General features: G+C 63.5%; 109 protein-coding genes (2 of these 109 only partly in view). 47 read left to right on the top strand and 62 right to left on the bottom strand.

Annotated features, from left to right (window positions below; translation table 11 throughout):
• Window positions 1-303: the end of a carbon-nitrogen hydrolase family protein gene (locus tag ACP153_RS17015; protein WP_424972214.1), read on the top strand. It extends 528 nt beyond the left edge of the window; 303 of the gene's 831 nt are visible here — the last part of the coding sequence; the start codon falls outside the window, past its left edge; the stop codon is at window positions 301-303.
• Complete coding sequence (locus ACP153_RS17010; RefSeq protein ID WP_424972213.1) at window positions 303-743, top strand: MarR family winged helix-turn-helix transcriptional regulator; 441 nt, start codon at window positions 303-305, stop codon at window positions 741-743. Before ACP153_RS17015 ends, ACP153_RS17010 begins: the two co-directional genes overlap by 1 nt.
• A gap of 3 nt (window positions 744-746) precedes the next feature.
• Here the strand turns inward: ACP153_RS17010 and bchO are convergent, their stop codons facing one another.
• Genes bchO through ACP153_RS16985 form a run of 5 tightly spaced genes read right to left on the bottom strand, consistent with a single transcriptional unit; the run spans window position 747 to window position 5,913 of the window.
• A complete protein-coding gene (gene bchO, locus ACP153_RS17005) occupies window positions 747-1,628 on the bottom strand; it encodes an alpha/beta fold hydrolase BchO (protein ID WP_424972212.1) in 882 nt (293 codons plus the stop codon).
• Window positions 1,625-3,346 carry a magnesium chelatase subunit D gene (locus ACP153_RS17000; RefSeq protein ID WP_424972267.1) on the bottom strand — a complete coding sequence of 574 codons (1,722 nt, stop codon included), beginning with the start codon at window positions 3,344-3,346 and terminating at the stop codon, window positions 1,625-1,627. The genes bchO and ACP153_RS17000 overlap by 4 nt, the downstream gene beginning before the upstream one ends.
• On the bottom strand, window positions 3,346-4,350 hold the full coding sequence (gene bchI / locus ACP153_RS16995; RefSeq protein WP_424972211.1) for a magnesium chelatase ATPase subunit I: 1,005 nt from the start codon (window positions 4,348-4,350) through the stop codon (window positions 3,346-3,348). The genes ACP153_RS17000 and bchI overlap by 1 nt, the downstream gene beginning before the upstream one ends.
• On the bottom strand, window positions 4,347-5,084 hold the full coding sequence (gene crtA / locus ACP153_RS16990; protein WP_424972210.1) for a spheroidene monooxygenase: 738 nt from the start codon (window positions 5,082-5,084) through the stop codon (window positions 4,347-4,349). Before crtA ends, bchI begins: the two co-directional genes overlap by 4 nt.
• Window positions 5,085-5,136: 52 nt before the next feature.
• Entirely contained in the window at window positions 5,137-5,913 is a 777-nt protein-coding gene (locus ACP153_RS16985; protein WP_424972209.1) for a double zinc ribbon domain-containing protein, read from the bottom strand.
• A 30-nt stretch (window positions 5,914-5,943) separates the two neighbouring features.
• Here ACP153_RS16985 and ACP153_RS16980 point away from each other — a divergent pair, with 30 nt between their 5' ends.
• Window positions 5,944-6,813 carry a methyltransferase domain-containing protein gene (locus tag ACP153_RS16980; protein WP_424972208.1) on the top strand — a complete coding sequence of 290 codons (870 nt, stop codon included), beginning with the start codon at window positions 5,944-5,946 and terminating at the stop codon, window positions 6,811-6,813.
• Window positions 6,814-6,838: 25 nt separating this feature from the next.
• The gene (hemH, locus tag ACP153_RS16975; RefSeq protein WP_424972207.1) at window positions 6,839-7,894 is read left to right on the top strand and encodes a ferrochelatase; all 1,056 of its coding nucleotides are present in this window, start codon (window positions 6,839-6,841) and stop codon (window positions 7,892-7,894) included.
• 79 nt (window positions 7,895-7,973) lie between these two features.
• On the opposite strand, the gene ACP153_RS16970 is transcribed toward hemH, so the two are convergent.
• A complete protein-coding gene (locus tag ACP153_RS16970; RefSeq protein ID WP_424972206.1) occupies window positions 7,974-8,150 on the bottom strand; it encodes a hypothetical protein in 177 nt (58 codons plus the stop codon).
• A gap of 376 nt (window positions 8,151-8,526) precedes the next feature.
• Window positions 8,527-9,129 carry a L,D-transpeptidase gene (locus tag ACP153_RS16965; protein ID WP_424972205.1) on the bottom strand — a complete coding sequence of 201 codons (603 nt, stop codon included), beginning with the start codon at window positions 9,127-9,129 and terminating at the stop codon, window positions 8,527-8,529.
• 166 nt (window positions 9,130-9,295) lie between these two features.
• Between ACP153_RS16965 and ACP153_RS16960 the strand changes: the two genes are divergently transcribed.
• Window positions 9,296-9,832 (top strand): CAP domain-containing protein, encoded by a 537-nt coding sequence (locus ACP153_RS16960; RefSeq protein ID WP_424972204.1) that lies wholly within the window; start codon window positions 9,296-9,298, stop codon window positions 9,830-9,832.
• 9 nt (window positions 9,833-9,841) lie between these two features.
• Here the strand turns inward: ACP153_RS16960 and ACP153_RS16955 are convergent, their stop codons facing one another.
• The 8 genes from ACP153_RS16955 to ACP153_RS16920 all read right to left on the bottom strand — a co-directional run bounded on the left by ACP153_RS16955 (window position 9,842) and on the right by ACP153_RS16920 (window position 18,977).
• Window positions 9,842-10,342 carry a L,D-transpeptidase family protein gene (locus ACP153_RS16955; RefSeq protein ID WP_424972203.1) on the bottom strand — a complete coding sequence of 167 codons (501 nt, stop codon included), beginning with the start codon at window positions 10,340-10,342 and terminating at the stop codon, window positions 9,842-9,844.
• A gap of 75 nt (window positions 10,343-10,417) precedes the next feature.
• Window positions 10,418-11,206, bottom strand: coding sequence for an ion transporter (locus tag ACP153_RS16950; protein ID WP_424972202.1), 789 nt, complete (start codon window positions 11,204-11,206; stop codon window positions 10,418-10,420).
• An 11-nt stretch (window positions 11,207-11,217) separates the two neighbouring features.
• Window positions 11,218-12,456: a class I SAM-dependent RNA methyltransferase gene (locus tag ACP153_RS16945; protein ID WP_424972201.1), complete on the bottom strand. Its 1,239-nt coding sequence runs from the start codon at window positions 12,454-12,456 to the stop codon at window positions 11,218-11,220.
• Window positions 12,457-12,496: 40 nt separating this feature from the next.
• A complete protein-coding gene (locus ACP153_RS16940) occupies window positions 12,497-14,341 on the bottom strand; it encodes an ABC transporter ATP-binding protein (protein WP_424972200.1) in 1,845 nt (614 codons plus the stop codon).
• Window positions 14,338-16,182, bottom strand: coding sequence for an ABC transporter ATP-binding protein (locus ACP153_RS16935; RefSeq protein WP_424972199.1), 1,845 nt, complete (start codon window positions 16,180-16,182; stop codon window positions 14,338-14,340). The genes ACP153_RS16940 and ACP153_RS16935 overlap by 4 nt, the downstream gene beginning before the upstream one ends.
• A 65-nt stretch (window positions 16,183-16,247) precedes the next feature.
• Entirely contained in the window at window positions 16,248-17,396 is a 1,149-nt protein-coding gene (locus ACP153_RS16930; protein ID WP_424972198.1) for a CCA tRNA nucleotidyltransferase, read from the bottom strand.
• Window positions 17,393-17,992 carry a CoA pyrophosphatase gene (locus ACP153_RS16925; RefSeq protein ID WP_424972197.1) on the bottom strand — a complete coding sequence of 200 codons (600 nt, stop codon included), beginning with the start codon at window positions 17,990-17,992 and terminating at the stop codon, window positions 17,393-17,395. The genes ACP153_RS16930 and ACP153_RS16925 overlap by 4 nt, the downstream gene beginning before the upstream one ends.
• A complete protein-coding gene (locus tag ACP153_RS16920) occupies window positions 17,979-18,977 on the bottom strand; it encodes an Hsp33 family molecular chaperone HslO (RefSeq protein WP_424972196.1) in 999 nt (332 codons plus the stop codon). Before ACP153_RS16920 ends, ACP153_RS16925 begins: the two co-directional genes overlap by 14 nt.
• 111 nt (window positions 18,978-19,088) lie before the next feature.
• Between ACP153_RS16920 and ACP153_RS16915 the strand changes: the two genes are divergently transcribed.
• Window positions 19,089-19,532, top strand: a complete 444-nt coding sequence (locus ACP153_RS16915) for an NUDIX hydrolase (protein WP_424972195.1) — start codon at window positions 19,089-19,091, stop codon at window positions 19,530-19,532.
• Between the two features lie 19 nt (window positions 19,533-19,551).
• Here ACP153_RS16915 and ACP153_RS16910 read toward each other — a convergent pair whose 3' ends face one another.
• The gene (locus ACP153_RS16910; protein WP_424972194.1) at window positions 19,552-20,829 is read right to left on the bottom strand and encodes a PP2C family protein-serine/threonine phosphatase; all 1,278 of its coding nucleotides are present in this window, start codon (window positions 20,827-20,829) and stop codon (window positions 19,552-19,554) included.
• A gap of 155 nt (window positions 20,830-20,984) precedes the next feature.
• Between ACP153_RS16910 and ACP153_RS16905 the strand changes: the two genes are divergently transcribed.
• A complete protein-coding gene (locus ACP153_RS16905) occupies window positions 20,985-21,317 on the top strand; it encodes an Hpt domain-containing protein (protein WP_424972193.1) in 333 nt (110 codons plus the stop codon).
• A gap of 10 nt (window positions 21,318-21,327) precedes the next feature.
• On the opposite strand, the gene modC is transcribed toward ACP153_RS16905, so the two are convergent.
• From modC to ACP153_RS16885, 4 genes are read right to left on the bottom strand one after another with little or no spacing between them, the layout of a single operon-like run.
• Complete coding sequence (modC, locus tag ACP153_RS16900; protein WP_424972192.1) at window positions 21,328-22,410, bottom strand: molybdenum ABC transporter ATP-binding protein; 1,083 nt, start codon at window positions 22,408-22,410, stop codon at window positions 21,328-21,330.
• On the bottom strand, window positions 22,407-23,105 hold the full coding sequence (gene modB, locus ACP153_RS16895; protein WP_424972191.1) for a molybdate ABC transporter permease subunit: 699 nt from the start codon (window positions 23,103-23,105) through the stop codon (window positions 22,407-22,409). The genes modC and modB overlap by 4 nt, the downstream gene beginning before the upstream one ends.
• Window positions 23,098-23,847 carry a molybdate ABC transporter substrate-binding protein gene (gene modA, locus ACP153_RS16890; protein ID WP_424972190.1) on the bottom strand — a complete coding sequence of 250 codons (750 nt, stop codon included), beginning with the start codon at window positions 23,845-23,847 and terminating at the stop codon, window positions 23,098-23,100. Before modA ends, modB begins: the two co-directional genes overlap by 8 nt.
• Window positions 23,840-24,199 (bottom strand): winged helix-turn-helix domain-containing protein, encoded by a 360-nt coding sequence (locus ACP153_RS16885; protein ID WP_424972189.1) that lies wholly within the window; start codon window positions 24,197-24,199, stop codon window positions 23,840-23,842. Before ACP153_RS16885 ends, modA begins: the two co-directional genes overlap by 8 nt.
• Window positions 24,200-24,385: 186 nt before the next feature.
• Between ACP153_RS16885 and pcaF the strand changes: the two genes are divergently transcribed.
• The 6 genes from pcaF to ACP153_RS16855 are packed head-to-tail and all read left to right on the top strand — an operon-like array spanning window position 24,386 to window position 29,137.
• Window positions 24,386-25,582, top strand: a complete 1,197-nt coding sequence (gene pcaF, locus ACP153_RS16880; protein ID WP_424972188.1) for a 3-oxoadipyl-CoA thiolase — start codon at window positions 24,386-24,388, stop codon at window positions 25,580-25,582.
• A gap of 3 nt (window positions 25,583-25,585) precedes the next feature.
• Window positions 25,586-26,575: a 1,2-phenylacetyl-CoA epoxidase subunit PaaA gene (gene paaA / locus ACP153_RS16875; RefSeq protein WP_424972187.1), complete on the top strand. Its 990-nt coding sequence runs from the start codon at window positions 25,586-25,588 to the stop codon at window positions 26,573-26,575.
• Window positions 26,572-26,856 (top strand): 1,2-phenylacetyl-CoA epoxidase subunit PaaB, encoded by a 285-nt coding sequence (paaB, locus tag ACP153_RS16870; RefSeq protein WP_424972186.1) that lies wholly within the window; start codon window positions 26,572-26,574, stop codon window positions 26,854-26,856. Before paaA ends, paaB begins: the two co-directional genes overlap by 4 nt.
• Window positions 26,853-27,608, top strand: a complete 756-nt coding sequence (gene paaC, locus ACP153_RS16865; protein WP_424972185.1) for a 1,2-phenylacetyl-CoA epoxidase subunit PaaC — start codon at window positions 26,853-26,855, stop codon at window positions 27,606-27,608. The genes paaB and paaC overlap by 4 nt, the downstream gene beginning before the upstream one ends.
• Window position 27,609: 1 nt before the next feature.
• On the top strand, window positions 27,610-28,068 hold the full coding sequence (paaD, locus tag ACP153_RS16860; protein ID WP_424972184.1) for a 1,2-phenylacetyl-CoA epoxidase subunit PaaD: 459 nt from the start codon (window positions 27,610-27,612) through the stop codon (window positions 28,066-28,068).
• Between the two features lie 10 nt (window positions 28,069-28,078).
• The gene (locus tag ACP153_RS16855; RefSeq protein WP_424972183.1) at window positions 28,079-29,137 is read left to right on the top strand and encodes a 2Fe-2S iron-sulfur cluster-binding protein; all 1,059 of its coding nucleotides are present in this window, start codon (window positions 28,079-28,081) and stop codon (window positions 29,135-29,137) included.
• Window positions 29,138-29,166: 29 nt separating this feature from the next.
• Here ACP153_RS16855 and paaK read toward each other — a convergent pair whose 3' ends face one another.
• The gene (gene paaK, locus ACP153_RS16850) at window positions 29,167-30,480 is read right to left on the bottom strand and encodes a phenylacetate--CoA ligase PaaK (RefSeq protein WP_424972182.1); all 1,314 of its coding nucleotides are present in this window, start codon (window positions 30,478-30,480) and stop codon (window positions 29,167-29,169) included.
• A gap of 68 nt (window positions 30,481-30,548) precedes the next feature.
• Between paaK and ACP153_RS16845 the strand changes: the two genes are divergently transcribed.
• The 6 genes from ACP153_RS16845 (at window position 30,549) to ACP153_RS16820 (ending at window position 35,162) form a co-directional block, all read left to right on the top strand.
• Complete coding sequence (locus ACP153_RS16845; protein WP_424972181.1) at window positions 30,549-31,304, top strand: PaaX family transcriptional regulator C-terminal domain-containing protein; 756 nt, start codon at window positions 30,549-30,551, stop codon at window positions 31,302-31,304.
• Window positions 31,305-31,376: 72 nt separating this feature from the next.
• On the top strand, window positions 31,377-32,546 hold the full coding sequence (gene pobA, locus ACP153_RS16840; protein ID WP_424972180.1) for a 4-hydroxybenzoate 3-monooxygenase: 1,170 nt from the start codon (window positions 31,377-31,379) through the stop codon (window positions 32,544-32,546).
• A 13-nt stretch (window positions 32,547-32,559) separates the two neighbouring features.
• The gene (pcaC, locus tag ACP153_RS16835) at window positions 32,560-32,955 is read left to right on the top strand and encodes a 4-carboxymuconolactone decarboxylase (protein ID WP_424972179.1); all 396 of its coding nucleotides are present in this window, start codon (window positions 32,560-32,562) and stop codon (window positions 32,953-32,955) included.
• Complete coding sequence (gene pcaH, locus ACP153_RS16830; protein WP_424972178.1) at window positions 32,952-33,689, top strand: protocatechuate 3,4-dioxygenase subunit beta; 738 nt, start codon at window positions 32,952-32,954, stop codon at window positions 33,687-33,689. The genes pcaC and pcaH overlap by 4 nt, the downstream gene beginning before the upstream one ends.
• Before the next feature lie 2 nt (window positions 33,690-33,691).
• Window positions 33,692-34,306 (top strand): protocatechuate 3,4-dioxygenase subunit alpha, encoded by a 615-nt coding sequence (pcaG, locus tag ACP153_RS16825; protein WP_424972266.1) that lies wholly within the window; start codon window positions 33,692-33,694, stop codon window positions 34,304-34,306.
• Between the two features lie 10 nt (window positions 34,307-34,316).
• Entirely contained in the window at window positions 34,317-35,162 is an 846-nt protein-coding gene (locus ACP153_RS16820; protein ID WP_424972265.1) for a 3-keto-5-aminohexanoate cleavage protein, read from the top strand.
• Here the strand turns inward: ACP153_RS16820 and ACP153_RS16815 are convergent.
• Entirely contained in the window at window positions 35,159-36,205 is a 1,047-nt protein-coding gene (locus ACP153_RS16815; protein ID WP_424972177.1) for a 3-carboxy-cis,cis-muconate cycloisomerase, read from the bottom strand. The two genes, ACP153_RS16820 and ACP153_RS16815, sit on opposite strands and share 4 nt — an antisense overlap.
• Window positions 36,205-37,446 carry a threonine ammonia-lyase IlvA gene (ilvA, locus tag ACP153_RS16810; protein ID WP_424972176.1) on the bottom strand — a complete coding sequence of 414 codons (1,242 nt, stop codon included), beginning with the start codon at window positions 37,444-37,446 and terminating at the stop codon, window positions 36,205-36,207. Before ilvA ends, ACP153_RS16815 begins: the two co-directional genes overlap by 1 nt.
• 109 nt (window positions 37,447-37,555) lie before the next feature.
• Between ilvA and ACP153_RS16805 the strand changes: the two genes are divergently transcribed.
• From ACP153_RS16805 to ACP153_RS16795, 3 genes are all read left to right on the top strand, one after another.
• Window positions 37,556-38,773 (top strand): argininosuccinate synthase, encoded by a 1,218-nt coding sequence (locus ACP153_RS16805; RefSeq protein WP_424972175.1) that lies wholly within the window; start codon window positions 37,556-37,558, stop codon window positions 38,771-38,773.
• An 82-nt stretch (window positions 38,774-38,855) separates the two neighbouring features.
• A complete protein-coding gene (locus ACP153_RS16800; protein WP_424972174.1) occupies window positions 38,856-39,911 on the top strand; it encodes a YjgN family protein in 1,056 nt (351 codons plus the stop codon).
• 7 nt (window positions 39,912-39,918) lie between these two features.
• A complete protein-coding gene (locus ACP153_RS16795; protein WP_424972173.1) occupies window positions 39,919-40,941 on the top strand; it encodes a M48 family metallopeptidase in 1,023 nt (340 codons plus the stop codon).
• A gap of 3 nt (window positions 40,942-40,944) precedes the next feature.
• On the opposite strand, the gene ACP153_RS16790 is transcribed toward ACP153_RS16795, so the two are convergent.
• Window positions 40,945-41,637 carry an HAD family hydrolase gene (locus ACP153_RS16790; RefSeq protein ID WP_424972172.1) on the bottom strand — a complete coding sequence of 231 codons (693 nt, stop codon included), beginning with the start codon at window positions 41,635-41,637 and terminating at the stop codon, window positions 40,945-40,947.
• Between the two features lie 242 nt (window positions 41,638-41,879).
• On the opposite strand from ACP153_RS16790, the gene msrA reads away from it, so the two are divergent.
• The gene (gene msrA, locus ACP153_RS16785; protein ID WP_424972171.1) at window positions 41,880-42,560 is read left to right on the top strand and encodes a peptide-methionine (S)-S-oxide reductase MsrA; all 681 of its coding nucleotides are present in this window, start codon (window positions 41,880-41,882) and stop codon (window positions 42,558-42,560) included.
• Window positions 42,561-42,696: 136 nt separating this feature from the next.
• On the opposite strand, the gene ACP153_RS16780 is transcribed toward msrA, so the two are convergent.
• Window positions 42,697-44,955, bottom strand: a complete 2,259-nt coding sequence (locus ACP153_RS16780; RefSeq protein WP_424972170.1) for an NADP-dependent malic enzyme — start codon at window positions 44,953-44,955, stop codon at window positions 42,697-42,699.
• A 128-nt stretch (window positions 44,956-45,083) separates the two neighbouring features.
• Here ACP153_RS16780 and mutS point away from each other — a divergent pair, with 128 nt between their 5' ends.
• Window positions 45,084-47,729: a DNA mismatch repair protein MutS gene (mutS, locus tag ACP153_RS16775; RefSeq protein WP_424972169.1), complete on the top strand. Its 2,646-nt coding sequence runs from the start codon at window positions 45,084-45,086 to the stop codon at window positions 47,727-47,729.
• Window positions 47,730-47,822: 93 nt separating this feature from the next.
• On the opposite strand, the gene ACP153_RS16770 is transcribed toward mutS, so the two are convergent.
• Together ACP153_RS16770 and hrcA are read right to left on the bottom strand one after the other, a co-directional pair.
• Window positions 47,823-48,416, bottom strand: coding sequence for a nucleotide exchange factor GrpE (locus ACP153_RS16770; RefSeq protein WP_424966129.1), 594 nt, complete (start codon window positions 48,414-48,416; stop codon window positions 47,823-47,825).
• 13 nt (window positions 48,417-48,429) lie between these two features.
• Window positions 48,430-49,494: a heat-inducible transcriptional repressor HrcA gene (gene hrcA, locus ACP153_RS16765; RefSeq protein ID WP_424972168.1), complete on the bottom strand. Its 1,065-nt coding sequence runs from the start codon at window positions 49,492-49,494 to the stop codon at window positions 48,430-48,432.
• A gap of 136 nt (window positions 49,495-49,630) precedes the next feature.
• Between hrcA and rph the strand changes: the two genes are divergently transcribed.
• The 5 genes from rph to ACP153_RS16740 are packed head-to-tail and all read left to right on the top strand — an operon-like array spanning window position 49,631 to window position 52,855.
• A complete protein-coding gene (gene rph, locus ACP153_RS16760; protein WP_424972167.1) occupies window positions 49,631-50,347 on the top strand; it encodes a ribonuclease PH in 717 nt (238 codons plus the stop codon).
• Entirely contained in the window at window positions 50,344-50,961 is a 618-nt protein-coding gene (rdgB, locus tag ACP153_RS16755; protein ID WP_424972166.1) for an RdgB/HAM1 family non-canonical purine NTP pyrophosphatase, read from the top strand. Before rph ends, rdgB begins: the two co-directional genes overlap by 4 nt.
• Window positions 50,958-51,335 carry a RidA family protein gene (locus tag ACP153_RS16750; protein ID WP_424972165.1) on the top strand — a complete coding sequence of 126 codons (378 nt, stop codon included), beginning with the start codon at window positions 50,958-50,960 and terminating at the stop codon, window positions 51,333-51,335. The genes rdgB and ACP153_RS16750 overlap by 4 nt, the downstream gene beginning before the upstream one ends.
• 6 nt (window positions 51,336-51,341) lie before the next feature.
• Entirely contained in the window at window positions 51,342-52,505 is a 1,164-nt protein-coding gene (gene hemW, locus ACP153_RS16745; protein WP_424972164.1) for a radical SAM family heme chaperone HemW, read from the top strand.
• Window positions 52,502-52,855 carry a YbaN family protein gene (locus tag ACP153_RS16740; protein ID WP_424972163.1) on the top strand — a complete coding sequence of 118 codons (354 nt, stop codon included), beginning with the start codon at window positions 52,502-52,504 and terminating at the stop codon, window positions 52,853-52,855. The genes hemW and ACP153_RS16740 overlap by 4 nt, the downstream gene beginning before the upstream one ends.
• Before the next feature lie 3 nt (window positions 52,856-52,858).
• On the opposite strand, the gene ACP153_RS16735 is transcribed toward ACP153_RS16740, so the two are convergent.
• The 7 genes from ACP153_RS16735 to ACP153_RS16705 all read right to left on the bottom strand — a co-directional run bounded on the left by ACP153_RS16735 (window position 52,859) and on the right by ACP153_RS16705 (window position 60,214).
• The gene (locus ACP153_RS16735) at window positions 52,859-53,770 is read right to left on the bottom strand and encodes a ParB/RepB/Spo0J family partition protein (protein WP_424972162.1); all 912 of its coding nucleotides are present in this window, start codon (window positions 53,768-53,770) and stop codon (window positions 52,859-52,861) included.
• Between the two features lie 10 nt (window positions 53,771-53,780).
• Window positions 53,781-54,587 (bottom strand): ParA family protein, encoded by an 807-nt coding sequence (locus ACP153_RS16730; protein ID WP_424972161.1) that lies wholly within the window; start codon window positions 54,585-54,587, stop codon window positions 53,781-53,783.
• Window positions 54,580-55,182: a 16S rRNA (guanine(527)-N(7))-methyltransferase RsmG gene (rsmG, locus tag ACP153_RS16725; protein ID WP_424972160.1), complete on the bottom strand. Its 603-nt coding sequence runs from the start codon at window positions 55,180-55,182 to the stop codon at window positions 54,580-54,582. The genes ACP153_RS16730 and rsmG overlap by 8 nt, the downstream gene beginning before the upstream one ends.
• 7 nt (window positions 55,183-55,189) lie before the next feature.
• Entirely contained in the window at window positions 55,190-57,049 is a 1,860-nt protein-coding gene (gene mnmG / locus ACP153_RS16720) for a tRNA uridine-5-carboxymethylaminomethyl(34) synthesis enzyme MnmG (RefSeq protein ID WP_424972159.1), read from the bottom strand.
• A 13-nt stretch (window positions 57,050-57,062) separates the two neighbouring features.
• Window positions 57,063-58,352, bottom strand: coding sequence for a tRNA uridine-5-carboxymethylaminomethyl(34) synthesis GTPase MnmE (mnmE, locus tag ACP153_RS16715; protein ID WP_424972158.1), 1,290 nt, complete (start codon window positions 58,350-58,352; stop codon window positions 57,063-57,065).
• A 19-nt stretch (window positions 58,353-58,371) separates the two neighbouring features.
• Window positions 58,372-59,643, bottom strand: coding sequence for a transcription termination factor Rho (gene rho / locus ACP153_RS16710; protein ID WP_424972157.1), 1,272 nt, complete (start codon window positions 59,641-59,643; stop codon window positions 58,372-58,374).
• 133 nt (window positions 59,644-59,776) lie between these two features.
• Complete coding sequence (locus ACP153_RS16705) at window positions 59,777-60,214, bottom strand: CopD family protein (RefSeq protein WP_424972156.1); 438 nt, start codon at window positions 60,212-60,214, stop codon at window positions 59,777-59,779.
• Between the two features lie 382 nt (window positions 60,215-60,596).
• Here ACP153_RS16705 and ACP153_RS16700 point away from each other — a divergent pair, with 382 nt between their 5' ends.
• From ACP153_RS16700 to dnaQ, 4 genes are read left to right on the top strand one after another with little or no spacing between them, the layout of a single operon-like run.
• A complete protein-coding gene (locus ACP153_RS16700) occupies window positions 60,597-61,196 on the top strand; it encodes a Maf family protein (RefSeq protein ID WP_424972155.1) in 600 nt (199 codons plus the stop codon).
• Window positions 61,193-62,029, top strand: coding sequence for a shikimate dehydrogenase (locus ACP153_RS16695; protein WP_424972154.1), 837 nt, complete (start codon window positions 61,193-61,195; stop codon window positions 62,027-62,029). The genes ACP153_RS16700 and ACP153_RS16695 overlap by 4 nt, the downstream gene beginning before the upstream one ends.
• Window positions 62,026-62,622: a dephospho-CoA kinase gene (gene coaE / locus ACP153_RS16690; RefSeq protein WP_424972153.1), complete on the top strand. Its 597-nt coding sequence runs from the start codon at window positions 62,026-62,028 to the stop codon at window positions 62,620-62,622. The genes ACP153_RS16695 and coaE overlap by 4 nt, the downstream gene beginning before the upstream one ends.
• Complete coding sequence (gene dnaQ, locus ACP153_RS16685; RefSeq protein WP_424972152.1) at window positions 62,615-63,307, top strand: DNA polymerase III subunit epsilon; 693 nt, start codon at window positions 62,615-62,617, stop codon at window positions 63,305-63,307. The genes coaE and dnaQ overlap by 8 nt, the downstream gene beginning before the upstream one ends.
• Window positions 63,308-63,311: 4 nt before the next feature.
• Here the strand turns inward: dnaQ and secB are convergent, their stop codons facing one another.
• Window positions 63,312-63,821, bottom strand: coding sequence for a protein-export chaperone SecB (gene secB, locus ACP153_RS16680; protein WP_424972151.1), 510 nt, complete (start codon window positions 63,819-63,821; stop codon window positions 63,312-63,314).
• 57 nt (window positions 63,822-63,878) lie between these two features.
• The gene (locus ACP153_RS16675) at window positions 63,879-64,370 is read right to left on the bottom strand and encodes an FxsA family protein (protein WP_424972150.1); all 492 of its coding nucleotides are present in this window, start codon (window positions 64,368-64,370) and stop codon (window positions 63,879-63,881) included.
• A gap of 106 nt (window positions 64,371-64,476) precedes the next feature.
• Here ACP153_RS16675 and ACP153_RS16670 point away from each other — a divergent pair, with 106 nt between their 5' ends.
• Genes ACP153_RS16670 through ACP153_RS16660 form a run of 3 tightly spaced genes read left to right on the top strand, consistent with a single transcriptional unit; the run spans window position 64,477 to window position 66,762 of the window.
• Window positions 64,477-65,142: a Tim44/TimA family putative adaptor protein gene (locus ACP153_RS16670; protein WP_424972149.1), complete on the top strand. Its 666-nt coding sequence runs from the start codon at window positions 64,477-64,479 to the stop codon at window positions 65,140-65,142.
• Window positions 65,139-66,167, top strand: a complete 1,029-nt coding sequence (locus ACP153_RS16665; protein ID WP_424972148.1) for a murein transglycosylase A — start codon at window positions 65,139-65,141, stop codon at window positions 66,165-66,167. The genes ACP153_RS16670 and ACP153_RS16665 overlap by 4 nt, the downstream gene beginning before the upstream one ends.
• Before the next feature lies 1 nt (window position 66,168).
• Window positions 66,169-66,762 carry a Smr/MutS family protein gene (locus ACP153_RS16660; RefSeq protein WP_424972147.1) on the top strand — a complete coding sequence of 198 codons (594 nt, stop codon included), beginning with the start codon at window positions 66,169-66,171 and terminating at the stop codon, window positions 66,760-66,762.
• Here the strand turns inward: ACP153_RS16660 and ACP153_RS16655 are convergent.
• From ACP153_RS16655 to regB, 11 genes are all read right to left on the bottom strand, one after another.
• A complete protein-coding gene (locus ACP153_RS16655; protein WP_424972146.1) occupies window positions 66,759-67,973 on the bottom strand; it encodes an MFS transporter in 1,215 nt (404 codons plus the stop codon). The genes ACP153_RS16660 and ACP153_RS16655 overlap by 4 nt on opposite strands.
• A 37-nt stretch (window positions 67,974-68,010) precedes the next feature.
• Window positions 68,011-69,324 carry an ATP-dependent protease ATPase subunit HslU gene (gene hslU / locus ACP153_RS16650; RefSeq protein ID WP_424972145.1) on the bottom strand — a complete coding sequence of 438 codons (1,314 nt, stop codon included), beginning with the start codon at window positions 69,322-69,324 and terminating at the stop codon, window positions 68,011-68,013.
• A 79-nt stretch (window positions 69,325-69,403) separates the two neighbouring features.
• On the bottom strand, window positions 69,404-69,961 hold the full coding sequence (hslV, locus tag ACP153_RS16645; protein WP_424972144.1) for an ATP-dependent protease subunit HslV: 558 nt from the start codon (window positions 69,959-69,961) through the stop codon (window positions 69,404-69,406).
• Between the two features lie 152 nt (window positions 69,962-70,113).
• Entirely contained in the window at window positions 70,114-70,434 is a 321-nt protein-coding gene (gene trxA / locus ACP153_RS16640; protein ID WP_424972143.1) for a thioredoxin, read from the bottom strand.
• Between the two features lie 63 nt (window positions 70,435-70,497).
• Complete coding sequence (addA, locus tag ACP153_RS16635) at window positions 70,498-73,863, bottom strand: double-strand break repair helicase AddA (protein WP_424972142.1); 3,366 nt, start codon at window positions 73,861-73,863, stop codon at window positions 70,498-70,500.
• Window positions 73,860-76,823 (bottom strand): double-strand break repair protein AddB, encoded by a 2,964-nt coding sequence (gene addB / locus ACP153_RS16630; RefSeq protein WP_424972141.1) that lies wholly within the window; start codon window positions 76,821-76,823, stop codon window positions 73,860-73,862. The genes addA and addB overlap by 4 nt, the downstream gene beginning before the upstream one ends.
• The gene (locus tag ACP153_RS16625) at window positions 76,820-77,503 is read right to left on the bottom strand and encodes a nucleotidyltransferase family protein (protein ID WP_424972140.1); all 684 of its coding nucleotides are present in this window, start codon (window positions 77,501-77,503) and stop codon (window positions 76,820-76,822) included. Before ACP153_RS16625 ends, addB begins: the two co-directional genes overlap by 4 nt.
• Window positions 77,488-78,489 carry an aminoglycoside phosphotransferase family protein gene (locus ACP153_RS16620; protein ID WP_424972139.1) on the bottom strand — a complete coding sequence of 334 codons (1,002 nt, stop codon included), beginning with the start codon at window positions 78,487-78,489 and terminating at the stop codon, window positions 77,488-77,490. Before ACP153_RS16620 ends, ACP153_RS16625 begins: the two co-directional genes overlap by 16 nt.
• The gene (gene tsaE, locus ACP153_RS16615) at window positions 78,486-78,980 is read right to left on the bottom strand and encodes a tRNA (adenosine(37)-N6)-threonylcarbamoyltransferase complex ATPase subunit type 1 TsaE (protein WP_424972138.1); all 495 of its coding nucleotides are present in this window, start codon (window positions 78,978-78,980) and stop codon (window positions 78,486-78,488) included. The genes ACP153_RS16620 and tsaE overlap by 4 nt, the downstream gene beginning before the upstream one ends.
• Before the next feature lie 55 nt (window positions 78,981-79,035).
• Window positions 79,036-80,346 (bottom strand): PAS-domain containing protein, encoded by a 1,311-nt coding sequence (locus ACP153_RS16610; protein WP_424972137.1) that lies wholly within the window; start codon window positions 80,344-80,346, stop codon window positions 79,036-79,038.
• Between the two features lie 54 nt (window positions 80,347-80,400).
• Window positions 80,401-81,792 (bottom strand): sensor histidine kinase RegB, encoded by a 1,392-nt coding sequence (regB, locus tag ACP153_RS16605; RefSeq protein ID WP_424972136.1) that lies wholly within the window; start codon window positions 81,790-81,792, stop codon window positions 80,401-80,403.
• 101 nt (window positions 81,793-81,893) lie between these two features.
• Between regB and ACP153_RS16600 the strand changes: the two genes are divergently transcribed.
• Both ACP153_RS16600 and ACP153_RS16595 read left to right on the top strand, forming a co-directional pair.
• Window positions 81,894-82,514, top strand: a complete 621-nt coding sequence (locus ACP153_RS16600; protein ID WP_424972135.1) for an SCO family protein — start codon at window positions 81,894-81,896, stop codon at window positions 82,512-82,514.
• A gap of 82 nt (window positions 82,515-82,596) precedes the next feature.
• On the top strand, window positions 82,597-83,151 hold the full coding sequence (locus tag ACP153_RS16595) for an ActR/PrrA/RegA family redox response regulator transcription factor (RefSeq protein WP_424966164.1): 555 nt from the start codon (window positions 82,597-82,599) through the stop codon (window positions 83,149-83,151).
• Window positions 83,152-83,207: 56 nt separating this feature from the next.
• Here ACP153_RS16595 and ACP153_RS16590 read toward each other — a convergent pair whose 3' ends face one another.
• Window positions 83,208-83,699, bottom strand: a complete 492-nt coding sequence (locus ACP153_RS16590; RefSeq protein ID WP_424972134.1) for an N-acetyltransferase family protein — start codon at window positions 83,697-83,699, stop codon at window positions 83,208-83,210.
• Entirely contained in the window at window positions 83,696-84,286 is a 591-nt protein-coding gene (locus ACP153_RS16585; protein WP_424972133.1) for an HD domain-containing protein, read from the bottom strand. Before ACP153_RS16585 ends, ACP153_RS16590 begins: the two co-directional genes overlap by 4 nt.
• A gap of 254 nt (window positions 84,287-84,540) precedes the next feature.
• Here ACP153_RS16585 and ACP153_RS16580 point away from each other — a divergent pair, with 254 nt between their 5' ends.
• Window positions 84,541-84,852 carry an S-adenosyl-L-homocysteine hydrolase gene (locus tag ACP153_RS16580; protein ID WP_424972132.1) on the top strand — a complete coding sequence of 104 codons (312 nt, stop codon included), beginning with the start codon at window positions 84,541-84,543 and terminating at the stop codon, window positions 84,850-84,852.
• Here the strand turns inward: ACP153_RS16580 and ACP153_RS16575 are convergent.
• Window positions 84,849-85,820: a glycosyltransferase family 8 protein gene (locus ACP153_RS16575; protein WP_424972131.1), complete on the bottom strand. Its 972-nt coding sequence runs from the start codon at window positions 85,818-85,820 to the stop codon at window positions 84,849-84,851. The two genes, ACP153_RS16580 and ACP153_RS16575, sit on opposite strands and share 4 nt — an antisense overlap.
• A gap of 147 nt (window positions 85,821-85,967) precedes the next feature.
• Between ACP153_RS16575 and ahcY the strand changes: the two genes are divergently transcribed.
• Window positions 85,968-87,356: an adenosylhomocysteinase gene (gene ahcY / locus ACP153_RS16570; RefSeq protein WP_424972264.1), complete on the top strand. Its 1,389-nt coding sequence runs from the start codon at window positions 85,968-85,970 to the stop codon at window positions 87,354-87,356.
• A gap of 51 nt (window positions 87,357-87,407) precedes the next feature.
• Here the strand turns inward: ahcY and ACP153_RS16565 are convergent, their stop codons facing one another.
• The gene (locus ACP153_RS16565) at window positions 87,408-87,791 is read right to left on the bottom strand and encodes a DUF1761 domain-containing protein (RefSeq protein WP_424972130.1); all 384 of its coding nucleotides are present in this window, start codon (window positions 87,789-87,791) and stop codon (window positions 87,408-87,410) included.
• A 139-nt stretch (window positions 87,792-87,930) separates the two neighbouring features.
• On the opposite strand from ACP153_RS16565, the gene ACP153_RS16560 reads away from it, so the two are divergent.
• Window positions 87,931-88,272: a DUF2853 family protein gene (locus ACP153_RS16560; RefSeq protein ID WP_424972129.1), complete on the top strand. Its 342-nt coding sequence runs from the start codon at window positions 87,931-87,933 to the stop codon at window positions 88,270-88,272.
• 207 nt (window positions 88,273-88,479) lie between these two features.
• Here the strand turns inward: ACP153_RS16560 and glpK are convergent, their stop codons facing one another.
• Entirely contained in the window at window positions 88,480-89,967 is a 1,488-nt protein-coding gene (gene glpK, locus ACP153_RS16555; RefSeq protein ID WP_424972128.1) for a glycerol kinase GlpK, read from the bottom strand.
• A gap of 122 nt (window positions 89,968-90,089) precedes the next feature.
• On the opposite strand from glpK, the gene ACP153_RS16550 reads away from it, so the two are divergent.
• Window positions 90,090-91,415: an amidase gene (locus tag ACP153_RS16550; RefSeq protein WP_424972127.1), complete on the top strand. Its 1,326-nt coding sequence runs from the start codon at window positions 90,090-90,092 to the stop codon at window positions 91,413-91,415.
• Window positions 91,416-91,608: 193 nt separating this feature from the next.
• Here the strand turns inward: ACP153_RS16550 and ACP153_RS16545 are convergent, their stop codons facing one another.
• The 7 genes from ACP153_RS16545 to glpD form a co-directional block, all read right to left on the bottom strand.
• Complete coding sequence (locus ACP153_RS16545) at window positions 91,609-93,330, bottom strand: ABC transporter substrate-binding protein (RefSeq protein ID WP_424972126.1); 1,722 nt, start codon at window positions 93,328-93,330, stop codon at window positions 91,609-91,611.
• A 77-nt stretch (window positions 93,331-93,407) separates the two neighbouring features.
• Window positions 93,408-93,680, bottom strand: a complete 273-nt coding sequence (locus ACP153_RS16540; protein ID WP_424966175.1) for a DUF2160 domain-containing protein — start codon at window positions 93,678-93,680, stop codon at window positions 93,408-93,410.
• Window positions 93,681-93,701: 21 nt separating this feature from the next.
• Window positions 93,702-94,583 (bottom strand): carbohydrate ABC transporter permease, encoded by an 882-nt coding sequence (locus ACP153_RS16535; protein WP_424972125.1) that lies wholly within the window; start codon window positions 94,581-94,583, stop codon window positions 93,702-93,704.
• 3 nt (window positions 94,584-94,586) lie between these two features.
• Entirely contained in the window at window positions 94,587-95,456 is an 870-nt protein-coding gene (locus ACP153_RS16530; protein WP_424972124.1) for a carbohydrate ABC transporter permease, read from the bottom strand.
• Window positions 95,456-96,532, bottom strand: coding sequence for an ABC transporter ATP-binding protein (locus ACP153_RS16525; protein WP_424972123.1), 1,077 nt, complete (start codon window positions 96,530-96,532; stop codon window positions 95,456-95,458). The genes ACP153_RS16530 and ACP153_RS16525 overlap by 1 nt, the downstream gene beginning before the upstream one ends.
• 11 nt (window positions 96,533-96,543) lie before the next feature.
• Window positions 96,544-97,632 carry an ABC transporter ATP-binding protein gene (locus ACP153_RS16520; protein ID WP_424972122.1) on the bottom strand — a complete coding sequence of 363 codons (1,089 nt, stop codon included), beginning with the start codon at window positions 97,630-97,632 and terminating at the stop codon, window positions 96,544-96,546.
• A 13-nt stretch (window positions 97,633-97,645) separates the two neighbouring features.
• The gene (gene glpD, locus ACP153_RS16515; RefSeq protein ID WP_424972121.1) at window positions 97,646-99,232 is read right to left on the bottom strand and encodes a glycerol-3-phosphate dehydrogenase; all 1,587 of its coding nucleotides are present in this window, start codon (window positions 99,230-99,232) and stop codon (window positions 97,646-97,648) included.
• 229 nt (window positions 99,233-99,461) lie between these two features.
• Here glpD and ACP153_RS16510 point away from each other — a divergent pair, with 229 nt between their 5' ends.
• Together ACP153_RS16510 and ACP153_RS16505 are read left to right on the top strand one after the other, a co-directional pair.
• On the top strand, window positions 99,462-100,220 hold the full coding sequence (locus ACP153_RS16510; RefSeq protein WP_424972120.1) for a DeoR/GlpR family DNA-binding transcription regulator: 759 nt from the start codon (window positions 99,462-99,464) through the stop codon (window positions 100,218-100,220).
• A gap of 101 nt (window positions 100,221-100,321) precedes the next feature.
• Window positions 100,322-101,266, top strand: coding sequence for a LysR family transcriptional regulator (locus ACP153_RS16505; protein ID WP_424972119.1), 945 nt, complete (start codon window positions 100,322-100,324; stop codon window positions 101,264-101,266).
• A gap of 3 nt (window positions 101,267-101,269) precedes the next feature.
• Here ACP153_RS16505 and ACP153_RS16500 read toward each other — a convergent pair whose 3' ends face one another.
• Window positions 101,270-102,796, bottom strand: coding sequence for a trimethylamine methyltransferase family protein (locus ACP153_RS16500; protein ID WP_424972118.1), 1,527 nt, complete (start codon window positions 102,794-102,796; stop codon window positions 101,270-101,272).
• A 171-nt stretch (window positions 102,797-102,967) separates the two neighbouring features.
• Between ACP153_RS16500 and ACP153_RS16495 the strand changes: the two genes are divergently transcribed.
• Window positions 102,968-105,406, top strand: a complete 2,439-nt coding sequence (locus ACP153_RS16495) for a GcvT family protein (protein ID WP_424972117.1) — start codon at window positions 102,968-102,970, stop codon at window positions 105,404-105,406.
• A gap of 58 nt (window positions 105,407-105,464) precedes the next feature.
• On the opposite strand, the gene ACP153_RS16490 is transcribed toward ACP153_RS16495, so the two are convergent.
• Both ACP153_RS16490 and ACP153_RS16485 read right to left on the bottom strand, forming a co-directional pair.
• Window positions 105,465-107,264, bottom strand: a complete 1,800-nt coding sequence (locus tag ACP153_RS16490; protein WP_424972116.1) for an NAD(P)-binding domain-containing protein — start codon at window positions 107,262-107,264, stop codon at window positions 105,465-105,467.
• A gap of 150 nt (window positions 107,265-107,414) precedes the next feature.
• Window positions 107,415-109,163, bottom strand: a complete 1,749-nt coding sequence (locus ACP153_RS16485) for a sigma-54-dependent Fis family transcriptional regulator (RefSeq protein WP_424972115.1) — start codon at window positions 109,161-109,163, stop codon at window positions 107,415-107,417.
• Between the two features lie 221 nt (window positions 109,164-109,384).
• On the opposite strand from ACP153_RS16485, the gene ACP153_RS16480 reads away from it, so the two are divergent.
• Entirely contained in the window at window positions 109,385-110,167 is a 783-nt protein-coding gene (locus ACP153_RS16480; RefSeq protein WP_424972114.1) for a quinoprotein dehydrogenase-associated SoxYZ-like carrier, read from the top strand.
• A protein-coding gene (locus tag ACP153_RS16475; RefSeq protein ID WP_424972113.1) for a quinoprotein relay system zinc metallohydrolase 1 crosses the window boundary here: on the top strand, window positions 110,167-110,926 show its 5' portion. It continues 182 nt past the right edge of the window; 760 of the gene's 942 nt are visible here — the first part of the coding sequence; it begins with the start codon at window positions 110,167-110,169; its stop codon lies beyond the right edge, outside the window. Before ACP153_RS16480 ends, ACP153_RS16475 begins: the two co-directional genes overlap by 1 nt.

The raw sequence follows: 110,926 nt of genomic DNA, 5'->3' as shown, positions 1-110,926 counted from the left end.
CTACCCGCGGCCTTCACCCAGGTCACAGGCGAGGCCCATTGGCATCCGCTCCTGCGCGCGCGGGCCATCGAATGCGGCGCCTTCGTGCTGGCCCCAGCGCAGACCGGGATCCACCCGACCGAGCCAAACGGACCGCGCCGGACCTATGGCCATAGCCTCGCCATTGATCCCTGGGGTCGGGTCCTCGCGGATGCGGGCACAGCACCCGGGGTGACCTGTGTCGATCTGGATCTGACAGAAGTTGCCGCAGCGCGGCGAAAAATTCCTTCCCTCACCGCGGATGCGCCGTATGCTGCGCCGTAATGAGTACCGTTGACGACGCCCTTGCGATTTCCCTTCTGTCCGAGCTGATCACCACGGATCAGCTCGCCCGCGCCCGACTGAGCAAAGCTCTGCCCAAGGGTATGGAATTGAGCCATTTTTCCGTGCTCAACCATCTCGCCAATACCGGGGCCGAGAAGACGCCCGCGCAGCTTGCGCGCAGTTTTCACGTCACCAAGGGTGCCATGACCAACACGCTGGGCAAGCTCGAGACCGCAGGCCATGTGCATATCCGTCCCGATTGGGATGACGCCCGGCGCAAGCTGGTCGCCGTCAGCCCCGCGGGCCGTGCCGCACGGGATCAGGCCCTGCAGGTGATCACGCCGATCATCGCAGAGATGACCTCGACCCTCGGCTCGGAAAAAGTGCGGGCGGTCCTGCCGATCCTGCGTGAGCTGCGCATTCGGCTGGAACAGGACTGAGGCTCAGGCCCGCTGCGCCTGCGGCGCGTCCACCGCGTCCAGGAAGCCGGTGATCTCCGCCGCGATCAGATCCGGGCGTTCTTCATGCATCAGATGCCCCAGATGCGGCAGGCTCCGCGTCTCGGCCCGGGGCAGCTTGCGCGCCGCATCCTCGGAAACCGCCGGGGCCACCGCCTTGTCCCGCGCGCCGGTCAGCAGAAGCGCAGGCGTCTGGATCCCGGGCATCTTCTTGCCCAGCGGGCGCAGATCCCATTGGGACATCATCGCCAGCGCACCCGACACATGGGCCCGATCCCGCACCAGCCGATAGTAAAGGTTCAACTGCCGCTCGCTCAGCTCGGACCCGGTTGCCGTGATCAACTGCGCCACACTGCGCGGCGTGGTCGTGTTGGCAAAAACAAGGGAGGTGAAGGGGTTCAGCGCGAGCAGTTTCGCGAGCATGGGAAAGAGCCAGCCCGCGACCCCGTCAAACTCGGCAAAGGCCCCGTTCAGGGAGATGAAGGCGCGCGGCGGCTCCGGCAGCTTGTCGATCAGGTCGAGGCCAACCGCCGCCCCAGCCGAATGGCCGATGATGGCTTGCGGCAGCAGATCCTCGCGCCGCAGCAGGGCCGCAAGATCAGTGGACACGGCCGCAAGCCCGGCGCGCTGACTGCCGCCTTTGGTGGTGAAGCCATGGCCCGGCAGATCCACCGCCACCACCCGGTAACGGGGCACAAGTGCCGTCATGAGATCCGCAAAGCTATGGAGCGACGCCCCAGCGCCGTGGAGCAGCAGGAGCGTCGGCCCCTGCCCCATCACCTGCACATGCCATTGGTGGGGGCTCACCCGCAGGAACCGACTGGCCTCCGCATGGGGCCAGTGGCGCTTCTCCAGATCCCAGTTCATGTCTCCAGCGCGGCAGTCACGGCACTGGACAGCCGCTGGCTGTCGGCGCGAGGCATGGGGATGTAGGGCGCGGCGAGATCCCCCGCAAGCTCGCGCAATTGCGGCTGGGGGCGTTTGCCCATGTCGATCACGACCGAGGGCGTTTCCTGCCCACGCAGAGCCCGGGCCATGGCGCGGGCATCCTCGGCGGCGGTCGGCCGATCCGGCGTGCCATCGAGCGCGATATTCGCGCGGCCATCGGTCAGAAGAGCGATGGTCGGGCTGAGCCCGCGGCCCTTGCTGAGCTCCGCCAGATCGAGCGAAGCGCGCAGTCCGGCGGCCAGCGGCGTGCCGCCCCCGCCCGGAAGCGCAGCGAGACGGCGTTTGGTCTGCACCAGGGACCGGGTCGGCGGCAGCAAGAGCTCCGCCCCCGTGCCGCGAAAGGCGATCAGCGCCACATGGTCCCGGCGGGCATAGGCCTCGGCCAGCATCAACTCCACCGCGCCCTTGGCTTCGGCCAACCGTGCGAGCGCTGCTGAGCCCGAGGCATCGACCGCAAAGATCAGCAGGCGATCGGATTTCTCTTCGAACCGGCGCAGGCGGATATCCTCGGACCGGACCAGCACCTTTTGCGGCGCATCCGGGGTCAGTTTCCGCCGGATGGTCTGCCACGGTGCTGCCGCGCGCAGGGTCGCCACCAGATCGATCCGCGCCTGCCCATCGAGCCGTCCGGGCCGGGACGGCAGGGGTCGCCCGCGCCGATTGCCTTTCTTGGCGGCCCCAGCGCCTCCTCTGGACTTGGCCGCGCGCGGGGCCTTGGCCGCCGCAATTCGCGCCAACAGATCCGGCGGGAGGACCGCTTTCGCGGCCTCCAGAAGGATCTCTTCCGGCAAGCGCTGGGGCGTGTCCGCACTCTCCTGCTCCTCATCAGGGGCGGCGTCACTCTCGGGAGGGGGGCTGTCCGGCGGGGTCTCGGGAGGATCGGCCTCCTCGATCTCCTCTTCCGGAAAACGGGTGGCGCGCGGGGCCAGAACCATCTCGGTCGCGGTGATCAGATCATCCTCTGACACGGTGTGCCGACCGTCCAGGGCGGCAGAGGCCCGCGCGGCCCGCAGCGCCAATAGCGGCGCGCGCAGGCTGTCGATCCCGAGCTTTGCGGCGGCGACGGTCAGGGCGGTGATGGCCGTATCCGGCAGGGCAACCTGCGCAAGACGGGTCCGGGCCGCCGCGATGTCATCGGGGTTATAGGCCGGCTCCGGGCAATCCCCTTGCGCCAACCCCTCCAGATCGAGATGGAGACCGAGACGGTCCGCCAAGCATTGCGCCAAACGCTCCTCCGGCTCGGCCCCTTCGTCAATGGCGATCAGCGCATGGCCCTGATCCGCGTCGAGGACCTGAGCCAGCCGGGCCGCAAGACCCGGTGTCATCCGTTCCGCCATGGGCGCGATCAGGGCCACCGGGCCGGAGCCCAGCAGTCCGGGCGCCTGCACCAGATGCCCGGCAGAGAGCGTCGCGGCCAGATCGACACCGCCAAAGAGCTGCGCATCCCCGATCCCCGGCGGCAAGCGGCGCGGGGCGGCAAGCAGGTCTCGCAAAGGTGCAATCAGCCGATCCCGCACGGGACCGGAGCGCGCGCGCAGCCAGAGCCCGCCCAGACCCTCGGGGTCAATCGCCAGCAAGGCGACCGCCATGGCCGCCTGCGCCCAGCGCTCCACCGGGTCCGTATGGGGGGTCTGGATCACGCGAGGACGCTGTCGACCACGCGGCTCACACGGGTGGTCGAGCCCGCCTCATCCAGCGGGTCGCGCCGTAGTCGGTGGCGCAGGGCCGAGGCCGCGATGGTGCGCAGGTGCTCGCGAGAAACCTCGGTCGCGCCCGCATAGGCGGCCACCGCGCGGGCGGCCTTGAGCAGGGTCAGCTCGCCTCGCAGCCCATCCGCACCCAGCGCGACGCAGAGCTCGGCGCAGTCGCGCAAGGTCGCTTCCGGCGTTGCGACGGCGCGCAACCCTTCCCGCGCGGCGAGAATACGGGCACGCAGATTGGCATCCTCGCCCTGCCAATGGTCCATGAAGGCGTCGTAATCCATTTCATAGGCATCGCGGCGGCGGATCACCTCGATCCGGTCATCGATCTCGGTCGGGGAGCTTACCTCGACGCTCAGCCCGAACCGGTCGAGCAATTGCGGGCGCAGCTCGCCTTCCTCCGGGTTGCCGGAGCCCACCAGAACGAAGCGCGCGGGGTGCCGGATCGACAGGCCCTCGCGCTCGATCACGTTCTCGCCCGAGACCGCCACGTCGAGCAGAAGGTCGACGATATGATCCTCGAGCAGGTTCACCTCATCGATATAGAGGTAGCCACGATTGGCCCGCGCCAGCAGGCCAGGCTCAAAGGCTTTCTCCCCACGGGTCAGCGCCCGCTCGATGTCGAGCGCGCCAACGACACGATCTTCGGTGGCGCCCAGCGGCAAATCGATCACCGGCGTCGGCTTCGAAACCATGGCCTCGCCCACGCCCTCGGCCCAATCCGGCACCGCGTCGCGGGTTGCGGAGTTACAGGGGCAACCCTCGACCACCTCGATCTCGGGCAAGAGCGCGGCAAGCGCCCGGACGGAGGTCGATTTCCCGGTCCCTCTGTCGCCAAAGACCAGCACGCCGCCGATGCTCGGATCGATCGCCGTGAGGATCATGGCCTGCTTCATTTCGGACTGGCCGACGATGGCGGAGAAGGGGAACGGGTGTGTCATGCGGTCTCTTTCATGTCGGATCGGGTCATGGTCACCGGAGAGAGCGGGCGCCGCCCCTCCCACGTGCCGTGATCGCCGAGAACGGAAAACCGGGCGTAGAGCTCTTCGGCAAAGAGCCCGCCCTCGCGGACGGCCCGGATCGCTTCTGCATGGGGTCCGCCGCGACGGGCGAAGTCGGCCATGCTCTGTGTGTCGGGCCAAATGGAAAAGGTGACCTGCTGCATTAGGGGGACCTCGCCGATCCCGATCTTAAAAAGGACATTCGGATCGCGCCCGATCATGTCGCTGATGGCTGGTTCATGTTTCCAGAATTGCAGGGCGCGTGAGGGTTTCACGGTCGCGCGTGTCAGGGCCGCGAGGGGGCCCGGGGAGCTCGGTGTGTCCACTTCGAACGGGGCCTGTCCGGACCATTTGCCCCGGGCGGAGGTTGTGGCGAGCAAGACCGTCCAGTCCTCGGACGCCTTGGCGCGGTAGCGCGACCAGACCTCGCCCTCGCGGGTCTGGAATTCGGCAGTTTCCTGATCCGGCCATGTGGCGAGGATCGCGTAGACGGCGGTGTTGGGAACCGGGGTGAAGCCCTCGCCGGAGCCGGAACCGCAGAGCTTCCAGAAGCCGATCCCCGGGGTGCGCGGCAGGCTGAACCGGGCCGCCCCCATCTGGGTCAGCGCCCATAGGCGGTCAAATACGCTGTCGAAGCGAAAGAGGCTGAGACTGACGGTCTGAATCGGACTCACTCCAATGTGTAAACTAAGTTTGACACATTGCCTGTAAATCCGAAAGACTTATTTACATCAGCTCGTCAGAGCCCAGTGGGGCAGCGGCCGCGAACTCCTCCCGCCGCACGCGGGCCAGCACGGCGATATCCACCTCGGCCGCCCCCGCCTCGAAGCAGGCGGTCGCACAAGCGGCCAGGGTCGCGCCACTGGTCAGCACGTCATCCATCAGGAGGACATGGCGACCCTCGAGCCCCGCGCTCCGCGCCCGGGCCGGGTTCACACCGATCGCCCCGTCGAGATTGGCAAAGCGATCCGCGTGGCTGCGATGGTCCTGCATCCGCGTGCGCCGGGTCCGCACCAACAGGTCAGGCACCATCTGCCGCTCCAGATGTCGGGCGGCGACCCGGGCGAGCAGAACGGCCTGATTATAGGTGCGCTTCAAGAGCCGCGTGCGATGCATGGGCACCGGCAGGATCAGCGTATCTCCCCGCACCAAAGGCTTGGCCGCCCGCGCCAGCCAGGCCCCGGCGGGACGTGCGAGATCCGTCCGATCGCTGTGCTTGAGCTGCAGCACCAGCGTCCGACCGAGATCTTCATAGGTCATGGCAGCGCGCCCGCGGTTCCACGGGCGTTGCGTGGTCATACACTCCTCGCAGATATCCGTTTCATCTTCGGCCAGCCCCGAGACCGGGACCCCGCAGGTGCCACAGATCCCGCCCGCGATGAACGGCGTCTGCCGCAGACAATCGCCGCAAAGGCCGAAATCGCTCGCCACCGGCGCGCGACAACTGACACAGCTCGGCGGATAGAGCGTTTGCAGCGCGGTTTGCAATTGTCCCTGAAACACTTAAATAGCCCTCTCAACCGAGGACATATGATGGATCGCCCACCCCGCCTGACCGATCGCGCCGCCCTTGCAGCGCACCGTGCCCGCGCCTGTCGCCGCGGCGGTCCTGAGCTGTTTCTCCATCGCGAAGCCCTCTCTGAGCTTCAGGAAAGACTGAGCGAGGTTAACAGGACCTTTACCAGCCCCGCGATTGTGACCGGCTTTCCGGAATTCTGGGCCAAGGCCTTTCCGGAAGCTGTGGTCGTGGGGGACAGCGAAGTGCTGGATCTCGCGCCCGGCGCCCATGATCTGGTGATTCACGCCATGGCGCTGCATTGGGCCGATGATCCGGTGGGTCAATTGGTGCAGGCACGCCGCGCACTGGTCGAAGATGGACTGTTGCTGGCCGTGAGCTTTGCCGGCGAGACCTTGCGCGAGCTGCGGATCGCCTTCGCCGAGGCCGAGAGCCGGATGCGTGGCGGGCTGAGTCCCCGTGTGGCCCCCATGGGCGATCTGCGGGATCTTGGCGGGCTGCTGCAGCGGGCGGGGTTTGCCTTGCCGGTCGCGGATCTCTCGCCCCGACAAGTGGATTACGCCACTCCGCTGCACCTGATGCGCGAGCTGCGCGCCATGGGTGAGACCAATGCGCTCGACCAACGCGACCGCCGCCCGTTGCGGCGCGATGTCCTGGCCGCAGCACTGGATCTCTATGCGACGGAATTTCCGGGCGACAACGGGCGCATACGCGCTACGTTCCAGTTTGCGTTCCTGACCGGCTGGGCCCCTTCCGAGAGCCAGCCGCAACCGATGCGCCCTGGATCTGCTTCTCACCGTCTGGCCGACGCGCTGGGCGTGGTGGAATTTGACCGGGATATGAACCCAATGACCGACTCGGCTGCCGCCGATAAAGGCGACGACTGACAAAGGCACGATACCGATGAACATGATGTCCAAGACCACGTCCTCTCACCTGCCGGGTGACCATCCGCCCGTGAATTTCGGCAAGGTCGGCATCCTGCTGGCCAATCTCGGAACGCCGGACAATTACGACTACTGGTCCATGCGGCGCTATCTGAACGAGTTCCTCTCGGATCGGCGCGTGATCGATTACAGCCCGTGGATCTGGCAGCCCTTGCTGCAGCTCGTGATCCTGACCAAGCGGCCCTTCAGCTCGGGTGCGGCCTATAAATCGATCTGGAACGAAGAGGCGGGGGAGAGCCCGCTGATGACGATCACCAAGGACCAGACCGCGAAGATGAAGGACGAGATGGAGGCGCGCTTTGGCGATCAGGTCGTGGTGGATTTCTGCATGCGCTATGGCAATCCGTCGACCAAGTCCAAGGTCGAGGAGCTTCAGGCCCAGGGCTGCCAGAAGATCCTCTTCTTCCCGCTTTACCCGCAATATGCCGGCGCCACTTCGGCCACGGCCTGCGACGAGTTCTTCCGCTCGCTGGAGCATATCAAATGGCAGCCCATCGTGCGCACGGTGGAGCCCTATTTCGAACATCCGCTCTATATCGAGGCGCTCGCCCAGTCCGTGGAGCGCGCCTATGCAGAGATCAAAGAGCGTCCGGACGTTCTGGTCGCCTCCTATCACGGGGTGCCGAAGCGCTATCTGATGGAGGGGGATCCCTATCACTGCCAATGCCAGAAGACATCGCGCCTGTTGAAGGAGCGGCTCGGCTGGCCCGATGGCGAGATCGTCACCACCTTCCAGAGCCGGTTTGGTCCCGAAGAGTGGCTTCAGCCTTATACGGTCGAAGAGGTCGCGCGCCTGGCGGAGGGCGGCAAGAAGAAGATCGCCGTGGTGGCCCCGGCCTTCTCCGCCGATTGCATCGAGACGCTCGAAGAGATCAACGAAGAGATCAAGGAAAGCTTCGAAGAAGCGGGTGGTGAGGAGTTCACCTATATCCCCTGCCTGAATGATGACGACGCCCATATCGCGGCGCTCGCCCAGGTGGTCGAAGACAACCTTGCGGGTTGGATCGCGCCGCGCGGCTGATCCTCACCTGACCTCCAGACACAAGAAAAGGCGGCCCGCGGAGGCCGCCTTTTCTAACTTGTCAGGTCGCTTGGCGCGATTAGGACGCGACTGCGGCCAGAACTGCGATCAGCAGCAGCGGCAGAACGATGCCACCTGCGGACGAGTTGGTTTCTTCAACGATGACCGGCATTTCCATCACAGGCTCTTGCATGGAGCCAGCGAAGGCGGTGGAAGCTGCTGCAGACAGGACGGCTGCGAGAACGAGTTTTTTCATGGTTCCCTCCAAAGAGATGCTCACATTACGACTTGGACACGCCAAGAGACGCTGGTGAGCGTTCTAGACTGTACCTCGTGGTATTTTTTAAGCAGGAGAAACTGCCGAATGCAATCAGCGCCAGAGCTTCGCCCGCGCGGATGCCCAAATGTCGTCAAAACTGCAACACTCACCGTTCAATTGCCTCGAGGTCATCTGGGTAGGCCCCAAAGGGCCTGACACCACCTCGCAAGGAGTGACCGGAATTCAGCGTTTTATAGGGCGACCTTCACAAAACCTGGCGTCAAGGCACCTCTTTGAGTACACCCGGAAGCGCCCCATAAAAAACGGCGCCCAGGGCGCCGCTTGATCTCGATCAGCTTTGAGCGGCAAGGCGTCAGATCAACAGGACCTGAGTCCCGCTCCGCGCTTTGCCGAACAATTCAGCAATGTCTTCATTGAAAAGACCGATGCAGCCATTCGACGATCGGCGGCCGATCTTGCGCGTGTCATGGGTGCCGTGGATCCGGTAATAGGTCCAGCTGAGATAGAGCGCGTGTGTCCCCAGCGGATTGTCCGGACCGGGCCCGACGAAATCGGGCCATTCCGGATTGCGCTTCTTCATCGACGGGGTCGGGCGCCAGCTTGGGCCCTCAACCTTCTGGGTCACACGGGTGCGGCCCTTGCGGGTCAGATCCTCCGACAGCGGCACGGAGGTCGGGTAAAGCCGATACTCGGTCTGGTCCTCGGACCAGTAATGCAAGGCCCGCGAGGAGATATCCACAAGGATCGCACCGTTCTTCGTATCCGAGAAGTACGGCCGCCAGTCGAGCGCCCGGAAGCCCGAGATATTGCGGCGTACGGATTGGGTCACTTCCTGCTCGATCTCGGTCGTTCCGGCCATCTGGGCCAGAGCCGGGCTCGCCAGCAAGGTCGAGGCCGCGCCGGTACTCGCCAGAAAGCGGCGGCGGGACAGGTCGGGGGTGTTTCGTCTGGACATGGTCGAACTGCTCCAATGATCTCAGAAGTTTTCGGCACAACCTAAGCGAGTCGGTCTTAACGTACAATTCACACGCATGTCATCACATTGTGCGCAGGCAAGCGATTGGACGTTCCGTCGAATTATCGCTAGGGATGAGAGAAGGCACGCTTTCCGAGGGGGTTACATGCGCCGAATTCACGCTCTGTGGCTGGTCCTGCCGATCATCCTGGCCGCCTGTACGCCACCGCCGCCCACGCTGGGCCCGGATGGGCAACCCCTGCCCCGGGTCTATGATATCAGCGCGTCGGATACCGGGCGGATCCAGTTCGCGATCCTCGATTCGGTGAATGTCCTGCGGCAAGCGGGCGGGCGCAGCGCCCTGGCGCTCAACCCTCAGCTCAACGCCGCCGCCGCCACCCATGCGCGGGATATGGCGGTGCAGAACCGGCCCTGGCATTTCGGGTCCGACGGCTCGTCGCCGCCCGAACGCACGGCGCGCTCCGGCTATCCCGGGCAGTTCCGCGCCGAGCTGATTTCCGAGACCTACGAGACCGAACTGGAAACCCTCGCCGCCTGGATGGAGGACCCCGCCACGCGGGAGATGATCCTGGATCCCGAGGCGCGCGATCTCGGCTTCTCCTGGTATCAGGAGCCGAATGGCAAGCTCTGGTGGACGATGGTGCTCGGCGGCAGCGGCCCGCAGGTGATCCCCGACAGCTAGGCCGCGCGGTCAGGGATAGATGTCGATCGGGGTATCGTTCTTGACCATGGCATAGATGTCTTCCATCTCGCGATTGGTCACGGCGATACAGCCTGCGGTCCAGTTCTCTCCGGTGCGCGGCCTGGTCAGGTTCGGCTGCCCATGGATGAAGATATCCCCCCCGGGGCTCTGGCCCAGCGCGCGCGCCCGCGCCACATCTGCCGTGTTCGGATAGGAGATCCCGAGGGACAGGTGAAAGCTGCTGTTGGGGTTGCGCCGATCAATGCGATAGCGCCCCTCGGGCGTCTTGCCATCGCCCTCGACCTGCTTGGGGCCAACCGGCGCAAAGCCGAGATCGATGTCGAACCCGCGCAGCACCGTGTCGCGATGCATCAGATACATGCGCAACTCATCCTTGAAGACAACGATCCGGGTCACTTCGGGCCCGTCGTAACTGCGAAAGCGGGAAGATCCACAGCCGGACAACCCGACAGCGATGCCCAGCAGCAAAAGGCGGCGGGAAAGGGTCATATCTGAAGCCTGCTCGAAAGAGGTGACGTTTTTGTTATTCCCCAAAGGATGCCAGAAATCGCCGCCCCGGACCAATCACGAATTGGGGGGAGACCGCTTTTCCAGCGCCTCTTCGATGGCCTTGAGCCGGTTCATCACCTCGTCCCGATAGGCGTCGGTCGCGGCAACCTCCTCGGCGGAATGGGCATCCTGCATGGAGTTCACGATCAGACCCACCAGCAGGTTCACCACCGCGAAAGTCGTGACCATGATGAAGGGCACGAAGAAGAGCCAGGCATAGGGGTAGACCTCCATCACCGGGCGGACGATGCCCATGGACCAGCTCTCCAGCGTCATGATCTGGAACAGGGAATAGGCCGAGCGTCCGAGATCCCCGAACCACTCCGGGAAGCTTGTGGCAAAGAGCTTCGTCGCCATCACGGCGCCGATATAGAAGATGATCGCCATCAGCAGGAAGACCGAGCCCATGCCCGGCAGCGCGGTCACGAAGCCCTCGACCACACGGCGCAGGCGCGGCGCGACCGAGATCACGCGCAGCACCCTCAGGATCCGCAGCGCCCGGAGGACCGAGAAGCTCTGCGCACCCGGGGCGATGGCCACGCCGACGATCAGGAAGTCGAAGATGTTCCAACCGGACCGGAAGAAGCGCGGACCCAGGGCAAAGAGCTTCACCGCAAGCTCGACGATGAAGATCCCGAGGCAGATCTTGTCGAGCGTCGTGATCAGGCCCCCTGCAACCGCCATCAGCCCCTCGGAGGTCTCCATCCCCAGAAGTACCGCGTTGAGCACGATCACCCCGATGATGAAGGAGCGGATCCGAGGGTTCTCGATCCAGTCGGCAAGGCGGGCGCGCAGGGCAGTCATCGGCGATATCCTCAGGCTTCGGGGTCGATATGGGGTGCAGTGAAGGCGGCAGCAAGCTCCACATGGGGGGACCAGCGGAACTGGTCCACCACCTGCACCCAGGCAAGGCGATATCCCGCATCGCAGAGCGTTTTGGCATCGCGGGCAAAGGTCACCGGGTTGCAGGAGACCGCCGCGATCCGAGGCACGCGGGCCTCGGCGAGGCAGCGGGTCTGGGCCTCAGCCCCCGCGCGGGGAGGGTCGATCACGACTGCATCGGTCTTGGCCAACTCATCGGGCAGCAGCGGTCGGCGGAAGAGATCCCGCGTCTCGACCTGCACCCGCGACAGGCCCGGAGCCTTGCGCCAGCCCGCATCGAGCGCGGCGAGCATCTCGGCATCGCCCTCCACCGCAAGCACCTCTGCCTGCCGGGCCAAGGGCAAGGCAAAAGTTCCGCATCCGGCAAAAAGATCGATCACCTGTTTCGCCGGGCCAACCGCCTCGGTGACGGCGGCGAGCAGCGCAGCCTCCCCCTCGCGGGTGGCCTGCAGGAAAGCGCCGGGCGGGGGTGTGACCGCCGCTGGCCCAAAGCTCTGCACCGGCGCGCGCAGGGTGACAAGCACCTCGCCTTCCAGACTGAGCCGCGCCAGATCCAACCGCTGGGCCAAGGCCGTCAGGCGCAGGCGCAGCGCCTCATCCAGAGGTTTGCCGCCCCGAATATCCAGATCGAGCCCCGCCTCGGACACTGTCAGAGCCAACGACAACTCCCCTTTGCGCGAGCCAAGCTCCGGCAGGAACGCCGCCAGACCTGGCAAAGCAGCAGTGATGGCGGGATCGAGCACCTGACAATCGGGGATATCGACAATCGTGTCGCTGCCGCGGGTGTGAAACCCCAGCAACGTGCCCTTCTTCAACCGCCGTCCGGACAGAGTCGCCCGACGACGCGACCGGGGCGGCGAGGTCTGGATCGGCCGCATGGGCGCGCTCAGACCATGGGCGGCGAGCGCGTCGATGACCACTTGGGTCTTCCAATCGGCCACAAACGGATCCGCGGCATGCTGCACTGCGCATCCGCCGCAGCGCGTATAATGGGCGCAGGGGGCCTTCACCCGCTCCGGCGCGGGGGTGACGATCTTGGGCGCGGAGATCCGGTCGCCGGTGATCTCACCCCGGATTTCTTCGCCGGGCAGGGTGCGGGCGGCATAGATCGGCCCCGGTGCGATGCCGTCGCCATGGAGGCCCAGCCGGGTAATGGTCACTGTCTCGGTCATGGCCGGGCTTTAGCGGGCGCGCGCCGGTCCGGCAACTTGGTTATTCCGCCGCATCCACCAGCCCGATGAAACCACCCGACTGCCGGTTCCAATAGCGGGCATAGAGACCGCCCTTGGCCAGAAGCTGCGCATGGGTGCCATCCTCGACGATCCGGCCCTGATCCAGCACCACGATCCGGTCCATCTGCGCGATGGTCGAGAGCCGGTGCGCAATGGCGATCACGGTCTTGCCCTCCATGACCCGGTCGAGCGCGTCCTGGATTGAGGCCTCGACCTCGCTGTCGAGCGCCGAGGTCGCCTCATCGAGCACCAGGATCGGCGCGTCCTTGAGAAACGCGCGGGCCAGCGCAATCCGCTGCCGCTGCCCTCCGCTGAGCTTCACACCGCGTTCGCCCAGATGAGCGTCATAACCCTTACGCCCGGCGTGATCCTCCAGATCGAGGATGAACTCATGGGCCTCGGCGCGCTCGGCAGCGGCGATCATCTCCGACTCGCTCGCATCCGGGCGGCCATAGAGGATGTTCTCCCGCGCGGAGCGGTTGAACATGGCCGTCTCCTGCGTGACCATGGCGATCTGCTGGCGCAGACTGTCCTGGGTGACCTCGCGCAGGTCGGTCCCATCAATGGTCACCTGTCCGGATTCCGTGTCATAGAGCCGGAGCAGGAGCCCCGTCAGGGTCGATTTCCCCGCCCCCGAAGCCCCAACAAGACCCAGCTTCTGACCCGGTTCGACCGTCAGGGAAATCCCGTCAATCCCGCCCACATCGCGGCCATACATGAAGGTCACATCCTCGAAGGCGATCCGACCCTGCGTGGTCTCCATGGGCTCTGCCTGCGGCGCATCGGTCAGTTCATGGGGCACGGTGAGCGTGCGCATCCCGTCCTCGACCTCGCCCACATTCGCGTAGATCGCCATGAGGGTGAAACTGACCCAGCCGGTCATCTGGGCGATCCGGATGGCAATCGCCCCGGCCGCCGCGATGTCACCGGGCGTGGCCGCGCCATTGGTCCAGAGGATCAGCGTCCCGCCAATCAGCAGCACCGGCAGAACCCCGGCAATCGCCATGAGCCAGAACCGGAAGCTCGACGAGATATAGCCGAAATCCAGTGCCTTGCGGCGATAGCTGCCCATGGCGTTCAGGGCCGCGCGGTCCTCATGCTCGGAATGGCCAAAGAGCTTGACCGTCTTGATGTTCGTGACCGTATCCACGACCTGCCCGGTGACATTCGCCCGCGCCCCGGCCCGCGCGGCGGAGCGTTTGCGCACCCGGGGCAGGAAGGCCCGGATCAGGCCGAGATAGGCGACGAGCCAGATGCTCAGCGCCAGCGCGACCCACGGGTCAATGGTCAGAAGCAGGATCGCCGAGCCCGCGATGGAGGCCAGCGCGAAGGCGACCACATTGATCACCTCGGAGGTGACATCCGTCACCGCCCGCGCGGTTTGCATCTGTTTCTGCGCGATCCGCCCGGCAAAGTCGTTGTCAAAGAAGCTGACCGACTGGCCCATGGTCCAGCGATGGAGCCGCGACAGGACGAGCGGGTTCAGGTTGGGCTGCACGACAATCGCGTTCGCCGCCGAAGACAGGCCAAAGATCGCCGGGCGGATCAGGATGAAGAACCCGGCAAACAGAAGGACCGTGGGCCACTGGCTGGCAAAGAACCCCTCGGGCCCCGCGCCCAGCGCCGTGTCGATCACATAGCCGAGCAGCATGGCCGAGATCACCTCGAGCGTACCCGCCAGCGCCGAGAGCGCCGCAGCACCCCAGAGCACCGGCATCGAGCCCCGCAAACACCAGCGCAGGAACGCGCCAAGTTTCTGCGGGGGCGGGCCATCAGCGGGTTGGAACCCGTCGATCAGGTCTTCGATCCGACGCAGCAGGCTCATTCGGCAGCCTCCGTCGTGTCGATGAACCCGCCCGATTGCCGCGACCAGAAGCTGGCATAGAGCCCGCCCTTCGCCAGCAGCTCTGCATGGGTGCCATCCTCGATCACCCGACCGTCATCCAGCACGAGGATCCGGTCCATATGGGCGATGGTCGACAGACGGTGGGCAATCGCGATCACGGTCTTGCCCTCCATCACCCCATAGAGCGTGTCCTGAATGGCAGCCTCCACCTCGCTGTCGAGGGCCGAGGTCGCCTCGTCCAGCACGAGGATCGGCGCGTCCTTCAGGATCACCCGGGCCAGGGCGATCCGCTGCCGCTGCCCGCCGCTGAGCTTCACCCCGCGCTCCCCCACATGGGCGTCATAGCCGGTGCGACCCTCCGGATCCGTGAGCCCGAGGATGAACTCATGGGCCTCCGCGCGCTCGGCGGCGGCGATCACCTCGGCCTCGGTCGCATTGGGCTTGCCATAGAGGATATTGTCCCGCACCGAGCGGTGGAGCAGCGCGCTGTCTTGCTGCACCATGCCGATCTCTGCCCGCAAACTGTCCTGCGTGACCTTGGCAATATCCTGCCCATCGATCAGCACCCGACCACCATCGGCGTCGTAAAACCGCAAGAGCAGCTTCACGAGGGTCGATTTCCCGGCTCCGGAGCGCCCAATCAGCCCGACCTTGGTCCCCGGCGCAAGGGTCAGATCAATGGCGTTCAGCCCACCTGTCTCCTGTCCGTAATGATGGCTCAACCCCTCCAGAGCGATCTCGCCCTTGGTCAGCTTGAGCGGCGCAGCATCCGGCGCGTCCACAAGGGTGATCGGCTGGGCAATCGTCTGCAACCCCTCGGAGATCACGCCGAGATTCTGAAAGAAGTTCGAAACCGCCCACATGATCCAGCCGGTCATCGCGTTCAGCCGCAGGGTCAGCGCGGTCGCAGCCGCCACCACCCCGACCGAGGCCGCGCCCTGCATCCAGAGCGCCACGGCCCAGCCGACAACGCCGACGATCAGCAACCCGTTCAGGATCACAAGCACGATGTCCATGGTGGTGAAAATTCGCATCTCGCGGGCGAAGGTCCAGCGCGTCTGCTCGATCGCGTCCTTGGCATAGTCGAGCTCGCGGTCGTGATGGGCGAAAAGCTTGACCGCATGGATGTTTGTGTAGCTGTCCACCACGCGGCCCGTGACCTCCGAGCGCGCCTCGGAGCTGGCCTTGGAGGCCGGGCCCACATTCACGATCGTCCATCGCACCAGCGCAATATAGAGCGCGAACCAGATCAGCAGCGGCAGCGCGAGCCGCGGATCGGCGCCCATAAGCAGGATCGCCGCGCCGATGAGATAGGCAAAGGAAAAGCTCAGGGCATCAAAGACCTGAAACACCGCTTCACCCGCGGCAGGCGGGGTCTGCATCACCCGGTTCGCGATCCGCCCGGCGAAGTCATTCTCGAACCAGCCCACAGATTGCCGCAACACCTGCCGATGGGCGCGCCAACGAAAGAGCGCGCTGTAATTCGGCAGAATCCCGTTGTTCAGCAGCAGCACATCGAAGGCCTGCAGCACCGGGCGCAGCAGCAGAATGAACAGCGACACCAGCACCAGTTCGAGCCCATGGCTCTCCCAGAGCGTGGCGGGCGTATGCACCGAGAGCAGGTCCACGACCCGCCCCATATAATAGATCAGCCCGATCTCGACCATCGCCACCACAACGGACATCACCCCGGCCACGGCAAAGACGCCGTGAAACGGCTGCGACCAGGATTTGATGAACGGCCAGAGGCGCGTGGGGGGGCGATCCGTCTCGGAATAGGCCACATACGGGTCTACGAGACGCTCGAAATAGCGGAACATGGGAACGGTCCTTGGGCTGTCCTTGCTATATAGGCGCAGACCGGCGAAATGCCACGGTCTCTCGGTCAGAGACGCGCCAGCAAATCCGCCTTTGACAGGGCCATGCCGGAGGCAAGCCAGGCCGCTTCGAGCGTTTTGAGCGCGGCGCCGATTTCGGGCCCCTGCAAGTGCGCGGGCAGGTCCTTGGCCCGGATGGGAAAGACCGTCTGCGCGCCGTCGGCTGCTGCCGCCAAGGCGCCCGGCTCGAGTGGCGTTGTCAGAAGTGCCGCGCGGAGCAGGAGGACATCGCGCGCCCGCTCGGCCCCGATATGGTAGCCCAGCGCGCGCGGCGCGGTCATCTCTTCCAGATGGGTCTTCATCTGCGCGAGGCTGCGGTTTTGAGCGTTCGACAGGCGCAAATCTCCGGTGCTGCCCCCAAGGCTGGCCAGACGACGCAGCGGCTCCGGCAATAGGGACAGCTCTGTCTCGAAGTGGATCAACGGGGCCAGCGCGTCATGGCGTGCCCCGGGCAGACAGCGCGCGAGGATCCCGCTTTGCGCCATGGCCGCGACCGCAAGCGCCGGATCCGGCGCCGCGAGCAGTTTCAGAAGTTCAGCTGTGATCCGTTCCGCGGAAAGCTTGAGCAAGCCCGCCGAAAGCGCGGCGCAAGCCGCCAGACCCTCCGCATCGAGCCCTTGGTCCGGTACCCCATACCAGGCTGTAAAGCGGAAGAAGCGCAAGATCCGCAGATAGTCCTCGCGGATCCGATCTTCGGGTGCTCCGATAAAGCGGACCCGTCTTGCCTGCAGATCCGGCAGGCCCCCCAGAGGGTCCACAACCTCGCCATCCGCCCTCGCGTAGAGCGCATTCATGGTGAAATCCCGGCGGCGGGCATCCTCGGCCACATTGGTTGAGAAAGAGACCTCCGCATGGCGACCATCGGTGGCCACATCACGGCGAAAAGTTGTGATTTCAATCGGTTGCCCCTCGGCAACCACGGTCACCGTGCCATGGGCGAGCCCCGTGGGAATGGCCTTCAGACCCGCGTTTTCGGCCAAGCTCTGCACGGTTTCAGGCAAAGCGCTTGTGGCCACATCGAAATCCGTCACCGGGGCGCCAATCAACGCATTCCGGACGGTTCCCCCGACAAAAAGGGCGTCATGGCCGGCCTCGGTCAGCAGGCGCAACACCTCTTGCGGTGCCGCCTCCGACCAGGAGCCCGGCGGCAGGTTCACTGCAGCGCGTCGGCGAAGCCCCGCAGGATCCGCGCGGTCGCCCCCCAGATGTAATAGGGGCCGTAGGGCACCGTGTAGAACCGTCGGGATTTGCCTTGCCAGATCCGATCCTGCACCGAAAACCGCGCGGGATCCGTGACATGGGTGTAGGGCACGCGAAATACCTCGGCCACCTCGCCCAGCTCCGGCACGGTTTCGAACGGATCTTTGACGATGCCGACAAAGGGCTGAATCTGGTATCCGGTGACCGTCTCATGGGGAGGCAATTCACCCACCAGCCGCACCGCATCCGCCGGCAGACCAATCTCTTCCCAGGCTTCGCGCAAGGCGGCCGACGCCGGAGAAGGATCCCCCGCATCCACCTTCCCGCCAGGGAACGCGATCTGTCCCGGGTGATGTTTCAGCCGCGATGAGCGCTTGGTCAGGATCACTTCGACCCCGTTCGGCCCTTCGATCAACGGCACAAGCACCGCCGCAGGCCGCAGCTTGCGGGTCGGTGGCGGCGCGAATTCCGGGTTGAGGTCGAAATCCGACGACCCGCTGCGCGCCGCTTGCAGGGCAAGGGTCACGCGTTGGGCGACATCATCCAGCGGCATCCGGCCCCTCCACCGCCTCGAACCCAAGAGTCTCGGGCTTGAACTCGTAATGCGCACCGCAGAACTGGCAATCCGCGGTGACGATTCCCTCTTCGGTGGTCATATGCGCGATATCCTTGGCCGAATAGATCGACAGGCTCTGCCGCACCCGGTCGGGCGAGCAGGTGCAGCCGAACTTCACCGGCAGCGCGTCATAGACCCGGGGCGCTTCCTCGTGAAAAAGCCGCACGAGCAGGTCCGAGGGCGCGACCGACGGGCCGATCAGCTCAAGCGCCTCCACGGTGTCGAGCAACAGGTTTGCGCGGCTCCAGTTCTCACCATCGTCCCCTTCGAGAATGTCGCTCGGGTTGAGAAGTCCGGCCTCACCGGTGGCATCACCCGCGGCAAAGGGCGAGGCCTTGGGCATATGCTGGAGCATGACACCCCCGGCGCGCCATTGCTCGGGCTGGCCGGGCTCGGTGCTGCGACCGAAGTTGATCTCGAACCGCGTCGGGAGCTGCTCTGACTGGGCAAAGTAAGTCTGCGCACAATCCGACAGGCTTGTGCCTGCAATCGGGGTGATGCCCTGATAGGGCTCCATGCCTTGGCCCTGATCGATCAGGATGGCGAAGTACCCTTTGCCGATGGCCTTGAAAGCATCGGTCTCGGTGGCCAAGCGCTCGGGGTCGAAGCTGGCATAGGCGCGGATTTGCGCCGGGGCACCCTCCTCCTCCGGAGCGTAAAAATCGGTCGCGATCAGGCGTGCCGGGCCATCCCCGCGGATCTGAAGAGAGAGCTTCCATTGCAACTTGATGGATTGGCCGATCAACGCGGTCAGTACCGCTGCCTCCGCAACGAGCGCTTCGATCATTGGCGGGTAGTCGTGCTGCGCCAGCACCCCGTCGAGCACCCCATCGAGCCGGGCCACCCGTCCCCGGATGTCGGACCGGTCGAGTTGAAACGGCAGGACGGTGTCGTCCCAGGCAAGTTTGGACGCGAGTGTCATTGGGGGGCCTTCCTAGAGGAGCGCGATGCTGGCATACCGAAGCTATATAGAAGCCGTCCGCGATGCATCCAAGGGCGTGCGCGAAGGCTCTGTAGGAGGCGTTGGGCAGATATGATCAGACGGTATGGCGAGGCGGTGAAGGCCGGGCAGACCTATCAAAGGCGACCCGGGGCCTATGCGATCCTGCCACGTGAGTCCCAGATCCTGACCACAGTGCAATTCGGAGCCGAGACCGAGATCCAGTTGCCCGGGGGTGGGATCGATCCGGGGGAGGCCCCTTTGCCCGCTCTGCACCGAGAGGTTCTGGAAGAAACAGGCTGGCGGATGACAGTGACGCGGAAACTTGGCGTGTTTCGCCGTTTCACCTTCATGCCGGAATACGGGATCTGGGCGGAAAAGCTCTGCCATATCTATCTTGGACGTCCGACGCTCCGCATGGGTCCGCCGGTGGAGGAGGATCACATCCCCCTCTGGATGTCTCCGAGCGATGCTGCTGTCGAATTGGCCAATGAGGGGGACCGCGCCTTCCTGTCCAACTGGTATCACGCGCAGTGAACTCGCGGGCAATTTGGATCTAGGCGGTCGGGGATCCACGCCCGAAATCCAGCACCAGGCTGGAGATATCGTCGCCGAAATCTTCTCCGTTGGCAAAGCTCGTCAGTTCGCGCGGCAACACCTCGAGCAGGGTCGGGCCATCAAGATCGCGATGTTTGGCGACCCATTTTGACAGGCCGGTATCATCAAGCATGTTTCCTTCGGGATCCGTGCATTCTGTAAACCCGTCCGAAACCATAAGAATACGGTCGCCTTGGTGGAGCGTGGTTTCAAAGCTTGTGTATTCCGCCCCATCGAGCAGCCCGATCGGGAGACCTCCATCACCCAGAAGAACCGGGCCTTCCCCTTCCCGAAGCAGTTGCGCATGGGGATGTCCGGCCTGAACGAGGCGAATATGTCCGGTCTCACTGTTGAGGATGGCCAGGATGATAGTGAAGTAGTGCTCCGTATCCATCTCTTCGAGGAGGAGCGTGTTGAGGTCTGCGGCGACTTCGCCTGGGTCGCGCCCGACCGGATTTCCCTCGGCATCCGCTTCGATGGCAATGTTCTTTCCAGGAACCGAACCTGATAGCACCCCAGCCAGTCGTGCTGTCATCAGCGCCGAGCTCACCCCATGACCGGATACGTCCAGCGAATAGAGACCGATCTCGGTCGAGTTGATTCGGAAGAACCCGACGAGATCGCCACCCACATGCCCGCTGGACTGCAGCATGAGCGCAATCTCGGCGCCCCGGAATGTACCGGTTTTGTCGCGCACGAGGGATTGCTGAAGCTTCTTGGCTTCGATCAGGTCGTTGTCCACCGCTTGGTAGAGTGTTTTGAGCTCAGCCAAGGTCTCGGAGATCAGGGCGTTCTTGTTGGTCAGCTCCCGCTCCATCCGCATCACACGCTCGCCAGCCGTGATCCGCGCCATCAGCTCAACCGTATGCACAGGCTTGGACAGGAAGTCGTCGGCGCCCGCGTCAAACCCCTCTGCAATCTCGTTTTTCTCTGTCTTGGTGGTCAGCAGAATGATGTAAACATAGTGGTCCGAGTTCAAATCGCGCAGCGCGCGGCACATCTCAGGTCCAGATAGACCCGGCATCATCCAATCGCTGATCACGATATCGATGTGATTCTCTTGAAACACCTGCAGCCCGTGATTTCCATCCTCGGCCTCGAAAACGACATAACCCTTCTTCTTCAACGCCATCGAGAGAATGCGCCGCTGCAATCGACTGTCATCGACCACAAGCACGTGGAGCGATCCGGTCGACGGATCGTTGGGGGTCATGTCGTCTGTTTTGTCAGGAATCATTCGGAATTACTCGTGTTGCTGACTTGTTCCTACGCCCCGCCACTTAACAGGGAGTGAAGTTTAAAATGCTTCCGAAAACCTCCCGCGCACTCAGGATTCGTTAACATGCGAGTCCTAAAGTTCCCGCCAATGCGAGGGCGGAAAGCGAGTGAAACATGATTGATTGGAACCGGGTCAGGGAGCTGCAGGACGAGATCGGGGCGGATGATTTTGGCGAGATCGTCGAAGTCTTTATGGAAGAGGTGGAGACCGCGATCGGTCAACTTCCGGACGCCGACAAGGGCGCGGATCTCGAAGCGCTGATGCATTTGATCAAGGGCTGCGCCTGGAACCTGGGCTTTCGGGCCTTGGGCAAGCTCTGCGCCGATGGCGAGGCTGCGGCAGCGGCAGGCGATGGCGCGTCAGTGAATATCACCGAGATCACAGCGGCTTTCGAAGCTGCAAAGTCGGTTTTTTCCGAAGGCCTCGACACGCAACTGGTGGCATGAGTCCGCGAGGTCAGCCGATATCCTGCTTCGCAACCGATACGGATTTCAGAACCGCGTAGCAGGATTGGCCGATCTCCAAAGACAACGCAGTCGCGGATCGACGGGTAATCCGACAAAGAAGCAAGTCTTCCCCAACACGAAGCTGCACGAGGACGCCTGGACCATCGCCGCGACGGATCAATTCGATTCGCGCGGGCAGAACGTTCAACGCGGAGATGTCTTTCGGCTCATTAGTCGCGAGCATCACGTCTTTGGCTTCGATCCGAACGCGCAGGGACGTACCGATCGGATCCCGCTGGCGCGGCAAGAGCAACGTGCCACCACTGAACCGCAAAGCCGTGACGCCATCTTCAAAATGCTCGGAAATCACGCCTGTGATCAGCGCACCTGCATCGCGGATCCCGAGTGTGGGCGCCATACCGGGATCGGCGAGAACCTCCTCTGCGCGACCCGTTCGAAGTACCCGGCCCTGATCCAAAGCCACCACGGTGGTCGCGATCCGGGCAATTTCGGGTACAGAGTGACTGACATAGAGGATCGGCACCCCGACCTCACCGCACATGCGTTGAATATACGGCAGAATCTCGGCCTTCCGCGCAGCATCCAGCGCCGCAAGAGGCTCATCCATCAGCAACATGTCGGGATCCGAGAGCAAAGCGCGCCCAATGGCCACCCGTTGTTTCTCGCCTCCCGACAGGTCCAGCGGCCGTCGTGCCAGCAGGTTCTCAAGGCCTAGCAAAGACACCACCATGTCCAGCGACGCTTGCGCTCCCCGCCCGGACCCACGTCGACGACCATAGAGCAGGTTTTGCCGCACGGTCAGATGCGGGAACAAGCGACCCTCCTGAAACACATAGCCAAGCCGACGCCTATGGGGCGGCACCCAAATCCCGGCTTTGCGATCCACAAGGACACGCCCCGCCACCTTCACATGACCGGCGTCGGGTCGGAGTAGCCCCGCCACCGCGTTGACGATGGTCGTTTTCCCAGACCCTGACTTTCCGAACAGCGCGGTCACACCGGCTGGCGCCTCAAATTGCACATCGAGGTCGAAGGATCCGGCGCGGTGCTGAAAGGCAACCGATAGGGTCATGCGCCCGCAATCCTTCTGGCCACCGCGCGGGACATCACTTCCGACAGAAGGAGCGCACCCATGGCCAGTGCAACGGAGACCAGGACAAGCCGGAACGCGGTCTCCTCCCCGCCCGGCACCTGCAGGAAGGCGTAGATTGCCGAGGGCACGGTCTGGGTTTGACCCGGAATGCTCGACACAAAGGTGATCGTCGCGCCAAACTCACCCATGGCCTTGGCGAAGGCGAGGATCGTTCCAGTCAGAATGCCCGGCAGGATCAGCGGCAAGGTTACCGTCGTGAATACTGTCAGCGGGGCAGCCCCAAGAGTGCCAGCGGCCTGTTCCAGCCGCGGATCCACCGCCTCGATCGCAAGCCTTATCGCCCGCACCATCAGGGGGAAGGCCATGATTGCCGCGGCAAGGGCAGCTCCAGTCCATCGAAAGGCGAGCACGATCCCGAAGCTCGTCTCGAGGAACTCCCCAACCGGACCACGCCGCCCGAAGGTCAGCAGAAGCAGGTAGCCGGTCACCACCGGGGGCAGGATCAGCGGCAGATGCACCAAGCCATTGACGATCTGCCGCCCCGGAAACCGCCAACGCGCCAAGGCGTAGGCAATGAAAATGCCGAAGGGCAGACTGCAGAGCGTGGCCCAGATCGACACGCGCAGGGACAGCGCCACCGCATCCCAGGCCTCCGGGCCGAGCCAGTTACCCATCCGGCTGAAACCCGTGCCGGGCGAAGACCTGCCGCGCCGCGTCGCTGTGCAAGCGCGCCAGAAACGCCTCCGCCTCCACCGTCGTGTCTGCGTTCAGAGCCGCAGGATACCGGATGGGAGGATGGCTGCTCGCGGGAAACGCCCCCGCCACCCGGACCCGGGTATCGGCCTGGGCGTCGCTGGCATAAACGATGCCAAAGGGCGCCTCCCCCGTGGCGACCAGCGCGAGCGCAGTACGCGCGTTATCCGTCTGGGCCACAAGCGGAGCGACCTCCGACCAGATGCCGAGCGTGCTCAGGGCGGCCTTGCCATAAATCCCCGCGGGCACAGCATCCACCAGCGCCATGGCGAGGCGATCCTCCCCCAGCGCGTCGGCAAGGGGAAACCCAGGCGCGGGGGCAAGCGACACAGGCTCGGACGCCACAAGCACCAGCCGATTGCCAGTCACGACTCCGCGGGATCCGGGCCGCAGCCGGTCTCGATCCTCGAGCCAGTCCATCCAGGCCTCATTGGCCAGAAAGACGACATCCGCAGGCGCACCCTGATCGACTTGCCGCGCGATGGTCGAGCTGGCCGCGAACGTGAGCGTGACCGTCTCGTCCGTTTCCCGGGACCAGTCTGCGGCGATCTCTTCAAGCGCATTCTTGAGGCTCGCAGCAGCAAAGACCGTCACATCTGCAACCGCAGGCAAGGGCGTCGCGCAGATGAGCATCAGCGCAGCCAGTCCCAGACGACTATGCATCGGGCGCCTCTTTGCGCAGGGCAGTGATGGCCGCGATGTGCGCATCCCCGGCCGCCTGCGCCGCCGCTTCGAGCGCTCGAAATTCCGCAAGCACTGCCTTGCCCGCCTCGGTCAGTTGCGCCCCGCCGCCCTTGGCGCCGCCACGCGCACTGGCCACAAGCGGCTCGGCGAAACTGTCATTCATCTGCTCCACCAGAGCCCAGGCCCGCGTGTAGCTCATCTTCATCTCACGCCCGGCGGCTGAGATCGACCCGGTCGCCCCGATACTCTCCAGAAGGTCGGCCTTGCCCGGGCCAAGGCGCGATCCTTCATCGAACTGAAGGCGAATACGAAGACGGGGTGCAGCAACCATGGGCTGGGGACTCGCGTGGCAAAGACGACACGAACGGTACAAGCGTTATTGTTCTTCGGCAATAACGAAGCTGGCTGGCGCCTTTTACGTTACAGAATCACCCAATGAAGAAAAAGAATGTAACGTTTTGATTGCGCCAAGCCGGTTGCTCCCCTATCCTTCACTGCAAGGGAGAGAGGATCGGTCATGACCGCAGCCTATGTTTTTGACGGTGTACGCACGCCGATCGGGCGCTTTGGCGGCAGTCTTGCGCCTGTGCGCGCGGATGATCTGGCAGCGATCCCGATCCGGGCGCTGCTCGCGCGCAATCCCGATCTGAACCCGCAGCTGATTGATGAGGTGATCCTCGGCTGTGCGAACCAGGCCGGGGAGGACAATCGAAACGTGGCGCGCATGGCGAGCCTGCTGGCGGGGCTGGATGAGACGGTGCCCGGGATCACAGTCAACCGGCTCTGCGCGAGTGGTCTCGACGCGGTGGCCCAAGGGGCGCGGGCGATCCGGCTGGGTGAGGCGGCGCAAGTGATCGCGGGCGGCGTGGAATCCATGACCCGCGCGCCCTTTGTGATGGCCAAGGCCGCGCGGCCCTATGACCGGCAGGCCGAGATCCACGACACGACCATCGGTTGGCGCTTTGTGAACCCGGCGATGGCGGCGAGCTATGGCACCGATTCCATGCCGCAAACCGCCGATAATGTGGCCGAGGATCACGGGATCGCCCGCGCGGATCAGGATGCCTACGCGTTTCGCAGCCAGACGCGCTGCGCCAAGGCGATCGAAAGTGGTCTCTTCGCGGATGAAATCACACCGGTCGAGATCACCACGCGCAAGGGCGCAACACGCGTGGACACCGACGAACATCCCCGCGCGGACACGACGCTCGATGGGCTGGCCCGGCTCAAGGGGATCAATGGGCCGGAGCGGAGCGTGACCGCTGGCAATGCGGCCGGGGTGAATGATGGGGCGGCGGCGCTTTTGCTCGGTGGCGAAGCTCTGACCCGCCACCTCATGCCCCGGGCGCGGATTATTGCCACGGCAAGTGCCGGGGTCGCGCCCCGGGTCATGGGACTTGGTCCCGTGCCTGCGACGCGCAAAGCGCTGGATATCGCTGGGCTGTCTCTCGATCAGATGGATGTGATCGAGCTGAACGAGGCCTTTGCGGCCCAGGTGCTCGCCTGTCTCCGCACCCTCGGGCTACCCGACGACGCGGGCCATGTGAACCCCAATGGTGGCGCGATCGCGCTGGGTCACCCGCTCGGCATGTCCGGCGCACGGCTGGTGCTGACGGCCACGCGGGAGCTGCACCGGAGACAAGGACGCTACGCGCTTTGCACCATGTGTGTGGGGGTGGGCCAGGGCGTCGCGATGATTTTGGAAAGGGTCTGACCAATGTATGCACAGATGATCAAATCCACCGGTCGCGGGGTGAAATCCCCGGAGGAGATGACGCCTGAAGAACGGGCCTTTCAGGCGCGGATCGATGCGGGCGAGACCATCGAGCCCAAGGACTGGATGCCCGAGGGGTATCGCAAGACCCTGATCCGGCAGATCGGCCAACACGCCCATTCCGAGATCGTCGGCCAGCTGCCCGAGGGCAACTGGATCACCCGCGCCCCTTCGCTGGAGCGCAAGGCGATCCTGCTCGCGAAGGTGCAGGATGAGGCGGGGCACGGGCTCTACCTCTATTGCGCGGCGGAAACCCTCGGGGTCAGCCGAGATGAGCTCTTTGACGCGCTCCACGAGGGGCGGATGAAGTACTCGTCGATCTTCAATTACCCGACCCTGACTTGGGCGGATATGGGGGCGGTCGGCTGGCTCGTGGATGGGGCCGCGATCATGAATCAGGTCCCGTTGCAGCGCACCTCCTATGGGCCTTACGCGCGGGCCATGGTCCGGATCTGCAAGGAGGAGTCATTCCATCAGCGGCAGGGCTTCGACATCATGCGCAAGATGGCCGAGGGCACGCCCGCCCAGCGCGCCATGGCCCAGGATGCCCTCAACCGGTTCTGGTACCCGTCCCTGATGATGTTCGGCCCGTCCGACAAGGACAGCGTGCATTCTGCGCAATCCATGGCCTGGCGGATCAAGATGAACACAAACGACGAGCTGCGTCAGAAATTCGTCGATCAGACTGTGCCGCAGGCCGCGTATCTCGGCCTGACCGTGCCGGACCCGGATCTGCGCTGGAATGACGAGACCGGGCAGTACGACTTCTCCGAGCCCGATTGGGAGGAGTTCTTCGAGGTGCTCAAGGGCAACGGGCCCTGCAACACCGAGCGGCTGCAAGCCCGCCGCGATGCCTGGGAGGACGGTGCCTGGGTGCGCGACGCCCTGAGCGCCCATGCCGCGAAACGCGCAACACGGGTGGCCGCGGAATGAGCAGCGAATGGCCCCTTTGGGAAGTGTTCATCCGCGGGCAGCATGGCATGGGCCATCGCCATGTGGGCAGCCTCCACGCACCCGATGCCGAGCGTGCGATCCTGAACGCGCGCGACGTCTATACCCGCCGCAACGAAGGCGTCAGCATCTGGGTGGTCGAGGCCCGGCACATCGCCGCCTCCAACCCCTCGGACAAGGGCCCGCTCTTTGATCCGGCCGAAGACAAGGTCTATCGCCACCCGACCTTCTTCGACATTCCCGACGATGTGGGGCCGATGTGAGCGCGGCGCTGTTCGAATATCTCTGTCGCCTCGGGGACAATGCGCTGGTGCTGGGTCACCGGGTCTCGGAATGGTGCGGCCATGCGCCAGTGCTTGAGGAGGATATCGCCCTCGCCAATACCGCGCTCGATCTGATCGGGCAGGCACAGATGTGGCTAGGTCTCGCCGCCGAGGTCGAGGGCGCTGGCCGCAGTGCCGATGATCTGGCTTATTTCCGGGATGAGCGTGGGTTTCGGAACCTGCTGCTGGTGGAACAGCCGAACCGGGATTTCGGCCATACAATCCTGCGGCAATTCCTCTTTGACGCCTATCAAGGGCCGCTTCTGGCTGGCCTGTCCCAGAGCGGCGACGCGCGGATTGCCGGGATCGCGACCAAGGTCGCGAAGGAGAGCGCTTATCACCTCGAACGCTCCCAAGGGCTGGTCATCGCGCTGGGAGATGGCACAGAGGAGAGCCATCGTCGGATGCAGTCCGCCCTGAACCGGCTCTGGCCCTATGCGGGTGAAGCGCTGATCCCGGATGCGGTGGATACGGAGATCGCCGAGGCCGGTCTCGGTCCTGCCCCGGACAGCCTGCGCCCGGACTGGGAGGGGATCGTGCACGCGACATTGACCGAAGCGACCCTGCGCATTCCCGAGAGCGATTTTGCCCAGACCGGCGGCAAGACCGGCGCGCGCCATACGGAGCATTTTGGCCCCATGCTGGCAGTGATGCAGGTCCTGCCGCGCAGCCACCCCGACGCGGTGTGGTGAGATGCGCCCCCCGCTCGCGCAGATCTGGTCTTGGCTCGAAGATGTGCCGGACCCGGAAATCCCCGCCATCTCTGTGGTGGATCTCGGCGTCGTGCGGGATGTGGATTGGGATGGGCCCGCCCTCAAGGTCACGGTCACACCGACCTATTCCGGCTGCCCGGCAACCCGGGTGATCGCACAGGATATCGAGGCGGCTCTGACCGCGCGGGGACTAGAGGAGGTGCAAATCGAGACACGCATCGCGCCCCCGTGGACCACCGATTGGATCTCTGACGCAGGCCGCGCCAAACTCACCACCTTTGGCATTGCCCCGCCCAGCCCGAGCGGCGGTCCCACCGCCTGCCCCCGTTGCAGCGGCACGGATCTCGAGCGGATCAGCCAGTTCGGCTCCACGCCCTGCAAGGCCCAATGGCGCTGCCGCAGCTGCCTCGAACCCTTCGATTACTTCAAATGTCTCTGAGGATGTGACCATGGCCGCCCCGCGCTTTCACACCGCCACCGTCACCGGGATCGACCGCACCACGCGCGACGCGGTGGCCGTGACCTTGCGCCCGGATGCACCGGAGGCGTTCGCCTTCAAGGCCGGGCAATACCTGACCTTCCGGCGTCAGATTGGCGAGGTGGAGCTGCGCCGATCCTATTCGATCTGCGCGCCCGAAGGGGACGCCGCCTTGCGCGTGGGGATCAAACATGTGCCCGGCGGCGCGTTTTCCGGCTGGGCCAACACGGAGCTGCAGGTGGGCGACAGCCTGCAGGTGATGCCGCCCATGGGGCAGTTCACCCTGCCAAAGGCCGTCGGCGCGCATCTTCTCTTCGTGGCCGGGGGATCCGGGATCACCCCGATCCTGTCCCTGATCGGGACCCTGCTGCGGCAGGATCCGGAGGCGCGCGCGACCCTGATCTACGCCAATCGCAGCCCGGCATCGATCATGTTCCGCGACGTGTTGGAGGATCTCAAGAACCTCTATCTCGATCGGCTGACCGTCATCCATGTGCTCGAAAGCGGTCAGGATATCCCGCTCTTCTCCGGGCGACTCGATGCAGAGAAATGCGCAGCACTTTTCACCCAGTGGATCCCACTCGCGCAGATCGACGCGAGCTATATCTGCGGCCCCGGCCCCATGCGGGAGGCGGTCGCCACCGCGCTTGAGGCCCAAGGACAGCCCAAGGAGCGCATCCGGTTCGAGCTCTTTGCCGCGGATCAGCCCGGCAAGCTCGCCATGCCCGCGCGACAGGTGCCCGCCGATGCCCCGGGGATTGAAACCCGGATCACCGTCGGCGGGGTGACCCATGCAGTAACCGCCGGGCAGGATCAAAGCCTGCTCGACGCCGCTCGCGCAGCACAGATCGAGGCGCCCTTTGCCTGCACCGCGGGGGTCTGTTCAACCTGCCGGGCGCGGGTGCTGAAGGGCGAGGTGGAGATGCGGGCCAATCACGCGCTCGAGGATGATCAGGTGCGCGATGGCTATGTCCTGACCTGTCAGAGTTATCCCGTCTCCGGCCCGCTCGAGATCGACTATGACGCCTGATCCCCTTGTTTAGAGCCTGTTTTGCCCGTTCAGGAGGCGTCTTCCCGGCGATCCACCACGCGCACGGCCTTGCCTTCCGAGCGCGCCACACTGCCCGGATCGCCCACCGTCACCTCGACACCGATCCCGACCACATCGCGGATCCGCCGGATCAGGGCTGCCTGCGCGGCCTCCCGGCTTCCCGCATCGGCGGCATTCGGCAGGGCCTCCACATGAACGCGCATGGCGTCGAGCCGCCCGGAGGTGAAGCGCTCGATCTGGAAATGGGGCGCGAGGCCCTCGGTCGCCATCAACTGCTCTTCGATCTGGGTGGGAAAGACATTCACCCCACGCAGGATCATCATGTCGTCGGAACGCCCGGTGATTTTCTCCATCCGCCGCATGGACCGCGCCGTCCCGGGCAAAAGCCGGGTCAGGTCCCGCGTCCGGTAGCGCACCATGGGCAGGCCTTCCTTGGTGAGCGTCGTGAAAACGAGCTCCCCCATCTCGCCATCGGGCAAAACCTCTCCCGTGGCGGGATCGATGATCTCGGGATAGAAGTGATCCTCCCAGACATGGAGGCCATCCTTCGTCTCAACGCATTCGTTGGCGACCCCGGGCCCGAGGATCTCGCTCAGCCCGTAGATATCCACCGCGTGCATGTCGAAGGCCGCCTCGACCTCGGCGCGCATGGCGTTGGTCCAGGGTTCGGCCCCGAATACCCCGACCTTGAGCGAACAATCCCGCGGATCGAGGCCCTGGCGGTGAAACTCTTCGAGGATGTTCAGAATGTAGGACGGGGTCACCATGATCGCATCGGGCGCAAAATCGGTGATCAGGGTCACTTGGCGCTGGGTCATCCCCCCCGAGACGGGGACCACGGTCGCACCCAGCCGCTCGATCCCCACATGGGCGCCAAGCCCACCGGTAAAGAGGCCATAGCCATAGGCATTATGGACCATATCCCCCTTGCGCACCCCCGCCGCGCGCAACGAGCGCGCCACCATGTTGGCAAAGAGCTCACAATCCGCCGCCGTGTAGCCGACCACCGTCGGCTTGCCCGTCGTGCCGGAGGAGGCATGGATGCGCAGGATCTCGGACCGGGGCACGGCGAACATGCCGAACGGGTAATTCGCTCGCAGATCGTCCTTGCCCGTGAAGGGAAAGCGCGACAGATCCGAGAGCTGCTGCAGCTGGTCCGGATGCACGCCTGCCGCGTCGAACCGCGCCCGATACATGGGCACATTGGCATAGGCGTGGTTCAGGGACCATTTCAGCCGGTCCAGTTGCAATGCTGCGATCTCATCGCGCGAGGCCCGCTCGATCGGTTCGAGCTCCTCGGGCCGTGCTCCCAAATCTTCCATAAGCGCCCCTCCCGTGGCTGGTCAAAGGGTGCACCGAAGCGGATCGCAGATCAATGCGGATGCAACGAATGAGCGGTGCTGCGACCTCCGACGCGCCGGGGACGGCGATGATCGCGACGCTCTGCGCGCGCGGGGACCTGAAGGTCTGGTCCCTGCTGGTCACGCTCTTTGGGGATGCGGCCATGGCACCGGGCGCGATGCTGTCTGGGCCGCAACTGTCGGAGATCCTCGGGTTGCTAAAGATCCGGCCCGAGGCCCAGCGCGTCGCCCTGCACCGTCTGCGCAAGGAAGGCTGGATCACCGCCACGCGGCAAGGGCGGATCGGCCTCTATGGGCTGAGCGCGGAAGGCCGGGAGGAGACCGCAGCCGTGGCGGCCCAGGTCTACGCTCCTGCGGCAGCACAGGCAGCCGCGCGACACCTGCTCGTTCTGCCCGACGGCCAAACGGCCCCGGATCAGGGCCTTTGCCTTGGGGAGGGGCGGTTTCTCAGCCCGGTGCCCGGCGGAAAGGACAGCTTGTCCGCCCCGCTGCCGGGTCCCTTGCCGCAATGGGTGGCCGACGCCGCTTTGCCAGCGCCTTTGCTGGCCGAGTTGCAAGACCTGAGTGAGGCACTCGACATGGACCCGGTCGCGCCCGAGAGCACGACGGATGCCGCCGCCCTCCGGCTCCTGATCCTGCACCAGTGGCGCCGCTTGGTCCTGCGTTTGCCACCGGAGGCGGAGGCGCTGCTCGGCCCCGACTGGGTTGGCGCGCGCTGTCGGGCGCGGGTCGCAACCCATCTCGCCACGTTGCCCCGGCTCGAAGCCATCAAACCGGGTCCATAACCCGAGTACAGTCAATTTACTTGCGCAGACGAAGGGACTAGCCTCGGCTCTGCCGCGTTCAGGGAGGAGAGGATGCGCACACAAGTTGCCATCATCGGTGGGGGGCCTTCGGGGCTTCTCTTGTCGCAGTTGCTGCATACGCGCGGGATCGACTCGGTCGTGCTGGAGCGGCAAACCAAGGACTATGTCCTGCAGCGAATCCGCGCCGGTGTTCTGGAACAGGGTCTGCTCGACCTGATGACCGAAGCCGGGATCGGAGAGCGCGTCTATCGCGAAGGCTTCGCCCATGATGGCACGCTTCTGTCCTATGGCGACGAGATGTTCCGCATCGATTTCACCGAGCACACGGACAAGCCGGTCATGGTCTATGGCCAGACCGAGGTGACACGGGACCTCTATGAGGCGCGGGAAGCGAGCGATGGGCGCCTGGTCTTTCAGGTCTCCGATGTGGAGATCACCGGCGCCGATACGGACAGACCCGAGGTGCACTACACCGTGGATGGCACGCGCCAGACCCTGGCCTGCGACTACGTGGCGGGCTGCGACGGGTTCCACGGGATCAGCCGCAAGACCATCCCGGAAACTGTGCGCAAGGACTACGAAAAGGTCTATCCCTTCGGCTGGCTCGGGGTGCTGTCGCGCACGCCACCGGTCCATCATGAACTGATCTACGCCAATTCCGAGCGGGGCTTTGCGCTCTGCTCCATGCGGAACGAAGCGCTCAGCCGCTACTATATCCAGTGTCGGCTCGATGATCGCCCCGAGGATTGGAGCGATGAGGCCTTCTGGGACGAGCTCCGCCGTCGGATCCCCGGTGAGCAGGCCGAGAGCCTTGTCACCGGTCCCTCCATCGAGAAATCTATCGCACCCTTGCGCAGTTTCGTGACCGAACCCATGCGCTGGGGTCGGTTGTTCCTCTGCGGGGATGCCGCGCATATCGTGCCGCCCACGGGGGCCAAGGGGCTGAACACGGCTGCCTCGGATGTGCATTACCTCTATACCGGATTGCGCCAGTTCTATGAGGAGGGCGATGCCGAAGGCCTCGACCGCTATTCCGAGCGCGCCCTCGCCCGGGTCTGGAAAACCGAGCGGTTCAGCTGGTGGTTCAGCACCCTGATGCACCGCTTCCCGGACCAGACCGAGTTCGAGTACAAGATCCAGCTGGCCGAGATCGAATTCCTGCGCACCAACAAGGCTGCGCAGGCCGCAATGGCCCAGAACTATGTCGGATTGCCCTATTGAGAGACGGTTTTTCATGAGCACAGACACTGCAAACGCCCGCTATGACGCAGGCATGACCGTCCGCCGCGAGGTGCTGGGCGATGCCCATGTGGACCGCGCCGAAGCCGCGCGCAGCGATCTTGACACCCCGTTCCAGACGCTCATCACCGAGGGCGCCTGGGGGACGGTTTGGGCCAGCGATGCGATCAGCCGCCGCGAACGCTCGATGCTGACGCTGGCCCTGCTGGCAGCCACAGGCAACTTCGCCGAGATCCCCATGCATATCCGTGCCTGCGCCAATACCGGCGCCAGCAAATCGGATGTGATGGAGGCGTTCCAGCATGTGGCGATCTATGCCGGGGTGCCCAAGGCGAACCACGCAATCAAGCTCGCCAAGGCGACCTTTGCCGAGATGGAGGGTGAGGCATGACAGGGTCTCCGCCCTCGGGCGGCTATTTCCGCCGCGACCGGGACTGGCACCCGGCGCCTTTGACGCCGTCCTACAAGACGACCGTCAAGCGCGCGCCGAGCTTTGCGCCCCTCTCCTTTCCCACGAGCCTCGGGGAGGAAACCGGGCCGGTCTTTGGCCATGAAATGCTCGGTCCCCTCGACAATGACCTGATCCACAACTTCGCCAGGGACGGCGCCCCGGCCATCGGACCGCGCATCGTGGTCCATGGGCGGGTGCTCGACGAGACGGGGCGCGGCGTGCCGAATGCTCTGATCGAGATCTGGCAGGCCAATGCCGGCGGGCGGTATCGGCACAAGAAGGAAAGCTACCTCGCGCCCCTTGACCCGAATTTCGGCGGCTGCGGGCGGGTGATCTCGGGACCGGACGGGCGGTACGAGTTCCGCACGGTGATGCCCGGCCCCTACCCCTGGCCCAACACTGCCAATGACTGGCGCCCGGCGCATATCCACCTCTCGGTCTTCGGACCCGCCTTCGCACAGCGCCTCATCACCCAGATGTATTTCGAAGGCGATCCGCTGATCTGGCGCTGCCCGATCGTGGGAGCGATCTCGTCCCGAGCGGCAATCGAGAGCCTGATTGCACCCCTCGACATGGCCCGCAACATCCCCATGGACGCTCGCGCCTACAAGTTCGATATCGTGCTGCGGGGGCGGCGCCAGACGATGTTCGAAAACCGGCCGGAGGGCACATGACCATGACTCAGCCATTGGATGAGTGGAAAGAAACCCCGTCCCAGACCGCCGGGCCTTATGTCCATATCGGCTGCGTGCCGAATGTGGCGGGGATCGAGGGTGTCTATCCCGAGGATCTGGGCGCGCGCATGATCACCGGCCCAGTCGAGGGGCAGCAGATCACCCTGACCGGCACGGTCTATGATGGGGCGGGTGCCGCGCTCAAGGATGCGCTGCTCGAGATCTGGCAAGCGGATGCCGCGGGTCGTTTTTCGGCCGGGGACCCGCGCGGTCCGGGGGATCCGAACTTCACCGGCTGGGGGCGCAGTGCCAGTGATGGTGCAACGGGCGCCTACCTTTTCCAGACAGTGAAGCCCGGGCGCGTGCCTTTCCGCGACGGGCGCTTGCAAGCGCCCCATATCACCCTCTGGATCGTGGCGCGCGGCATCAATCTCGGCCTGCAGACCCGGATCTATTTCGCTGATGAGGCCGAGGCCAATGCCGAAGACCCGGTCCTGACCCGGATCGAGCATCAGAACCGCATTCCCACCCTGCTTGCCACGCCCGAGGGCCCGAACCGCTACCGGTTCGACGTGCATCTGCAAGGCGCGCAGGAAACCATCTTCTTCGATGTCTGAGGACAAGGACATGAACACCAAACCCTGCATCATCTGCGTCGCGATCACCGGATCCGTGGCCACCAAGGCCGCGAACCCCGCCGTGCCGATCACCGTAGCCGAACAGATCGAGAGCACCCATGAAGCCTTTGAGGCCGGCGCCAGCATTGCCCATTGCCACGTGCGCAACGATGATGAGACACCCTCCAGCGATCCGGAGAAATTCGCCCGCCTGCAGGAGGGTCTTCTCAAGCATTGCCCGGGCATGATCATCCAGTTCTCGACCGGGGGGCGGTCCGGCGCGGGTCAGGATCGGGGCGGGATGTTGCCCCTGCGGCCCGATATGGCATCGCTCACCGTGGGATCGAACAATTTCCCGAAGCGCGTCTATGAGAACCCGCCTGATCTGGTGGATTGGTTGGCCAGCGAGATGGTCACCCATGAGGTGATTCCCGAGATCGAGGCCTTCGATCTCAGTCATATCCATCAGGCCGCTGCGATGCACCGGGACGGAAAGCTACCCGCGCGGCCCTATATCCAGTTCGTCATGGGCGTGAAGAACGCCATGCCCGTGGATCGCGAGAGCTTCGAGTTCTACGTGAAAACCGTCGAGCGGCTCTTGCCCGGCGCGGAATGGTGCGGCGCGGCGATCGGGCCCAATCAGATCGTGATGAATGAATGGTGCGTCGCGGGGGGCGGGCATGCCCGGACGGGGCTTGAAGACAATGTCCGCCTGACACGCGAGACATTGGCCCCGTCCAACGCGGTTCTGGTCCAGCGGGTGGTGGATCTTTGCGCGCAATACGCGCGTCCCGTGGCGACCCCTGCGCAAGCACGCGAGATCCTAGGTCTGCGCCCGGCCGCCATCGCTGCCTAACTGGTGCGCGACCCGAGCTGCTCGATGCTTTCGAGCAGTTCCTGCGCATGACCAAGTGCGGCGCCGGTGGCCTCGCACATCTGGGGCAGGATCATCCATTCCAAAGACCAGGCCGCGCCGGAGCGTTCCTGCTCATGGATCATCGCATGGTGCAGGCCGCCGATTTGGGCCGCGTTGAAGCGCGACAGGGTGACGAGGATTTCGGCGGCAATCGGGTTCTGCTTATGGGGCATGGCGGAGCTTGAGCCTCCCCCGCTGAGCTGCACCGTGTCGATCCCCTGCTGCGCCATGAGGGCGATGTCCTGGCCCATCTTGCCGAGACTTCCGGTCACCAGCGCAAGCCAGTTGCCATAGGCGACGACCCCGTCCCGCTCCGCATGCCAGACGGGCCCGGGCGGTTGCAGGCCCAGCGCTTCGGCCATATCCGCCGCGACCGCGTCATCCTCGGGGGCGCGGACACCAACCGGGCCGCCCAATTGCAAATGCTCCACCCCCGCGCGCAAATCGGGGAGGCGCGCCCGCGCCCGTTCCAGCGGCGTGGTCCAGCTCGCCAAACGATCGGCAATCGTCATGGGCAAGGCGGCTTGCATCCGGGTCCGCCCCATGAGCGGGGCCGCCCCATGCTGCTCGGCAATGGCGGCTAACTCCGCCAAGATCGCCGAAAGCCGCCGGTCGAGAATATCGCTCACCCCGCGCAGGCTGAGCGCGAGGCTCGTGTCCATCACGTCCTGGCTTGTGGCTCCCTGATGCACGGTATCCGCATCGGAACCCATGGCCTCTCGCAGGGCTGCAACGAAGGCCGGGACGGGAACCCCGTCCCGGCGGACCCGCGCCGCCACGACCTCTGGGTTCAAGAGAACCGTCTCCATATGCGCGACCGCGCGGTCTGCATTTTGCAGACCGCGCCACCGTCCCTGCGCCCGGGTGAGCGCACATTCGAAAGCCATGAACTGCGCCAGCATGGTCTCCGCAGAGAAGAGCGTCGCCACCTCCGGATCCGCAAAAAGCCCATCGAAGAGCTTGTTTTGCCCGCCCGCCGCCATCAGATCAGGAACTCCGACAGGAGCGCATCCTCCGTGATGTCCCGGAACGGGAAACCTGCCGCATCGAGCCGGGCAAAGAGCCGCTCGAAAGCCCCCGCATCCTTGGTTTCGATCCCGATCAGGACCGAGCCGAAATTGCGCGCTGATTTCTTGAGGTATTCAAAGCGGGCGATATCATCCTCCGGTCCCAGAAACCCAAGGAACTCCTTCAGCGCGCCGGGACGCTGGGGCATGCGCAGGATGAAGTATTTCTTCAGTCCCGCGAAACGCAGGCTGCGTTCCTTCACCTCGGGCAACCGCTCGAAATCGAAATTGCCGCCGGACGTCACACAGACCACCCGCTTGCCCTTGATCTCGGAGCGCAGCGGCTCCAACACGTCCACGGCCAGCGCCCCGGCAGGCTCCAACACGATGCCTTCGACATTCAGCATCTCGAGCATCGTGTGGCAGATCCGATCCTCCGGCGCCGAGAGCACGTGATCCCGCGGCACATCGCGCAGGATCTCGAAAGGGCGCGCGCCGATCCGTGCCACGGCGGCCCCATCCACGAAGTTATCGACCTTGTTCAGGGTCTGCGGCGCGCCGGCCTCCAACGCCGCTGCGAGGCTCGTGGCCCCCGATGGCTCCACCAGACGCAGATCCACCCCGACCCCGGTCGCATCGAAATAGCCCTTCATCCCCGAGGACAGGCCCCCGCCCCCCACGGGGAGAATCACCATGTCCGGCGGGCTGTCCAACTGATCCAGCAGCTCGACGGCGACAGTGGACTGCCCCTCCATCACATCGAGATCATCGAAAGGCGACAAAAACGTCGCCCCCGCATCCGCGCAATAGGCCTGAGCCGCCGCGAGCGTGTCGTCGAAATAGTCGCCCACGAGCCGGATATCGACCGCATCCCCGCCAAAGATCCGGGTCTTCTCGATTTTCTGCATCGGGGTCGTCACGGGCATGAACACCACCCCATGCACGCCGAAATGCTGGCAGGCATAGGCGACACCCTGAGCGTGATTGCCCGCGCTGGCACAGGCAAACCGGGTCTGCCCCTCAGCCACACGTTTCGAGATCGCGTTGAAAGCGCCACGGATCTTGTAGGACCGCACGGGCGACAGATCCTCGCGCTTCAGCCAGATCTCGGCCCCGAACCGCTCAGACAGATGGGCGTTCCGCTGCAAGGGTGTGGCCGGGAACAAAGGGCGCATGGCCCGCTCGGCCCGGTGGGCGTTATCGGCAAAATCCGTCATGAACCGACAGTTTCAGCATCCTGCAGCGGGCGCAAGACGGGGTCCGCTTGCCCTGCCGCGCAAAAGTCGCTAACCGCACGGGCGAAACAGCCCAAGGAGTCACCCGCCCATGTCCGCGCCCAAGAAAGTCGTTCTCGCCTATTCCGGTGGTCTGGACACGTCGATCATCCTGAAATGGCTGCAGACGGAGTATAACTGCGAAGTCGTCACCTTCACCGCCGATCTGGGTCAAGGCGAAGAGCTGGAGCCTGCGCGGGCCAAGGCCGAGATGATGGGCGCGAGCGCGATCTATATCGAGGATCTGCGCGAGGAATTCGTCCGCGACTTCGTGTTTCCGATGTTCCGGGCCAATGCGGTCTATGAAGGGCTCTACCTGCTGGGCACCTCGATTGCGCGGCCGCTGATCTCCAAGCGGCTGGTCGAGATTGCCGAGGCCGAGGGCGCGGATGCGGTAGCCCATGGCGCAACCGGCAAGGGCAATGATCAGGTCCGGTTCGAGCTGGCCGCCTATGCCCTGAACCCCGAGATCAAGGTCATCGCCCCCTGGCGGGAATGGGACCTGTCGAGCCGCACCAAGCTGATCGACTTCGCCGAGAAGAACCAGATCCCCATCGCCAAGGATAAGCGCGGCGAGGCGCCCTTCTCGGTGGATGCGAACCTGCTGCACACCTCGTCTGAAGGTAAGGTCCTCGAGGATCCGGCCGAGGACGCGCCCGATTACGTCTACCAGCGTACCGTTTCCCCGGAAGAGGCGCCGAACGAGCCGGAATATGTCGAGATCGGGTTTGAGAAGGGCGATGCGGTCTCGATCAATGGCGAAGCCATGTCCCCGGCAACCGTGCTGACCAAGCTCAACGAGCTCGGCGGCAAGCACGGGATTGGCCGTCTCGACCTTGTGGAGGGTCGCTTTGTCGGCATGAAATCCCGCGGGATCTATGAGACCCCGGGCGGCACCATCCTGCTCGAGGCCCATCGCGGGATCGAACAGATCACCCTGGATCGCGGCGCCGCGCATCTCAAAGACGAGCTGATGCCACGCTATGCGGAGCTGATCTATAACGGCTTCTGGTTCTCGCCCGAGCGCGAGATGCTGCAGGCCCTGATCGACAAGAGCCAGGAGCATGTGACCGGCACCGTTCGGCTGAAGCTCTACAAGGGTCTTGCCCGCACCGTGGGTCGCTGGTCCGAGCACAGCCTCTATTCCGAGGCCCATGTCACCTTCGAGGATGACGCCGGCGCCTATGACCAGAAAGACGCCGCGGGCTTCATCCAGCTTAACGCCCTGCGCCTGAAGCTGCTGGCGGCCCGGAACAAACGTCTGAAGTAATATCGTCGCGGTCCGCGCCAGCGCCTTTGTTTTGCCCAACTGCCGGGATTAGGTTTTGGGGTGACACAAGCCGAGGCACCCCATGGGCGAACGCGTTGAATTCAATGGCACCACGAAAGAGTGGTTCGGGATCTGGATGGTCAATCTGGTCCTGACCATTCTGACGCTCGGGATCTATTCCGCCTGGGCCAAGGTTCGGACCAAGCAATACTTCTATCGCAATACCAAGATCGCCGGGCGGAGCTTTGACTACCACGCCACGGGCAAGCAGATCCTGATCGGGCGGATCATCGTGGTGATCGGATTTGTCGCCTATTCGGTGCTGGCAACGATCCCCGTGCTGGCGATTGTGTTGCCCCTGCTGTTTCTTGGGGTCTTTCCCTACCTGCTCTACCGATCGCTCCGGTTCAATGCGCGAGTCTCAAGCTGGTCCGGGGTGCGCTTCAACTTCACCGGAACCTATGGCGGGGCTTTCAAAGCTTATTTGTTGATCCCCTTCCTGACGCTGTTCACAGCCTATCTTGCATGGCCCTTCGCCGAACGCGCCCAGCGCCGCTATACCACGAACGGCCATGTGCTGGGCCGAAGCCCTTTGAGCTTCGATGCCCCGATTGGACCCTTTTACAAGGCCTTTGGCCTATCGGTCCTATGGTTCCTGTTTGTGATATGCTGCGGGCTTGGGGTGATCTTGGCTCTTTCGATCGGCCATTCGGGCGGGACCGGTTGGGATCTCAACGATCCGCAAGGCACTGCGGAGCTGTTCGGCGGGACCGTGTTTTTCTTGTCCCTCTTCTTCCTGTTTTTCGCCCTGGTGACCTCGGCCACCCTCTTTCAGGCCTTCATTCGAAACGTCGTGTATAACAATACGCTGCTGGATGGACGCCACAGCTTTGTCTCCACGGTCTCGCCCATGGCCATCCTTTGGATTGTCGCCACGAACGGTGTCGCGGTGATCTTCTCCTTTGGGCTGCTCCTGCCCTGGGCCCAGATCCGGTTGGCCAGCTACTTCGCCGACCATACGGAATTTGTGCCGGACGGGTCTCTGGACGGCTTCATCTCCCATTTCGAGGCGGAGAAGAGCTCCATCGGTGATGCCTTTACCGATATCGAAGGCATCGATTTCGACATCAATCTGTGAGGGTCGGATGACCGATACGCGGCTCCAGGGACAGGCAACCTCCGGCGGCAGCTCGATGCAAAGCTCTGCCGAGCTGCGCGTGCAGGGGGGATGGGCCCGGCTCTTCACCGAACGTGGCGCGTTGATGACAGAGGCCGAGCTGGCCGATCTGGTCATCGAGCCGCGTCTTGGCACCCTGCCGCGCAAGCTGCGCTTTCCCAACGGGGCGGAGTTCGAAACCGAGGAGTTCGAGGCCTTCGCCACCCTCGACAAGCCCGGGTTCTGGGCGCGACTCCATGGGTTTGAACGGTTCCACCCGCGGTTGATCCTCTTCGTGCTGGGCGGGTTGGTCGGCGGCTGGCTTGTCTACACCGTCGCCCTGACCGTGCTGGTGAACATCGCCGTGGCCCTGACCCCGGCGCCGCTGATCAAAGCGATGGATCGCAGCACCCTCGCCGCGCTCGACGCCACCCTGGGCGAGCCGACAGAGCTCAGCGCCGCACAGCAGGCGGGCGCGCGGGAGATTTTCGAGGATCTGCGCGCCGTCGTGCCCGACCGAGATATCGCAGAGGCGTTGCGGCTCGAGTTTCGCGACCTGCCTGGGCTTGGTCCGAACGCGCTCGCCCTGCCCGGAGGCACGGTTGTCCTGACCGATGCCCTGACCAGCCAGTTCGACGAGGATGTGGTGGCGGCGGTTCTCGGGCATGAAATGGCCCATGTGATGGAGAAACACGCGCTCAAGCGGCTCTACCGCTCCCTCGGGATCTACGTGATGGTTGCGCTGATCGCGGGGGAGACCGGTCCCCTGCTCGAGGATGTCCTACTCGAAGGGAACGTTCTGCTCTCCCTGTCTTTCTCGCGCGAGCAAGAGAGCGAAGCCGATCAGGTTGGCCTGCAGCTCGCCGATGCGGCGGGCTATGATCCGGCGGGCCTCAAGGAGTTCTTCGAGGCTCTGGCCGCAGAGGTTGGCGATGGCGGTGGCTGGTTCTCGACCCATCCGGGCAATCAGGACCGGATCGAGGATATCGATGCCTATCTTGAGGCGCGCTAGAGCTCAGGCCAGCTTGTGGGCTGCCAAAGCCTCGTAGATCTCCAGCGCTTCGGGCAAGAGGGGCGAGTCGATCTCGGGCAACGGCCCCTCCGGTCCGGCGAATCCGGTGGAGCGGTGCACCGCCCCGTACCAGTGACGTGCCCAGACCCCGTCCTCGCTCCGCCCCCCGGCGGGCCAGGACAACATGGCAGGATCATAGGGCAGGTCGATCTCGGCACAGAGCCGGCTCAACATCCTTGCCGGATCCGCCCGGATATCCGCGCTGTCCACCACGATGCCACCAATCTCGTCGAACAATGACAGCTGCTGTGGAAAGCCGATATCCTCCAGCGTCATCTCCGCCCGCTTCGCCCCATAGCTCGCGATCACCCGCGCGGGATGGCGGATCAGGTGGACATTGACGCAAGACTTGGCCCAGTCCCGTGGCACCCCCGGCACCATGTGATGGGGCATATGCTTCATATAGAGATGGGGCGTCCCCTCTGGGATCGGCGCGAGACAGGCTTCGGCAATCACATCCGGATCGGTCTCATGGGCCGCGATGATCTCGGCCGCCATGGGGTGATCCTGCCCGGTCAGGGAGAGATAAGCGCCATAGAACGGCTCATCCCGAATGGCGCAATCAGCCCGCGCGCCAAAGCTGTACATCATGGCGGTCGAGAGGTTCCGCGGCCCGCTCCACATCGCGATGCGCATCAGAGATCCTCACGAAAGAGGGGGACTCGCCGGGCGCCTGCCGCGTATCCCGCAACCGCAAACCCGATGAGAATGTTGAGATCTGTAACCATTCGGGCCTGATTTCCCCTGTTTTCCGCCGAAGTTAGACATGGATTGAAACATAGCCAAGCTTTGCGTCACCACTCCGTGACCTCACAGGCCGGTGACTTGAGCGTGTGGCGCAGCTCGCGGCAAACTGCCCCCATCGCAAGGAGGCATCCATGACCCATACCTCGTTCCCCTTCCCGAATTTCGCCCGGATCAAGCCGGCGCTTCTGGCCGTGGCCATCGTGCTCGGCATTGCCGCGGAATGCCAACAGGCCCATGCGGGCGGCACCGAGAAGATCGTGGTCGCTGGCGGGTGTTTCTGGTGCGTCGAGAAAGACTTCGAACAGGTCGATGGCGTGATCGAAGCAGTGTCCGGATATGCGGGCGGCACCGTGGACAATCCGAGCTACAAGCAGGTGACGCGCGGCGGGACCGGCCATCTGGAAGTGGTGGAGATCGAGTACAACCCGCGCAAGGTCTCGACCCGGGAAATCCTCGACCTCTTCCTGCGCAGCATCGACCCGCTCGATGCGGGCGGGCAGTTCTGCGACCGGGGGCACAGCTACACGACCGCGATCTTCGCGACGCCCGAGCAGCGCGCCGATGCCGAAGCCGCCGTGGCGCAGGCCGAGGCCGATCTGGGCCGCAAGATCGTGACGCCGATCCGCGAAGCTGCGCCTTTCTTCGAGGCGGAAGACTATCATCAGGATTACTACAAATCCCAAACCCGGGTGCTGACCCGCTTTGGCCCCAAGACCAAGGCCGAAGCGTATAAACGCTACCGCAAGGGCTGTGGCCGCGACGCCCGGGTCAAGGCCGTCTGGGGCGACGCGGCTCCTTTCGTGGGCAGCTAAGCGCACCGACATCCTTCCCCAACGCAAAAGGCCCCAAACGGGGCCTTTTTCATGTGTACTCCAAGCGAAATCAGATCGCCCCGTTCATCACGGGTCCAGCGATGCGCGTCCGCGCGGTCCGCAAGGACCGCGCCCCCTAGCCCACCTTGCAGGCCGCCAGAACCGCCATGTTCAGGATGTCATTGGCAGTGGAGGTTGCCGAGCAAAGCTGGATCGGCTTACCCACGCCAGACAGGATCGGCCCGATCACCGTCGCATCCCCGAGCTGCTGCATCAGCTTGACCGAGATCGAGGCGGAGTGCCGCGCGGGCACCACCAGCACATTCGCCGGGCCGCTGAGACGGCAGAACGGGTATTGCTCCATGATGTCGGGGTCGAGCGCCACATCCACGGTCATCTCGCCATCATACTCGAAATCCACCCCCCGCGCGTCGAGGACTTGCGGCGCCTGGTGCATCTTCGTCGCCCGCTCCGACACCGGATAGCCAAAGGTCGAGAAGCTCACAAAGGCGACCCGCGGCTCGAGACCGAGGGACCGTGCTGTTCCGGCCGCCCGTGTCGCGATATCCGCCAGATCGGTTTGGCTTGGCCATTCATGGACCAGCGTGTCGGCGATCAGGACGATCCGCCCCTTCACCAGAAGCGCCGTGACACCGACCGCGCCATCCTCGGCCGTGGCATCGAACACCGTATTGATCAACCCCAAAACATGGGCCGATTTCCGGGTCGCGCCTGTCACCAAACCGTCCCCATGACCCTGGGCCAGCATCAGAGCTGAGAACACGTGCCGGTCCCGCGCGGCAAGGCGATGCACGTCGGTGCGATCATACCCCTTGCGTTGCAGACGGTTGTAGAGAAGCTCCTTATAGCTCTCCAGATGACGGGTGTTGCGCGCGTTCACGATCTCCAACTCGCGAAAGGCATCCCCAATCCCGGCCAGCTCCAGTCGCTCGCGCACGTCATCCTCGCGCCCGACCACCAGCGCCTTGCCAAGGCCGGAGCGTTGATAGGTCACCGCCGCGCGGAGGACGCGAATGTCGTCCCCTTCGGCAAAGATCATCCGCGCTTGCGTGCCTTTGGCCCGGGCAAACATGCCTTGGAGCATGGAGGCCGTCGGATCCATCCGCGCTCGGAGGGACTGCTCATAGCCCGGCATATCCACAATGGGCTTGCGCGCCACGCCGGTATCCATGCCCGCCCGCGCCACGGCGGGTGGCACCGTATGGATCAGTCGCGGATCGAACGGCGTGGGGATGATGTAGTCCCGGCCAAAGCTCAACTTGCGCCCATAGGCCAGCGCGACCTCGTCGGGCACGTCCTCCCGTGCAAGCTCCGCGAGGGCCTGGGCGCAGGCGATCTTCATCTCGTCATTGATTGCGCGTGCCCGGATATCCAGCGCTCCGCGAAAGAGATAGGGAAAGCCCAGCACGTTATTCACCTGGTTCGGGTAGTCCGACCGCCCGGTGGCGACGATGGCGTCTGGGCGAATGGCATGGGCCTCCTCCGGGGTGATCTCCGGATCCGGGTTCGCCATGGCGAAGATCACCGGATCATCGGCCATGGATTCGAGCATCTCCGCCGTCACAGCACCCTTGACCGACACGCCGAGGAACACATCCGCGCCATTCATCGCCTCGGTCAGCGTGCGCAGATCCGTGCGCGCCGCATGGGCCGATTTCCACTGGTTCATCCCCTCGGTGCGACCCTGATAGATCACGCCCTTGGTGTCACAAACGATGCAATTGTCGTGCTTGGCCCCCATGGCCTTCACCAGCTCGATACAGGCAATCCCCGCCGCCCCGGCCCCGTTCAGCACGATGCGGCAATCCTCGATCTTTTTGCCGGTGATGTGCAGCGCGTTCAGAAGCCCCGCCGCCGTGATCACCGCTGTACCGTGCTGGTCATCATGGAAGACCGGGATGTCCATCTCTTCCTTGAGACGCTGCTCGATGATGAAGCATTCCGGCGCCTTGATATCCTCAAGGTTGATCCCGCCAAAGGTCGGCCCCATCAGCTTGACTGCCTGAATGATCGCATCGGGATCCTCGGTATCGAGCTCGATATCGATGGAGTTCACATCCGCGAAGCGCTTGAAGAGGACCGACTTCCCCTCCATCACCGGCTTGGAGGCCAGCGCGCCGAGATTGCCGAGACCGAGCACGGCGGAGCCGTTCGAGACCACCGCCACAAGGTTACCCTTGGTCGTATAGTCATAGGCCGTCTCCGGGTTTTCCGCGATCGCCTCGCAGGGCACCGCCACCCCGGGTGAATAGGCCAGGCTCAGATCCCGCTGGGTGCTCATGGGGGTCGAGGCATTGACCGTCAGCTTGCCCGGGGCCGGCTCCAGATGGTAGGCGAGCGCTTCCTCGCGGGTGATCTTGTTACTGCCGGCCATGGTCTCTCCTCCTCAACGGTCCGACTGGTGTAACGAGGTTGGCGGGGTGCCTCAACACCTTGCACGCACGGGCGATTGCGACTTTCGCACCGGCGCGTGGGCGCATAGTCTGCGCGCGGGCAAGGGGGATGCAGGTGGCCAGCACAACCGTGACGCCGATGATGGCGCAATACCTGGAAATCAAGGCGGATCACGCGGATGCGCTGCTGTTCTACCGGATGGGTGATTTCTACGAGATGTTCTTCGACGACGCGGTGGAGGCCGCGGCGGCCCTCGACATCGCGCTGACGAAACGGGGCAAGCACAATGGCGACGACATCCCCATGTGCGGCGTGCCCGTCCATGCTGCCGAGGGCTATCTGCTCACCCTGATCCGCAAGGGCTTCCGCGTCGCCGTCTGTGAACAGATCGAGGATCCCGCCGAGGCCAAGAAACGCGGCTCGAAATCCGTGGTCAAACGGGCGGTGCAGCGGCTGGTCACGCCGGGCACCCTGACCGAGGCCAGCCTGCTGGAGGCCCGGCGCAACAACTTCCTCGCGGCGTTTTCCGTGGTCCGGGATGAGGCGGCTTTGGCTTGGGTCGACATCTCGACCGGAGAGTTCCGGGTTATGGCGTGTCCGCCTGCGAGGCTGACTTTGGAACTGGCCCGGCTCACGCCGCGCGAAGTGCTGCTTGCCGAGGAGAGCGATCTGCGCGCCTTGGTTGAGGAGCATCAGGCCTCGGCCACCGAGCTCGCGCGCGCGAGCTTTGACAGTGCCGAAGCGATTGGGCGGCTCTGTCGGCTTTATGGCGTCGCGGATCTGGACGCGTTTGGCAGTTTCGAACGCGCGGATCTCTCGGCCATGGGGGCCATCGTCGGCTATCTGGAGCTGACGCAGAAAGGCAAGCTGCCCCTCCTGCGTAAACCTGTGAAGGAACGCGCTCAGCGCAGCCTGCAGATCGATGCCGCGACCCGGCGCAATCTGGAGTTGACGCAATCGCTCTCCGGTGGGCGCGATGGCGCGCTCCTGTCGGTGATCGACCGGACGGCAACGGCGCAAGGCGCGCGGCTTTTGGCACGGCGACTTGCGAGCCCCTCGGCGGATCTCGATGTGATCCGCGACCGGCTGGATGGGGTGCGGCACGGGCTGGAGCAGCCGGACTTGCTCGACACTGTCCGGAATGCCTTGGCGCAGGTCCCGGATATGGATCGCGCCCTGTCGCGACTGGCACTGGAGCGGGGCGGTCCCAGGGACCTCGCGGCGATCCGGAACGGGCTCGCGCAAGCCGAAGCCCTGGCGGAAGCGCTGCCCGAAGACGGGCTTCCCGGGCTTTGGGCCCAATCGAAGAGCCGCTTTTTCGGCCATGACACCCTGCGCGACCTGCTGGAGGATGCGTTGATCGCGGAGCCGCCTTTGCTGGCGCGCGATGGGGGCTTCGTGGCCAGCGGCTTTGAGTCGGAGCTCGATGAGGCCCGCCAGCTGCGCGACGAAGGTCGCGGCGTGATTGCGGGCATGCAGGCAGAATATGCGGAGGTCACCGGGGTCAGTTCCCTCAAGGTGAAGCATAACAATGTGCTGGGCTATTTCATCGAGACCACCGCCACCCATGTGGACAAAATGCTCTCCCCGCCCCTGTCGGAACGTTTCATCCATCGACAGACCACTGCGAATGCCGTCCGGTTCACCACAGTCGAGCTTTCGGAACTGGAAACGCGGATCCTCAACGCCGGGGGCCGGGCACTGGCCTTGGAAAAGGCGGTGTTCGAACGGCTCCGCACCGCGATCCTGGATCGGGCCGCCGCCCTGTCGGATTGTGCGCGTGCGCTGGCCGAACTTGATGTGATGACAGCGCTGGCGGTTCTCGCCCGGGATGAGGATTGGTGTGCGCCGCAGGTCGATGACAGTCGCCGGTTTGAGATCACCGGGGGGCGTCACCCTGTGGTGGAGGCGGCCTTGCGCGCCACAGGCGACCCTTTTGTGCGCAATGATTGCGACCTGAGCGCCAAGGGCGCCGCGATCTGGCTCCTGACTGGACCTAACATGGCGGGCAAATCGACCTTCCTCCGGCAGAACGCGCTAATCGCGATCCTTGCGCAGATGGGAAGCTACGTCCCCGCCGAGGCTGCGCAAATCGGCCTCGTCACGCAGGTGTTCAGCCGCGTGGGGGCCTCGGATGATCTCGCGCGGGGCCGGTCGACTTTCATGGTCGAGATGGTCGAAACCGCCGCGATCCTGAACCAGGCCGGGGATCGGGCCCTTGTGATCCTCGACGAGATCGGGCGGGGCACGGCGACCTATGACGGGCTGTCCATTGCCTGGGCGACGATGGAGCATCTCCATGGCGTCAATCGCTGCCGTGCTCTGTTTGCGACCCATTACCACGAGATGACCGGCCTCGCGACGCAGCTCCCAGGGGTCGAGAACGCGACGGTTTCGGTCAAGGAATGGGAGGGAGATGTGATCTTCCTCCACGAGGTGCGGCGCGGCGCGGCGGATCGGTCTTACGGGGTGCAGGTGGCCAAGCTCGCCGGTCTGCCGGACAGCGTTGTGGCCCGGGCGCGCGCCGTACTGGATATGCTGGAATCCGGAGATCGCGAGGGCGGCAATCCCGCCAAGGCGTTGTTGGAGGATCTGCCCCTCTTTGCCACTGCGCCGCCACCAGCGCCCAAGCCGCCCGCCGCGAACCCCGTGGCGAACAGGCTGGCGGAGGTTACCCCCGATGCGCTCAGCCCACGCGAAGCGCTCGATCTGGTCTATGAGTTGAAGTCTCTGTCGCGGGACGACCCCAGCTAAACGCCTTTTAAAGAGCCTGTTTTCAGGCTCAACCCCAAGAAAAAACCCCCGCCGGTGGGCACCGACGGGGGCTCTTTCAAATTCAGTCCGGGATCAGCTCGCTGGGGTCGAGGACACCCCAACATGGGCCGGGCGCAGCAAACGGTCATGGAGGAGGAACCCCTCGGACATCACCTGAATGATCCCGCCCGCCGGAATGTTCGGCACGGGGGCTTCGAACATCGCCTGATGCAGCTGCGGGTCAAAGGTATCCCCCACTTCGGGCGCGATCGGTGTGATGCCATGTTTGCCAAAGACGTTCAGGATCTCGCGCATGGTCAGCTCCACACCTTCGATCATGCCGCCTGCGATCTCGCGCTGGCTGTCATCCACCGTGTCGAGCGCCCGGCGCAGGTTGTCGAAAACCGGGAGCATGTCGCGTGCCAGTTTCGAGCCACCATACTGCTCGGCCTCGCGGCGATCCCGTTCCCCGCGTTTGCGGATATTCTCAGCCTCAGCGAGCGAGCGCATGAGCCGATCCTTCAGCTCGTCCCGCTCTGCAATGATCGCCTCGACGCCGGGACCCGGGGCATCGGGCCCCTCCTCCGCGAGCGCGGCTTCCATCTCGGCATTGGCGGCCTCTTCTTCCGCGGCAATCTCCGCGTCGACCTCAGCGAAAATGTCTTCTTCGGTTTTGGGGTCTGCCATCTCTTCGTTTCCTCTATGCCCGGTCGCCCAGGATCTTGCCGACCAGTTGCGCTGTATACTCAACCACCGGAACGACCCGTCCGTAATTCAAGCGAGTCGGTCCGATCACACCAACGGCTCCGATAATCTTGCGGTCCGCGTTCATATAAGGGCTGACGACCAGAGAGGAACCCGAAAGTGAGAAAAGCTTGTTCTCTGAACCGATAAAAATGCGCACACCCTCGCCCGTCTCGGCCAGATCGAGGAAAGCGGCGATATCCCGCTTGCGTTCCAGATCATCAAAGAGCTCGCGCACCCGTTCCAGATCCTCGGACGGCGGACCATCGCCCAGCAGGTTCGCGCGCCCGCGCACGATCAACCGCTCGCTCGATTCGCCCGCATCCTGCCACACAGCCGTGCCCGCCTCGACGAGCGCTGCGGCGAGACGATCAAGCTCCGTACGGCGCGTGGCAATCTCGCGCCCGATCACGTCAGAGAGCTCCGAGAGCGTCCGCCCCTCGGCCAGTGCGTTCAGGAAGTTCGCTGCCTCTCGCATGGAGGACGGTGTCTGACCCGGGGGCGGCGCGAACACGCGGTTCTCCACATGGCCATCGGCAAAGACGAGCACCACGAGCGCGCGATCCGGTCCGAGGCTGACGAACTCGATATGCTTGATCGGCGCAGATTCGTGTTTCGGCGTCAGAACAAGGCTCGCCCCCTGCGTGATCCCTGAAAGCGCCGAGCCCACCCGATCGAGCAGCGTGCCCACATCGTTATTCTCACCCGCAGAAGACTCAATCGTCTCGCGATCCTCGCGTGAGAGATCCCCGACCTCCAGCAACCCGTCCACGAACATCCGCAACCCGAGCTGCGTCGGGATCCGTCCGCTGGAGATATGGGGCGAGTCGAGCAGGCCGAGATATTCGAGGTCCTGCATCACATTGCGGATCGTCGCCGCCGAGACCTTTTCGGTCATGCTCCGCGTCAGGGTCCGGCTGCCGACAGGGTCGCCAGAGCTCAGATACTCCTCAACCACCCGGCGAAACACTTCGCGGGAGCGGTCGTTCATCTCTGCCATCACCTTGGATCGATCATCCATCGGGTCGCGCGCCTTTGTCATCCTCAGCAGTACGGGCTTGGGGGCCGCTCTTTTATTTCACGCCCAACTCTGACGTCAACGGCTTGCCATTTAGATAAGGGCGCGCCTATCTGGCGCAAATAGCGAAAGGATCGTCATGCGACCGTCAGGACGTCAAGTCAACGAAATGCGCGCTGTCTCCATCGAGACCGGATTCACGAAACATGCCGAGGGCTCCTGCCTGATTTCCATGGGCGAAACCCGCGTGCTCTGCACCGCGTCGGTCGAAGAGCGCGTGCCGCCCTTCCTGCGCAATTCCGGGCTGGGCTGGGTGACGGCGGAATACGGGATGCTGCCGCGCGCCACCCATACCCGTGGCCGGCGTGAAGCTGCCGCAGGCAAGCAATCGGGCCGGACCCAAGAGATCCAGCGCCTGATCGGTCGCAGCCTGCGCGCGGGCGTGGATCGTGTTGCCTTGGGCGAGCGTCAGATCACCGTGGATTGCGACGTGATCCAGGCCGATGGCGGGACGCGCTGCGCCTCGATCACCGGCGCCTGGGTGGCGCTCCGTCTGGCGGTGAACAAGCTGATGAAGACCGGCGATATCATCACCGACCCGCTGATGGATCATGTGGCCGCGGTCTCTTGCGGGATCTATGCGGGCCAGCCGGTGCTTGATCTCGACTATGCCGAGGATTCCGAGGCCGGGACGGATGCGAATTTCGTAATGACCGGGTCCGGCGGGCTGATCGAGGTGCAAGGTTCTGCCGAGGGCGCGCCCTTCTCCCGCGCGTCGCTCAACACCCTGATGGATCTGGCCGAAGCTGGCGTGGCCGAACTGGTCGCCGCTCAGAAAGCGGCCGTCAGCGGATGACCCTCTTTGCCGACAAGACCCTGCTCGTCGCCAGTCACAACAAGGGCAAGATCGAAGAGATCGCCCATCTGCTGGAGCCCTACGGGGTTTCCGTGACCTCCGCCGCCGAGCACGGTCTGTCGGAGCCAGAAGAAACCGAAACCACCTTTGTAGGCAATGCCCGGATCAAGGCGCATTACGCCGCGAAGGCCACGGGCTTGCCCGCGCTCGCCGACGATAGCGGGCTCGAAGTGGACGCGCTGGACGGGGACCCGGGCGTGTACACCGCCGATTGGGCCGAAACCCCGAAGGGGCGCGACTTCAAGATGGCCATGGCGAAGGTCCATGACGCGTTGCAAGCAAAGGGCGCGGCGCAACCCTGGTACGCGCGCTTCTGTTGCACCCTGGTACTGGCCCTGCCCGACGGGACGGACCATGTCTTCCCCGGCACAATGGAGGGCCAGCTTGTCTGGCCCATGCGCGGGGATCAGGGCCATGGCTATGATCCGGTCTTCCAACCCAAAGGCTATGACATCACCTTTGGTGAAATGGACCGTTGGGAGAAGAACAAGATCAGCCATCGCGCGGATGCCTTCGCCAAGTTCAAGGCGGCCTGCTTCCCGGAGGAGGGATGAGGCGCCTGATTTCCTCCGGATCTCCGTTCGAAGCGGAGATCGGGTACTCCCGCGCGGTGGTTCAGGGGGATTGGTGCTTTCTGTCCGGTGTGACAGGCTATGACTATACGACCATGACCCTCCCGGACGGCATTGAAGATCAAGCAAATAACTGTTTTAAAACGATTTTCTCCGTTTTGGAGGAAGCCGGCTTTGCACCAGACACCATCTGCCGGGTGCAATACACCATGCCGGAGCGTGCTTTGGCGCAAAAGGCCATCCCCGTCCTCGGCGCGACCCTGGGGGAGATCCGTCCGGCAGCCACCATGGTCTTTGCCGGGCTGCTGGAGCCTGAGATGCTCATCGAGATCGAAGTCACGGCCTTTAAGGGCTAGCCCCAGATGGAGGATTGGCAGCATGGCGGGTTCGGGCTCTATCTGCACTGGCCGTTCTGCGCTTCCAAGTGCCCTTACTGCGATTTCAACAGCCATGTCCGCGACCGCGTCGATCAGGCCGTTTGGCAGGATGCCCTGCTCTCCGAGATTGATCGCGTCGGCAGAGAAACCAAAGACCGTGTCCTCGATACCGTGTTCTTTGGCGGCGGTACGCCATCCCTGATGGACCCGGATCTGGTCGCAGCCCTGATGGATCGCATCCGGGCGACCTGGCGGATCTCCAACAGTTTTGAGACCACGCTGGAGGCAAACCCAAGCTCTGTGGAAGCTGGTCGTTTTCGGGCCTACCGCGATGCCGGGGTGAACCGTGTCTCCATGGGCGTGCAGGCGCTGAACGACCGCGACCTGCGCGCCCTGGGTCGATTGCACAGCGTTGCTGAGGCGCGCGCCGCTTTCGATATCGCGCGAGGATGCTTTGATCGGGTCAGTTTCGATCTGATCTACGCGCGCCAGGATCAGGCCCTTTCGGAGTGGGAGGCAGAGCTGAATGAGGCTCTTCATATGGCTGTTGACCATCTCTCGCTCTATCAGCTGACCATCGAGCCGGGCACTGCCTTTGGCGCGCGCGCCGCGATTGGCCGTCTCTCCGGTCTGCCAGGCGAAGACCTCGGCGCCGATATGTATGAGCGCACGCAAGAGATTTGCGCCGCCGCGGGGATGCCCGCCTACGAGGTTTCAAACCATGCGCGGACCGAAGCCCAGTCCCGTCACAATCAGATCTATTGGCGCTACGGGGATTACGGGGGCATCGGTCCGGGCGCCCATGGACGGTTGAGCCTTGCGGACGGAAAATGGGCAACCTCGACCCATCTCTCCCCCGAGGCATGGCTGTCGGCGGTGCAAGGAAACGGCAATGGAGAGGTACCGCGGACTGTGATCCCTCAGGCAGATCAAGCCGATGAGCTACTGATGATGGGTCTCCGCCTGCATGAAGGTGTGTCTCTATCCCGCTACGAGGCCTTGGCGGGTCGATCTCTGCCCGCAGCGGCGCTCGAAGAGTTGATCACCACGGGTCTTCTGGATCTGGACGGATCCCGGTTGCGCGCCACTTCTTCAGGTATGATGGTTTTGAACGCAGTCCTGCGTCAGCTTCTGCTGAGCGAAGCATGAGAGTGCTTTGGGTGACCGGCGGCTCCGCTGCCTTGGGATTGGGTGTGCTCGGCATCGCCCTGCCCCTGCTCCCAACCGTGCCTTTCTTGCTTTTGGCCGCATTCTGCTATGCCCGCGGCTCGGACCGGCTGCATGTCTGGCTCATCGAACACCCCAAGTTCGGGCAACCCATCCTCGACTGGCAAGAGCGCGGCGCCATCAGCTTGCGGGCGAAATGGCTTGCCACGATTTCAATCGTGGCCGCCTTTTCGATCAGCCTCGCGCTCGGTGTCGCGCCCTTTGTCTTGATCATTCAAGCGGTTGTCCTGAGCCTCGTGTCCCTCTTTATCTGGACACGGCCGAGCACCTAGTGATCAGCCACCGAGACGCCGACACAGGTCGTCAAGCTCATCAAGCGAGGCATACTTGATCGTCAGAGCCCCGGATTCCCCGTTCGGCTTGTGATCGATCGAGACGGACATCCCAAGATTGGCGCCCAGATCCAACTCGAGCGCGCGGGTATCCGCATCCTTCTCGATCTTTCCAGCATTGGGTTTTCTTGGGGCTGTGGTGTTGGATGTCGTGCCCTTTGCCAACCGCTCCGTTTCCCGGACGGAAAGGCCTTTTTGAACAACCTCCCGCGCCAGAGCACTCGGATCGTCCGCAGTGATCAACGCCCGAGCGTGGCCAGTGGTCAGATCTCCCGCTGCGAGAAAGCCCAGAACGTCCTCAGGCAGTGACATCAACCGCAACATATTGGCGATGTGACTACGGCTTTTCCCTAGGGCTTGTGCCAGACGCTCCTGAGTGTGTCCGAAGCGATCCATGAGCTGACGGTAGCCTTGGGCTTCTTCCACCGGGTTCAAATCCGCGCGTTGGATATTCTCAATGATCGCAACTTCGAGGGATTCCGTATCTGAGAGCTCACGCACGAGCACTGGAATATCGTGCTGCTGCGCCAGTTGAGACGCCCGCCAGCGACGTTCACCCGCCACAATCTGGTACATCTCAGCATCGTCAGGATCCCGTCGCACGATCAGCGGCTGAAGAACCCCCTTCTCGCGAATGGAGTCAGCAAGACTATCCAGGTCGTCTTGGGTGAAGACACGCCGCGGTTGGTCCGGGTTCGGGCGTACCATCTCGATCGGAACCCGGAGGTCAGCACTATTCGAGCGCTCAACCGTTGAAGCTTCGGCACTCTCCGTAGTTCCAATGTTCACATCCGCCATCAACGCGGACAAACCACGCCCGAGACCGCGGCGCTCTGCTTTTTTCTCTGCGCTCATGTTGCTCTCCTCACGCGACCAGGCTGTGGCGTTCAAGTATTTCCTCGGCGAGACCGAGATACGCTTGCGATCCCAGGGATGTCGGATCGTATTTAATCACGGGCATCGCATAGGACGGCGCCTCGCTGACCCGCACATTTCTGGGGATAATCGTCTTGAAAATAAGGTCGCCCAGGTTCTCGCGGGCATCCTCTTCAACCTGACGCGAAAGGTTGTTGCGCCGGTCATACATCGTGAGAACCACACCTTCGATCCGAAGCTTCGGATTGGCCGTCTCTCGAACCTCGCGCACCGACATTAGAAGTTGGGACAGGCCTTCCAGCGCAAAAAACTCGCTTTGAAGCGGCACGAGGACAGAATCTGCCGCCACCATCGCGTTGATCGTCAGGAGATTCAGACTTGGAGGACAGTCGACAAGAACGTAGTCAATCCGCTTGGGCATGTTGGACAACTGCGTCAACGCTGTACGAAGCTTGAACACACGGCGACTGTTGGAAATCAACTCGATATCTGCGGAGCTCAAGTCCGTTGTCGCCGGAGCGAGGTAGAGATTCTCGATAGATGTTTCACGTGAAACATCAGAGATCTCCGCATTTTCAATCAGCAAATCGTATGTCGACAGAGTCCGCTCTTCCGGCGGAAAGCCCAGACCGGTGGACGCGTTACCCTGCGGATCGAGATCAATGATCAACACGGTCTTTCCAGACAGCGCCAACGCAGTTGCGAGGTTGATGGCTGTGGTCGTCTTCCCAACCCCACCCTTCTGGTTCGCGATCGCAATGACACGCGAACGGGTTTGCTGCGAAAAATCAGACACGCGCGAAAGCTCCAACTTCAAGAATAACCGTGCCCTGCTCCGTTTGACTCGGATGGGCCGTGTACTCAAAATTCCACATTTCCCGCGCTGCGGCCAGTTCCTTTTCGTAGGTTTTGCCCTTTGGAAACAGGCAAACTCCTCCGGATTTCCTGTGGCGCGCCGATGCCTCAAGCAAAGCGGGAAGCGCAGTGAATGCGCGGGCTGTGATGACATCCGCTTGCATTGGAGAGGTGGATTCAACGCGGTCATTCAAGACTGAAACTTGAACTCCCGTTTCCCGAGCCACTGTCCGAAGGAAAACCGACTTACGGGAATCGGATTCAATGCAATGCACAGATAGATCGGGGCTATCGTCGGCAGCCAAGATCGCTAGAACCAGGGCCGGGAAGCCAGCACCAGAGCCCAAGTCCACGAGGGTCTCCGCCGCATCTGGCAAGTAGCTGTAAAGTTGCGCTGAATCTTCGATATGCCGCGTCCACAACTGATCAACTGTCGCAGGCGCTATAAGGTTGATCCGCTGTGTCCACTTTTTGGTGAGCGCTTCGTAGGTACGGAGGCGTTCTAGTGTTTCACGTGAAACAAGATCGAGATCCACGACAGTCTCAGCCCGCGTTACGCAGCTGCGATTTGCGTATGGACGACAAAACAAGGGTCAGCGCAGCAGGCGTGACACCCTCGATCCGAGATGCCTGCCCGAGGTTTTCGGGCTTCGCACGCTGAAGTTTCTCCCGAACCTCATTCGACAAACCCGGAATTGCCGAGAAATCGAAGTCGATCGGAATTCCGAGCGCCTCATCTTTCTTCATTGCTTCGACGTCACGTTTCTGCCGTGCAACGTAATGGGCATAAGTCGCCTCGATTTTGACCTGATCAGCAATGGACGGATCCGTCGTTACTTCCTGCCAGACGGCCGCCAGTTGATCAATACTCACTTCGGGCAGAGCCAAGAGGTCCAAACCCGACCGTCGTCGACCATCCTCATTGACCCTAATCCCTGCGAGATTGGCCTGCTTAGGCGTCAGACTGTGCGCGGCTAACCCGTTCATGACAGCCGTCAACTGCTCCTGTTTCTTCGAGAACCGCTCTCTTCGCTTCGCACCAACACACCCAAGCTCAAGACCAACAGGCGTCAATCGCTGGTCAGCATTGTCACACCGAAGCGCCAAGCGATACTCAGCCCGCGACGTGAACATTCGGTAGGGTTCCGCGACTCCATGGGTCACCAGATCGTCGATCATGACACCGATATAGGAGGTAGACCGGCTGGGGACATAGTCTTCCCCCGCAGGCAACGCAGCGTTCAGGCCAGCGATCATCCCTTGCGCTGCAGCCTCCTCGTACCCCGTTGTCCCGTTGATCTGACCGGCGAGGTACAATCCCTCCAGGCCACGAACAGCCAAAGTGTGATCCAAGGCGCGAGGATCGACATAATCATACTCAATCGCGTATCCCGGTTGGAGGATCTCAGCCTGCTCCAACCCTTTGATGCTCCGAACGTAATCCACCTGCACATCCTCAGGCAGCGACGTCGAAATACCGTTGGGATAAACCGTGTTGGTGTTCAGCCCTTCGGGCTCAAGAAAAATCTGATGCGAAGACTTATCCGCAAAGCGAACAATCTTGTCCTCAATCGACGGACAGTAGCGCGGGCCTACCCCATCGATCCGCCCACCATACATGGCGGAGCGATCCAGGTTATTCCGGATGATGTCGTGGGTTCGCGTATTCGTGTGCGTGATCCCGCAGGAGATCTGCTGCGCCGTTGGTGCATCGGACAAAAAAGAAAACAGGGTTGGATCTTCATCCCCAGGCTGGGACTCGAGAGCGGTCCAGTCGATCGTCCCTCCATCCAATCTGGGCGGAGTTCCTGTTTTCAAGCGTCCAAGTACCAGATCGAACTCGTCAAACCGCTGAGCAAGCCTGATGGATGGCTTGTCACCCATCCGACCGCCCGAGAAACTGCGGTCTCCAATATGGATCGTCCCGCGGAGGAACGTCCCCGTGGTCACGATGACCGAGCGTGCGCGCAGTTCAACACCATCTGAAACGACAACGCCCTGGATCGTTTGACCTGATTGGATCAAATCGCAGACCTCGGCAGCGATAAGCGTCAGTGACTCGAGCGAGTCCATCTCCCGCCGCATTTCTCGTTGATAGATCTGGCGATCGCTTTGCGCTCGCGGTCCCTGAACCGCTGGACCCTTGCGTTTATTCAGCAGACGAAACTGGATACCTGCCTTATCGGCCACGCGCCCCATAACGCCGTCCAGCGCATCGATCTCTCGAACCAAATGCCCCTTGCCCAAGCCACCAATCGCAGGATTGCAAGACATCACGCCAATATTGTCGAGCGATAGCGTCACCAGAGCGGTTCGCGCGCCCATACGCGCCGAAGCAGCCGCGGCTTCGGTGCCGGCGTGTCCACCGCCAATGACGATGACATCGAAATCCGTTTGTTTCACGTGAAACACTCCCTCACTTGCCGAGGCAGAAACTGGAGAAAACATCGCCGAGCACATCTTCAATTCCGACGCGTCCGACAAGAGATTCGAGATGGATGGTTGCTTGACGGAGGTCTTCTACCACCAATTCCACAGGCAGGTCACTGGCAATTCCTTCCTGAGCGCGCGAGATACTGGCTTCAGCCGCCTTGAACGCTGCACGATGCCGCGCGTGGGTTGCCGTTCCAACAGAACCAACGAGAGCAACCAACCTGTCGTGAATAGCATCGACGAGGCTGTCCACCCCTGCTCCTGTCTTTCCGGAAACGCTCAAACCCCGCGAAACGTCCGTCAAATCAGACTTGGCCCGCACTAGGAGATCTGAAGATTCGGCGATAACACTATCAGGTGCCGTCCCAGTCTCGGACAGAATAACACGCAGGTCAGATTGCTCCGCCCGCTGCAGCGCACGCGCAATCCCGATCTGCTCAATCTCGTCTTCCGTTTCGCGCAGCCCAGCCGTGTCGAGCACAGTGACGGGCAGACCCTTGAGATCCATACGGACCTCAACCACGTCTCGCGTCGTTCCAGCAATATGGGAGGTAATGGCCGCATCACGACCTGCGAGCGCATTCAGCAATGTGGATTTACCGACATTGGGGGCCCCGATAATCGCGATCTCGAAACCCGACCGGACACGCTCCGCCACATAGCTTCCTTCTATTTCTCCTTTGAAGTCCGTCGCCAGGCTGGACAGCAATTGGCCAACCTCCGGATAGACGTCCTCAGGGACTTCCTCATCGGCGAAGTCGATCGTCACCTCGAGGAGAGCCATCGCTCGGATCAGCTTTGAGCGCCACGCCTCAACCTTCGTACCCAGGTGACCTGAGAAGGTACGCAGAGCTTGCTTTCGCTGTGCTTCAGTTTCCGATTCGATCAGATCCCCAAGACCCTCAACCTGTGCAAGATCCATCCGGTCATTTTCGAGCGCACGACGGGTGAACTCCCCTGGCTCCGCCATGCGTGCATCATCAAATTCAGACAGACGGTTTAGGACCGCAGAGATGATCGCAGGAGACCCATGTATTTGAAATTCAACAATATTTTCTCCTGTGAAGCTACTTGGACCCTCAAAACACAGAACAAGGGCCTGATCCAGGAACTCCCCTTGGGCGTCTTTCAGAACACGCAAAGCGGATCCGCGTGGCGCGGGAAGTGACCCGGCCATCCCCTGCCCCAAGACGAACGCCTTGGGGCCACTGATCCGAATGACGGCGACACCAGATTTGCCCGGCGCCGTGGCCAGCGCAAAGATCGTGTCCATAACCGTGGTCCGAACCTGTCTAGGTGTTCATGGAATCGAAGAACTCGGAATTGGTCTTCGTCTGCTTCAACTTCGAGATCAGGAATTCGATGGCATCCGTCGTGCCCATCGGGTTCAGGATGCGGCGCAGCACAAAGGTCTTTTGCAGATCCTTGGCATCGACCAGCAGGTCCTCTTTCCGAGTGCCGGATTTGAGGATGTCCATCGCCGGGAAGACGCGCTTGTCCGCCACTTTCCGATCCAGAACGATTTCGGAGTTACCCGTGCCTTTGAACTCCTCGAAGATCACTTCGTCCATACGCGAACCGGTATCGATCAGAGCGGTGGCGATGATCGTCAGCGAGCCGCCCTCCTCGATATTCCGAGCAGCACCGAAGAACCGCTTGGGACGCTGGAGCGCATTGGCATCCACACCCCCGGTCAGAACCTTACCAGAAGACGGCACCACGGTGTTGAAGGCGCGACCCAGGCGCGTGATCGAATCGAGCAGGATCACCACGTCGCGTTTATGCTCCACAAGGCGCTTGGCCTTCTCGATGACCATCTCGGACACCGCCACGTGGCGCGAGGCCGGCTCGTCAAAGGTCGAGGAGATGACCTCCCCCTTCACCGAGCGCTGCATGTCCGTGACTTCCTCGGGACGTTCGTCGATCAGAAGCACCATCAGGTAACACTCGGGATGGTTCGCTGCGATGCTCTTGGCGATGTTCTGCAGAAGAACCGTCTTACCCGTCCGCGGCGGCGCCACGATGAGCGACCGCTGCCCCTTCCCGATCGGCGCCACGAGATCAATAATCCGCGCGGAACGATCGCGGATCGTTGGATCCTCGATCTCCATCTTCAGGCGTTCATCCGGGTAAAGCGGCGTCAGGTTGTCGAAGCTCACCTTGTGACGCGCCATTTCCGGGTCCTGGAAGTTCACCTGGCTCACAGAGGTAATCGCAAAGTAGCGTTCATTCTCCCGCGGCGCCTGGATAACGCCCTCAACCGTGTCACCGGTGCGCAGGGAGTGCTGACGGATTTTCTCCGGGGAGACGTAGATGTCGTCAGGACCCGGCAGGTAGTTCGCCTCGGGTGAGCGCAGGAAGCCGAACCCGTCCTGCATCACTTCCAGCACGCCATCGCCAGAGATTTCCCACCCGTCTTCGGCGCGTTCCTTGAGGATGGCGAACATCATGTCGCCCTTGCGCATGGTGGAGGCGTTTTCGACTTCCAGTTCTTCCGCCATGGGAAGCAGGTCAGCCGGGCTCATAGCCTTGAGGTCAGCGAGGGCAAGACGCTCTTGAGTCATTGGGATATCCCATTCTGGCGCCTCAGAGGGGCGCAGATCATTTATGTATTCGTGAAGATGCCCATCCGGACGGAGGGTTGGCGAGCTTCCTAGACCGACAGAAGATCTGAGTCAATCTCTCAGCACGTTCCGGTCAGAACGGGCGCGCGATGACCGAGAAGACGATAACCAGCATTAGGACTGTCGGGACCTCGTTCATCTTTCGGTAACCAGATCCGGTCACAGTGGCGGTGCCTTCCAGCAACTGCTTGCGCTGGCCGGCGCACCACATATGGAACCACGTCATGCCAAGGATCGCCGCGAACTTCGTATAGGGCCAGATCGCCCCCCAATCCACCACACCAGGCGTCATGACCAACCAGAGGCCAAAGATCCAGCTGGAGATCATGGCCGGGTTCATGATCGCTCTGAGAAGCCGACGCTCCATGGTCTCGAAAAGCTCTTTCGTCTTCCCTGCAACCGCATCGGATTCCACGTGATAGACAAAGAGCCGGGGAAGGTAGAACAAACCTGCCATCCAGGCGATCACCGAGATCACATGCAGGGACTTGATCCAGGGATAGAGGTCCATCTGTCTTCCTTCATTGGTCTGATCTTCTATTCATAAAATAGAAAGAAAAGAAAAGATGATGATGATGTAGGGACTGGGGATAAGTCGAATTCTTTGGTTATGCACAGAGTTGTCCCGTTGGGGATGAGATTTCCCCATTCTGTGGATGGATCAGATTGATTCTGAAAAACCAATAGCTTGACGTCCCGGAAAAACCTTTAAATCTGTGGATCGTTTCAGAGCAGTCCTGTTTTGACCGGTCTCGTTGTCTCGCAGCCCACATGGGATGGTTTTCGCGCAGTTTCGCAATTATTCGACTTGTCTTTGGACCAGAAGGTGAACACCTTCCAACGGGCAAAAACCGTGGACATGTCGCGGTCAAACTATCCACAGGGGTATCCTCATGGCTGTCAACATCGTGCTTGCCTCCGGGTCCGAGATCCGGCGGACCCTTCTTGAGAATGCCGGGGTTCCAGTGCGTGTGGAGCCGGCGCGGATCGATGAAGAGATGATCACACAATCTCTCTTGTCGGAAGGGGCGTCGCCGCGGGACGTGGCCGACGCCTTGGCCGAGTTGAAGGCAGAGAAGGTTGGGCGCAAGGTGCCGGATGCGCTGGTCATCGGATCGGATCAGGTGCTCGATATCGAGGGCTCTCTCTTGTCGAAACCGGAAACGCCTGAAGATGCCGAGGCACAGATTGCGATGCTCTCGGGCAAGACCCATCGGCTCCATTCTGCGGCGGTGATTTATCACGAGGGTAAGCCGATCTGGCGCCATGTGGGGCAGGTGCGTCTGACCATGCGGCCCGTTCAACCTGACTACATCAAGGATTACGTTGCCCGAAATTGGGAGAGTGTCCGGCATGCGGTTGGAGCCTATAAACTCGAGGAAGAGGGTGCGCGGCTCTTTGCCCGTGTCGATGGAGATTATTTCACGGTTTTGGGCCTCCCCTTGTTGGAATTGTTGAGCTATCTCACCTTGAGGGGAGAGATCGACGGATGACTGACCACAAGGTTCCCATAGCTGGCGTGATCGGAAACCCGATCGCCCATTCGCGCTCGCCGCATCTGCACGGGCATTGGCTGCGGACCTATGGAATCGATGGCTATTACGTGCCGCTCCATGTGCAGGGCCAGGACCTGGCGGAGGTGTTCCGAGCCTTGCCAAAGCTCGGTTTCAAAGGGGTGAATGTCACGCTGCCCCATAAGGAACGCGCGTTGGAGCTCGCGGATCGCGTGTCAGATCGCGCGGCGCTGATCGGCGCGGCGAACACGATCACCTTCCAGCCTGACGGCACGATCCATGCGGACAATACCGATGGCTATGGTTTCATCGAGAACTTGCGCGCGGGCGCTGAGGGTTGGTCCCCTCGCACCGGTCCCACTGTTGTTCTCGGAGCGGGCGGTGCCGCGCGCGGTGTTCTGTCGGCCCTGCTCGAGGCCGGCGCGCCGGAGATCCGCTTGGCGAACCGCACACGGGTAAAGGCCGAGAGCCTGCGCAATGATTTCGGTCCGCGCGTGACGGTGGTGGATTGGCACCGGGTGTCGGACGTCCTTGAGGACGCGACGACGCTGGTCAACACGACCTCGCTGGGCATGGAGGGGCAGCCGGAGCTCTCGATTTCCATTGATGCTCTACCCAAGGATGCCGTGGTCACGGACATCGTTTACCGCCCCCTGATCACCAAGCTTCTCGGGACAGCGATGGCCCGTGGAAACCCGATTGTGGACGGGTTGGGCATGCTCCTGCATCAAGCTGCGCCCGGGTTTGAGCGCTGGTTCGGACTTCGCCCCGAGATCACGCCGGAACTGCGCGCGGCCGCGCTGGCGGAATGATCAAGATCGGGCTCACTGGCTCCATCGGCATGGGCAAAAGCACCACGGCCAAGATGTTCGCGGCTCGGGGTGTCCCGGTTTGGGATGCGGATGCGGCGGTGCATCGTCTCTATGGTCCGGGCGGGGCAGGGGCAGTGGCCATCGCGACCCTGTTTCCGGACGCTCTCGCGGGTGAAGGCGTGGATCGTGAGGTCTTGAAGGCCGAGATTGCCCGCGATCCATCGGTGCTCAAGACCATCGAAGGCTTGATCCATCCCCTCGTCGCTGCGGATCGCGCGGCTTTTGTGGCAGAGGCGGAGGCGAAAGGGGCCAAGGCCGTTTTGCTCGATATTCCTCTGCTCTTTGAAACCGGGTCGGTGGATCAGATGGATCTGGTGGTTGTCGTCTCGGCCCCTGCGGACCAGCAACGCGAAAGGGTCCTTGCACGGCCGGGCATGACCGAAGCGCAGTTTGACACCATTCTTGCCAAGCAGACCCCCGATGCCGAGAAACGCGCGCGCGCAGATATCGTCATCTCGACCGAGACACTGGACAGCGCCGAAGCGGGCGTCGACACTGTGATGCAACGCCTATCGGAGAGCCAAGATGCGTGAGATCGTCCTGGATACGGAAACCACCGGATTCGAGCCTTCGGAAGGGGATCGCATCGTCGAGATCGGCGCGGTCGAACTCTATAACCACATGCCCACGGGCAAGGTTTATCACCAATATATCAACCCGCAGCGGAGCATGCCGCAATCGGCGTTTGAGGTGCATGGGCTCGGTGATGAGTTTCTGGCGGACAAGCCGGTCTTTGCGGCGATCGTCGATGAATTTGTCGAGTTTGTCGGGGACGCCAAGCTGGTGATCCACAACGCGGCTTTCGACATGAAGTTCCTGAATGCGGAGCTTGGCTGGGCCAACAAGCCGCTTTTGCCGATGGATCAGGCGCTCGATACCCTGGCGATTGCGCGGAAGAAGTTCCCGGGCTCTCCAGCGTCGCTGGATGCGCTGTGCCGCCGGTTCGGGGTCGATAACTCCGCGCGGGAAAAGCACGGGGCTCTTCTCGACTCCGAGATTCTGGCGGAGGTTTATCTCGAACTGATTGGGGGTCAGCAGCCGGGACTGGAGCTTGGCGCGCGCACGGCCAGTGCCGGGGCAGGGGTTGCAGGACAGGCGCAGCGGGTTGCTGCCCGCCCGACCCCTCTGCCGCCCCGGATCACAGACACGGAAAAGGCGGCTCACGCCGCCTTTGTCGAGAAGCTTGGGGATGGCGCGCTTTGGGCAAAAGCGCGCTGACTTCTTAGGCCTGAGCGGTCGGCGCGGCCTGCTGAGCAGCGGCGCGACGGGCGAGTTCCTGACGGTAGAGCGCCACGAAATCGATCAGGTCGAGGTTCAGCGGCGGGAAGCCCCCGTCGCGGGTCACATCCGACACGATGCGACGCACGAAGGGGAAGATCATCCGCGGGCACTCGATCAGCAGGAAGGGGTGCATCTGCTCGTCCGGCACGTTCTCGATGTGGAAGACACCGGCATATTCGAGTTCAAGCCCGAAGATCATATCACCGCTATCCTTGGTCTTGGCGGTGATGTTGAGCTTCATCGCGACTTCGTACTGGTTATCCGTCGGACGCTTCTTGGCGTCGAGGTTCACCTGCACCTGAATGTCGGGCTGCGCATCGCCCTGCAGGCCCTTCTGCGCGGCAATGTTCTCGAAAGACATGTCGCGGATGAATTGCGCCAGGATCTTGAGTTGCGGCATTGCCTGCTGTTCTTGCGGCGCGGCGGCGCCGTTCGTGGTTTCGTCAGCCATGGAATCCTCGTCGGGTTATCTGATTGGAGCCGCTCCTATCAGGATGCGCGCGGCCCCTCAATCCCGGCTCGGGTCTTTCGTCCAGCCGGACGGGCCGCTGGGCCCGGGCTCAGTCATGTCCAGATCCGTGTACTCTGTATCGATGGTCTGCTCCGAGGCCGGGCGCGCGCGCTGCGGTCCCGCGCCCATCTCGAACTTCTGCACGTTGATCCGCGATTTCGCATAGCGCATGATCGCGAGCCGCACGGGCGGGATCAGAAGGGCAAAGCCCACCGCATCGGTGAAAAACCCGGGCGTCAGCAAAAGCGCGCCGGAAAACAGGATCATCGCCCCATGGGCCAGAGCCTCGGACGGATCGCGCAATTCCGAGAAGGATCCCCGCAGGTCATTCATCGCCTGAAGGCCTTGGGAGCGGACAAGTGTTGTGCCCAAAAGTGCCGTCAACACCACCACGGCGAGTGTCGGCCAGAGGCCAATCGCCCCGCCCACCTGAATGAACAAAGCGATCTCGATCAAGGGCACGGCCACAAAGAGCACAAAGAGCCACATTTTAAGCTCCTCCGGGGCAGGGGTGAAGGTGGACTTGCCACCGGCTCGACCTTACATATGCAATCTGACCCGAGATACCATAGATACACCGCCGCGCGAGGATCCAATGAATTCTAACATGCTCCAAATCCTGGTTCTGATTGGAGTCGCTGTCTTCCTGATCCTCCGGCTGCGCAGCGTTCTTGGCACCCGCGAAGGGTTTGAGAAGAAACCGATGCCTCTGGACGCGCCTGAGCGGGACGTCTCGCCCCGTCGTGATTTCGAAGTGATCGAAGGCGGACCAGATAACGACATCATCGACCACGTGCCCGATGGAAGCGACAGTGCCAAGGCGCTGGCGGCCATGAAAATGGCCGAGCCGGGCTTTAATGTGAGCGAGTTCCTCTCCGGATCCCGCGGCGCCTATGAGTGGATCCTCATGGCATTCGAAAATGGCGATCTGTCGGAAGTGCAGAACTTCCTGTCCGAAGAGCTTTACGAGGCCTTTGACGAGGTGATTTCCCAACGGGCCGAGCAAGGTCTGACGGTGGAAGCCGAGTTCATCGGTGTCCGTGAGACGAGCCTTGTCGAAGCTGCCTTTGATCGGGACACCTCCGAGGGTGAGATCACCGTGCGCTTTGTGGCCGAGCTGGTCTTTGCGGTCCGCAACGCGGAAGGCGAGATCGTTGACGGTGACAGCACCGAGATCAAGCGCCAGCGCGATGCCTGGACCTTTGCGCGGATCATGGGGTCGGATGACCCGAACTGGCGGCTTGTTGCGACCGGGGAATGAGGCGACTGGGCGCGGCGCTTGCCGGGCTGTCTCTGATGGTTGGCACTGCGGCACACGGCGCTTCTGTTGAGCTTTTGTCCTTCGACGACCTGCCTGGTTGGGCGGAGGACGCTCACATGGAGGCGTTGGAGGCATTTCGGACAACCTGTGTCGATCTGAAAGACTCGGCCTGGGGCTCGGTTTGTGCCTTGGCGCGTGACACCGAAGACGCCCGCGGGTTTTTTGAGAGCCTGTTTTTGCCCGTTCTGATCGGCGGAGAGGAAGAGGCTCTTTTCACCGGCTATTATGAACCGGAACTGCGCGCCTCGCTCCGGCGCGAGGGTCCCTATCAATACCCGCTCTATCGTCGTCCGCCCGAATTGCCGCGCGGCCAGGCGTGGTACACGCGGGGTCAGTTGGAAGAGGGCGGCCTCCTCGATGGGCGCGGGCTCGAGATCGCCTATGCGCGTGACCCGGTGGACGTGTTTTTCCTGCAGGTTCAGGGTTCTGGTCGGCTGCGCCTGCCCGATGGCGATGTTCTCCGCGTGGGGTTCGCGGCCAAGAACGGCCATGACTACAGTTCTGTCGGGCGTGAGCTGGTGCGCCGGGGTCTCTTCCAACCGCACCAGGTCTCTGCCGATCGGATCAAGGATTGGGTGCGGGCCAATGGGGCGGAGGGGCGGCGCCTTCTGCATCACAACAAATCCTTCGTTTTCTTTCGCGAGGTCTCGCAAGTGCCGGCCTATCTCGGGCCGCTTGGCGCGATGAACCGCTCGATCACCGAGATGCGGTCGATCGCGGTGGATCCGGCCTTCACCCCGCTCGGCGCGCCGGTCTGGATCGAGAAGGGCGGCGCGCGTCCGTTGAACCGGCTCGTGATCGCGCAGGATACCGGCTCGGCGATCAAGGGCGCGCAACGGGCCGATATCTTCTACGGCACCGGGGAGGCTGCGGGGGCGCAGGCCGGTCGTATTCGCGACCCGGGCCGGATGGTCGTTCTGTTGCCAATCGAGATGGCACTCGCCTACGCGGAAAGCGGGGATTGAGATGTCCAAGCGCCCCCCGAGACGATTGCGCCCCGAGGAGGAGGCCTTGTGGCAGCGTGTCGCCGAAACCGCAACGCCGCTTCACAAGACAAGCTTGCCAAAGCCAACGGATATCGAACGCCCTAAAAGAACGCCGAAAACCCCCGTTGTAGAGCCTGTTTCGCCCTTCTCGATCGGGGAAAAGGCGCAGACCCGGGTCAGTCATGACATCGCGCCCAGCATGGCCGATCAGATCCGCGCGGCGCCGGTTGCTATGGATCGCAAGGCCTTTGGGCGGTTGAAACGCGGCAAGCTCAGCCCGGAGGGACGGATTGATCTTCATGGCATGACGCTGGCACAGGCGCATCCGGCGTTGAACCGGTTCATTCTCGGCTCTCATGCTCAGGGCAAGCGGCTCGTACTGGTCATCACCGGCAAGGGCAAGGATCGCGATGCAGGTGGGCCGATCCCCGAACGGCTCGGCGTATTGCGCCATCAGGTGCCCCATTGGCTGCAAATCCCGCCCCTGAACGCGGTCGTCTTGCAGGTCAGTCAGGCCCATATCCGTCATGGCGGGGGTGGGGCCTACTACGTCTATCTGCGCCGGACCCGCTAGCGTCCCAAGCTCCGCAATCGCCGCAGACACAGGGTCAGGAGCAGGACGGACCCGAGGACATAGACACTGATCCAGGGCATTTGCGCCGGAAAGCTGAGCCCTGCATCTATCCCGAACCCGGTGAAAAGCGGCCCGATGGCTGATCCGACCACCATTAGTGCGGTGGCGACGGCCTTGATCGCGCCGAGATGCCGGGTTCCGAAACTGTCCGCCCAGAAGGCCGCGGGCAGGGCGTTATTGGCCCCGGCCGTGATCGCCAACAACCCGATGGCGAGACCAATCGTCCAGGGGGTTTCAGCGCTGGCGAGGATCAGGAACCCAAGCGCCAGTGGCAAAAGATAGAGCGGCATCAATCGCATGCTCCCCAACCGGTCGATCAGTGCGCCCGTGCTCAGCATCGCGAGGATGGAGAGACCGGAATAGATCGGGAAGAGGGCGACGAGCTCCAGATGTGGGAGGCCCTTGGCTTCGGCCAAATGGACTTGTTGAAAGAAGAACGCGGTGATCAGGGCAGGCGGGGCGATCAGGCCCGGGACCAGACCCCAGAACAGAGGGTTGCGGAGCACTTCCGTGCGGCTCCAATGGCGGTTTCCAAGGCCTGTGGCATCATAGGTTGCGGCGAAGCTCTGAGGTGTCCGCTCCTCCCGCAGGAGCATGCGCAAAAGCGGGATGGTCAAAAGTGCCAGAGCTGCCGTCAGAACCCAAAGCTCTCGCCAAGGTGCCACAGTCAGAAGCGCAACGAAGATCAACGGAAGCATAGCCTCCCCCAGGGAAAAGCCCAGGGAAGAGACGGCAATCGCCTTGCCCCGGGTTGCCGTGAACCAACGGGCAATCGCCACGCGGGAGATATGGCTGAGCATCCCCTGACCGCTGAGCCGCAGGGCGAACACCACCACCGGCAACGCCCAAACCCAAGGGTTCACCGCCATGGTGAGGCAGGCGCAAGCCAACCCACCCATGGCCCAGGGCCCCAGATTGCGCGCCCGGTGATGATCGGTCAGCGCACCGAGCCAGACCATTGCGGCTGCGGCAGCGAGGGTGCCGCTGGCATAGATCGCGCCCCAAGCGCCGTGGCTCAGACCAAAGCTCTCTTGGATCTCGCCCGCGAAGATCGAGATGAAGAAGGTCTGGCCGTAGCTGCTTGAAAACGCGAGCAACCCGCCAGCGCCGAGCCAGCGGGCATTGCTGCGAAGGAATCCGGGATGCGCCATGGCCCAGCCTTAGGGCCGGGCGTGAACAAAGGAAAGCTCAGAGCACGTAGCGGCTGAGATCCGTGTCCTTGGTGAGCGCGCCGAGATTGGCCTCGACAAAGGCCGCATCCACCGCGATCTCGTCGCCGGAGCGATCCGGGGCGGAGAAGCTGAGCTCCTCAAAGACCCGCTCCATCACTGTATAGAGCCGCCGCGCGCCGATGTTTTCCACCGACTGGTTTACCTCGGCAGCGATGCGGGCGAGGGCGGCGATACCATCTTCGGTGAAGGACACGGTCACCTCCTCGGTGCCCATCAGGGCGGTGTATTGCAGGGTCAGCGCGTTGTCGGTTTCCGTCAGGATCCGCACGAAATCCGCCTCGGTCAGGGCGCGCAGCTCGACCCGGATGGGCAAACGGCCCTGCAATTCCGGCAGAAGGTCCGAAGGTTTCGCGATGTGGAAGGCGCCGGAGGCGATGAAGAGCACATGATCGGTCTTCACCGGGCCGTATTTCGTGCTGACGGTGGTGCCTTCGATCAGGGGCAGCAGGTCGCGCTGCACTCCTTCGCGGCTGACATCCCCGCCACGTGCATCCGAGCGGGCGCAGACCTTGTCGATCTCGTCGAGAAACACGATGCCGTTTTGCTCCACCGCGCTCACGGCGGTGCGGTTGACCGTCTCGTCATCGAGTAGCTTGTCCGCCTCTTCGCCGATCAGAACCTCATAGCTCTGGGCCACGGTCATCTTTTTGCGCACGGTGCGCCCGCCAAAGGCTTTGCCGAAGATATCGCCGAGGTTCATCCCGCCGCCCATCTGACCCATGCCGGGCTGACCGGGAATGTCGAACATGCCCATGGGGTTGGAATTGTCCGCGACCTCAAGCTCGATCACCGTGTCGTCCAGCTCGCCCGCCTTGAGCTTGCGGCGGAACATCTCGCGGGTCGCTTCACGGGCATCGGTGCCAGCAATCGCCTCGATCACCCGTTCCTCGGCGGCGTTGTGGGCGTTGGCTTTGACCTCATCGCGCATATGCTCGCGGGTCATGGTGATCGCGTTTTCGACCAGATCGCGGATGATCTGCTCAACATCGCGGCCCACATAGCCTACTTCGGTGAATTTCGTGGCCTCGACCTTGATGAAGGGGGCCCGGGCAAGCTTGGCCAGACGGCGGCTGATCTCGGTCTTGCCGACACCGGTCGGCCCGATCATCAGGATGTTCTTGGGATAAACCTCTTCGCGGAGATCATCGCTCAGCTGCTTGCGCCGCCAGCGGTTGCGCAGGGCGACGGCGACCGCGCGTTTGGCGTCCTTCTGGCCGATGATGAAGCGATCCAGTTCGGACACGATTTCGCGGGGGGTCAGGTCGGTCAAAGGGGGGGTCTCCTGCGGTAGAACTGGTCGCTAGGTAAGGATGTGGGCGGAAAACGCAAGACGCGGGGCAGGTCGGGCCTCAGGCCTCGATCGCCTCAACGGTCAGGTTTCCGTTGGTATAGACACAGATATCGGCGGCGATCTGCATGGCCTTGCGCGCCACGGTCTCCGCGTCATGGTCGGTCTCGATCAGGCCCCGGGCGGCGGCGAGCGCGAAGTTCCCGCCGGACCCAATGGCCGCGATATTGTGCTCGGGCTCCAGAACGTCACCCGCCCCGGTGATCACTAGAAGATGGCGGCCATCGGTCACGATCAGCATCGCCTCGAGCTTTTGCAGGTACTTATCCGTCCGCCAATCCTTGGCGAGCTCGACGGCGGCGCGCTGCAGCTGGCCGGGCGTGGCTTCGAGCTTGGCTTCGAGCCGCTCTAGCAGGGTGAAGGCATCGGCGGTGGAGCCTGCAAACCCCGCCACCACGTCATGACCCCCGGGGCTCAGCCGGCGCACTTTGCGGGCGGTGCCCTTGATCACGGTCTGGCCGAGGCTGACCTGACCATCGCCCGCGACAACGACTTTGCCGTCCTTTTTCACGCCGATGATCGTGGTCCCGTGCCAGCCGGGGAAATCTGTGTCTGCCATGGGGGCCTCCGTCTTTGCCGGTCTTATATGCGGGCGCGCCCCCGGTTTCGCAATGTCTCCGGCCTCCGGAGGGCGGCGACGATGCGGATCGGGCACGAAAAAGGGCGCCCGAAAGCGCCCTTGTCTCAGTCTCGAACCGGATCCTTGCGCGATCAGAGCGCTTCCTGGATCCAGCTTTGCAGCGCCGCCTTGGGGGCCGCGCCAACCTTGTTCGAGATGACCTGGCCGTCCTTGAACATGAACAGTGCCGGGATCCCGCGGACGCCCATCTGTGCCGGGGAGTTCGGGTTCTCGTCCACGTTGATCTTGGCGATCTTCACCTGGCCGTCATAGTGTTCGCTGAGCTCTTCGAGCGCCGGGCCGATCTGTTTGCAGGGGCCGCACCACTCAGCCCAGAAATCCACGACAACGGGGATATCGGAGTTGGTGACTTCGGCTTCGAATGTCTCGTCGGTAACGGCAACAGTGGCCATGTCGGAACCCTCCTTGGGGATGCATATCTCGGGGACGGAACGTAGGAAGCAGCTCGGGAAAGGTCAAGCTGAGGCTTTGGTTTGCAACGCAGCGATCACCAGCTTGTGCGGCAGGGGCATGAGCGTCGCGGTCCGGGTCCAGAGAAGTGCTGTCTCCACCGGGCGATCCGGATAGATCGCGGAGAGCGCTTCGGCATAGGCGCCCATCTGCCGCAAAAGACCCAAGGGCACATCCTCAGGCCGGGCCGGGACCACCGCATTCGTTTTGAAATCCACGGCGAGGATGCGATCTGGCGTCACCAGCAACCGGTCCACCGTTCCGATCATCTGCTGCCCGCCAAGGCTGGGCAGGGGCGCGGTTAGGTCAACCTCGGCCAATGTGTCGGGCGCGAAGAGCTCCGCAAGATCTGGCGCGTCGAGCACCGCTTGCGCTTCGGCCAGACAGGCGGCGCTATCCTCGGCCCCCTCCAGCAGCGCGGGCGCAGATGCGGACCAGTCCGTTCGGGTCAGGGCGGGCAGGTGTTCGAGCAAGCGGTGGATCCGGTCCCCCCGCGCCATGGCCGCCGCCTTGTCGAGACCTGCCTCACCGCCTTCGATGATCTTCGCCCCTTCAAGGCGAGAGGGGGTGATCCGATCGGGCGTTGCGGGCGGGGGGGCCAGCGGTGCGCTGGGCGGTGTGGGGGGCGGGGCCGCCGTCTCCTTTTCTATCGCTCGGGTCCCGTTGACGGGCCAGTCCCCATGGGTCACCCGCAATCCTTCGCCCGTGGGGGTGTCCAGGGGCAGAGCCCCGTCCATCGCGCCCATCCCCGTGGTGACCATGGCATGCCAGCTGTCCGCGCCTGCGCCGGTCTCTCCCGCTGCGGCCACGATCAGCCAGGTCTCGGCTCGGGTCAGTGCCACGTAGAGGAGCCGCATCCGCTCATCATCGGCGCGGGTCTTGTGGTCCTGGGCCACGCTCTGACACTGGCGCGGGCGGGAGGCGTCATTGCCAGCCCAGACCAGCGGACCCTCGGGCAGGGGCAGCATCATGGTGCGCCCGGGATTGCCCCTTGGCTTGGCACAATCGGGCAGGATCACGATCGGCGCCTCCAGCCCCTTGGCCCCGTGCACGGTCATCACCCGGATCTCGTCCCGGCGGGCATCGATCTGGCGCTTGATCTCCATATCGTCCTGACGGAACCAGTTGACGAACCCGGTCAGGCTCGGCACCTCCGCCTGCTCATACTGCAAAGCCTGCGCGAGGAGGACATCGACCCCTTCCTCCGCCTCGGCCCCGAGCCGCGCGATCAGGCGTTCGCGGCCCCCATGCCGGGTCAGGATCCGGTCGAGCAGGTCATAGGGGCGCAGGAAATCCGCTTGGTTCATGATGTCTTGCAGGAAGGCGATTGTTTCCTCATGGGCCTCCCCCGCATCGCGCAGGGCGGCCCAAAGGAAGGGCGTTTCCCGGGGTTGCGCCAGGGCGTGCAACTCCGCCGCGCTCCAATCGCAGAGGGGGGAGCGCAACACGCAGGCCAGCGACAGACTGTCCTCGGGCATCGCGGCAAAAGCCAGCAGCGCCATGAGGTCTCGCACAGCCAGTTCCGCTCCGACGCGCAGGCGGTCCGATCCGGCGATGGGCAGGGCTTCGGTTTTGCAGGCCCGGATCAGCTCATGGAAGATCTCGGATCGGCGCTGCACGAGGATCAGGATATCACCGGGCGTGACGGGTCGGGTTTCGCCTCGTGCTGTGGTGATCTGTGTCCCGGCATCCAGCATCGCGCGGATCTCGCCTGCGATCTTGCGGGCCAGAACGAGCCGCGCATCATCCTGTGCGGGCTGATCCACGGGATCGGTCCAGGGCCGCGCCTCCTCCGCTTCAGTCTTGGGCAGGGCAGGCCAGAGATCCACGCGCCCGGGCAGATCCGGGTGGAACGCCAGATGCTGGGACGCGCTGCCGAGCCCGCGATGTGCAAAAAGCGCAAAGGTCTGGTCGACCAGCTGCAGCACCGCCCGCGAGGATCGGAAGGAATAGAGCAATAGCTTTTCTTCGAGCGGTGTGCCGACCTGCGCCAGTGCCGTCCCGAAATGGCCGCGCATCCGGTCGAACCCTGCCGGATCCGCCCCTTGAAAGGAATAGATCGACTGCTTCTGGTCGCCGACCACGAAGATCGTGCGCTGGATATCGGTCCGCGCGCCTTGTCCTGCGGTGAATTCGCGCGTCAGAAGGCGGATGACCTCCCATTGCACGGGCGCGGTATCCTGTGCCTCGTCCACCAGCATGTGGTCGATCCCGCCATCGAGCCGGAAGAGCACCCATTGCGCGACCCCCGGATCCGTCAGAAGCGCCTGCGCCCGCAGGATCAGATCGTCAAAATCCAGCCAACCACGCGCTTGCTTGCCATCCTGATAGCGGCGGATGAAGGCATGGGCGAAGGCATGGATCCGGACGGTCATGGCCGCAAGCCCGAGTGCCAGCCGTGTATCGCGCGCCTCCTCGATCCGGGTCATCAGCGCGTTGAGCGCGTCTTGGTCCGGGCCGAGCGCCGTGCGTGTCGCCTTGGTCGGAAACCCGTCGATCTTAGCGCCGAAGGGCGACTTCGCCTTGGCCCCAAAGAGCACCACACCCTCGAGCGCCTCCATCCAACCCGGCCCCATGGCGGTGGCGATCACGCCGCGCAGCTTGGCCGCAGCCATCTGGTCCGTGGCGGTGCCGGCAGCGCAGGCCGTCGCCACCCGATCCAGCAGCGCGCCATCCCCGGGCAGAAGCGTCCGGTCCACCAACGCGTCCAGCGTGTCGTCCGGATCCAGCTCCAGCGCGCGATAGATCGCGCCCGGATCCGGCTCAACCTCGAACTGCCCGCGATGTTTCAGCAGGGTCTGGATCAGATTGGGCAGGACCGCTTCGTCGATATCCTGCGAAAGCGCCTGAAAAAGAGCCTGATCCGGGCCCGTTGCCATGTCGCGCAGGACCGACTGCAAAAGCTCTGCTTCGGCGCGGCTGTCCATCTCCTTGAACTGGGGGGAGACCTCGGCCTCCAGCGGAAAGCGTCGCAAAAGCCCCGCGCAGAAGGAGTGGATCGTCTGGATCTTGAGCCCGCCCGGCGTCTCGATCGCCCGCGCAAAAAGCGTGCGCGCCGTCCGGCAAAGATCCTCCGTCAGCTCTGCGCGCGAGAGCCCCAGGGCCCCGAGTTTTTCGCGCAGATCCCCATCCTCAAGCATCGACCACGCGCCAAGGGTCCGGAACAGGCGGTTCTGCATCTCGCTCGCCGCTGCCTTCGTGTAGGTCAGGCAGAGAATCCGCTCCGGCAGCACGCCATCGAGCAGCAGCCGCGCCACCCGGTCGGTCAGCACCTTGGTTTTGCCCGACCCCGCATTCGCCGAAAGCCAGACCGAATAGGCGGGATCCGCGGCTTGCATCTGCGCGAGGCTGGCGTCGTTGGGCGCGGTCATGGCATCTCCTCCGGGCTGGGGAGGTCGGTCTGATCCCACTCCCCAAATCGGCTGAGATGGTCGTATTCCGAGACATGTTTCAGGTCGCGCGGCATCCGGCGGGCGGTGTAGCCGCGCGTCCCCGCAAGGAACCCGTCGAGGATGTCGACAAATGCCTCCCGCGCCTTGCCGATCTCGTCGGGCGCGAGGTCGCGGGTCGTGTCGCCGAGCCCCTTGTTGAGCCTCAGATAGCTGATCCGGGTGACATCGAGCGGAGGCAGATCCTTGAAGTCCCCGGCCACTGCGATGATCGCCTCCAGATGGAGCTGCTTGACCAGCGCGTCGATCTGCTTGGGCGAGGGCAGCTGCCCGGTCTTGTAGTCATAGAGCACGATGCCGCCATCCTCGGTCCGGTCGATCCGGTCCGCATTGCAGGACAGGGTGACCCCATTGCTCAGCAGGGTTTGCCCCTCAACCTCCAGCGCGAGGGGCTGCGCACTGGCAAGACGCGCGCGCTCTGCGGCAGCGAGAGGACCCGCGAAGCTGGCAAAGCGCGCAACCCATTGCAACTGTGTTTCGGGCCAGGGCACGGCCTCACCAATCACCTGCGTGGCGGTGTCAATCAGATGGGCTTCGGTGATCTCCGCCCCCTTGGGCAGGTCCTTCAGCGCAGCCTCCATGATCGCGTGGAACACGGTCCCCCGCAGGGCCGGTGTCGGCCCGGGATCGAGCGGTTCCAGAGGCCGCAGCTTCAGCACGTCGCTGGCATAGATCTGATACGGGTCGCGGATAAGGGTCTCGACCCGCGAAGCTGAGATCCGCGGACGGATCTGGCTGCGTTGGACCTTGGGCGAGGGGCGGGGGGAGGCAGGCGCGCTGCGCCCCGGCCGGTCAAGCTGCCCGGCGGTCGCGATCAGCGCGTCCCCGCGCGCGCGCGCCTCCGCAAGGGCGGTCTGTCCGGTCTGTCCGATCCCGTCGAGCAGGTTGGTCAACCGGTTCAGCCAGCGCGACGGCACGGTTTCCGCCTCGCTGTCCCGGGTCGCGCGGGTCAGGATGACCTCCTTGGCGCCAAAAGCCTGCTGGAAGTCATGGGCCGAGAGCCCGACCTGCCGTTCCGGGACCAAGAGCCCCGCCTCATGGCGCATGCGCCGGTTCATCCACGGGTCCGGGTCGGGAAGGCCGGGCCAGATGCCCTCGTTCAACCCGGCAAGGATGACAAGATCTGCGCCTTGGACCCGGGCCTCCAGCGTGCCCCAGAAGGTGATCCGCGGATCGGGCTGAATCGGATCCCGCACTTCGCCCGCCGCGAGGATCGAGGCGAGCAAGGCCCCATAGTCCCTCGGTGTGATTGTCCCACCCGCATCGGCAGCATCGCGCAACTGGTCGAGGGACTTGAGCGCCTGCGCCCCGGCCTCCATATCCCACAATCCGCCGGAGCCGGGGCGGTCCGGTCCTGCGGCGAGCTGCTCGGTGCGCGCCCGGTGCAAGGTCTCCAGATCTGCGATGGATTGCGGCGGTGTCCGGGCGAGGTCAAAGAGCGTGGCGATCACCCAGTCCACCCAAGGGGCCCGGCTGGGATCCACGGCCTCGGTTTTGGCCTGCGGGGTTCGAGCCCATGCACGCAGGCTTTCGGGCGTCACCGCGCGACCGGGCGTCTTGCGGAACCACAGTTCCAGATCGCGGGTATGGAGCAGATGCTGCCCCCGCTCGGGATGCTCGGAATGGGTCAGCGGATGTTTCAGCGTGACGAGCAGATCGGCCGCCTTGAGCTCCGTTCCCATGAGCGCCGCCACGTGGCGCAAGAGCCGCCCGGGGGGCGACAGGATCAGGGGTTTGCCCGCGCTGTCATCGGGCAGGATGCGCCAGCGATCGAGCGCTGCGGTGACCTGTCGGGTCAGGGTTCGATCCGGTGTGATCAGCGCCACATGCCGGTTCCCCGCCGCCGCCGCGCGCAGGGCCGTGGCGATGCTCAATGCCTCTTCCCGTTGGGAGCTGGCCTCGATCAGGGTCACACCGGCCAGCGCTTCGGGGATCTCCGACAGGCCGGGACCCTCGGCCCGCCATTGATCCGTGACCGGGGCCGGGCGCAGAGCCAGGGAGGCAAGCCGGTTCCGGGCAGGCGCAGGGGCGGGGCGCTCGATCCAGTGGGGCAGGTCTTCCGCCCGCAGATCCAGATCCGCAAGAAGACGGGCATAGCGAAATTGCGGATGATCCTCATGGCTGAGCGCATCGGTCATGCGCGACCAGACGGAGGCGGGTTGATCAAAGTCGAACCCGGGCAGGATCAGCGCGCCCTGAGGCAGACGGGCCACCGCCTCCATCAGGCGCGCGGTGGTGCCGCGAGATCCGGTGGAGCCGATGATCAGGATCGGATGCGAGGGTGGCGTGGTCTCCCACCGGGCGATCTGGCGCAGGACCGCCTGGCGCTGGCGCCCCTGCGGTCCGGGCGGTGCCGAGCTGCTGTCGAGAAAGGGCGCGACGATCGAGATGAAGCGCAGGGCGCGCTCCCAATGGGCCGAGAGGTCGCCGACATCGAGGCTGGTGAGCCTGTCCAGAGACACGCCTTCGCCCTCGCATTCATCGAGCAGCCGCACGAGGCTCGCCGAGAGATCGAACAGTGCGGAGCGAGGCGCGATATCTGGGGCGGCGGCGAGGAGCTCGGCTACGAGCGCGCTCAGCTCCAACTGTCGCTGCAGGTTCGGCGTGGCAGGTGGCAACGTGAGATCGCGCGCCCCGATATCGGTCAGCAGCCGGATCCGGGGCAGAAAGCCCGCCCGGCCGTCCCGTGACAAGAGGTCCTTGAGCCGACGCTGCATCCGCGCGGTGTTCACATAGATCTCGACCCGGGCGAGCGCTTCGGGCGGTTGACCCTCGAGCCGCGCAAGCAATCCATCCAGACTGGCCTGCGGAAAGTCGAGGCCGATGGGCACGCCGAAGACCCGTGGCTCCTTCGTTTCGGGAAAGAGGGACGGCCCTGTCATTGATGCGCCGCGAGCATGGTTTCGGCGATCTCGATGCCCGAAGGCGTGCCCACATCCGCCCAATGCCCCGAATAGACAAGCCCGCAGAGCCGCCCACGCGCGGCCATCTGGTCCCAGAGCAGGTTGAGAGAGAACACGCGATCCGGGATGTCCGCAAGACCGTCGGGTTTGAGGATCTGCGCCCCGGTATAGGTGAGCGGCCCGCTGCGGGTCAGGCGCCCATCGGCGGCACAGGTGAAGTCTCCTGCGCCGCGATGACCATGGGCGTGCTCCGCCGGGATGAGCAGCAAGAGCGCATCCATCCGGGTCGGATCCCAAGTCGCGCGCAATTGCGACAAGGCGGTTGGATCGGACCAGACTGCGTCGGAATTCAGGGTGAAAACCGGCCCGGGGCCAAGCAGTGGCAAGGCCGCGCGCAACCCGCCACCGGTCTCGAGCCGTTCCTCGGGCTCTTCGCTGATCAGGATCTCAGGGCGTGTTGCGAGATGCTCGGCGATCTGCACGGCGCGGTAGTGGGTGTTGACCACGCAATGGTCGATCCGAGCCGCTGTCACCAATTCGAGCGCGTGATCCAGCAGCGGTCGACCAGCCACCTCCACCAGCGGTTTGGGCAGGTGATCGGTGAGCGGCGCCATCCGCGTGCCCCGCCCCGCCGCGAAGAGCATTACGGCATCGGGCATGTGCCGCTCCGTGCCTTGAGATCGTCGAGATGTGCTGGGCTCGGTTTGGGCAGGGTCTCGGCCACAAGTTGCGCCACTTCTGCAAGGCTGGGGTGCTGCAGGTTGATCTCGAGCTGCGTCCAGACCCGGGGGATCAGATCCACATAGCCGGGCTTTCCGAAATGCAGGGAGAGGCGCGCAAAAATCCCGAGGATCCGTAGCGCGCGCTGGGCGGAAAGAATCGCGATGGCGCGATCAAATGTGGCGAGATCCTCGGCGAACCAGTGGAACACCTCTTGGCGCAGGGTCTCGACCACAGGCTCAGGCACATCCCGACGGGCGTCATGGAAGAGCGAGGCCACATCATAGAGCGGGTGGCTCAGCACCGCGTCCTGAAAATCGAGCAGACCGACCCGGCGAAGCCCGGCCTCCCGAGGGCACCAGATCAGGTTTTCCGCATGAAAATCCCGGAGAGCCACTACCTTTCGTGACCAATCGAGCGTCTCAAGGGCCTGAAGCAGGCTCTCGGCAAGGGGCGCGGCATGGTCCGGGGCGTCCGCATACCAGATCGGCGCGAGGTCGATGGCCGCGGCCATTTCCGCAGCACCGTAGTCGGGAAGGGGCGGAGGCGGGGCTCGGTGTAAGTGTCGCAGAACAGAAAGGGCCTCGCGGTAGAGCGGGATTTCCTGATCCGGCGTGGCCTCGAAGATCCGCGCATAGAGGCCGTCGCCCAGATCTTCGAGCAGCAGAAACCCTTTTGCCCGATCCTGTGCGAGAATGGCGGGGGGATGGAGGTCGAGCCCCTCCAGATGGGCCGCCACATCGAGAAACGGCTCAATCGAGCCACCGGTGTCAGGCGGTGCGTCCATCAGGACAACCGGGCGCGCATCAAGGGTCAGCCGGTCATAGCGTCGGTTCGAGGCATCCCCTGCGAGAGGGCGGAGCGGCTCCCCGCGCCAACCCGTCTCGCGGAGAAACGCCTCCTTGTCCTCTTGGCGCGCGGTCATGCCACCTGATCCAGGCAAGGAGCCAACCGCGCGGCCCAGCCGGTTCCGAGGTCGGTGAGGGACAGGGTGCGACCCTGGCCAGTTTCGGGGCTCTGCAAGCTGACCACCAATGCGTTGGGAGGCAGATCCGTGCCCAACCGGTCGGGCCATTCGATCAGCGTGATCGCCTCTTCATAGGCCTCCGCCAGACCGAGCGCGTCTATCTCGCCCGGATCCGTGAGCCGATAAAGGTCGCAATGCCAGAGCTCCACACTGTCGAGATCATAGGTCTGCACAAGGGTGAATGTGGGCGAAGGCACATCCTCAACCCGTCCCAACGCTGCCAATCGTGCTTGGATAATCGCGCGACTGAGCACGCTCTTCCCTGCCCCGATCTCGCCCACCAGAAGCAGGCTGTCCCCGGCCCGCAACAGCGGTGCGAGACAGGCGCCGAATGCCTGCGTTCTGGCCTCATCGGGCAGGTGGATCGTGGCGAAGGGCGCGGGCGACATACATTGGTTGTACCCGGTGCGCGCCCGGCTGCAAGCCTTCGCGAAGTGCCCGGGTTCAGGCGGTTTGCGCGATCTCCTCGGGGGCGCCGGTATTCAGCAGATCGGCGACCGGCTCCAGCGGCTTGAACCCGACGAGGGTCATGCCCTGGGCGAGGGGTGAGACGCGGCAACGGATGATCTGGCCACTGTCATTCAGACGGGCGAAATCCTCCCAATCGGAGCGACCCTGGCTTGTGGTCGCAAAATCCCGGATATCACCCCAGATCGGCGTCGGCTGACAGGCATCCTGCCAGGTCCGCGTCGAGTCCACGATGCTGGTGGGCAGCACGCCATCGGCGTCATCGGTCCCCCAAAGCTTGCCATAGGCCGCGTTCGACAGGACCAGCGTTCCGTTCTCGGAAAAGACCGCGATGGCGTCTTCGAGCGTGTCGAGCACCCGTTGGCCCAGCTCAATCTCCGAGCGGAAGCGGCGGGTCAGAGACACCTCGGAGGAGATATCCTCGAAGGTCAGGGCGATCCCGCCATCATGATGGGGCCGCCCGAGAATGCGATAGTTCTGTCCCGTGGGAAGGGCCCAGGTCTCTTCGAAAGTGCCGTTGGTTGCGGCCTTTTCCAGCCCGGTCAGGCGGTTGCGCCATTCCTTATAGTCTTTTGGCTCCGGCAGCATGTTGCGATCCCGCAGCCGGTCGAGCACTTCGGACAGGCCGGGCCGGGCGCTGAGCCATTCCGGCTCCAGCGTGGTGAGATCCGTGAGGGCGGGGTTGAAGAGTACAAGCTGCCGCCGCTTGTCGAAAATCGCGAGGCCCACCTGAAGATGCGCGAAGGTGCTGGTCAGGGTCTGCACGAAGTTGCGCAGGGAGGCCTCGGCCCGCACGGTCAGGTCAATCGGGGTGGCGGTGTAGAGAACCTCGTCCTGAACCCGGTGACCTTCCACCTCGAACCACCGTTTCTCGGTCTCGGACATATCCACCGAGACGCGCCGCTGCCCCGGCGTGTCCGGATGGGCGAGGGATTTTTGCTTGAACAAACGGGGCATCGGCCAGCTGCCGGCGCGGTCGGGAAAGACCGTTTCGGTCAGATCGATATAGGGCTTGTTCGCCCAGGTCAGGGCGCCATCCCGATCCTGCCGCCACATCAGGAGGGGCACATGCTCCACCGTGGCGCGCAGCTGCACAAGCTCCCGGCGCTGGGCCGCGGCTTGTTCCGGGCTTGGATCCAGGGGACCGGTTTCGATGCTGGTGGTTTGGGAAGCATGGCGCGCGGCCTCCCGTCGAGAGAGAACGTTCAGGACATAGAGCGCGAAGGCCGCAGTGAGAAACGCAACCGCCAGCAGCGTCGCGAGAAGCGAGAAGTCCATACCATTCATCAACAATCTGCCTATTGTTTTAGACAGTTCTGCCAAGCAATGGTTAACACCGCCTTAAACTTCGATGGGTTGGTTCTCGCCAAGGGCGACACTGTCACCGGTTTCCGGCAGGGCAATCTGCTCGCGGGGCCAGATCGCCTCGACAATGGCGCCGCTCCGCACGGGGCGCTCTTCCTTGGGCAGGAACGGGTCCGAACCATTGGCAAAGCTCATCTCGGCGCCAGTCCGCTCCAACAGGGTCTTGGCGATGAAAAGACCGAGCCCCATCCCCTCATACCCCGGGCGGCGCGGGTCGCTGGCGGCCTTGCGTTTGCGCACGAACGGGTCGCCGATCCGGCCCAGCAGATGCGTAGGGTACCCCTCGCCATCATCAATGATCCGCACGAGGATCACCTCGTCAGTCCAGTGCAGATCAATCCAGACATTGGCCTCGGCGAAGTCCACGGCGTTCTGCACGAGGTTGCGCACCCCGTGGATAATCTCCGGGTGACGGCGGATCGTGGGTTGCTGATTGCTGCCGCCGGGGGCTGGCGAGACATCAAAATGAAGTGATTTGCCACGCTGGGAATGGGGCTCGGCCGCCTCCCGAACCACGGTCCCGAGGGGGGCGGTTTTGAGGTGCAGATCGTCCTTCCCGGCCCGCCCCATGGAGCGCAGGATATCGCGACATCGATCCGCCTGATCGCGGATCAGCTCGGCATCTTCCTTAAGCACCGGATCGTCCAGTTCCTCGGCCAGCTCCTGGCTGACCAGTTTGATCGTGGCCAGCGGCGTTCCCAACTCATGGGCGGCCGCAGCCACCACCCCGCCGAGATCCGTCAGTTTCTGCTCCCGGGCCAGGGCCATTTGCGTCGCAAGCAGCGCCTCTGACATGGAATTTGTCTCACCCGTCACCCGGTAGGCATAGGCCCCGAGGAAGACGACCCCGATGATGATCGCGCACCAGAACCCGAAGACGAGCACCTCGGGCATGCGCAGGATGAAGCCCTGTTCGGTGCGTAAAGGCACGTGAATAAAGGCCACGAGGCTCACCAGACACATGGCCACCACCCCGAGGATCAGGGTTGAGCGCAGGCGCAGCGTCGCCGCCGAGATCGTCACGGGCGCCAGGATCAGGAGCGCGAAGGGATTGTTCAGCCCGCCGGTCAGATAGAGCAGGAAAGCCAGCTGCGAGACGTCGAACATCAGCGTCAGCATCGCCTCGTTTTCGGACAGGCGCTTGTTCTCGGGATAGACGAACATCGCCACCGTATTGGCGATGAAGGAGGCCCCGATCGCGAGATAGAGCAGACCGTAATTCAGCGTGAGGTTCAGCACCTGCGAGGCGACCGCAATCGTCACGATCTGCCCGGTGATCGCAAGCCAGCGCAACAGGATCAATGTGCGCAGGCGGACCCAGGTGCTGCGGTCCTTGGGAACAACAGGAGGCGTGGCGGTCTCGGTCATTCCCTCGGTCGAAGTGTCACAGGTGTCTGGACCTAGACCATAGAGCCACCCCATCTAAGAAGACAAGAGAAGTCGATGTGAACGGATGGGAGACGCGCTCGATGAAACTCTATGCCGGGACGGCCATTGCCCTTGTGACAGCTTTGATTGGCGGGACGGTCTATATGGCCTTCTTCAATTCGCCCGATGATCCGCTGGCCCAGTGTCGCGGTGGCGTCGTGGCGACGGGAAGCGCCTCGATCGGCGGCCCGTTCGAGCTGGTCTCGGAGACCGGCGAGACTGTGACAGACGCCGAGGTGATCACCAAACCCTCCCTGATCTATTTCGGCTATACGTTCTGCCCGGATGTCTGCCCGCTGGATGTGGCGCGCAATGCCGAGGCGGTGGATCTGCTGCAGGAGCGGGGCATCGATGTGCAGCCGGTCTTCATCTCGATCGACCCGGAGCGGGACACGCCGGATGTGGTGGAGTATTTCACCGATGCGATGCATCCGGACATGCTCGGCCTGACCGGCTCGGCAGAGCAGGTGGCGGCCGCCTCCAAGGCCTACAAAACCTACTACCGCAAGCAGGAGGGTGACCCGGAATACTACCTCGTGGACCACTCGACCTTCACCTATCTGATGATGCCGGAGAGCGGTTTTGCTGATTTTTTCCGCAGGGAAGCGTCCCCCACGCAAATGGCGGAGCGGGTAGCGTGCTTTGTCGAGCATTCAACCTGAGGTCGAGGTTTGACCCCGAGACAAAATGACACTAGAGAAATAGAAACGAAAGATAATTACCAATTCGAACCTTGGGGGATAGATGACCGAACAGACAGCCCGAGACATCGGCCCTGACGCGTCCCTTCTTCTCGTCGATGATGATGAACCGTTCCTGCGTCGCCTCGCTCGGGCGATGGAGAAACGTGGGTTCGAACCGGAAATGGCCGGCTCCGTTGCGGCGGGCAAGGCGATCGCCACGGCGCGGCCCCCGGCCTATGCGGTGGTGGATTTGCGGCTTGAAGATGGCAACGGGCTCGACGTGGTTGAGGTCCTGCGCGAACGCCGTCCGGATGCCCGGATCGTCGTACTGACCGGGTACGGCGCCATTGCGACGGCTGTGGCCGCAGTGAAGATCGGCGCAACCGATTATCTGTCCAAGCCCGCGGATGCCAACGACATCACCTCGGCGCTTCTGGCGCGGCCCGATGAACTGCCGCCCCCGCCCGAGAACCCGATGTCCGCGGATCGCGTCCGGTGGGAGCATATCCAGCGGGTCTATGAGCTCTGCGATCGCAACGTCTCCGAGACTGCCCGGCGGCTGAACATGCATCGCCGGACCCTGCAGCGGATCCTGGCCAAGCGCAGCCCGCGCTGATCCCGGCTTGATCTGGATTGAAACGGCTCGCCTCTGGCGGGCCTTTTCTTTGATGCTCAGTCCAGATCGTAGCGCTTGCTGACCCGGTCGACGATCAGCCCATTGCCCAGCGCCACATCCTTGTGACGGGCATAATCCTCAAACCCGCGGCTCTGGTAATAGGTCAGACCGCTCTCATTGTCGGCGCGGATCGTGGCATTGATCCAGGCATAGCCCAAGGCCCGCGCGGCCTCGGTACTGGCAGCAAAGAGCTTGCTGCCGATCCCCAGACCGGTCTGGCCGAGCTTGACGAAGGTGGCGATGTCGCAGGCCTCGGGCGGCAGCGATCCGCGCGGCTCAATGGATTGAAAGCCCAGAACCTCGCCACCCGCATCCTCGGCGATATGCCAGACCGCGCGGTCTGGATCGATAGCGAACCAGCCAAGCAGGGTGTCGGCGGTCACCTCTTCGACAAAGGCGGTTGTGCCGCCCTTGCGGATGATCGCGTTCAACAATTCGGCCATGGGGCGGGCATCCAAAGGACCCGCGCGGCGGATCTTGAGGCTCATAGCTGCTCCAGAAGGGCGTGGTGTCGGGCGGTGAAGGCGGCGCGGACCTCGACCGGGGGCCGGAGTTCAAGGCTGAGCCCCTCGATGATCTCGGGCTTCGGACAGCCAAAGAATTTGGTCGCTTCGGTCTCGGCGAATCCCGCGATTTGAGTCGCTTCAAGCCAGGCGCTGACCTTATCCGCGCGTTTGATCGCGGATTTCACGGTTTTCGGCAACTGTGCGGGCAAACCGAAGCGCAAATGAATGGCGGCCGTCAAACGCTCATCCAGGGCCGCATAACCCGGCCCGACCGCCGCCTTCACCGGCGAGATCATGTCGCCGATCACGTATTCCGGTGCATCATGGAGAAGCGCCGCGAGCCGCCATTGCACCGGCGCCTTGGGCGCCATCCGGCTATAGAGCGTCTCAACCAGAAGCGAATGCTCGGCGACGGAATAGGCATAATTTCCAAGGGTTTGCCCGTTCCACCGCGCCACGAAGGCGAGACCATGGGCGATATCCTCGATTTCGATATCCATGGGGGTGGGGTCCAGCAGATCCAGTCTGCGGCCCGAGAGCATCCGTTGCCAAGCGCGGGGAGGTGCCATTGATGAAGTCTCATTCGTTGCGGCGCTGGCTCAGTCCTACGCCGGGCCGACACGAAGCTCAATTCCTCGTGTCTGTGTGACCGAGTTCATAGTTCTGCCATTCAACTGCTGTCATGCTGTCCCATGTACGAGTGCAGAGTCTGCTTGCAGACATGGAAGTCCATGACCTCGCGGCGGTGTGTAGTTAGCGCCGCGAGGCCACCATATTTTGGAACGGGTTTTCAGGTCACGGCGTTTCGGTATCGGAGGTTGTCATGTTTAAACGTGTTTTCATCGCTGCTTTGTTTGTCCCGACCCTGGCTTTGGCGCAGGGGGCCTCCACCTGCATGACCGCAGAAGAGCTCGATGCCGGTCTGATCGATTGGTATGGCGAGCGCCCGGTCGAAAGCTCCGAAGACGGGAGCATGGTCCTTTGGCAGAACGAGGAGGCCGGAACCTGGACCCTCGTGGCCTATCGGTCCTCTGGCATGGCCTGCACGCTGGATTCCGGCTCTTCCGCTTTGGCGGGCCGCGATGCGGAGCAGATCATGGCAAGCTACGCGGTGCCCGCGCTCCACGGATCTTAGCTCGGTCGCTGCAGGATCATGTCATCGGGGAAGCGGGCAAGATACGCCTCCATCTTGCGCTGAGACACCATATGCTTGCCCAGTGATTTGAGCAGCTTGCGCCGATCCTGCAGGGGGGTCTTGGGCAAAGGCGCTGGGTTTCGATCCGGAAAATGCCCCTCCAGAAACTCCCGAAACGCGCGGCTGATGAAGCCGGGAAAGACGCCATCATGGCACTGCCACGGTTTTCGTGGACCGATGAAGTGGAAAATCCGCGCATCTTCGGTCAGCGCATAGAGGGCCGAGGCCCAGGTAAACTGCCAGTTCCAGCGCGGTGACATCTCGGCCCAGTCCCCGCGGAGAACGCAGTTCAGCAAGGTTTGATCATGGCCCACGAGGATGCCCTTTTTTTCGCGCCCGAAAGCGATGCAGCGCGCCTCCAGATCGCTATCCCGGAACTGGGCCGTGTCGATCATCGTGACGCCTGAGTTGAAATAGGGGCCACCGGGCCAACCGAACCGGCGGTACTGCTCGGGCCTCCGTTCCGGGGTGCGCCATTGGATGTTGTCCCGCACCGCTGCGATGGCTGTCCCGTCCATATCGGCCTGCAACAGAGCTCCTATGCCGGCCCGCGCGCAAAAGATATCGGAATCGAGATAGAGGATGCGCTGGTACTCGGCACTCAGCAGCGCTGGCAGAGCCAAGCGCAGATAAACGGCCTCGGTCCGCCGCGCATCCAGGCGCAGCCCCGCGAACCGTGTCCCCATATCGACCTGCAGCAGCCGGACCCCATGGGCCTGCAGAACCGGGATCTGTGGCAGGTCTTCATTGGAGGCGATGAAGATGTCGAAATCCCGGTCCGGGTGCAGCTCGGCGATCTGATTGGCCGCGAAGGCGGCGAAAGGAAGATAATTGACATCGCTGCAGAACCCGACAGCTCGGTCGTGGATCGGCGCGCCTGAGGATTTCAGGAGTTTGACGTCTGTCACAGGGTTACCTGCTTCTTGTTCTTTCCAATGCACCTTGGGGCAACAGGTCGCCTGACGGAATCGAAAAATGATCTGGCGTTGTTGTTCAAGGCCGCTGGTGCTACTGCGACGGGAACAAATGCAGATGCACGCAGAAGGATGATCCCGGTGTCGCTCGATTATACCGTCAAAGACGTCTCCCTCGCCGAGTTCGGCCGCAAGGAACTGGATATCGCCGAGACCGAAATGCCCGGTCTGATGGCCCTGCGGGAGGAGTATGGTGCGAAGAAACCCCTGAGCGGGGCGCGCATCGTTGGCTCGCTGCACATGACGATCCAGACCGCCGTGCTGATCGAAACGCTGGTGGCGCTGGGCGCGGATGTGCGCTGGGCCTCCTGCAACATCTTCTCGACCCAGGACCATGCGGCGGCGGCGATTGCGGCGGCGGGCATCCCGGTCTTTGCGATCAAGGGTCAGAGCCTGGAGGAGCATTGGGACTATCTCGACAAGTCCTTCATGTTCCCCGAAGGACCGAACCTGATCCTCGACGATGGGGGCGATGCGACGCTTTACATCCTGCTCGGGGCGCGGGCCGAGGCGGGCGAGGATATCATCCCGGTGCCGCAATCCGAAGAGGAAGCGGTGATCAAGGCGCAGATCGCCAAGCGCATGGAGGCGAGCCCGGGTTGGTTCACCAAGATGCGCGACCAGATCAAGGGCGTTTCCGAAGAGACGACCACCGGTGTTCACCGCCTTTATGAACTGATGCGCGACGGCCAGCTGCCCTTCCCGGCCATCAACGTGAATGACAGCGTGACCAAGTCGAAATTCGACAACAAATACGGCTGCAAGGAGAGCCTGGTGGACGGGATCCGCCGGGCGACCGACACGATGATGGCGGGCAAGGTCGCCGTCGTCTGTGGCTATGGCGATGTGGGCAAGGGTTCCGCTGCCTCCTTGCGGGGCGCTGGTGCGCGCGTGAAGGTCACCGAGATCGATCCGATCTGCGCCCTGCAGGCGGCGATGGACGGGTTCGAGGTCGTGACCCTCGAAGACACCGTGGCCGATGCGGATATCTTCATCACCACTACGGGCAACAAGGACGTCATCCGCATCGAGCATATGCGCGAGATGAAGGACATGGCGATCGTCGGCAATATCGGCCATTTCGACAATGAGATCCAAGTCGCGGCCCTGAAGAACCACAAATGGACCAACATCAAGGATCAGGTGGACATGATCGAGATGCCCTCGGGCAACCGCATGATCCTGCTGTCCCAGGGCCGACTGTTGAACCTCGGCAATGCGACCGGGCACCCGTCCTTCGTGATGTCCGCCTCCTTCACCAATCAGGTGCTGGCGCAGATCGAGCTCTGGACCAAGGGCGACCAGTACAAGAATGAGGTCTATGTGCTGCCGAAACATCTGGACGAGATGGTCGCCAAGCTGCATCTGGCCAAGGTCGGCGCCAAGCTGACCGAGCTCGCCAAGGAGCAGGCCGACTATATTGGCGTCACGGTTGAGGGGCCCTACAAACCCGAGCACTACCGCTACTGATCCCGGACAGATCCGGTGCGACGGCTGGCTCTTGGGCCAGCCGTTTGCGTTTCACAAGAGGCTCAGTACGATCCCCATCAGGGTCATCGCGCCAATTGGATAGCCGCAATCCATCCAGATCAGGGATTTATCCCGGATCGAGAAGAGGATGTTGTTGACGATCCACGGGGCCGCGATGAAGGCGCCAAGGCCAAAGCCGGTGACTGCGCCCGAAATCAGGCTATCCACGCCGGAGCTGGCAAAGATATGCCGGGTCATGCCCGCCACGAGGATCGCGGTGATCAGCGAGACAATATAGGGCAGGGGTCCGGTCGCCTTTGTGTCCTCCTCGGTCAGCTGCGCGGCGTCCATCCAGCGCTGGCCGAGGGTCATGTACCAGACCGCACCAAACATCCAGGCGACGACGCCTGCAACGACAACCGAAATCAACTCCATGACCTATCTCCTTCCGCCCTGGGCCGCTTCCTCGGCAGTTTACATCCGATAGGCGAGCTTTGGACTTTATTTCTGCCTCAGGGATTGCCAGTCTCCCTTCATCGGGCGGCAGGCCCGGTCAATGACTAGGGAGAAGAGCATGGGCAAGCGCGACGACCTGATTGCGAAATACGCGGACGACCTCAAAAGCAAATGCGGCATGGATCCGGATATGGACCTGCTGACTAAGGTGACCATCGGCTGCGGACCGTCGATCTATGACGCGGATGCGTCCACCGTGGCGAGCTCGCAGGAAGGCGAGCTGGAGACAGTGAAGACCAATTTCCTGATCAAGAAGCTGGGTCTTGCGGATGGGCCGGAGCTCATGGACGGGATCAACAGCGTGATCGAGACCTATGGCAAATCCGAGCGCAACAAGTATCGCGCCGTGGTCTATTACATGCTGACCAAGCATTTCGGGAAAGAGTCCGTCTACGGCTAAGCCTCGGATTTTCGGATAAAACGCAGCAAATCCTTCGCACTTGGTGTTTGGGATTATGCTGCGTTTGCAGTATTCAATAGACGTCCCGCCAGGAAGGCAGGACCCTAATCAGATACACGTGTGGTGCGCTCGTCAGAGTAACATGTGGGTACGGTGGAGGGTCCTAAGGGGTTGGGACCCTCCATTTCCGTTTTTGGGCCTTGCGTGTTACGCCTGCAGCGTTGCGGCCACGGCACGTTGCCACGCGGCGTATTTGGCGTCCCGCGTGGCGGCCTCCATGGCCGGCTCAAACCGCCGCTCCAACGCCCAGTTCTCGGCAAAGCCCGCGCGATCCGGGAAGAGGCCGACCTTCTGCCCTGCAAGCCACGCGACACCCATGGCCGTGGTCTCGGTGATCTCGGGGCGGTCGACAGGCGCGTCGATGATATCGGCGAGGAATTGCATGGCCCAATCGCTTGCCACCATACCGCCATCCACCCGCAGGGTCGGTTGCGCGCCCGAGGCGGACCAGTCCTTATGCATCGCTTCCAGCAGGTCGCGGGTCTGATAGCCGACGCTTTCCAGCGCGGCTCGGGCAAACTCCGCCGGACCAGAGCCGCGAGACAGGCCAAACACCGCCCCCCGGCATTCCGCATTCCAATAGGGCGCGCCGAGCCCGGTGAAGGCGGGCACCAGGATCACGGGATCATGGGGGTCTGCGGTCTCGGCCAGCGGTTGGGTCTCGCCCGCGCTCTTGATGATCCCCAGCCCGTCGCGCAGCCATTGCACCACGGCCCCGGCCACGAAGATCGAGCCTTCGAGCGCATAGGTCGGCTTGCCGTCAAACTGATAGGCGATGGTCGTCAGCAGCCGGTTGGTCGAGGTCACCGCCGTCTCGCCCGTGTTCAGCAGGGCAAAACAGCCCGTACCATAGGTGGATTTCAGCATGCCGGGCTCGAAACAGGCCTGTCCGATGGTGGCGGCCTGCTGATCACCCGCAACGCCGAGCACCGGGATCGCGGCGCCAATATGCTCGGGCTCACAGATACCGAACTCCGCATCGCAGTCATGCACATCGGGCAGCATCCCCATGGGGATGTCGAAGAGAGCGCAGATCTCACTGCTCCACGCGCCGTTGTGAATGTCGTAGAGCATGGTCCGCGCCGCGTTGGTCGCGTCGGTCACATGGGCTTTGCCGCCGGTCAGCCGCCAGATCAGGAAGCTGTCCACTGTGCCAAAGAGAAGATCACCCGCCTTGGCGCGATCCCGCGCACCCTCGACCGTATCGAGGATCCATTTCAGCTTGGTGCCGGAGAAGTAAGGGTCGGCCAAGAGCCCGGTCTGGGCCGTAATCAGCGCGTCCGACCCTGCTGCGCGCAGTTCGGCGCAGTAAGGCGCGGTGCGGCGGTCCTGCCAGACGATCGCGTTGTGGATCGCGGCCCCGGTCACCTTGTCCCAAACCACCGTGGTCTCGCGCTGGTTGGTGATGCCGATGGCGGCGATGTCGCCCGCGCTCAGCCCGGCCTTGTCCAGCGCTCCGCGGCAGGTGCGCAACACGGTCTGCCACAGATCCTCCGGGTCATGCTCGACCCACCCGCTATCGGGATAATGCTGCGCGAATTCCTCCTGGTCGGAAGCCACGATTTTCATCTCCGCGTCGAAGATGATGGCGCGGCTCGATGTGGTCCCCTGATCGATGGCGAGTATGTGGCGCACGTGACCCTCCCCGGTCTTGGCTGAAACAGGCTCAGGTGTAGGCGCTTGCCTCGGGTCTGTCGATGCGGATGGGGTGATTTCTCATCCTTTCCAAATCGCCCAGAATGCAGTCAACTGCGGGCATGATAGCGCCTGAAACGATCCCCGACCTGACCCTCCTTGAGTTACAAAAAGCGCTGCGCGCTGGTGAAGTGACGGCTTTGGCTGTGACCGATGCCTGCCTCGCGCGCATCGCGGAGCGGGAGCCGGAGGTCGGCGCCTGGGCGTTTCTCGATCCCGAGCTGGCCCGGGCCCAAGCCACGGAATGTGATGCAAGGGCGGCGGCGGGGGCCGCGCTCGGCCCGCTTCACGGGATCCCCGTCGGGCTGAAGGATGTGATTGATACGAGCGACATGCCCACGGCGAACGGCACACCGCCCGATCAGGGGCGTCGGCCCGAGGCGGATGCCTGGGTCACGGCGCGGTTGCGCGCGGCGGGGGCGGTCATTCTGGGAAAGACCACGACGACCGAGCTTGCCTTCATGAACCCCACGGCGACCCGGAACCCTCATAACCCGGCGCATACGCCCGGCGGCTCCTCGGCGGGCTCGGCTGCAGCTGTGGCTGCTGGCATGGTGCCGCTGGCCATCGGAACCCAGACCGGCGGGTCGGTCATCCGGCCCGCGGCCTTTTGCGGTGTGGTGGGGATGAAGCCGAGCTTCGATGCGATCCCGCGCGCCGGGGTCTGCATGCAGTCCCACACGCTGGATACGCTGGGGGTTTTTGCCCGCGATCCCAAGGATGCGGCCATTGCCGTCGCCCTCCTGACCGGTGCCGAGGACAGCGACCCGGCACGCCTGCGGGAGGATGCAGGCGCGCCGGTGCTGCGCGCGGCCAGTCGCCGTCCGGTCTTTGGGTATGTGCACCCGCCGGAATGGGACCGCGCGACCCCGGATATGCAAAAGCGGCTCGATGCGCTCGCGGCGGATCTGGGGGCTGTTCCCCTGACCCTGCCTGAGGGCTTTGCCCATGTGGCCGACGAGCGGGCGGTGATCAATTTCGTCGAAATGGCCTGGCATTACCGGCGCTATCGCAGCGCAGGTTGGGACCTGTTGAGCGAGGTGACCCGCAACGCGATGGAGGATGGGGCAGCCACGGCGGCCACGGATTACGTCGCGGCCCTGCGCCAGCGCGAGCCACTTTATGCCGGGCTCGAAGAGCTGTTCAGCAAGGTCGATTGCCTGATCTGCCCGCCCGCGCTGGGCGCAGCACCCCATGGGCTCGAAAGCACGGGGGATTCGATCTTCAACGGGCTGTGGACCTTCATGGGCACGCCCTGCATCACCCTGCCTCTGCCTCATGGCGCCGGAGAGCTGCCGCTCGGTGTGCAGCTCGTCGGACGGCGCGGCGAGGACAAGGCGCTTTTGGCCAAGGCGATGTGGGTGGCGGAGTATCTCGAGACGCTCTGAGCGGCGACCGGGCCAAGCCTGCGCACGGGGCGCATCCGGCGAAAAGGCGGGCGGTGGCAACGGCATGGCTCTGACTTGCGGAGATCTCTGTGGTGGATGCGGCTACTCTGCGCGGGGCGCGGGGGCCGGGGGAGGACGGGCCGCCAAAGCAGCCCGCCCCGTGAATAGTTGGATCTGATCTGTCAGACCTGGATTACTGCCAGGACTTGATCAGCTCGTCATAGGCGACGGTCTGAGGCTCTTCGTCCTCGTTCTCCAGCTTGGCGTAGGGCGCGCCGGGCTGCGAGAACCAGTGCTCGGCACTCATCTCGTCATTCAGCACCGGACCCAGATCGCCCTGAACGCCTGCGCGCTCGAGACGCTGGAGCACACGCTCCTGATCCGCGCAGAGGGCGTCGAGCGCTTCCTGCGGGGTCTTCGCACCGGACATGGCGTCACCGATATTCTGCCACCACAGCTGTGCGAGCTTCGGATAATCCGGAACATTGGTGCCCGTGGGCGACCAGGCCACCCGAGCCGGGGAGCGGTAGAATTCCACCAGACCGCCGAGACGCGGGGCGCGCTCGGTGAAGTGCTCGCTGTCGATCGTGCTCTCGCGGATGAAGGTCAGACCCACATCGGACTTCTTCAGGTCGACGGTCTTGGAGACCACGAACTGCGCATAGAGCCAGGCTGCCTTGGCGCGATCCACCGGGGTGGACTGCATCAGGGTCCAGGAACCCGCGTCCTGGTAGCCGATCTTCTGGCCGTCTTTCCAGTAGACACCATGGGGCGAGGGGGCCATGCGCCACTTGGGCGTGCCATCCTCGTTCATCACGGGCAGGTCGGGATCAACCGTGGCCGCGGTGAAGGCGGTGTACCAGAACATCTGCTGGGCGACGTTCCCCTGCGCCGGGATCGGACCGGCTTCGGAGAAGGTCATGCCAGCGGCGGCCGGGGGCGAGTACTTCTGCAGCCATTCGATGGCCTTGGTCACAGCATAGACTGCCGCCGGGGAGTTGGTCGCCCCGCCACGTGCCACGCAGGAACCGGTGGGCTGGGAGTTCTCGTTCACACGAATGCCCCACTCGTCCACGGGCAGGCCATTCGGCTCACCCACGTCGCCCATACCAGCCATGGACATCCACGCATCGGTGTAGCGCCAGCCGAGGGACGGGTCTTTCTTGCCGTAATCCATGTTGCCAAAGACTTCGCCTTCGACACCCAGATGGCTCAGATCGCGCCCGGTGAAGAACTCCGCGATATCCTCATAGGCCGTCCAGTTCACCGGAACGCCGAGGTCATAGCCATAAGCCGCCTTGAAGTCGGCTTTGTTCTTCTCGTCGTTGAACCAGTCATAGCGGAACCAGTAGAGGTTCGCGAATTGCTGGGTCGGCAGCTGATAGAGCTTGCCATCGGGGCCGGTGGTGAAGGAGGTGCCGATGAAATCCTCGACATCCAGCGTCGGCAGCGTCACATCCGCGCCTTCGCCCGCCATCCAGTCGGTCAGGTTGCGCACCTGCTGGTAGCGCCAGTGGGTCCCGATCAGGTCACTGTCGTTGATATAGGCGTCATAGATGTTCTCGCCGGACTGCATCTGCGTCTGCAGCTTTTCCACCACGTCGCCTTCGCCGATCAGGTCATGGGTGACCTTGATCCCGGTGATGGCTTCGAAGGCGGGGGCGAGCACTTCGCTCTCATACTGGTGCGTCGCGATGGTTTCGGAGACCACCTTGATGTCCATGCCCTGGAACGGCGCGGCTGCATCCACGAAGAACTGCATCTCCGCTTCCTGATCCGCGCGGGACAGGACGGACAGATCGCCGATCTCGGCATCCAGGAATGCGCGGGCCGCGTCCATATCGGCAAATGCCGGTGCCCCCATCATCCCAAGTGCCAGCGCGAGCGCCGTACTTGATTTTAGCGTGTAGGTCATCATTTCCTCCCTATGGAAACCAAAGACTTTTTAGGCATCCCTTGGACCCGCTATGTCCGAGGGCTGCCGGTTCCTCCCTATACCCAGCGGAACACCGCTGCGGCATAGATCAGACAGACGATCAGCGCGTAAGGTTGATTGGCGCCGATCACGCCCAGCCAGGCCAGATTGATAAAGGCCGAGCCGAGAAGCGTGATGAAGAGACGGTCCCCGCGGGTCGTCTCCATCCCGAGCACACCCTTCCGGGGCGTCTCGGGGAATTTGATGGCCAGCACGGTGAGCGTGATGAGCATCGTGGCAATGCAGATAAAGAAGATCGCCGTCGGCCAGGTCCAAGCCATCCAGTCCATATCAGGTCCCTCCCGGCTGAGTTAAACGCGGCCCAGGGCAAAGCCCTTGGCGATGTAGTTGCGGACGAAGTAGATCACGAGCGCGCCCGGGATGATCGTCAGCACACCGGCGGCGGCGAGCACGCCCCAGTCGATGCCTGCGGCCCCTTGGGTCCGGGTCATGATCGCCGAAATCGGCTTGGCGTCCACCGTGGTCAGGGTGCGGCTCAGAAGCAGCTCGACCCAGGAGAACATGAAGCAGAAGAACGCGGCCACGCCGATACCGGACGAGATCAGCGGCATGAAGATCTTCACGAAGAAGCTGCCAAAGCTGTAGCCGTCGATATAGGCGGTCTCGTCGATCTCTTTCGGGACGCCCCGCATGAAGCCTTCGAGGATCCAGACCGCGAGCGGCACGTTGAAGAGGCAATGGGCCAGCGCCACGGCGATATGGGTGTCGAACAGACCCACCGAGGAATAGAGCTGAAAGAAGGGCAGGGCGAAGACCGCGGGCGGGGCCATGCGGTTCGTGAGCAGCCAGAAGAACAGGTGCTTGTCGCCCATGAACGAATACCGGCTGAAGGCATAGGCTGCAGGCAGCGCCACCGCCAGCGAGATCGCCGTGTTCATCAGCACGTAGATCAGCGAGTTCACATAGCCCATATACCAGGCCGGATCCGTCAGGATCGTCGCGTAATTCGCGAAGGTCAGGTCATTGGGCCAGAGCGAGAAGGTGTTCAGGATCTCGGTATTGGTCTTCAGGCTCATGTTCAGCAGCCAGTAGATCGGCAAGAGCAGGAACAGGAGATAGAGCGTCATGACCACGGTCGATCCCTTGATCGGGAACCGGCGGGGCCGGGCGGTGGCCTTGGGGGCGGCGGTGCTGTTGGCCGCAGGGCTCAGAGTGCTCGTGGCGTCGGTCATCGCTCAGCCCTCCTTTTTGTCCATGGTGGTCATGACGGTGTAGAACACGTAGCTGATCGTCAGGATCACGAGGTAATACATGATCGAGAAGGCTGCCGCGGGGCCGAGGTCGAACTGCCCCAGTGCCATCTTCACCAGATCAATCGACAGCAGCGTGGTGGCGTTGCCGGGCCCACCGCCGGTGACGACGAATGGCTCGGTATAGATCATGAAGCTGTCCATGAAGCGCAGCAGGATCGCGATCATCAGAACGCCCATCATCTTGGGCAGTTCGATATAGCGGAACACGTTCCAGCGGGACGCCTGATCGATCTTGGCCGCCTGATAATAGGCATCGGGGATTGATTTCAGCCCGGCAAAGGCCAGCAGGGCCACCAGTGAGGTCCAGTGCCAGACATCCATGACGATGATCGTGGCCCAGGCGGCGAGCACGTCCTGCGTGTAGTTGTATTCAATCCCCAGCGCGTCGAGCGTATAGCCCAGCAAGCCGATATCCACCCGGCCAAAGATCTGCCAGATCGTGCCGACCACGTTCCACGGGATCAGCAGGGGCAGGGACATCATCACGAGGCAGAAGCTCGACCAGAAGCCACTCTTCGGCATGTTGAGCGCCACGAAGATCCCGAGCGGGATTTCAATGGCCAGAATAATGCCCGAGAACATGAGCTGGCGACCCAGCGCGTCCCACATCCGCTCGGACTGGAGCATCTCGGCATACCATTCGATCCCGGCCCAGAAGAACTGGTTGTTCCCGAACGTGTCCTGCACCGAGTAGTTCACCACGGTCATCACCGGGATCACCGCCGAGAAGGCCACCAGCAGCAGCACCGGGATGATCAGGAACCATGCCTTTTGGTTGACTGTCTTTTCCATCAGGCGGCCTCCCCCTCTTTGCGCCAATCGTCCACGTAGACGTTCACGTGATCCGGATCGAAGGTGACCCGGGTCATGTCCGGCGAGATCGCGGTGTCTTCGCCCGCGACGATGTTGATTTCGGTGCCGAAGAGGTCCGCGCGGATGATCTTGTGGCGGCCCACATCCTCGACCCGGCGCACCTGCACCGGCAGGCCCTCGCCCTCGGTCAGGGTGACGTATTCCGGGCGCACGCCCAGCTCGACCTTGCCCGACAGCGGTGCAAAGGCCTGTGTCAGGGACACCTGGGCGCCATGGACATTGGCCATGTTCCGCTCGATCGCGGCGGGGATGACATTCATCCCCGGCGAGCCGATGAAGTAGCCGACAAAGGTGTGCTCGGGCTTCTCGAAGAGCTCCTGCGGCGTGCCGATCTGCACAACGCGACCGTCATACATGACCACGACCTTGTCCGCGAAGGTCAGCGCCTCGGTCTGGTCATGGGTCACATAGATCATCGTGTGCCCGAACTCGTGGTGGAGCGATTTCAGCTGGGTCCGCAGCTCCCATTTCATATGGGGGTCGATCACGGTGAGCGGCTCGTCAAACAGGAGCGCATTCACATCCTCGCGGACCATGCCGCGCCCGAGCGAGATCTTCTGCTTGGCATCCGCCGTCAGGCCCCGGGCGCGCTTGTCGAGCATCGCCTCCATCCCGATCATCGCGCCGATCTGTTGCACGCGTTCGGCGATGTATTGCGGGCTGGCGCCCCGGTTCTTGAGCGGGAAGGCAAGGTTATCGCGCACGGTCATCGTGTCGTAAACCACGGGGAACTGGAACACCTGCGCGATGTTGCGATCCGCCGTGCTGGCGTGGGTCACGTCCTGATCATCGAAAAGGATCCGGCCCTGGCTCGGCTCCAGCAGCCCCGAAATGATGTTGAGAAGGGTCGATTTCCCGCAACCCGAAGAGCCGAGCAAGGCATAGGCCTCGCCATCGGCCCAGGCATGGTTCAGCTCCTTGAGGGCGTAGTCATCCTCGCTCTTGGGCGAAGGCAGATAGGAATGGGCGAGGTTGTCCAGGGTGATCTTGGCCATGGGTCAGCTCCTTACGCGGCCTGGGCGTAGGACGCCGGGGCCACCAGCGCGCCATCTTCGCGGAAAATGTAGACATGGCGCGGGTCGAGATAGACCTGCAGGGCCGCGCCCAGTTCGAGGTCATGAACCCCGTGCACCAGCCCGACCCATTTCTCGCCGTGGTGATCGAGATGGACGAAGGTTTCCGACCCCGTAAGTTCGGTCACGATCAACCGGGTTTCGAATTCCATCGCGCCTTCGGTATGGGAGACGATCTCCACATGGTTGGGGCGGAACCCGGCGAGATAGCTCCCATCGGACAGGGTCGCCATCTGCCCCGTGGCCGCCGCGCTCTGGCCATCGCCAAAGGTGATGCGGTCACCGGTCTTGCGGACCTTGAGGAAGTTCATGGGCGGATCGCTGAAGACCCGCGCGGTCGTCGCATCCACTGGCTGGCGATAGACATCCGGGGTCAGACCGAACTGCGTGACGCGGCCTTCCCACATGGCGGCGGTGTTGCCGCCCAGAAGAAGCGCCTCTTCGGGTTCGGTCGTGGCATAGACGAAGATCGACCCGGCCTCTTCAAAGATCTTTGGGATCTCGACCCGCAGCTCCTCGCGCAGCTTGTAGTCGAGATTGGCCAGCGGCTCGTCGAGCAATACAAGCCCTGCATCCTTGACCAGCGCGCGGGCGAGGGCACAGCGCTGCTGCTGACCCCCCGAAAGTTCGAGGGGCTTGCGCTCCAGCATCGGGGTGAGCTGCATCAGGTCTGCGGATTTGCGCACCGCCGCGTCGATCTCGGTCTTGGACTTGCCCAAAAGCCGCAGGGGCGAGGCGATGTTGTCGTAAACGGTCATGGAGGGGTAGTTGATGAACTGCTGGTAGACCATGGCCACCTGCCGGTCCTGGACCCGCATGCCGGTGACATCCGTGCCCTCCCAGAAGATCTGGCCCTCGGTCGGCACATCGAGCCCGGCCATCAGCCGCATCAGAGAGGTCTTCCCCGAAAGCGTGGGTCCGAGCAACACGTTCATCGTGCCTTTTTGGAGCGTCAGATCAGTGGGATAGATGTGAGTCTGCCCATTCACGACCTTTGACACGGTCCTGAGTTCGAGTGTCATTCGGCCTCCCCCCTTATTCCGCCGCTGCCGCGTGCGATGACCGGAGCCGTGCGGTCATCCATGCATCCAAGCTTGAGATTGCGTCGCTGTCCAGACGCAGTCCGAGCTTGCTGCGCCGCCAGACGACATCAGCCGCCTCGCGCGCGTATTCCTTGTCCATGAGCCATTCGACCTCGCGCGCCGTCAGGGTCGCGCCGAAATCCTTGCCGAGATCCGCTTCGCTCTGGGCGGTGCCCAGCATCTCGCGGGCCTCGACCCCGTAAGCGCGCACCAGACGCAGGGCCCAGCGCTCGGTCAGAAACGGAAAACTCTCGCGCAGGCCTGCGACCAGATCGGCCACGCCATCCACGGGGAAATCCCCGCCCGGCAGGGGCACGCCTGCGGTCCACGGGCCTTCGGTGACGGTCAGTTCCTTGCCGATCGCTTCCATCGCGCTTTCGGCGAGGCAGCGATAGGTGGTGATCTTGCCGCCGAAAACGTTCAGGGCAGGTGCACCCCGACTGCTATCGACCTTGAGGACATAATCCCTTGTCGCCGCCGCCGCCGTGCTCGCCCCGTCATCGTAAAGCGGACGGACGCCGGAATAGGTCCAGACGATGTCGGCGTCGCTGATCGGGTTGGCGAGGTACTTGTTGATGAAGTCAATCAGATAGCTTTGCTCTTCGGGTGTGATCTCGGGCTTGCGGGACGGCTCGGTGTGATCCGCATCCGTGGTCCCGATCAGGGTGAAATCCGTTTCATAGGGGATCGCGAAGATGATCCGCCCGTCGGAGCCCTGGAAGAAGTAGCATTTGTCATGCTCGAAGAGCCGCTTGGTCACGATATGGCTGCCGCGCACGAGACGGACGCCGTCGCTCGCATTGCTCTTGAGCACCCCGTGGAGCACATCGCTCACCCAGGGCCCGGCGGCATTCACGACCATCTTGGCATGGACCACGCGGGTCTCACCGGTGACGGTGTTCTCCAGCGCCACATGCCAGATCCCGTCCTCCACATGGGCAGAGGTGACTTTCTCGCGCAGCAGGAGCGACGCGCCCCGTGCCTCGGCATCCCGGGCGTTCAGAACCACGAGCCGCGAATCCTCAACCCAGCAATCGGAATACTCGTAGGCCTTCTCGAATTTCGGATCGAGCGGCTTGCCCTCGGGCGCGCTGCGCAGATCGAGGCTGCGCGTGCCGGGCAGGATCTTCCGACCACCCAGATTGTCATAGAGAAACAGCCCCACCCGGATCAGCCAGGACGGGCGCCGGCCCTTCATCCAGGGCATCAGCACGCCCAGAAGCTTCGAGGTCGGGGTCGAGGAATCGAACCGCATGCTCTTGTGGTAGGGCAGCACGAACCGCATGGGCCACGAAATGTGGGGCATCGCCCGCAAAAGCGTCTCGCGCTCGATCAGGGCCTCGCGGACCAGCCGGATCTCGAAATATTCAAGATAGCGCAAACCGCCATGAAAGAGCTTGGTGGAGGCCGCGGATGTCGCCGACCCGATGTCGTTCATCTCGGCCAGACCGACATTCAAACCCCGACCTGCCGCGTCCCGGGCGATGCCGCATCCATTGATGCCACCCCCAATGACAAGCAGGTCAAACGACGTGTTCATCCTAATCCTCCCCCGCTCCGTTTCCAGAGACTTTCTTCGTTTCTGGCAAAAAACGATCATGAAAGGAAGATATTTTTGTTCGTTTTCCTTCGTTATCGCGCAAACCTCTGTGTTGGCGAGATTCTTTTCCGGTCGCAGATCTTCGTTTTTCCGGGGAATCACGCATGAAATTTGATCAAACGCGCAAAATCGCGCTACAACTGCAGGAGACAACCCGGAAAGCCCCGCAATGCCGCAGACCATTCGAAAGCCCGAGATCATCAATATCGCGCGGCGTGAGGGCAAGGTGACGGTTGAAGGCCTGGTGGAGCATTTCGGGGTCACGCCCCAGACCATCCGCCGCGATCTGTCGGAGCTCGCCGATAGTGGCCAGCTTGAGCGCGTCCATGGCGGGGCGATCCTGCCCTCGACCACGGTCAATATCGGCTATTCCGAACGGCGCCAGCTCAACCAGTCCGCCAAGGTCGATATTGCCCGGGCTTGCGCGCGGGAGATCCCCAATGACTGCTCGGTGTTTCTGAATATCGGGACCACGACCGAGGCTGTGGCGACGGAACTATCGCACCATGTGGGCCTCTTGGTGGTGACCAACAACATCAACATCGCGACGATCCTGTCGAGCAATCACGAGATCGAAGTGGTGGTCACAGGCGGTCATCTGCGCCGCTCCGATGGTGGGTTGATCGGAGAGCGGGCCCGGGATGCGATTGCGCATTTCCGCTTTGACTACGCCGTGATCGGCTGTTCGGCCTTGCACGAGGAGGGCGAAATCCTCGATTTCGACGTGCAGGAAGTGGGCGTCAGCCGCGCCATCATCAGCCGCAGTGATCAGGTCTTTCTGGCGGCCGATGCCTCGAAGTTTGACCGCAAGGCGCCGGTCCGGATCGGCACTCTGGCGGAGGTTGATGCGGTCTTCACCGACCGGGCGATCCCGGCCGCAGCAACGGCGCTCTGCCGGGACGCGGGCACCCGGGTCGTGGTGGTCTGACCGACCCCGGGTCGCAAGCCGTTGCGCTGGGCGCGCTTTCCTGCATCTTGGTTCCGCATCTGATCTGACCGGAGGGAGACGCCCTGGCCACTTACCCATCCATGAAATGGCTGAGCGTGTTCCGCTATGTGGTCCAGTCCGGCACCGTTCAGGGCGCGGCGGAGGCGACAGGTCAGTCAATCAGTGCGGTGTCCAACCAGCTCAAGGCGCTCGAGGCCCATCTCGGCGTACCCCTTATGGACCACAGTCGCCGCCCCATGGTGCCCACGGCCCAGGGCCTCGCCTATCTCCGCACAGTGGAGGAGGTTTTGGGCCTTCTCGACAATGCCCAAGCCGAGATGAACGCGGCCAGTCCGAACCATCTCATGCGGTTGCGCTTTGCTATGATCGACGATTTCGAGACCGATATCGGACCCGAGATTACGCGGATGCTGGCGGCCAAGCTGCCGGATTGCCAGTTCATCCATCTGACCCGGGTCAGCCACGAGATCCTCGATCTCTTGCGGACCCGGGATCTGGATATGGGCATGGCGACCCAGCCTCAGACCCCCCTGCCGAATGTGGTGGAGTTCCCGGTGCTGCGCGATCCCTTCGTGCTGGCCGTGCCGGCGGGGATGTCCCTGCCGCCGGAGGCGTTTCTCGATGGCAGCGCGGGGGTGCCCTTTCTGCGTTACAATCGCGCCCATATCCTCGGCAGCATCATCGAGGCGCAGCTCGTGCGCCTGCGGCTCGATCTGGAAACGAGCTTCGAGTTTGACAGCACCTCCTCGATCCTCGCGCTCATCGCCCAAGGGGATGGTTGGGCGATCACCACGCCCAGCAACTATGCCCGCACCCGCCGGTTTCAGAGCGATGTGCGCCTCATCCCCTTCCCACGCAAGGGGTTCGCGCGGCGGATCTCGATCTTCGTCGCCGATCCCCAGGCCGAGGAGGTCGCGCGCAGCGTGGCAAGCGCCGTGCGCAGCCTGCTGGTCCGCCACCGCATCGCGCCGACGGTCGAGGCCTACCCCTGGCTGCAGGACAGCTATCGCCTGATCGACGGCTAGGGCTCACTCAAGAATGTTGAACTTCGCGCGGATCTCCGCGTCCTGCTCCTCGGTCAGATAGGCCGGGTGATGCTCGGCGAGGATCGTTTGGGCCGTGGCCTTGGCCCGGCTCCAGGCATCGGGGGCGCCTTCTTCGGCCCAAGCGCTGGGTTGGGCCCGGTCGGCGAGCTTGGGATAGTGATAATCCCGCTCCATGGCGCGATAGGTGTGATCGAGCCCGAGGAAATGCCCCTCGCCCATCACTGCGCCGACAATCTCGTCATAGCCAAGATTGTCCTCGGTCACCTCGACCCCGCGCAGGGTGCGATAGGTCAGGGCGTGCATCTCATTGTCGATTACAAAGCCCTCGAAGCTCACGCCCAGCAGTGAGGCGGTCATCCCCGCGCTCTCATAGATCAGGTTGCCCCCGGCGAGGGCCGCGGCAGCACTCGTCATGCCCTTTTCATAGCCATACTGCGCGTCGATCGCCTTGGCGTCGGTCATGGAACTTGCCACACCGGAGGGCAGGCCAAGCCAGTTCGAGAGTTGCGCCGAGGCCGCGTTGAGCAGCATTGTCTCGCCGCCACCCCCGGCAAAGGCCCCGCTGCGCAGGTCGATCACGAAAGGCCAGTTCGAAAAGATCATCGGGAAGCCCGGCGAAATTGCATTGACCACCACGAGGCTGGCCAAGGTCTCGGCCAGGGATTGCGCCAGGAACCCGGCCATGGTCGCAGGCGCGGTTGCACCGGCCTGGGCCGCGGTGATGCAATTGACCGGCATGTTATGGGCGATGCATTCGTAGATGACATCGATGGCGTCCTCGCCAAACCGCATGGGCGAGATCACCGGGCTGATATGCGCGGTCATGAACGGCCGCGCGGCAAAGCTGCCGGGGCCACCGGCGGCGATATCCAGCATTTCGACCACCGGGGCCACGTATTCCCCCAAGGTAAAGGAGGTCGCGATGGGTTTGGTCGTGTTCTTGATCAGCGCATAGGCGGTGTTGATGTCCAGATCGCGATTGTCCGGCACATCCGTCGCCACACAGCAGCGCGTGAACCAGGCGACATTCTCCAGCTTGTCCTGCAGTCGCGCGAAATCATGGAGGTCCGCAAGGGTCGAGGGCCGGTAGAGCCCCGTCTCCATATCCAGCGTGTTCACTGCCGCGCCCCCGGTCCCGAAATAGACCTTGTCGCCGCCCACCTCGATGGAGCGTTCCGGGTCCCGCGCGTGGAGGGTGAAGGTCTTCGGCGCCGCATCGATACAGCGCTCGACGAGGCTGCGGGGCAGGCCGATCCGCTCCCCGCCCAGATCCTCGGCGCCTGCCGCGATCAGGTCATCCCAGAGCCGTTTGGGCACCTCGCCCATGCCCAGCTCTGACAGAAGCCGCAAGGCGGTGCCATAGATCTGGACCATGTCACTGTCGCTGAGCGGGCGGTAGACGCCGCCGGGCACGCCGGGCGGAGCCGGGTTCACCGCGACGGGTTTCGCGCGCTGCGCCAACCGGGCCGAGCGCCCGGATCTGCGGGATCTTTGTGGGGTGTCAGCCATGGCGCCTCCTTGCAGGGAATGGGACTTCAGGCCCGCAGATCTGGCAATAGCCGAAATATAGTTTTCGATTCTTGAGATCTAGATTTGCGAAAAGCGAAATAGGAGTGCCGAACGATTGACCCGCGGGCCTTGTTTTCCCTCTCTATGCGCAGTGCAAGGAAAGGCCTGACCATGAAGACCCAGACACGTGTTGTGGTGATCGGCGGCGGAATCGCTGGCTGCTCGACCCTTTATCACCTCACCCGCGAGGGTTGGACCGATGTGGTTCTGGTGGAGCGGGATGAGCTGACCTCTGGCACCACTTGGCATTCTGCGGCGCAGGTCACCAATTTTGGTCAGACGCAGACCATGGTGGGCCTCAAATCCCACTCTATCGCCCTCTATCAGGAGCTGCGCGATGATCCGGATTATCCGGTGGATTACAAGCATGGGGATGGCGGCATTCGGCTTGCCAATACCGAGGCACAGATGGACGGCTACCGCCACTTCGCCTCCATGGCGCGGGGGATGGGGGTCGAGTTCGAAGTGCTCGACGCCGAGGAATGCGCGCGGCGGCATCCACTGATCTCGACCGAGAACCTGCTGGGCGGGCTCTGGGATCCGAGCGACGGGGATATCGACCCGGCGCAGCTGTGTCAGGCGCTGGCGCGGCGGGCGCGCAAGGCCGGGGCGGAGGTCTATCGCAACACGCCGGTGACGGGGCTCACCCAGCACGCCGATGACAGCTGGACCGTCCATACCGACAAGGGCGACATCGCCTGTGAGATCGTGGTGAATGCCTGTGGTTACCGGGTAAATGAGGTGGGCGCGATGATGGGCGTGCATCACCCGGTCATGTCCATGGAGCACCAGTATTTCGTCACCGAAGAGATCCCCGCGATCCGCGAGGCCGGGCATCGGATGCCGCTCCTGCGTTGCCCGATCAGCGACTACTATTGCCGGCAGGAAAAGAATGGGCTGCTGGTGGGGTTCTACGAGCAGGACTGCAAGACCTGGGGCATGGACGGGATCGACCCGCATTTCGTCAATGCGCTCTGCCCGGATGATCTGGACCGGATCACCGATGTGCTTGAGGGCGCGTTCGCCCGGATGCCCGCTCTGATGGAGGTGGGGATCCACACGGTCGTCAACGGCCCGATCACTTACACGATCGACGGTGCCCCCCTGGTCGGCCCGATCCCCGGCAAGCGCAATGCGTTCTGCATCATCGGGCTGCGCGCGGGTCTGGGCGAGGGGGGTGGCCATGGCTGGCTGCTCGCCCAGCAGATCGTCCATGGGGAGGCGGTCTATGACACCTGGGGCCTCGATCCGCGCCGCTTCACGGGCCACGCCAATGTGGAGCTGACCGCGCTAAAAGCCATCGAGGACTACCAGAACGAGTTCCGCTTCCACTTCCCGAACGAACATCGCCCGGCGGGCCGCATGGCCAAAACCACGCCCCTGACCCCGGTGCTCGCCGCCGAAGGGGCGGAGTTCACGGTGGTGAACGGGTGGGAACGCGCGGAGCTTTTCAAGCCCGACCCCGGGTTCGAGATCACCCATAGCTTCCGCTTTGACGAGGCAGAGGCGCTGGTCGCTGCAGAGGTCGCCGCCGTGCAGACCGCCGTCGGGCTGTGCGAGGTGAACGGGTTCAACCGCATCGAGATCACCGGGGCCGATGCCGAGAGTTTCCTTAACCGGATGATCTGTGGACGGATGCCGCGCAAGGAGGGGCGGGTGGGCCTGACCTATCTGCTCAACGAGCACGGCATGGTGAAGGCCGAGGCGACGCTCGCCCGCCTGCCCGCCTCGGATCGCGGTCCGGCGCGGATCTGGTACGGCTCGGCGGCGGCCTCAGAATTCCATGACATGGACTGGCTCGCACAGCATGTGCGCCCCGGCGAAGACGTTAGCCTGCGCAGCCTGACCAATGACCAGACGATCCTCGTGCTGGCCGGTCCCAAGGCGCGCGATGTCCTGAGCGCCGTGAGCCGTGGGGACTGGTCAGCGCAGGGCTTCCCCTGGCTCTCGGTGCGCGAGGGTTTTGTCGGGATTGCGCCGGTGACGGTCATGGCGGTGAGCTTCTCGGGCGAGCTGGCCTACGAGATCCATGTGCCGAATGCGTCTCTTTATAACGCTTATCTGTCTCTGCGTGCGGCGGGAGAGGCGCATGGGCTTCGGCTCTTCGGGGCACGGGCGGTGGAGTCCATGCGGCTCGAAAAGGGGTATCTGCATTGGAAGGCGGATATCCTGACCGAGTTCGACCCCTACGAGACCGGACTTGACCGCTTTGTGACGCCGGACAAACCCGATTTCATCGGCAAGGCGGCGTTGCTGGCACGGGAGGGGACCGCGCGGCACCGGCTCGTGACCCTGCGCCTGCCCGGCGGGCCCGAGGCGCCAAATGCGGCTGCCCATCCCGGGGCGTCGGTCATGCACGGAGGCAAGGTTGTGGGGACAGTCACGTCCGGTGGCTATGGTCACCGGGTCGGGGCCAATCTGGCCTATGCTTTCCTGAAACCCGGCGCGCCCGAGACCGGGCTGACGGTGGATGTGCTCGGCGCGCAGGTTGCAGCCGAGATCACCGAGCGGGGGCTTTACGATCCGCACATGGCGCGCGTTCGGGCCTGAGCCCGGGCGGCGGAAAGGTGCCGGTCCGCAGGGGTCTGCTGCGGACCGGCCGGGGCCATCAGGACAGGTGGTGGACATCCTGGAGGCCATAGACCGGGGTGGGGATCCCCTCCATCCGGGCCTTGATCTGTAACGACAGGAACTGCGAGTAGTGCCGCGACTGGTGCAGGTTGCCCCCATGCATCCAGAGGTTCGGAACCTGGGTCGGCTTCCACATATTGCGCTGCTCGCCTTCCCACGGACCGGGATCCTTGGTGGTGTCCGAGCCAAGGCCCCAGACCTTGCCGAGCTGGTCGGCTTTGTCCTGACCCATCAGGTCCGCGACCCAACCGTTCATCGAGTTGTAACCCGTGGCATAGACGATCAGATCCGCCTCAAGCTTGGTGCCGTCATCGAGGATCACGCCGTCTTCGACGACTTCGGTGACCTGCCCGCGCTTGAGCTTGATCTCGCCATCGATGATGAGCTGGCTCGCGCCAATATCGATATAGTAGCCTGAGCCGCGCCGCAGGTACTTCATGAAGAGCCCGCTCTCGTCATCTCCCCAGTCGAGCCAGAAGCCTGCCTTTTCGAGACCCGCATAGAACTCCTTGTCGCGCTCCTTCATCTCCGCATAGGCGGGGATCTGGAACTCGTGCAGGATCCGGTAGGGCAGGGAGGCGAAGATCAGGTCGGCCTTTTCGGTGGTCACCCCGGCATTCACCGCCTCCTCGGAATAGAGCGCGCCGAGGCCCACATCCATCAGCGTGTCCGACCGCACGATATGGGTTGAGGAGCGCTGAACCATGGTCACATCCGCCTCGCCTTCCCAGAGGGCCGCACAGATGTCATGGGCGGAGTTGTTGGATCCCACCACCACGCACTTCTTGCCTTTATAAGCGTCCGGACCCGGATGCTTGGAGGAATGGTGCTGGTCGCCCTTGAAGGTCTCCATGCCCGGGAAGTCTGGCATCCGGGCCTTGCCGGACATGCCCGTGGCCATCACCAGCTGCTTGGGCTTGAGCGTGACCTCTTCGCCGTCGCGATCCACCACGATGGTCCACTCGCCCGCCGCCTCGTCAAAGCTGGCGGATTTCGCGGTGGTGCGGGTCCAGTAGTTCAGCTCCATCACCTTGGTATACATCTCGAGCCAGTCGCCGATCTTGTCCTTGGGGCTGAAGACGGGCCAGTTCTCGGGGAACTTGATATAGGGCAGGTGGTCGTACCAGACCGGGTCATGCAGGCAGAGCGACTTGTAGCGGTTGCGCCAGCTGTCGCCGGGGCGGTCGTTCTTCTCGACGATGATCGTGGGCACGCCGAGCTGGCGCAGCCGCGCGCCCATGGCGATGCCGCCCTGTCCGCCGCCGATGATCACGCAATAGGGCTGTGTGGAATAGCCGAGCTCGGTCAGCTCCGCCTCGCGTTCCTCGGCCCAGGTGGTGCGGTTGCGGCCCGCCCCGTGTTTCGCGCCGAGGGGGCGGTCAAAGCCCTTCGGCTCCTCATGGCCCTTCAGCTCGACCATGGTGGTGAGCAGGGTCCAGATCTTGCCTTCCTTGAGGCGGATCAGCCCGTAGCCCCGAGCGACATCGGTCTCAAACGTGATCCAGGCGGTGGTCACGCCGTCTTCTTCGGTGGCGAACTCGCCCTCGGCCACATGCCAGTTGCGCGGCTTGGTCGTGGCCAGCTGATGGGTCAGCATATCCTCGACCTGCGCCTTGCCCTCGACGGTTTTGATGTTCCAGGTGAAGGTCACCAGGTCCCGCCAATAGCAATCGTCCTGAAACATCTCCACTGCCCCGGCAATGTCGCCCGCCGCGAGCGCGGCACCGAAGCTTTCGAGGAAGGCCTCTGTCTGGTCATTCACGGTTGTATCAAGCATCACGTCCTCCCGATTGTGCGCTGTCGGGGGCAAGCCTGCCCGAGAAATACGGCCCAGGGCTACGTCCGGGCCGGAGATCTGCGTAAAAAACCATAAGACGGGCGCGGTGCCGTTGCGCGCGCAACACCGCGCAACAGGGGGCGCGGGGCGTCACGAGGGCGGTGTCAGCCCTGCTTTGCGCACCCGCCGCAAAACGGTGGAGCGGTTCACTCCCAGCCGCCGTGCTGCCTTGGACATGTTCCAGTTGCAGGCATCGAGCAGGCTCTGGAGGTCCTCCTCCGGCGTCTCGTCGCGGCCCATGAGCCCCGGCGCGGGCAGGTCCGGCAGGTCGATCACCTGCCCCTCGGTGACAGCGGCGGCCACATCGAGCGCGGCCTGAAGCTCGCGGATATTGCCGGGCCAGGGGCGGGCGGTCAGCTCGGCCTTGGCGGCGGGCGAAAGGCTCAGATCCTGCGCGCAATGGCGCCGCATCAGCCGTGTGATCAGCCAATCCAGATCATGGCGCAGGCGCAGGGGCGGGATTTCGACCCGGTGCCCGGCAAGGCGGAAATACAGATCCGCGCGGAACTGGCCCGCGCGGACGGCATCCGCCAGATCCCCGGTGCTCGCCGCGATCACCCGCAGATCCGAGCGCGCCTCGATCAGGCTCAGCACTGCCGCTTGCCCCGCCGTGTCGAGATCCGCAACGCCCTTGAGGAACAGTGTGCCTTGGGCGGTGTCCGGCAGTTTCGCCTCCACAAGCCCGGCGCAGCGCAGGACCGAAAACCCCTCCCCCGGAGGGCCGCAGAGATGGATCGCCCGGGCGAGCCGTTCCTTTCCGGTGCCGGTCTCGCCCTCCAGCAGCAAGGGCACCTGGGTTGGGGCGAGCTGCGCCAGCTTGCGCAACAGTGGTGAGAGCACGGGGTCGGGGCCCGCGAAACTGTCGAGCGGGCCGGGCAAAGCCGCTGCCGGGGCGGCGGGGCGCGAGCTTCGCGGGGCTTGCGGGGCGATGGCATGGCCGAACACGCCGCGCCCGTCGCGCAGGCGCAGCACCCGGTCCTCCGTGGGCCGTCCGCGCATCAGGTCCGGCAGATCGTCGATGGACATCTCCATCACCGTATCGATCCGCGCCCCGATCAGGGTCGCGGGATCCTCCTCCCCCAGCACGGTCTGGGCCGCATGGGTCATGCCGATGATCCGCCCGGACCCGTCCAGCGCGACGGCAGCCTCGGGGTCCACTTCGAGAAACTCGGGCGAGGTCGAGAAGCGCAGCACCCAGTCGCGTCGCGCCGTGGTCATCAGGTTCGCCATCTCCACCCGCCGGGCCGAAGCCTTCACGAGGCTCATGGCGAGGTTCTGGCTCGATTTCGGTCCCGGGGAGCGCAGGAGCGAGATGTCGAGCACCGCAGAGAGCTGCCCCAGACTGTCATAGATCGGCGCCGCCGTGCAGGAGAGCGGGATATGCGCAAGGCCGAAATGGTCGTCCTGATGGATCGTAACCGCCTCGCCTGTCACGATGCAGGAGCCGACGCCGCAGGTCCCGGCCAGATCCTCGGACCAGTCGGAGCCGAGATAGAGCCCGGCGCGCCGCAGCTCGTCCTCGAACCTTGGATCGCCGAAGAAATCGACGCAAACCCCCTGCGCATCGGCCAGAAGGAGCACGTAATTCTGTCCGGCCACCTGCCGAAACAGCCCCTGCAACCCCGACCGCGCCACGGCGATCAGCCGTTCGGATTGCTCGCGGTGGGCGCGCAACTGCGTGTCGGTAACGATGTGCGGCGCGTCCCCGCTCGTGGGGTTCAGGCCATAGGTATCCACGCAGCGCCGCCAGCTTTCGGTGACGATCGCATCCCGCCCTGTGCCGGTGGCCTTGCCGCTGACGACACGGTCAATCTCCGTGACATGTGCCAGATCGCTCATGGCGTCCTCCCCTCGCCAATCCCGCCCCAGCCTAGCAAAACCGGGTCTTCAAGGCGACACTGCTTTGGTGGCGGGTGGATTGGCCCTCGGGCCGGGCGCCTCACGAGGTGGTGAACTCCGACCTTCGGCGCGTAGCGAGACGGCACTTTTCTTGCTACGGTCGCGCAGCCCCGGGGCGCGCGAGAGGCGCTCCGATGCCGGACGATCTGGGAGGAGAGCCTATGACACGTATCACCGCGCTGACCATGACAGCCGTTTTTCTGAGTACCACGACCGCCTTCGCCGCGTCCCAGACGCCGCTCGAGGATCCGATGAAATCGGGCATGTGGGACTATCATCAGGAGAACCTGCTGGGCGATCCGGCGGTGATCTCTTTCGATGACAGGGTGATCGTGCGTGGCCCGGCAGAGGCCGAGGATACGGTGAATGTGCCCCTTCTGGTGGATGCGACCGCCTTTGAAGATGTGGAGGAGATCGTGATCTCTGCCGATTACGGCCCGATCCCCCATATCCTGACCTATTACCCCGGCGAGGCAGAGGCCAAGATTTCCCTGCGGTTCAAGATCGACCAGGCGACGGCGATCCGCGCCTCGGTGCGCACGGCGGATGGCGCCTGGCATGTGGGCTCGACCTATATCGATGCGGCGGGCGGGGGCTGCACCGCGCCGGCGGCGGCCTATGCCAATGCGGATTGGTACGACAAGCTGGGCGAGATCCATGGCCAGATCTGGCCCGCCTCGGGCCGTGCCCGCATGGTGGTGGATCACCCGATGGATACGGGCCTTGCTGGCGATATCCCGGTCTTCATCATCGAAAAGCTCAACATCCAGAACGATGCGGGCGAGACGCTTGCCCATCTGGAGCTGAAGGAGCCCGTGAACGAGGATCCGGCCTTCACCCTCTATTTCGATCCCGCGACCATGCCCGCTGCGCTCCATGTGGATGGGCGTGACAACAACGGGAACGAGATCGAAGGCCTGCTCACGGCATCCGAGACCCACTGATGATCACGAGACGGACGAGCCTGGGCCTTCTGGCCTCGGCGGCCCTGGTGCGCCCTGCGCGCGCCGCCAGCCGCCTGAGCTATGACCTGCGCCCCCAGCCGGTGGCGAAGGGGGTCTGGATGATCGAGGGCAGCACCGATTACTTCACCATGCAGAATGGCGGGGCGATCGTGAACTGCGCGCTGTTGCAGGGGCAGAGCGGCCTGATCGTGGTCGATACCGGGGCGAGCCTGCGTTATGGCGAGGCGCTCAAGGCGCTGGCGGACGGGCTCGATCTGCGCGGGGTCTCGGCGGTGGTGAACACCCATCACCATCCGGATCATTTCTTTGGCAATCAGGTCTTCGCCGACAAGCCGATCCATGCGCTGGGCGAGACGATCCAGCAGGCCAATGAGAATGCCGATGCCTTTGCGGACAATATGTACCGGATCCTCGGCGACTGGATGCGCGGGACCGAGCCGGTCATGCCGCGCAATGTGATCGCAGGCGGAGACATCACCATCGATGGGCGCGTGTTCGAGGCGCTGCCGCTCTCGGGGCACACCGCAGCCGATCTCGCGCTGCTGGATCGCGAGACCGGGATCCTGATCACTGGCGATCTGGTGTTTTACGAGCGCGCCGCGACCACGCCTTCGGCTGCATTGCCCGATTGGCATGCCTCCCTCGATGCGTTGGAAGCGCTCCGCCCGGAGGCCGTTCTGCCTGGCCACGGGCCGCTTGACCGCTCCGGCGCGGCGATCCCCCAGACCCGCGCCTATC

The organism is Dinoroseobacter sp. S76, assembly GCF_049801095.1.
Classification (GTDB): Bacteria; Pseudomonadota; Alphaproteobacteria; order Rhodobacterales; family Rhodobacteraceae; genus Dinoroseobacter.
Note: the sequence above shows the minus strand (reverse complement) of the source record. Positions and strands in the feature narration are given on the sequence as shown.

What these genes read in the sequence shown, in the direction of transcription:
- addB (WP_424972141.1), bottom strand. Translation starts at nt 76,823, where the DNA reads ATGACAGGGCCGTCCCTCTTTCCCGAAACGAAGGAGCCACGGGTCTTC.
- ACP153_RS16505 (WP_424972119.1), top strand. Translation starts at nt 100,322, where the DNA reads ATGAAATGGCTGAGCGTGTTCCGCTATGTGGTCCAGTCCGGCACCGTT.
- ACP153_RS16585 (WP_424972133.1), bottom strand. Translation starts at nt 84,286, where the DNA reads ATGGCACCTCCCCGCGCTTGGCAACGGATGCTCTCGGGCCGCAGACTG.
- ACP153_RS16600 (WP_424972135.1), top strand. Translation starts at nt 81,894, where the DNA reads ATGAAACTCTATGCCGGGACGGCCATTGCCCTTGTGACAGCTTTGATT.
- pcaF (WP_424972188.1), top strand. Translation starts at nt 24,386, where the DNA reads ATGACCGCAGCCTATGTTTTTGACGGTGTACGCACGCCGATCGGGCGC.
- ACP153_RS16950 (WP_424972202.1), bottom strand. Translation starts at nt 11,206, where the DNA reads ATGACTGCCCTGCGCGCCCGCCTTGCCGACTGGATCGAGAACCCTCGG.
- ACP153_RS16780 (WP_424972170.1), bottom strand. Translation starts at nt 44,955, where the DNA reads ATGGCCGGCAGTAACAAGATCACCCGCGAGGAAGCGCTCGCCTACCAT.
- glpD (WP_424972121.1), bottom strand. Translation starts at nt 99,232, where the DNA reads ATGAACACGTCGTTTGACCTGCTTGTCATTGGGGGTGGCATCAATGGA.
- ACP153_RS16800 (WP_424972174.1), top strand. Translation starts at nt 38,856, where the DNA reads ATGGGCGAACGCGTTGAATTCAATGGCACCACGAAAGAGTGGTTCGGG.
- bchI (WP_424972211.1), bottom strand. Translation starts at nt 4,350, where the DNA reads ATGACACACCCGTTCCCCTTCTCCGCCATCGTCGGCCAGTCCGAAATG.
- ACP153_RS16655 (WP_424972146.1), bottom strand. Translation starts at nt 67,973, where the DNA reads ATGGCGCATCCCGGATTCCTTCGCAGCAATGCCCGCTGGCTCGGCGCT.
- ACP153_RS16480 (WP_424972114.1), top strand. Translation starts at nt 109,385, where the DNA reads ATGACACGTATCACCGCGCTGACCATGACAGCCGTTTTTCTGAGTACC.
- ACP153_RS16750 (WP_424972165.1), top strand. Translation starts at nt 50,958, where the DNA reads ATGAGGCGCCTGATTTCCTCCGGATCTCCGTTCGAAGCGGAGATCGGG.
- ACP153_RS16495 (WP_424972117.1), top strand. Translation starts at nt 102,968, where the DNA reads ATGAAGACCCAGACACGTGTTGTGGTGATCGGCGGCGGAATCGCTGGC.
- ACP153_RS16795 (WP_424972173.1), top strand. Translation starts at nt 39,919, where the DNA reads ATGACCGATACGCGGCTCCAGGGACAGGCAACCTCCGGCGGCAGCTCG.
- ACP153_RS16735 (WP_424972162.1), bottom strand. Translation starts at nt 53,770, where the DNA reads ATGAGCGCAGAGAAAAAAGCAGAGCGCCGCGGTCTCGGGCGTGGTTTG.
- ACP153_RS16545 (WP_424972126.1), bottom strand. Translation starts at nt 93,330, where the DNA reads ATGACCTACACGCTAAAATCAAGTACGGCGCTCGCGCTGGCACTTGGG.
- ACP153_RS16705 (WP_424972156.1), bottom strand. Translation starts at nt 60,214, where the DNA reads ATGGACCTCTATCCCTGGATCAAGTCCCTGCATGTGATCTCGGTGATC.
- tsaE (WP_424972138.1), bottom strand. Translation starts at nt 78,980, where the DNA reads ATGTCGCCCGCGCCCTTCGCCACGATCCACCTGCCCGATGAGGCCAGA.
- rph (WP_424972167.1), top strand. Translation starts at nt 49,631, where the DNA reads ATGCGACCGTCAGGACGTCAAGTCAACGAAATGCGCGCTGTCTCCATC.
- ACP153_RS16560 (WP_424972129.1), top strand. Translation starts at nt 87,931, where the DNA reads ATGGGCAAGCGCGACGACCTGATTGCGAAATACGCGGACGACCTCAAA.
- ACP153_RS16915 (WP_424972195.1), top strand. Translation starts at nt 19,089, where the DNA reads ATGATCAGACGGTATGGCGAGGCGGTGAAGGCCGGGCAGACCTATCAA.
- ACP153_RS16620 (WP_424972139.1), bottom strand. Translation starts at nt 78,489, where the DNA reads ATGACCGCGCGCCAAGAGGACAAGGAGGCGTTTCTCCGCGAGACGGGT.
- hemW (WP_424972164.1), top strand. Translation starts at nt 51,342, where the DNA reads ATGGAGGATTGGCAGCATGGCGGGTTCGGGCTCTATCTGCACTGGCCG.
- ACP153_RS16970 (WP_424972206.1), bottom strand. Translation starts at nt 8,150, where the DNA reads ATGAAAAAACTCGTTCTCGCAGCCGTCCTGTCTGCAGCAGCTTCCACC.
- ACP153_RS16500 (WP_424972118.1), bottom strand. Translation starts at nt 102,796, where the DNA reads ATGGCTGACACCCCACAAAGATCCCGCAGATCCGGGCGCTCGGCCCGG.
- ACP153_RS16770 (WP_424966129.1), bottom strand. Translation starts at nt 48,416, where the DNA reads ATGGCAGACCCCAAAACCGAAGAAGACATTTTCGCTGAGGTCGACGCG.
- ACP153_RS16675 (WP_424972150.1), bottom strand. Translation starts at nt 64,370, where the DNA reads ATGTGGCTCTTTGTGCTCTTTGTGGCCGTGCCCTTGATCGAGATCGCT.
- regB (WP_424972136.1), bottom strand. Translation starts at nt 81,792, where the DNA reads ATGACCGAGACCGCCACGCCTCCTGTTGTTCCCAAGGACCGCAGCACC.
- addA (WP_424972142.1), bottom strand. Translation starts at nt 73,863, where the DNA reads ATGACCGCGCCCAACGACGCCAGCCTCGCGCAGATGCAAGCCGCGGAT.
- pobA (WP_424972180.1), top strand. Translation starts at nt 31,377, where the DNA reads ATGCGCACACAAGTTGCCATCATCGGTGGGGGGCCTTCGGGGCTTCTC.
- paaK (WP_424972182.1), bottom strand. Translation starts at nt 30,480, where the DNA reads ATGGAAGATTTGGGAGCACGGCCCGAGGAGCTCGAACCGATCGAGCGG.
- ACP153_RS16485 (WP_424972115.1), bottom strand. Translation starts at nt 109,163, where the DNA reads ATGAGCGATCTGGCACATGTCACGGAGATTGACCGTGTCGTCAGCGGC.
- ACP153_RS16610 (WP_424972137.1), bottom strand. Translation starts at nt 80,346, where the DNA reads ATGAATGGTATGGACTTCTCGCTTCTCGCGACGCTGCTGGCGGTTGCG.
- ACP153_RS16820 (WP_424972265.1), top strand. Translation starts at nt 34,317, where the DNA reads ATGAACACCAAACCCTGCATCATCTGCGTCGCGATCACCGGATCCGTG.
- hemH (WP_424972207.1), top strand. Translation starts at nt 6,839, where the DNA reads ATGTCCAAGACCACGTCCTCTCACCTGCCGGGTGACCATCCGCCCGTG.
- hrcA (WP_424972168.1), bottom strand. Translation starts at nt 49,494, where the DNA reads ATGGATGATCGATCCAAGGTGATGGCAGAGATGAACGACCGCTCCCGC.
- trxA (WP_424972143.1), bottom strand. Translation starts at nt 70,434, where the DNA reads ATGGCCACTGTTGCCGTTACCGACGAGACATTCGAAGCCGAAGTCACC.
- paaD (WP_424972184.1), top strand. Translation starts at nt 27,610, where the DNA reads ATGCGCCCCCCGCTCGCGCAGATCTGGTCTTGGCTCGAAGATGTGCCG.
- ACP153_RS16540 (WP_424966175.1), bottom strand. Translation starts at nt 93,680, where the DNA reads ATGGACTGGATGGCTTGGACCTGGCCGACGGCGATCTTCTTTATCTGC.
- ACP153_RS16960 (WP_424972204.1), top strand. Translation starts at nt 9,296, where the DNA reads ATGCGCCGAATTCACGCTCTGTGGCTGGTCCTGCCGATCATCCTGGCC.
- rdgB (WP_424972166.1), top strand. Translation starts at nt 50,344, where the DNA reads ATGACCCTCTTTGCCGACAAGACCCTGCTCGTCGCCAGTCACAACAAG.
- paaB (WP_424972186.1), top strand. Translation starts at nt 26,572, where the DNA reads ATGAGCAGCGAATGGCCCCTTTGGGAAGTGTTCATCCGCGGGCAGCAT.
- ACP153_RS16510 (WP_424972120.1), top strand. Translation starts at nt 99,462, where the DNA reads ATGCCGCAGACCATTCGAAAGCCCGAGATCATCAATATCGCGCGGCGT.
- ACP153_RS16695 (WP_424972154.1), top strand. Translation starts at nt 61,193, where the DNA reads ATGACTGACCACAAGGTTCCCATAGCTGGCGTGATCGGAAACCCGATC.
- pcaC (WP_424972179.1), top strand. Translation starts at nt 32,560, where the DNA reads ATGAGCACAGACACTGCAAACGCCCGCTATGACGCAGGCATGACCGTC.
- modC (WP_424972192.1), bottom strand. Translation starts at nt 22,410, where the DNA reads ATGACCCTATCGGTTGCCTTTCAGCACCGCGCCGGATCCTTCGACCTC.
- ACP153_RS16845 (WP_424972181.1), top strand. Translation starts at nt 30,549, where the DNA reads ATGAGCGGTGCTGCGACCTCCGACGCGCCGGGGACGGCGATGATCGCG.
- coaE (WP_424972153.1), top strand. Translation starts at nt 62,026, where the DNA reads ATGATCAAGATCGGGCTCACTGGCTCCATCGGCATGGGCAAAAGCACC.
- ACP153_RS16815 (WP_424972177.1), bottom strand. Translation starts at nt 36,205, where the DNA reads ATGGCGGCGGGCGGGCAAAACAAGCTCTTCGATGGGCTTTTTGCGGAT.
- msrA (WP_424972171.1), top strand. Translation starts at nt 41,880, where the DNA reads ATGACCCATACCTCGTTCCCCTTCCCGAATTTCGCCCGGATCAAGCCG.
- ACP153_RS16565 (WP_424972130.1), bottom strand. Translation starts at nt 87,791, where the DNA reads ATGGAGTTGATTTCGGTTGTCGTTGCAGGCGTCGTCGCCTGGATGTTT.
- ACP153_RS16590 (WP_424972134.1), bottom strand. Translation starts at nt 83,699, where the DNA reads ATGAGCCTCAAGATCCGCCGCGCGGGTCCTTTGGATGCCCGCCCCATG.
- ACP153_RS16625 (WP_424972140.1), bottom strand. Translation starts at nt 77,503, where the DNA reads ATGCCCGATGCCGTAATGCTCTTCGCGGCGGGGCGGGGCACGCGGATG.
- ACP153_RS16535 (WP_424972125.1), bottom strand. Translation starts at nt 94,583, where the DNA reads ATGACCGACGCCACGAGCACTCTGAGCCCTGCGGCCAACAGCACCGCC.
- secB (WP_424972151.1), bottom strand. Translation starts at nt 63,821, where the DNA reads ATGGCTGACGAAACCACGAACGGCGCCGCCGCGCCGCAAGAACAGCAG.
- ACP153_RS16855 (WP_424972183.1), top strand. Translation starts at nt 28,079, where the DNA reads ATGGCCGCCCCGCGCTTTCACACCGCCACCGTCACCGGGATCGACCGC.
- ACP153_RS16700 (WP_424972155.1), top strand. Translation starts at nt 60,597, where the DNA reads ATGGCTGTCAACATCGTGCTTGCCTCCGGGTCCGAGATCCGGCGGACC.
- hslV (WP_424972144.1), bottom strand. Translation starts at nt 69,961, where the DNA reads ATGGCAGACACAGATTTCCCCGGCTGGCACGGGACCACGATCATCGGC.
- ACP153_RS17010 (WP_424972213.1), top strand. Translation starts at nt 303, where the DNA reads ATGAGTACCGTTGACGACGCCCTTGCGATTTCCCTTCTGTCCGAGCTG.
- ACP153_RS16920 (WP_424972196.1), bottom strand. Translation starts at nt 18,977, where the DNA reads ATGACACTCGCGTCCAAACTTGCCTGGGACGACACCGTCCTGCCGTTT.
- ACP153_RS16670 (WP_424972149.1), top strand. Translation starts at nt 64,477, where the DNA reads ATGAATTCTAACATGCTCCAAATCCTGGTTCTGATTGGAGTCGCTGTC.
- ACP153_RS16910 (WP_424972194.1), bottom strand. Translation starts at nt 20,829, where the DNA reads ATGATTCCTGACAAAACAGACGACATGACCCCCAACGATCCGTCGACC.
- ACP153_RS16940 (WP_424972200.1), bottom strand. Translation starts at nt 14,341, where the DNA reads ATGAGCCTGCTGCGTCGGATCGAAGACCTGATCGACGGGTTCCAACCC.
- pcaG (WP_424972266.1), top strand. Translation starts at nt 33,692, where the DNA reads ATGACTCAGCCATTGGATGAGTGGAAAGAAACCCCGTCCCAGACCGCC.
- mutS (WP_424972169.1), top strand. Translation starts at nt 45,084, where the DNA reads ATGCAGGTGGCCAGCACAACCGTGACGCCGATGATGGCGCAATACCTG.
- modA (WP_424972190.1), bottom strand. Translation starts at nt 23,847, where the DNA reads ATGCATAGTCGTCTGGGACTGGCTGCGCTGATGCTCATCTGCGCGACG.
- ACP153_RS16490 (WP_424972116.1), bottom strand. Translation starts at nt 107,264, where the DNA reads ATGCTTGATACAACCGTGAATGACCAGACAGAGGCCTTCCTCGAAAGC.
- ACP153_RS16805 (WP_424972175.1), top strand. Translation starts at nt 37,556, where the DNA reads ATGTCCGCGCCCAAGAAAGTCGTTCTCGCCTATTCCGGTGGTCTGGAC.
- ACP153_RS16925 (WP_424972197.1), bottom strand. Translation starts at nt 17,992, where the DNA reads ATGCCGCTGGATGATGTCGCCCAACGCGTGACCCTTGCCCTGCAAGCG.
- ACP153_RS16595 (WP_424966164.1), top strand. Translation starts at nt 82,597, where the DNA reads ATGACCGAACAGACAGCCCGAGACATCGGCCCTGACGCGTCCCTTCTT.
- ACP153_RS16740 (WP_424972163.1), top strand. Translation starts at nt 52,502, where the DNA reads ATGAGAGTGCTTTGGGTGACCGGCGGCTCCGCTGCCTTGGGATTGGGT.
- ACP153_RS16665 (WP_424972148.1), top strand. Translation starts at nt 65,139, where the DNA reads ATGAGGCGACTGGGCGCGGCGCTTGCCGGGCTGTCTCTGATGGTTGGC.
- ACP153_RS16885 (WP_424972189.1), bottom strand. Translation starts at nt 24,199, where the DNA reads ATGGTTGCTGCACCCCGTCTTCGTATTCGCCTTCAGTTCGATGAAGGA.
- ACP153_RS16550 (WP_424972127.1), top strand. Translation starts at nt 90,090, where the DNA reads ATGATAGCGCCTGAAACGATCCCCGACCTGACCCTCCTTGAGTTACAA.
- ACP153_RS16520 (WP_424972122.1), bottom strand. Translation starts at nt 97,632, where the DNA reads ATGACACTCGAACTCAGGACCGTGTCAAAGGTCGTGAATGGGCAGACT.
- ilvA (WP_424972176.1), bottom strand. Translation starts at nt 37,446, where the DNA reads ATGACGGATTTTGCCGATAACGCCCACCGGGCCGAGCGGGCCATGCGC.
- ACP153_RS16905 (WP_424972193.1), top strand. Translation starts at nt 20,985, where the DNA reads ATGATTGATTGGAACCGGGTCAGGGAGCTGCAGGACGAGATCGGGGCG.
- bchO (WP_424972212.1), bottom strand. Translation starts at nt 1,628, where the DNA reads ATGAACTGGGATCTGGAGAAGCGCCACTGGCCCCATGCGGAGGCCAGT.
- ACP153_RS16580 (WP_424972132.1), top strand. Translation starts at nt 84,541, where the DNA reads ATGTTTAAACGTGTTTTCATCGCTGCTTTGTTTGTCCCGACCCTGGCT.
- modB (WP_424972191.1), bottom strand. Translation starts at nt 23,105, where the DNA reads ATGGGTAACTGGCTCGGCCCGGAGGCCTGGGATGCGGTGGCGCTGTCC.
- ACP153_RS16965 (WP_424972205.1), bottom strand. Translation starts at nt 9,129, where the DNA reads ATGTCCAGACGAAACACCCCCGACCTGTCCCGCCGCCGCTTTCTGGCG.
- ACP153_RS16530 (WP_424972124.1), bottom strand. Translation starts at nt 95,456, where the DNA reads ATGGAAAAGACAGTCAACCAAAAGGCATGGTTCCTGATCATCCCGGTG.
- dnaQ (WP_424972152.1), top strand. Translation starts at nt 62,615, where the DNA reads ATGCGTGAGATCGTCCTGGATACGGAAACCACCGGATTCGAGCCTTCG.
- ACP153_RS16935 (WP_424972199.1), bottom strand. Translation starts at nt 16,182, where the DNA reads ATGTTCCGCTATTTCGAGCGTCTCGTAGACCCGTATGTGGCCTATTCC.
- ACP153_RS16525 (WP_424972123.1), bottom strand. Translation starts at nt 96,532, where the DNA reads ATGGCCAAGATCACCCTGGACAACCTCGCCCATTCCTATCTGCCTTCG.
- paaA (WP_424972187.1), top strand. Translation starts at nt 25,586, where the DNA reads ATGTATGCACAGATGATCAAATCCACCGGTCGCGGGGTGAAATCCCCG.
- pcaH (WP_424972178.1), top strand. Translation starts at nt 32,952, where the DNA reads ATGACAGGGTCTCCGCCCTCGGGCGGCTATTTCCGCCGCGACCGGGAC.
- ACP153_RS16945 (WP_424972201.1), bottom strand. Translation starts at nt 12,456, where the DNA reads ATGACCGAGACAGTGACCATTACCCGGCTGGGCCTCCATGGCGACGGC.
- ACP153_RS16660 (WP_424972147.1), top strand. Translation starts at nt 66,169, where the DNA reads ATGTCCAAGCGCCCCCCGAGACGATTGCGCCCCGAGGAGGAGGCCTTG.
- ACP153_RS16980 (WP_424972208.1), top strand. Translation starts at nt 5,944, where the DNA reads ATGGATCGCCCACCCCGCCTGACCGATCGCGCCGCCCTTGCAGCGCAC.
- ACP153_RS16955 (WP_424972203.1), bottom strand. Translation starts at nt 10,342, where the DNA reads ATGACCCTTTCCCGCCGCCTTTTGCTGCTGGGCATCGCTGTCGGGTTG.
- rho (WP_424972157.1), bottom strand. Translation starts at nt 59,643, where the DNA reads ATGACTCAAGAGCGTCTTGCCCTCGCTGACCTCAAGGCTATGAGCCCG.
- mnmE (WP_424972158.1), bottom strand. Translation starts at nt 58,352, where the DNA reads ATGGACACGATCTTTGCGCTGGCCACGGCGCCGGGCAAATCTGGTGTC.
- ACP153_RS16790 (WP_424972172.1), bottom strand. Translation starts at nt 41,637, where the DNA reads ATGCGCATCGCGATGTGGAGCGGGCCGCGGAACCTCTCGACCGCCATG.